The following is a 113,648-nucleotide window of genomic DNA, read 5'->3' as shown; positions in this document are numbered from 1 at the left end:
GGCGGACGGCGAAGACGGCGACCAGCGCGGCCAGGCCGACCAGGGCCAGGGCACTGGGCAGTCCGGTCACCTCGCCGCCCGTGACCCGGACCGGCAGCTCGCCCTGCGCCAGGACGGCGGTGCCCTCGCCCCAGACCCGCCCCGAGGCCACCAGGGCCGCGGCGGCGCCGATCGCGCCGCAGAGCGCCGCCGCGGCGAGCGTGCGTCGGGACGCGGCGGAGGTCGGCGAGGACGCGGCGGGAGTGGTGTCGGGGGTGGCGTCGGGGGGCGGGGAAGTCACCCTCCCACGCTACCGCCGAGCCGTCCGGCGATGTGCACCGCCCTGAGCACCGCCGCAGCCTTGTTGCGGCACTCGGCGTCCTCCGCCGCCGGGTCGGAGTCGGCGACGACGCCGGCGCCCGCCTGGACGTGGGCCGTCCCGTCGCGCAGCAGGGCGGTGCGGATGGCGATGGCGGTGTCGGCGTCGCCCGCGAAGTCGAGGTAGCCGACGCAGCCGCCGTACAGACCGCGACGCGTGGGTTCCAGCTCCTCGATGATCTGCATCGCGCGCGGTTTGGGGGCGCCCGAGAGCGTGCCGGCCGGGAAGCAGGCGGTGAGCGCGTCGAAGGCCGTCCGGCCCTCCGCCAGCCGCCCGGTCACCGTGGAGACGATGTGCATCACGTGGCTGTAGCGCTCGATCGACATGAAGTCGACGACCTCGACGCTGCCGGGCTCGCAGACCCTCCCCAGGTCGTTGCGGCCCAGGTCGACGAGCATCAGGTGCTCGGCGCGCTCCTTGGGGTCGGCCAGCAGTTCCTCGGCGAGCGCGGCGTCCTCCCGCGGGGTCGCGCCGCGCGGGCGCGTGCCGGCGATGGGGTGCATCATCGCGCGCCCGTCCTCGACCTTCACCAGCGCCTCGGGGCTGGAGCCGACGACGTCGAAGCCGTCGAAGCGCAGCAGGTACATGTACGGGCTGGGGTTGGTGGCGCGCAGCACGCGGTAGACGTCGAGCGCGCTCGCCGGGCAGGGCGCCTCGAACCGCTGCGAGGGAACCACCTGGAACGCCTCGCCGGCGCGGATGCGTTCCTTGATCTCCTCCACCGCCTCCCGGAACTCCCGTCCGCCCCAGCGCGCGGCGTGTTCGGGCGGTTCGGACGCGGGGAGGGGGGTGGCGCCGGCGGGCACGGGACGGTCGAGGTCGGCGGTCATGGCGTCCAGGCGCCGCACCGCGTCGGCGTACGCCTCGTCCACGCCGGTGTCCAGGTCGTTGTGGTTGATGGCGTTGGCGATCAGCAGCACCGTGCCGTCGCGGTGGTCGAGGACCGCGAGGTCGGAGGTGAGCATCATGGTCAGCTCGGGCAGCCCCAGGTCGTCCCGGGTGCTGTCGCCGATGCGCTCCAGACGGCGCACGATGTCGTAGCCGAGGTAGCCCACCATGCCTCCGGTGAAGGGCGGCAGGTCGGCGCTGTGGTGGAGGTCGCGGGGGGTGTGCAGGGCCTCGACCGTGGCGCGCAGCGCCTCCAGGGGGTCGCCGTCGGTGGGGACGCCGACCGGCGGGGCGCCCAGCCAGTGGGCCCGCCCGTCGCGGACGGTGAGCGTGGCGGAGGTGCGCACGCCCACGAAGGAGTAGCGCGACCAGGTGTGGCCTCCCCCACCGCCCACGGCGTGGGAGGTGCCCCCGGCCGCCGATTCCAGCAGGAAGGTGCCGGGGCGCTCGGCGGTGAGCTTGCGGTAGAGGGCGATGGGGGTGTCGCCGTCGGCCAGCAGGCGCCGGGTGACGGGGATGACCCGGCGGTCCTTGGCGAGCGTGCGGAAGGTCTCCGGATCGGGGACGGCGCCGGAGAAGGTGCCGGTCGTGGTCATGCCCGGTCGCCCTCCCCCCGGACCTCGGGTCCGCCCAGCGGCAGCTCGCCGGCGTCGAAGCAGGTCCGGTCGCCGGTGTGGCAGGCGGCGCCCACCTGGTCGACCTTGACCAGGATGGTGTCGCCGTCGCAGTCCAGGGCCACGGACTTCACGTGCTGGACGTGCCCGGAGGTGTCCCCCTTGGCCCAGTACTCGCGGCGGCTGCGGCTCCAGTAGGTGCAGCGGCCGGTGGTGAGGGTGCGGCGCAGTGCCTCGTCGTCCATCCACCCCATCATCAGCACTTCTCCGGTGTCGTACTGCTGGGCGATGGCGGGCACCAGACCGTCGGGGTTGCGCTTGAGGCGGGCGGCCACGGCTGGGTCGAGTGGGGATCGGGGCATGGGGTCATTGTGCCGCCGCGCGCCCACGCGCCGCGACGACCTTCCGATCCGCGGACGGAACCGGAGGGGTTCCGGGGCGCCCCGGAGGACGGGCCCGAGGAAAGCCGAGTGGGTCGAGGGGCGCGAGGGGCCGTGGCGCGTCCGCGGTTGCCCGGTTGTGTCAGTCTTGTGACGCCCCCGGAGCCTCGCATGTCAGTACGGTGCGGCATCCTTTCGCCATGAGTTATCCACCGCCGCCCAACAATGCGCACAACTCCGGCCCAGGTGGCGGTTTCGGTCCGCCGCAGGGCTTTGGTCCGCCCGAGCAGCCGGGGCCGCCCGCGGGTGGTTACGGCTATCCCGGGCCGTCCGCCGGCTACGGCTACCCCGGTCCGCCGGCCGGTCCCGGTCAGCCCGGCGGGTACGGCCCCGGAGGCCCCGGCGGCCCAGGAGGCCCCTTCCCGCCCCCACCGGGCGGCGGGGGCAACGGCGGGAAGGTCGCCGCCATCATCATCGCCGCCGTGCTCGTGGCCGGTCTGATCGTCGGTGTCGTGCTCTTCGCCGCCGCCGGCGACGACGACGCCAAGAAGGACAGGGCCAAGCCGGAGGGCACGCCGAGCGCGACGGCCGAGGTCGAGGACCCTTCGCCGGAGGCCGACGACACCCCGACGGACCTGCCGAGCTTCGACATACCCTCGCCGAGCGCGACGGCGCCCGGCGACCTCGTCCCGTACGTGGTGCTCGAGCCCGGCACCTGCTTCGACCACCCGTCGCTGAGCAGCGGCGTCACAAAGGTGGAGGAGCGGTCCTGCGACGAGCCGCACAACGGCGAGGTGATCGCCAACGAGACGCTCACCGGCGACTTCGCCACCGAGGTGGAGCTGCAGAAGAAGGTGCTGGAGCTGTGCAAGGCGGACGCCGAGAAGCGGCTGAAGCGGATGCCGGCCGACGGCAAGGTGTACTACTACTACGCGATCTACCCGGCGCTGACGACGTACGAGATCCGCGGTGAGGACCAGATCTCCTGCTCGCTGACGCTCAGCAACGAGCAGGACGGCCAGAAGCTCACCGCTCCGCTGCCGGGCTGACCGGTGCGGTGCGTGGCGTGGGCCGGCGGGCGGTCGTAGGCTGGCCGTATGTCGACCCACGCCAGGCGCGAACGCCTTCTGCTGGCCGATCTGTTGGAGAGCGCGGGACCCGAGGCACCCACCCTGTGCGACGGGTGGCGGACTCGGGATCTGGCCGCCCACGTCGTGGTGCGCGAGCGCCGCGCGGACGCGGTCGGGGGAATGCTGGTGAAGGCGCTCCAGCCCCGGCTGGAGCGTGTGCAGGGAGAGTTCGCGGCCAAGCCGTACGAGGAGCTGATCCAGCTCATCCGTACCGGGCCGCCGCGGATGTCGCCCTTCACTCTCAAGCAGGTCGACGAGGCGGCCAACACCGTCGAGTTCTTCCTGCACGGCGAGGACGTCCGGCGCGCGCAGCCGGACTGGACTCCGCGGGAGATCGACCCGGTCTTCGCCGACGCCCTGTGGAAGCGGTTGGAGACCACCGCCCGTCTCTACGGCCGCCGCTCCCCGGTCGGTCTGGTGCTGCGCCGCCCCGACGGCCAGGTCGCGGTGGCCCGCAAGGGCACTCCCGTCGTCACCGTCACGGGCGAGCCCTCCGAGCTGCTGGTCTTCGTCTCCGGCCGGCAGGACGCGGCGCGCGTGGAGGTGGAGGGCGACGAGAAGAACATCGAGCGCGTCCGCGGGGCGCGGCTCGGCATGGAGCTGTGACACCGCGCTGAAGTCCGGGGGCGGTGGGCGTTGCGGACGCCGCCGCCCCGCTCAGCCGCCCAGGCCCGCCTCACGGGCCCGGGCGGCTGCCGCCATCCGGTCGCTCACCTGGAGTTTGGCGAAGATGTGGGAGATGTGGTTCCGGACGGTCTTGTCCGACAGGACCAGCTCCCGGGCGATCCGCCGGTTCCCGTAGCCGCGGGCGAGCAGGTCGAGGATCTGCCGCTCGCGGTTGGTGAGCTGGGGAAAGGCCGCCCGTGAGGGTGTGTCGTGGACGGCGGAGAAGTAGTGGCCCAGCCGGTCCGCGACGAACGGGCTGAACACCGCCCCGCCGTCGGCGACCGTGCGCACGGCCCTCAGCAGTTCCTCGCGGGGGGCGCCCTTGGCCAGGTAGCCCCGTGCCCCGGCGCGCAGCGCCGATATCACCGCGTCGTCCTCCTCCAGCCCCGACAGCACCAGCACCCGTGGGCCGGCCTCCCGATTCGGCGGCGGGGCCGTGATCATCCGGGTGGCCTCGGTGCCCGGGCAGTCGGGCAGGCCCAGGTCCATCAGGACGACGTCGGCCGTCACCTCTCCCCCGCGCAGGGCCCGGACGGCCTCCCGCCCGGTGGCCGCCTCGCCCACGACGGTCATGTCGTCCACGCTCTCCACGGCGTGGCGGGCGCCCGACCGGAACATCGGGTGGTCGTCGACGAGGAAGACCCTGATCGTCATGGCCGTCCCCACGGCAGCACGGCCCTGACCAGGGTGCCCCGCACCCCGTCGGGGCGGGGGAGCACGGCACAGCCGCCGCCCAGCTCCTCGGCCCGTCGACTGATGGAGGCCAGCCCGGTGCCGCGGCGGCCGTGTCCGGTCGAGGCGGCGCCGACGCCGTCGTCGGTGATCTCCAGGATCAGGGCGCGCCCGCGGGGGTCGGTCCTCAGCCGTACGGCCACGGTGGACGCGGACGCGTGCCGCAGCGCGTTGGTGAGGCTCTCGGACGCGATCCGGTAGGCGGCCAGTTCCAGCGCGGGCGGCAGGTCCGGCAGGCCGTCCGGCACGTCCGCGGTGACGGTCGCGGACATGCCGTCCAGCCCTGCCGCGAGGCGCCGCAGTGCGCCGGGCAGCCCCGAGTCGGCGAGCTCCGGTGGTCGCAGATCGCCGACGACGCAGCGGATCTGTTCGATGAGGCGGCCCGTCTCGGCCGCCGCCTCGGTCACCAGACGGCGGGCCTCGGGTTCGTCGGTCAGGATCGCCCCGGCGGTCTCCAGTCGCAGCCGTATCCCGGCCAGGGTCGCGCCCAGGGTGTCGTGCAGATCGCGGCCCAGGCGGCGGCGCTCCTCTTCCCGCGCGGAAATCAGGCGTTCGCGCCACCGTCCGGGACCGTCGCGCATTCCGCGCCTTTCCGTCCGGGTGCCCGGTGCGGCATTGAAGGTCGGGGACGGCGCCGATGTTTTTGTTTTAAACGATTTCGGCCCCGCGCCCCGGGCCGGGGACTCGTTCCCCGGCTTCACTTCCCGGCGCGTGAGCCGCTCCGCCCCACGACTCCCCGGCGTCGCCATGAAAAGTTCCCCCAATTCATCTGAGTCTCGAACATTAATACAGTTGCGGCTCTTTCCGGAGGGGTGTATTCAGCCACCCGTCGATGCGGTTGATCAGGCATTTCCCCGGCTCGTCACAGCAGGCTTCCGTATGACAGCGGGCCGTGACGGCAGTGCGTCGACGTGCGACGGTTGGCGCAAAACGATTGGGTGGTCGTCGGGTACACGCCCGGCGCCGGGGCCGCTCGCGCCCCTCCCGGGACACCGCACGGCGCCCGTTTCCGGGACTCCATGGGACCGCGCTCCCACGAAACCGGGACGACCCACCTCCTACGTTGAGGGCGTCCGGCACTCCCGGAGAGCGACGGACCGACGGATTCCGGAAACCTCCGGGAAGCATCCCCTCCCGTCCCTCCCCGCCCCGAAGGGAAATTCCATGGTGTGCGACGCCATACGACGGAGAATTCCACGAACGCCCACGACATCCACAAGGTCACCGGCGGACACCGGCGCGGCCTCCACCGTCTCCCGCCCTCTCGCATTGCGTGCCGAACACGGCGGGATCGGGCACGGAAACACGTCCGTCAATCACCGTTCCCACCGAACGCCGTACGGACCGGCGGAGCGCCCCACCGCGATTCCCCGGTGCTTTTCCGAAGGCTTTGCCCTGCGTGGCAACCGCAACGCGGCCCGGTCCGGGGGCCGCCACGGGAAGGGGACCCGGTGACGGATGCGCGGGAGTACGGCGGACGCGGCGCCACCGGTGTCTGGCTGGTGAGCGCGCGCGGCTCGGTGGCCACCGCCACGATCGCGGGCGCCGCGGCGCTGCGCGCGGGGCTGGTGCGGCCCTCGGGATGCGTCACGGCACGGCGTGAACTCGCCTGCCTGGACCTCCCCCGCTTCGACGACCTGGTCTTCGGCGGGCACGACACCGCCCGGAGCAGCCTCCTGGAGCGTGCCGAGGAACTCGCCGAGCGGGGTGCCATGCCGCCGGGGCTCCCCCGCCTGGTGCGCGACGCGCTGCTCGCCGCCGAGGAGGAGATCCGGCCCGGAGCGACCCGCGGCGGCGGCCCGCGCGCGCAGCGGGAGACGATCCGGTCCCTCACCGACGACCTCGTCGCTTTCCGGCGGCGGTGGGGTCTGGAGCGCGTCGTCGTGGTCAACGTCGCCCCACCCGATCCGGCCGTGCCGCCCCACCCGGCCCACGCCTCGCTGCCCGCGCTGCGGAAGGCGCTCGCGGCCGGGGAGGACGTCCTGCCGGACAGCGCGCTGTACGCCTGCGCGGCGCTGTCGGCGGACTGCCCCTACGTCGACTTCGCCGCGTCGGCGGCTCTCCTGCTCCCGGCCGTGCGGGAGTTGGCCGCGGAGCGCGGCATGCCGTACGCGGGCCGCGCCGGACGGGCCGGCGAGGCCCTGCTGCGGTCGGTGTCGGCGCCGATGTTCGCGCGGCGGGCGGCGGAGCGGACCCGACTCGTCCCGGTCCCGGCCGGTGAGGGCGACGGCGGCCGGTGGGCCTCCCGCCCCGCCCACGAGGAGGTGTCCGTCGAGGGCTTCCTGGGCGTCAGGGTGACCCTGCGGCTCGACTGGCAGGGGTGCGAGCCCGCCCTGGCCGCTCCCCTGGTCCTCGATCTCGCCCGGCTGATGGCGTTGGCCGACCGGGCGGGCGCCGAGGGGCCGGTGTCGGAGCTGGCGTTCTTCTTCGACGATCCCGTCGCGGAGGGTCCCGCCGGGGCGGACCGGTCCCCGGCCGAGCGGTACGCGGCGCTGGTCGCCTGGGCCCACGGCCTCCACGTGCCCGTGTGACGTCCGCACGGGTTCACCGTCGCCGTGCGGTCGTCGCCGTGGGGTCGGCTCCTCCGGCCGCCTCCCGGTGGGGGGCGGCCGGAGCGCCGCGTCAGCGCACGGGGTGGCCCGCCTCGCGCAGGGTCTCCTTGACCTGGCCGATGCGCAGGTCGCCGAAGTGGAAGACGCTCGCGGCCAGCACCGCGTCGGCGCCCGCCTCCACCGCCGGGGGGAAGTCCGCGAGCCTGCCCGCGCCGCCGGAGGCGATCACGGGGATGGTGACGTGCTTGCGGACGGCCCGGATCATGGCGATGTCGTAGCCGTCCTTGGTGCCGTCGGCGTCCATGGAGTTGAGCAGGATCTCGCCGGCGCCCAGTTCGGCCGCCCGGTGCGCCCACTCCACCGCGTCGATGCCCGTGCCGCGCCGGCCGCCGTGCGTGGTGACCTCGAAGCCCGACGGCGTCACCGTGCCCTCCGGGCAGCGCCGGGCGTCCACCGACAGCACCAGCACCTGGCTGCCGAAGCGTTCGGCGATCTCCCGGATCAGCTCCGGGCGGGCGATGGCGGCGGTGTTGACGCCCACCTTGTCGGCGCCGGCGCGCAGCAGCCTGTCCACGTCCTCGGCGCTGCGCACGCCGCCGCCCACCGTCAGCGGGATGAAGACCTGCTCGGCGGTGCGCCGCACCACGTCGTAGGTGGTCTCGCGGTTGCCGGAGGAGGCGGTGATGTCGAGGAAGGTCAGCTCGTCGGCGCCCTCCGCGTCGTACACCTTGGCCATCTCGACCGGGTCGCCCGCGTCACGCAGGTTCTGGAAGTTGACCCCCTTGACGACCCGGCCGCCGTCCACGTCCAGGCAGGGGATGACTCGTACGGCCAGGGACACTCAGGAACTCTCCTCGGTGTTGCGGAAGGCCTCGACCTCGACCTCGACCAGCACGCGCGAGTCGACGAAGCCGGAGACGATCACGAGCGTCGCGGCGGGGCGGACGGAGCCGAAGACCTCCCGGTGGGCGCGGCCCACGTCCTCCACGTCGCGCGCGTGGGTCACGTACATGCGGGTGCGGACGACGGAGGAGGCGTCCAGCCCGAACCGCTCCAGCGCGGCCAGGGAGTTCTCGAACGCCGTCTTCGCCTGGACGTACGGGTCGCCCTCGCCCTGCACCGCCCCGTCGACCAGGGGCATGGTGCCCGAGACGAGGACCCGGTCGCCGACCGCGACGGCGCGCGCGAACCCGATCGTCTCCTCCCAGGGGCTGTCGGACTGGACTCGCTCCACCGACACCCGCTCCACCGCCACGGGCTCCGTCACCGGGACACCGCCTCCAGCGCCTCTTCCAGGGTGAACGCCTTGGCGTAGAGGGCCTTGCCCACGATGGCGCCCTCGACGCCCTCGGGCACCAGGGCGGCCAGCGCCCGCAGGTCGTCGAGGGAGGAGACGCCGCCGGAGGCGACGACCGGGCGGTCGGTGACGGCGCAGACGTTCCTCAGCAGCTCCAGGTTGGGGCCCTTCAGGGTGCCGTCCTTGGCGATGTCGGTGACGACGTAGCGGGCACAGCCCTCGGAGTCGAGCCGCGCCAGCGTCTCGTAGAGGTCGCCGCCGTCACGGGTCCAGCCGCGCCCGCGCAGGGTGGTGCCGCGGACGTCCAGGCCGACGGCGATCTTGTCGCCGTGCTCGGCGATCACCTTGGCGACCCACTCGGGGCTCTCCAGGGCGGCGGTGCCCAGGTTGACCCGCGTGCAGCCGGTGGCCAGGGCGGCGGCCAGCGTCTCGTCGTCGCGGATGCCGCCGGAGAGCTCCACCTTGATGTCCATCGCGCGGACGACCTCGGCGATCTGCTCGCGGTTGTCGCCGGTGCCGAACGCGGCGTCGAGGTCCACCAGGTGCAGCCACTCGGCGCCCGCCCGCTGCCAGGTCAGGGCGGCCTCCAACGGGTCGCCGTAGGAGGTCTCGGTGCCGGACTCGCCGTGGACGAGGCGGACCGCCTGTCCGTCACGGACGTCGACGGCGGGAAGGAGTTCGAGACGGTGGGTGCTCATCGGGTGGCGGTCCTCGTGTCCTAGAGGGTGTCGATCCAGTTGGTCAGCAGGTGCGCGCCGGCGTCGCCGGACTTCTCGGGGTGGAACTGGGTGGCCCACAGCGGGCCGTTCTCCACGGCGGCGACGAACGGCTCGCCGTGGGTGGCCCAGGTGACCTTGGGGGCGGGCATGGCGGCGTGGGTCGCCTTCAACTCCCACTCGTGCACGGCGTAGGAGTGCACGAAGTAGTAGCGGGCGTCGGCCGGGAGGCCCGCGAACAGCTTCGAGTCCTCGGGGGCCTCGACCGTGTTCCAGCCCATGTGCGGCACGACGTCCGCCCTGAGCGGGCCGACCGTGCCGGGCCACTCGCTCAGGCCCTCGGCCTCGGCCCCGTGCTCGATGCCCCGGGCGAAGAGGATCTGCATGCCCACGCAGATGCCCATCACCGGGCGTCCGCCGGCGAGGCGGCGTTCGACGACCCAGTCGCCGCGGGCCTGGCGCAGGCCCGCCATACAGGCGGCGAAGGCGCCGACGCCGGGCACGAGCAGCCCGTCGGCGTCCATCGCCGCACCGTAGTCGCGGGTGATCTCCACCTCGGCGCCGGCGCGGGCCAGGGCCCGCTCGGCCGAGCGCACGTTGCCGAAGCCGTAGTCGAAGACGACGACCTTCTTCTTCGTCACGCCCACACCTCCAGGCGCAGGATTCCGGCGAGCAGGGCCAGGGCGGCCCCGATGCCGAGCAGCGTGATGACGCCCTTGGGCATCTTCTGCTTCCAGAAGGAGATCGCGCCGCCGAGCAGGAAGAGCCCCACGAAGATCAGCAGCGTGGAGACTCCGTTCACAGGGCGCCCTTGGTGGAGGGGATCTCGCCCTGCCGCGGGTCGATCTCGCTCGCGTAGCGCAGGGCGCGGGCGAGCGCCTTGAACTGGCACTCCACGATGTGGTGCGCGTTGCGTCCGTAGGGGACGTGGACGTGCAGCGCGATCTGCGCCTGGGCGACGAACGACTCCAGGATGTGCCGGGTCATGGTGGTGTCGTAAGAGCCGATCATCGGCGCCATGTTCTCCGGCTCGGTGTGCACCAGGTAGGGGCGTCCCGACAGGTCCACGGTCACCTGGGCGAGGGACTCGTCCAGCGGCACCGAGACGTTGGCGAAGCGGACGATGCCGCGCTTGTCGCCGAGGGCCTGCCGGAAGGCGGCGCCCAGGGCCAGCGCGCTGTCCTCGATGGTGTGGTGGCTGTCGATGTGCAGGTCGCCCTCGGTCTTGACCGTGAGGTCGAACAGGCCGTGGCGGCCGAGCTGGTCGAGCATGTGGTCGTAGAAGCCGACCCCGGTCGACACGTCGACCTTTCCGGTGCCGTCGAGGTCGATCTCGACGAGGACGGACGTCTCCTTGGTGGTGCGCTCCACGCGACCCACACGGCTCATCGGTTGTTCTCCTTCAGTACTGCGCGCATCGCGTCGAGGAACGCGTCGTTCTCCGCCGGGGTGCCCGCGGTGACCCGCAGCCTGCCCGGCACTCCGTTGTCCCGGACCAGGACGCCTCTCTCCAGTAGAGCCTGCCACACGGCGTGGGCCCCGCCGGGGCCGTCGAAGCGTCCGAACTGCACGAAGTTGGCGTCGGACTCGGTGACCTCGCAGCCCATGGCGCGCAACTCGGCGACCAGGCGGTCCCGTTCGGTCTTGAGCTGCTCGACGTAGCCGAGCAGGGTGTCGGTGTGTTCCAGCGCGGCGAGCGCGGTGGCCTGGGTGACGGCGGACAGGTGGTACGGCAGGCGGACCAGTTGGACGGCGTCGACGACGGCCGGGTGGGCGGCGAGGTAGCCCAGCCGCAGTCCGGCGGCGCCGAACGCCTTGGACATGGTCCGCGAGACCACCAGGTTCGGGCGGCCGTCGATCAGCGGCAGCAGCGAGGGCCGGTGGCTGAACTCGCCGTACGCCTCGTCGACGATCACCAGCGAGGGCCGGGCCTCCTGCGCCGCCTCGTACAGGGCCAGCACGGTGTCGGCGTCGACGGCCGTGCCGGTGGGGTTGTTGGGCGAGCAGACGAAGACCACGTGCGGCCTGCGCTCGGCGATGACCGCCTTCGCCGCCGCCACGTCGATGCGGAAGTCCTCGTGGCGTGGTCCGGGGATCCAGCCGGTGCCGGTGCCGCGGGCGATCAGGGCGTGCATCGAGTACGAGGGCTCGAAGCCGATCGCGGTGCGGCCCGGGCCGCCGAACGCCTGGAGGAGCTGCTGGAGCACCTCGTTGGAGCCGTTGGCGGCCCATACGTTCGCGGTGCCGACCTCGTGCCCGGTGGTGCGGGTCAGGTAGCGGGCCAGCTCGGTGCGGAGCTCGACGGCGTCGCGGTCGGGGTAGCGGTTGAGTTCGCGGGCGGCCTCGGCGACGCGCTCGGCGATGCGGGCCACCAGCGGCTCGGGCAGCGGGTAGGGGTTCTCGTTGGTGTTCAGCCGGACGGGGACGTCGAGCTGCGGCGCCCCGTACGGGGACTGGCCGCGCAGCTCGTCCCGGATGGGCAGATCGTCGATGCCGGTCACGCTCGTGCTCACTTGGGCTGCGGCACCTTCCAGTCGAACCTCGCCTTGAGGGCCGCCCCGTGCGCGGGCAGGTCCTCGGCCTCCGCCAGGGTGACCACGTGGTGGGCCACGTCGGCCAGCGCGTCGCGGGTGTAGTCCACGACGTGGATGCCGCGCAGGAAGGACTGCACGGACAGGCCGGAGGAGTGGCAGGCGCAGCCGCCGGTGGGCAGCACGTGGTTGGAGCCGGCGCAGTAGTCGCCGAGGGAGACCGGGGCCCAGGGGCCGACGAAGACCGCGCCCGCGTTGCGGACCCGGGCGGCGACCTCGGCCGCGTTCTCGGTCTGGATCTCCAGGTGTTCGGCGGCGTAGGCGTCCACCACGGCCAGGCCCTGGTCCAGGTCGTCCACCAGGATGGTGCCGGACTGCCGTCCGGCCAGGGCCTCGGCGATGCGTTCGGCGTGCTTGGTGGCGGCCACCTGCGAGGTCAGCTCGGAGTCCACGGCGTCGGCCAGGGCCTCGGAGGGCGTGACGAGGACGGCCGCGGCCAGGGTGTCGTGCTCGGCCTGGCTGATCAGGTCGGCGGCGACGTGGCGGGCGTCGGCGGTGTCGTCGGCGAGGATGGCGATCTCGGTGGGGCCGGCCTCGGAGTCGATGCCGATGCGGCCCTTGAGCAGGCGCTTGGCGGCGGCGACCCAGATGTTGCCCGGGCCGGTGACCAGGTGGACGGGCGGGCACTCCTCGGTGCCGTAGGCGAACATCGCGATGGCCTGGGCGCCGCCGGCGGCGTACACCTCGTCGACGCCCAGCAGGGCGCAGGCGGCCAGGATCGTGGGGTGCGGCAGCCCGTCGAACTCCTTCTGCGGGGGCGAGGCGACGGCCAGCGAGCCGACCTCGGCCTCCTGCGCGGGCACCACGTTCATCACGACCGACGAGGGGTAGACGGCCCGCCCGCCGGGCACGTACAGGCCCACGCGCTCGACCGGCACCCACCGCTCGGTGACGGTGCCGCCGGGGACGACGCGGACGGTGGAGTCGGTGCGCCGCTGGTCGCGGTGGACGATCCGGGCGCGGCGGATGGACTCCTCCAGCGCCTCGCGCACCGCCGGGTCGAGCTCCTTCAGGGCCTTCTCCAGGGCCTCGGCCGGAACCCGGACGCGCTCCAGCCGCACCCCGTCGAAGCGCTCGTTGTACTCGATCACCGCCGCCGTGCCGCGATGGTGCACGGCGTCGCAGATCGGCCGCACCTTCTCCAGGGCGGCCTCGACGTCGAGTTCGGCTCGGGGCAGCAGGTCCCGGTCGACCCCGTCCGCGGCGAGGTCGCGGCCGCGCAGGTCGAGTCGGGTCATGGATACGGATCGAAGCACGTGTACCAGTGTCTCAGACGTGATCCGGTGCCCGTCCCGTCGTATCAGTGCGTGATACGCGAGCGACCGGAAGGGGCATCCTGATGTCAGTGGCGACCGATAGCGTTCGTACCGTTACCCAGTGCCACCTGTGACTTGGGGGAAAGTTGTCGTGAGCGAGTCTCTCACCACCGGGGAACCGCCGCCCGGACTGCGGCTGACCACCGCGGAATGGGGCCTGTGGCAGGCCTTCCGCAACGGAAGCGAGCACGACCTGCGCTCGGGCGAGGCCGAGCTGGACGACCCGAACGGCGACCACGAGTGGGGGCCGCGGCGGACGGTGCGGGCCCGGGTCGTCGCCCTGTTGCTGCTCCACGGACCACCCCCGCTGCTCGGGCGTGTCGCCTCCCTCCAGTTGACCGGCGCGTACGTCACCGGGCGGCTGGACCTGTCCGGCGGGACGGTCGAGCCGTACGTCGAGTTCAAGCAGTGCCGCTTCGAGCAGGAGGTGCTGCTGCACGAGTGCCGGCTGATCACGGCCCGGATGGTCGACTGCCGCATACCCCGGCTGGAGGCCTCCCGGATGAGCACCGAGGGCGACCTCCACCTGCCGCGCTGCACCATCCCCGGCGGTGTCCGGCTCACCGACGCCTCCATCGGCACGGATCTACTGATGAACGAGCTCACGGTCGGCAGCGGCGGTCGGGCGCGGTCGTTCTCCGCCGACGGGCTCCAGGTCGCCCAGGATCTCCAGGCCAGTCTGGTGCTGGCGTCCGGGGAGGTGAGCCTGCGCGGCGCGGAGATAGGCGGCTCGCTGTTCATGTACGGCAGCGTCCTGCGCAACCACGGCGGGCAGTACGCGCTGTACGCCCCGCAGATGACCGTGGAGCACTTCGCGCACTTCGCCACCTCCGGCCCGCACCATCTGCCGGTGGTCCACGGCGCCACCCCGCCCAACGGCATCCCCTGGCCCCCGAGGGGGAGCGACAGCCACCTGACGCGGCGCGTCAAGCGCTTCGAGTGCACGGGCGGGATGAAGCTGGACGACGGGAAGTTCGGGGACTCCCTGGTGCTGGACGACGCCCGCTTCCACCTGGAGCGCGACCAGGAGCTGTCGCTGCGCCGCATCCAGACGCCGGAGCTGTGCTTCACGCCCGAGCGGCCCGGGAACGGTCGGGTGGTGCTCGCGGGGGCGACGGTGGACAACCTGGTGGACAGGGTGGAGAGCTGGCCGGTGGGCGAGGGCCTGTGGATGGCCGGGTTCACCTACCAGAACCTGATACCCCGCGGGCCGTTCACCCTCGCCCAGCGGCTGGAGTGGCTGGCGACGGCGACGCCGGAGTACGCGCCCGAGCCGTACGAGCAGTTGGCGGCCGTGATGCGCAACAGCGGGGAGGACGCGGACGCGCGCGCCGTCCTGCTGGCCAAGCAGCGCCGTCGCCGCGAGACGCTGCCGCCGGCCGCGAAGCTCTGGGGATACCTGCAGGACTGGACGGTCGCCTACGGCTACCGGCCGGGGCAGGCCGCGCTGTGGATGGCGCTCCTGTGGGCCTCGGGGACGCTGTACTTCGCCCAGGACCCGCCGGAGCCCCTCAAGCCCGGGGAGTCGCCGCAGTGGAACGCTCCGCTGTACGTCCTGGACTTGCTGCTGCCGGTGATGGATCTCGGCCAGGACTCCCACTGGAGGCCCGAGGGGGCCTACCAGTGGGCTGCCGCGGCGATGATCCTCCTCGGGTGGGTGCTGGCCACCACGGTCGCCGCCGGGGCCACCCGGCTGCTGCGGCGGCAGTGACGGCGGCGGTGACGGCGGTGAGGCGCGGGAGAGTGACGGACGGCGGCGCCGTGCGCGCGGCGGCGAGGGCTTAGGCTGCCGATTGTGACCACCACCCGTCTGCCGCTCTTCCCCCTCAACACCGTGCTGTTCCCGGGACTGGTGCTGCCGCTGAACGTCTTCGAACAGCGCTACCGCGCGCTGGTGCGCGATCTGCTGGCGATTCCGGAGGACGCGCCGCGCCGCTTCGGGGTGGTCGCCATCCGGGACGGTCGTGAGGTGGCGCCCACCGCCGTGGGGATGCCCGATCCCACGGCGCCGTCCCTGACCGGTCCGGCCGCGGGCTTCGGCCCCGATCCGATACGGGCCTTTCACACGGTGGGCTGCGCCGCCGACGTCGCGACCATCCGCGAGCGTCCCGAGGAGGGCGGTGAGGACGGCTACGAGGTGCTCGCCACCGGGACCATCCGCTTCCGGCTGCTGTCGGTCGACGCCTCGGGCCCGTACCTGGTCGGCGAGGTCGAGGAGATGCCCGAGGAGGACGGTGAGGGGGCCGGCGCGCTCGCCTCCGGAGTGCTGCGGGCGTTCCGCGCCTACCAGAAGCAGCTCGCCGGCGCGCGGGAGCGGACGCTGGCCGGCGGGCAGGAGTTGCCGGACGACCCCTCGGTGGTGTCGTACCTGGTCGCCGCCGCCACCGTCCTGGACACCCCGACCAAGCAGCGGCTCCTCCAGGCGCCGGACACCGCCACCCGGCTGGCGGACGAGCTGAGGATCCTGCGGCGCGAGACGGCGCTGATCGGTAGGCTCCCGTCGGTTCCGGCGGCGGAGCTGACCCGCCTGCCGACCAGTCCCAACTGAACACCGCTCCCGGCCCGGCGCGGGCCGGTCGACGCGGTTCCACGGTGATCGGCGATGCGAGGCGTGCAAGGCGTGGCGAGGAAGAAACCGAAGTCCGGTTCCGGCGGCACTCCGGCGACGGTGGCCGCCACGAAGGCGGGCGTGGCCTTCACGCTCCGCTCCTACGAGCACGATCCCGCCGCGCCCTCCTACGGCCAGGAGGCGGCGGAGGCGCTCGGCGTGGCTCCGGAGCGGGTGTTCAAGACGCTCGTCGCGGACGTCGACGGCGCGCTGACCGTCGCGGTCGTCCCCGTCTGCGGTTCGCTGGACCTCAAGGCGCTGGCGGCGGCGGTCGGCGGCAAGCGGGCGGCGATGGCGGACCCGGCCCTGGCCGAACGCGTCACGGGCTACGTGCGCGGCGGGATCTCGCCGTTGGGCTCGCGCAAGGCGCTGCCGACGGTGGTGGACGCCTCCGCCGAGCGGCACGGGACGATCTGCGTCTCGGCCGGGCGCCGAGGGCTGGAGATCGAACTGGCCCCCGCGGACCTGGTGCGGCTCACCGGCGCCGTCACGGCGCCGATCGCCCGCTGCTGAGCCCCATCCGGCGGCGCGCACCGCGCGCCGCCTCACGCGTCCGTCCCGCGTCCGTCACACGCCCCCGGGCGCGTTCCCATCCCTCGGCGGCCCCCACATGGGGTGGAGGACGGGGTCGGGTTCGGGGTCGCGGGGGCCGAACAGCGCCGTGAGGCCCAGGTGCGCCAGCAGCGCGGCGAACGGCCACACCAGCAGGGTGCCCTTGGCCCTCAGCTCCAGCGGGGCGTCGAAGACCTTCCCCTCGCCCACCGCCTTGGCGTGGGCGACCACGTCCTGCTCCGGGCCGAGCCAGACGCCCAGCCGCCAGGCCAGCACCGAGCCCAGCAGCGCGCCGACCGCCAGCCCCACCGGCACGCCGATCCCGCCCCGGCGCCGCATGAGGAAGACGACGGCGCCGGTCAGCACGCCGATGCCCAGGGCCGACAGGGCGAACATGCCGTCGACGCCGACCGACTCCTCGCCCTCGGCGTCCTTGAGGTAGACGGCCGTGCCGTCGGAGATCAGCGGGACCCGCGGGGCCAGCCACAGCCACAGCAGCCCGAGCACCACCCCGACGGCCGCCACGGCGACCGCCACCAGCGCGGCGTCGCGCGCCTCCCGGCGGGGCGAGATCCCGTCCGCCTCCTCCCCTCCGGTGCCCGGACCGGCCACCGCGCCGTCGGGCGGGGGCCCCCACGGGTCGTGGGAGTGGGCCGACCGGGAGGGTTCGTTGCTCGGAGAGGGCGGTGTCGGTGCGGTCACCCTGCCATCGTGCCAGGTTCGGCCGTCGGAGTGCCGGGCAGGCCCCGACTCGGCGTCACGGGGTGTCAGCGGACGGCGGCACGCCGGTACGCCCAGGTGGCGACGGCCAGCGAGACGGCCCCGACCGCCGCGCACACCCCCAGGTCGCCGGCGACCCGGGCCCAGTGCGGGCTGGGTTCGAAGGCCGCCGCCAGCGCCTCCACGCCGTACGTGGAGGGCAGCAGGTCCCTCACCCAGCGCACCGCCTCCGGCAGCCCGCCGGCCGGGAGCACGCCCAGCAGCAGCGCGGCCGACATGCCCAATTGTCCGCAGAGCGTGGCGAGTTCCTGACGCGGCGCGAGCAGGCCGAGGGCGGCTCCGAGCCCGGCGAGGGCCGCGCCGGACAGCGGCACCACCGCCGCCAGCACCCACAGTCCGCTCAGCGGGAGCTGGTAGAGCAGGGCGCCGACCACGGCGGTGACCACCACGCCGGGCACCGTGAAGGAGGCGTAGGCGCCCGCCGCCCCCAGCACCACGGCCGTGGGGGGCACCGGCAGGGTGGCGTAGTGGTCGAGTCCGCCCGAGGCCCTCAGATGCCCGAAGTACTGGGCGAGGAGGTTCAGGGCGACGAAGGCGACGACCAGCACGCTCGATCCGGCCACCACGGCCCGTGCCTCGTCGCCGGGGCCGCCGTCCACGACCCCGCGCATCAGGATCATGATGCCCAGGGACTGGAAGGTGGCCACGAAGAGCAGGGGGATGCGCGCCACCCGCGCGCGGGAGAGCTGCGCCCGGTAGACGGCCGCCAGGGCGGGCCACAGGCCCGCGCCGGGCGCGAGCGGGGCGACCTCGGGACGGTTCGCCGGCCGGTCGGAGCGCGGGACGGGGCGGGGGTCGGACGCCTGTGCGTCCTGCTCCCTCGCCGTGTCCTCCGGAGTCGCCGACGCCGCGGTGCTCACGTCCTCACCAGACCTTCCGTGTGTCCGCCCAGGGCCAGGTACACGTCCTCCAGGCTCGGCGTGGCCAGCGTGAAGTCGTCCAGCGCGGCGAACGCCGGGCCGCCGGTGACGGCGGCGACCGCCGCGCGCGCCTCCGCCGGCGGCAACCGCAGCGTCCAGCGGCGGCCGGTGGCCGTGGCGGCCCCCTGCAGAGCGGCCACCTCGGGCACCTCCAGCGGCGGCCGGTCGCGCCACACCAGGTCCAGCCGCACCTCCTCGCCGACCCTGGCCTTCAGCCCGGCGGGGGTGTCGCAGGCGATCGCCCGGCCGCGGTCCATGACGGCCACCCGGTCCAGGACCAGTTCGGCCTCGATGACGTTGTGGGTCACCAGGATCACCGTGGCGCCGTGCTCGGCCCGCCGGCGGTCGATCGCGGCCCACACCGCGCGCCGCGCCACGGGGTCCATGCCGGTCGTCGGCTCGTCCAGCACCAGCAGGGGCCGCTCCCCCACCAGGGTCGCCGCCACGCAGGCCAGCCGGCGCTGACCGCCGGAGAGCCTCTTCAGCGGGCGGTCGGCCAGGGGGCCCAGTCCCAGCTCCTCCAGGACGGCGTCGCGCTCGCGGCGCGCGGTGACGGCGTCCAGGCCGCGCAGCCGTCCGGTGGTCTCGGCGGCCAGCGACACGGTCAGCTCGTCCAGCGCGGTGGACTCCTGTCCGAGGTAGGCCAGCAGCCGGGCCGCCCGCCGCGGGTGGCGGACCAGGTCGTGGCCGAGGACGTCGACGCGCCCGGAGTCCGGTCGCAGCAGCCCGGTGAGCTGCCGCACCAGGGTGGACTTCCCGGCGCCGTTCGGGCCGAGGAGGCCGAAGACCTCGCCGTGCCGGACGGTCAGGCTGACGCCGTCGCTGGCTCGTACGGCCGGGGTGTCGGGGGCGCCGCGCCGCCCGCGCCGGGCCGGATAGGTCTTGACCAGGTCGTGAACGCTCACGGCGGTCCCCGCCGGTGCCTCCGCGTCCACCACCCGTGCTGCGCCCGTCGCTGTGCCCGTCCTCACGAGCTACGAGGGTACGCGCTCGCGTCCGCCTCACTCGCCGGCGGGTGCGCGTTCACCCGACGTGCGGGCGTCCACCTCGCGCCAGAAGCCGGCGCGGATCGCGTAGCGGTCGCGCTCGTCGATCTGGTCGTCCTTGTGCGCCAGCAGGCCGAAGCGCGCCGCGTAGCGGAGCAGTTCCCCGTCGATGCGGTGCGGGATGCGGGGGTACTCCGCGGAGAGGGTCCTCAGGTGCACGGGGGTGGTGAGCCGGTCGATCCAGCGGCGGGCGAAGACCTGGCCGACCTCGTAGGGGTCGCCGCTGACGGTGGTGATGTCCTCCTCCCGGTCGGCCCAGCGCTGCTCGGCGGTGGTGAGCTGGGCGAGCGTCGGCAGGGCGGCGGCCTCCGGGGACTCGCCGGGGGCGCCGCGGTCCACCCAGCCCCGGTCGGAGGACCAGCGCAGGGTGGCGCTCGCGGGGGCGGTGGGGGTGTGCGGGGCGTGGGCGGCGGGACGGCCGAGTCCGGCCAGGTCCTTGGGGGTGGGCACGCCCTTGGCCGGTGCGCTGTCGCCGGGGCGTTCGTCGGCGGCGGGCCGGGTGCCGTTCCCGGCGGAGGCGGGCGCGGCGGCGGGGGCGGCGGCGCTCGGTTCCGTGCGCTCCGTGTCCGGGCCGGCGCCGGCCGTCACGGGCGTCCCGCCGTCGGAGGCGGGGGGAGGCTCGGGCAGGGGGGCGGAGAGGATGGCGGCGATCTCGGGCCGGGTGTCGGGGCGCGGCGGGCAGACCCCGGTGACGTCCCTGGCCCGGACGGCCCGGGTGATCCAGACCCGGTCCAGAACGCGCCGCTCGTCGGCCTCGGCGACCAGGTCCTCGGACTGGTTGTAGTCGCCGTCGGCGGCCTGGACGGCCCACAGGTGGACGGCGACGCCGTGTTCCTTGGCGGACATCAGGCCGGGCAGCAGATCGCCGTCGCCGGTGACCAGCACGATGTCGGAGCAGGCGCGGTTGCGCGCCAGTTCGGTGAGCTCGGCGTGCATGGCGGCGTCCACGCCCTTCTGCGCCCACCGTCCCTCGCTGCGCGTGAGCGCGCCGAGCCGCACGGTGACGCGCGGCATCACCCGCAGGCGCCGGTGTTCGGGCTGGGGGACCCGGTCGGGGGCTCCGTCGAACCAGTAGATGCGCAGCAGTCGGCAGCCGGTGTCCTCCTCGGCGCGTTCGCGCAGTCCCTGGATGAGGACGGAGTGGTCCACGGTGATCCGGGAGCGCGCGGGTTCTCCCGCCAGGAGGCTCGCGGCGGCGCCCAGGAGGTACCCGGCGTCCACCAGGACGACGCAGCGATCCACGCTCCACCCACTCTCGGTACGACCGGCACGCCCGGCTCAACCACCGTGACCGAAGGTGCCCGTTCGGTCGCGGTGCGTCTGTCTCGGGTCCGTTTCGAGTCTGCCCGACCGTGCTGGGCTTGTCGGCTCGGACTCGATCTTCGGCGTGGCGGGGGGCCTGTGTCCACGGTACGGGACGGACCGCCCGTCCCAGAAGGCCGATTACTCAGGGCAATTGTCCGACATGCGCGTTGTGCGGATGCGTGCGAGGCTCTGAGCACGGCCCATCGTTCCGAGATCCGCCACAGGAGGAGATCATGGGCAAGCGCAAGAAGGGCGACCGCGAACAGCGGCGTGGACGCGGCGCCGTCGACCGGTCGCAGGAGCAGTCGAACACCCCCGCCGAGCAGATGGCACGGACGCAGTCGGCGTCGCAGGCGGACTCCGGGGACGTCGGACGCAAGCACCGCAGGCGCTTCGGCCACAACTGAGGCACGACCGCGACCCGACGGGACGCGTCCTTCCCCGGGCGTCCCGTGGAGCGGAACGCGCGCCGCACCCGCCCGGCACGGTCCGGGCGGGTGCGGCGCGTCGGGTCCGCGAGCGGGTCAACCCGCCAGACAGGAGGGGCCGAGCAGGGCCTTGAGGTCGCCGAAGAGCGCCGGATCGGCGGTGACGCGGTGCCGGTCGAGCCGGAGCACGGTCGTCTTGCGGGAGCCCTGGAGCTTGACCCGCACCTCGGTCGAACCGCGGTGCTGGGTGAGCACCTCGCCCAACTTCTCCACCAGCGGCGGCGTGACCTTGACCGTGGGGATGGTGATGGTGACGGGCGCGTCGGAGGCGGCGTCCGACAGGTCGGGGACCATCAGCTCCATCGCGACCAGCCGGGGGACGTCCTCGCGCTTGTCCAGCCGGCCCTTGACGAAGACCACCGCGTCCTCCACCAGTTGGGTGGAGACGAGTTGGTAGGTGGCGGGGAAGAACATGCAGTCGATCGAGCCCGCCAGGTCCTCCACGGTGGCGATGGCCCAGGCGTTGCCCTGCTTGGTCATCTTCCGCTGGAGGCCGGAGATGATGCCGCCGATGGTGACGATCGCCCCGTCGGTGAAGTCGCCCGCGTTGAGCTGGGAGATCGCCGCGTCGGTCTTGTCGGCCAGCACGTGCTCCAGGCCGAACAGGGGGTGGTCGGAGACGTAGAGGCCGAGCATCTCCCGCTCCTGGGCGAGCAGGTAGCTCTTGTCCCACTCGTCGGTGGGGAACTGCACGTCCATGCCGAAGCCGGGGCCGCTGTCGGCGTCGCCCTCGCCCAGGCCGCCGAAGAGGTCGAACTGGCCCTCGGCCTCCTTCCGCTTGACCTGCACCACGTTGTCGATCATCGACTCGAAGTGCGCCGTCAGGCCCTTGCGGGTGTGGCCCAGGTTGTCGAAGGCACCGGCCTTGATCAGCGACTCGACCGTGCGCTTGTTGCACACCACCGCGTCGACCTTGTCGAGGAAGTCGGGGAAGGAGGTGTACTTCCCCTTGGCCTTGCGGCAGGCGACGATCGAGTCGACCACGTTCTGGCCGACGTTGCGCACGGCCGTCAGGCCGAAGACGATCGTGTCGTCACCGCGCGGGGTGAAGTTCGCGTCGGACTCGTTGACGTCCGGCGGCAGCACCTTGATGCCCATGCGGCGGCACTCGTTGAGGTAGACCGCCGACTTGTCCTTGTCGTCGCGGACGGAGGTCAGCAGGGCCGCCATGTACTCGGCCGGGTAGTTGGCCTTGAGGTAGGCGGTCCAGTACGAGACCAGTCCGTACGCGGCGGAGTGGGCCTTGTTGAAGGCGTAGCCGGCGAAGGGGACCAGCACGTCCCAGAGCGCCTGGATGGCCTCGTCGCTGTAGCCGTTCTTGCGGGCGCCCGCCTGGAAGATGGTGAAGTTCTTCTCCAGTTCCTCGGGCTTCTTCTTGCCCATGACGCGGCGGAGGATGTCGGCTTCGCCGAGCGAGTAGCCCGCGATGATCTGGGCCGCCTTCTGCACCTGCTCCTGGTAGACGATCAGGCCGTAGGTGACGTCGAGGACTTCCTTGAGGGGCTCGTCCAACTCCGGGTGGATGGGGGTGATCTCCTGCTGCCCGTTCTTGCGCAGCGCGTAGTTGATGTGGGAGTTCATGCCCATCGGGCCGGGCCGGTACAGGGCCGAGACCGCGGAGATGTCCTCGAAGTTGTCGGGCTTCATCATCCGCAGCAGGGAGCGCATGGGCCCGCCGTCGAACTGGAAGACGCCCAGGGTGTCGCCGCGCTGGAGCAGCTCGAAGGTCTTGGGGTCGTCCAGCGTCAGGTCGAGCAGGGTGATGTCGACGCCCTTGTTGGCCTTCACCAGCTTGACGGCGTCGTCCATGATCGTGAGGTTGCGCAGGCCCAGGAAGTCCATCTTCAGCAGGCCGAGCGACTCACAGGTGGGGTAGTCCCACTGGGTGACCACCGCGCCGTCGTTCTTGGGGCTGAAGACGGGCACGTGGTCCACCAGCGGCTCGCTGGACATGATCACGCCCGCCGCGTGCACGCCCATCTGCCGCACCAGGCCCTCGATGCCGCGGGCGGTGTCGATCACCTTCTTCACGTCCGGCTCGTTCTCGTACATCGACCTCACCTCGGCCGCCTCGCTGTAGCGCGGGTGGTTCGGGTCGGTGATGCCGGAGAGCGGGATGCCCTTGCCCAGGACGTCGGCGGGCATGGCCTTGGTGATGCGGTCGCCCATGGCGTACGGGTAGCCCAGCACACGGGCGGAGTCCTTGATCGCCGCCTTGGCCTTGATGGTGCCGTAGGTGCCGATCTGGGCGACCTTGTCGGCGCCGTACTTCTCGGTCACGTAGCGGATGACCTCGCCGCGCCTGCGCTCGTCGAAGTCGATGTCGACGTCGGGCATGGAGACGCGCTCGGGGTTGAGGAACCGCTCGAAGATCAGGCCGTGGTCGATGGGGTCGAGGTCGGTGATGCCCATCGCGTACGCCACGATCGAGCCCGCCGCGGAACCTCGGCCCGGACCGACGGCGATGCCGTTGTTCTTGGCCCACATGATGAAGTCGGCGACGACGAGGAAGTAGCCGGGGAACCCCATCTGGACGATGACGTCCATCTCGTAGTCGGCCTGCCGCTGCCGGTCCTCGGGGATGCCGTTCGGGTACCGGCGCCGCATGCCGCGCCGGACCTCCTCGCGGAACCAGGACTCCTCGGTGTGCCCCTCGGGGACGGGGAAGCGGGGCATCAGGTCCTGCTTCTCGAACCAGCCGGTGGTGTCGATCTGCTCGGCGACCAGGAGGGTGTTGCGGCAGCCCTCCTGCCAGGCGTCGGAGGAGTCGATGGCGTACATCTCCTCCGTGGACTTCAGGAAGTAGCCCGCGCCGTCGAACCGGAAGCGGTCGGGGTCGGAGAGGTTCTTGCCGGTCTGGACGCACAGCAGCGCGTCGTGGGCCTCGGCCTCGCTCTCGTAGGTGTAGTGGCTGTCGTTGGTGACCAGCGGCGGGATGCCCAGCTTCTTCCCGATGTCCAGCAGCCCCTGGCGGACCCGGCGCTCGATGTCGATGCCGTGGTCCATCAGCTCCAGGAAGTACCGGTCCTTGCCGAAGATGTCCTGGTACTCGGCGGCGGCCTTGAGCGCCTCGTCGAACTGGCCGAGCCGCAGCCTGGTCTGCACCTCGCCCGAGGGGCAGCCGGTGGAGGCGATCAGTCCCTCGGAGAACTCGGCGATCATCTCCCTGTCGGTGCGCGGCCACTTGACGAAGAAGCCCTCCATGTACGCGTCGGAGGAGAGCCGGAAGAGGTTGTGCAGACCGGTCTTGTTCGCCGCCCAGATGGTCTTGTGGGTGTAACCGCCGGAGCCGGAGACGTCGTCGCGCTTCTGGTGCGGCTGGCCCCACTGGACGCGGCGCTTGTACCGGCGCGACTGCGGGGCGACGTACGCCTCGATGCCGATGATCGGCGTGATGCCCGCCTTGGTGGCGTGCTGGAAGAAGTCGTACGCCCCGTGGAGGTTGCCGTGGTCGGTCATGGCGATGTGCGTCATGCCCATCTTCTGGCAGGCCTCGAACATGTCGCCGAGCCGCGCCGCACCGTCCAGCAGCGAGTACTGGGTGTGTACGTGCAGGTGTGTGAACGGCGGCTTGGCCACGGCGGGGGACCTCCAACGAACGGTCTTGCTGCGGTTCTGGAACGGCTCCGAAGTCTACGTCCCGGGCCGCCGGGACTCGCCGCCCGCCACGGACGGACACCGGCCGGCCCGCGCGTCCCGCGGATCACTCCCGTCACGGGCGCGTTCGGGCCTCGTTCGTGTTGCGATCGCCACCCTCTTCCGGCCTTCCGGGTCCTTCTCGGCGGAGCCCGTGGCACACTCGATCGCGATGGGCACGAGGGACGTCCCGGTCACGGGGACGAACACAGGAGTACGGACGGTGCGCGCCGCGGTCTTCACCGCGCTGTGCGTCACCCTGTCCGCGGGTGCCCATGTCCTGCTCACCGGAAACCCCCTGCCGTACCCGCCGCTGGTCGCGGTCACCGCGGTGGTGTTCGCGGTCGCCTTCGCCCTGGCCGGTCGGGAGCGGGGGTACTGGTCGGTCGCCGGCGCGCTGGTGCCGCTGGAGTTGGCCGCGGACACCGTCTTCACCACCGGGCAGGACGCCTGTTACGGGCAGGCGGGCGGGCCCGTGGCCGGCCCGCTGCGCTCCCTGGGCCTGGACCTGCTGTGCGCGGGCGGCGACTTCGGGACGCCCCTGGCGCGGGTGGCCGCCTCCGGCACGCCCACGCTCGCCCACGGCGCCCACCCCGCCACGCCCTGGCTCCTGCTCGCCGCGCACGTGGCGGTGGGGCTGACCGCCGCCGCCTGGCTACGCCGGGGCGACGCGGCGCTCACCCGGCTGCTGCGCGCCGCCGCCGCGTCCCTCTTCCGGCCGCTGTCGCTGGTCGCGACCGTCCTGTGCCCGGCCCCCGCGCCGTCCGGCCCCGGCGCCCGCGCGGCCTCGGGGCCCGCGGTGCCGTCCGCGCTCCCGCTGCTGGTCCACTCCGTCGTGCGGCGGGGACCGCCGTGCCCGCCGGCTCTCGCCGCCTGAGCACAACCCGAGCACCACGGGTCCCCCACACACGCACACGACACGGAGAACACACCCCCATGAGCAAGCGCAACAGCCAGGAAGCCAAGCGTGCCGCCCGCGAGCGGCTGCGGATCGAGCGCGAGAAGCAGGCCAAGAAGGAGAAGATGCGCCGCCGGCTGATCGTCGGCACCTCGGTGGTCGGCGTCCTCGCCATCGCGGGCGGCGTCGGCTTCGCCGTCGCCAACATGGAGAGCGACGGCGGCGGCAGCGGGAAGTCCTGGTCCGCGGCGGCGGACAAGAAGCTGGTGAAGCCGGCCAACGCCACCGGCGAGAACGGCACCGCCGTCGTCATCGGCGGCAAGGACGCCAAGACGACCATCGACGTCTACGAGGACATGCGCTGCCCGGCCTGCGCCAACTTCGAGCAGCAGCTCGGCGAGCCCCTCAAGCAGGGCGCCAAGGACGGCAAGTACAAGCTCCAGATCCACCTCGGCAGCATCATCGACGGCAACATGGGCGGGAGCGGCTCCAAGAACGCCATCAGCGCGCTGGGCGCCGCGCTGAACGTGAGCACCGAGGCGTTCACCGAGTACCACTCCCTGCTGTACTCCGCCGAGCACCACCCGGCCGAGCCCCAGGACAAGTTCGCCGACAACGACTACCTGCTGGACGTCGCGGAGAACGTCGACGCGCTGAAGGGCAACAAGGAGTTCGAGCAGGCCGTCGAGAAGGGCACCTACGACAAGTGGGCCCTGGAGATGGTCGACAGCTTCAACGACTCCGGGATCCAGGGCACGCCGACCGTCCGCATCAACGGCAAGGACGTGGAGATCGCCACGCTCCCCGCCGAGCTGGACAAGCTCGGCGTCAAGATCCAGTAATCGGGGAACCGGGCCCCGACGGCCCGGAACACCCCGCTTCCGGCCCGGTGGGCCGCGTCGCCCGAGGCGGCGCGGCCGACCGGGCCGGAGCCGCTTTCGGACCGTGGCCGAAACACCACTCGACGGTTCGACGAACTCTTGTCAGCCCGCTACCCGCCGTTCCTACCGGCGCGTAGCATCCGTGGCCGTGACCGACACCAACACCACTCCCCGTATCGCCGCGCCCACGCGCCGTACGGTCGTCGCGGCCACGGCGGCGACCGCGGCGCTGCTTCCGCTGGCCGGAGCCCGGCACGCCCGGGCGGACGGCGTCGACGCCTTTGACGGCTCGCTCGTCTTCGCGCACGGCGTCGCCTCCGGCGATCCGCTCCCCGACGGCGTCCTGCTGTGGACCCGCGTCACCCCCACCCCCGAGGCGACGCCCGGCTCCGGTCTGGGCGCCCCCGTGGAGGTCTCCTGGGAGGTCGCCGAGGACCGCGGCTTCGCCTCCGTCGTCGCCTCCGGTCGCACCACCGCCACGGCCGCGGCCGACCACACCGTCAAGGCCGACGTCCGCGGGCTGCGTCCGGCCACCGAGTACTTCTACCGCTTCGCCGTCGGCGGCGCCCACTCCCCCACCGGCCGCACCCGCACCGCGCCCGCCGACGGCACCGCGGCGGACCGCGTCCGCTTCGGGGTGGTGTCCTGCGCCCACTACGAGAGCGGCTACTTCACGGCCTACCGCCACCTGGCCGCCCGGAGGGACCTCGACGCCGTCCTCCACCTCGGCGACTACATCTACGAGTACGGCAAGGGCGAGTTCCCGCTGAAGGACGGGATCGTCCGGGAGATGCGGCCGGTCCACGAGACGATCACCCTGTCCGACTACCGGCAGCGCCACGCCCACTACAAGACCGACCCGGACCTGCGGGCCCTCCACGCCGCGCACCCGGTGATCGCGATATGGGACGACCACGAGACGGCCAACGACGCCTGGTCCGGCGGGGCCGAGAACCACACGCCGGAGACGGAGGGCGACTGGACGGACCGCGCGAGAGCCGCCCGGCAGGCGTACTTCGAGTGGATGCCGGTCCGCCCGTCCACCGAGGGCACCGTCCACCGGCGGCTGCGCTTCGGCTCCCTGGCCGACCTCCACCTCCTCGACCTGCGCTCCTTCCGCGACCGGCAGGCCCGCTTCGGCAGCGGCGACGTGGACGACCCCGACCGCACCATCACCGGCCGGGCGCAGTTGGACTGGTTGAAGTCCTCGCTGGCGGCCTCCGACGCGCGGTGGCACCTGGTCGGCACCTCGGTGATGATCTCGCCGATGGCCTTCGGCTCCGTTCCCGCCCACCTGCTCGGGCCGCTGGCCGAGCTGCTGGGCCTCCCCCGCGAGGGGCTGGCCGTCAACGTCGACCAGTGGGACGGCTACACCGACGACCGCCGCGAACTGCTGACCCACCTGCGCGACCGGGGCATCGACAACACCGTCTTCCTCACCGGCGACATCCACATGGCCTTCGCCAACGACGTGCCCGTCCGGGCGGCCGCGTACCCGCTGCAGCGGCCGGTCGCCACGGAGTTCGTGGTCACCTCCGTCACCTCGGACAACCTGGACGACGTCCTGAGAGTCCCGCCGCACACCGTCTCCTCGGTGGCCGAGGCCGCCGTCCGGGCCGCCAACCGCCACACCAAGTGGGTCGACATGGACTCGCACGGCTACGGCGTCCTGGACGTGACCGGCGAGCGGGCGCAGATGGACTACTACGCGCTGTCGGACAAGACGGACCCGCGAGCGACCGCCCACCACGTCCGCTCCTACCGCACACGTTCGGGTGCCCAGCGTGTGGAGCGCGCGGAGGACCCCGTACGCTGACCCCATGTCAGGGGGACGGCACGAGGATCACACCCGGCCCGGACGGGTCGTCGACGGACGGTTCGAGCTGCTGGAACGGCTCGGCAGCGGGGGCATGGGCACGGTGTGGCGGGCCCGCGACACCGTGCTGGACCGCGAGGTGGCCCTGAAGGAGGTCAGGCCGCCCGATCCGGCCTCGGCCCCCGGCCCCGCCTCCGACCCGGCCGACGAGGACACCGCCTCGCGCAGGGCGCGCGAACGCGTCCTGCGCGAGGCACGGGCCCTGGCCCGGATCAACCACCCGCACGTGGTGACGGTCCACCACATCGTGGACTCGCGGCCGTATCCGTGGATCGTGATGGAGCTGCTGCCCGGCCCCTCCCTCCAGGACCGGATCGCCGACGGTCCGCTTCGGCCGCGCGAGGCGGCCCGGCTGGGACGGCAGATCCTCTCCGCGCTGCGCGCCGCGCACGCCGCCGGCATCCATCACCGCGACGTGAAGCCCGCCAACGTGCTGCTGCGCGGCAACGTTCCCGCCGGGCCCGGCGGCCCGGACGGGGGCGGGGGCCTTGACGCGGTGCTGACCGACTTCGGCATAGCCGCGGTCCAGGGCTCCACGTCGCTGACCGCCACCGGCGAGATCGTCGGCTCCCCCGAGTACATCGCCCCCGAACGCATCCGGGGCGGGGACGACGACCCGGCCTCCGACCTGTGGTCGCTGGCCATGACGCTGTACGTCTGTGTGGAGGGCGCGAGCCCGCTGCGCCGCCCGACGGCCCTGGCCACGCTGGCCGCCGTCCTCGACGAACCGATCCCGCCGCCCGTGCGGTCCGGGCCGCTCGCCCCGGCGCTGACCGCGATGTTGGTCCGCGACCCGGCGGCGCGGCCCGACGCCGAGCGGTTCGACGCGCTGCTCGCCGAGGCGGAGGCGGGCCGGTCCGCCCCGCACCTGATGGAGACCCACACGGCCCCACGCCCCGCGGTGCCGCCTCCCCCGCCGGGCGCGCCGTTCCACCCGCCGACCCTGGCCACCGCCCCGCGCCCGGACGTCCCGGGCACGGGCGCCACCGTCCCCACCGCCTCGCCCGGGCGTCGCGGGTGGGTCGCGCCGGCCGTGGGGGCGGCGGTCTGCGCGGCGCTGATCGCGGCCTCCGCGTACGCCTTCACGGCGTTCACCGGGGACGGCGAGGAGGGCCGGGGCGCGGGAGCGGCCTCCTCCCCCGCCGCCTCGCCGCCCGACGCGCCGTCCGCCTCGCCGTCCGACGCACCGTCCTCGGAGGGGAACGCCAAGGGCCCGTCGGAGCCGTCCTCCGACTCCCCCGCCGGCTCGTCGGCCCCCGCCACACCCGAACCGTCGGCCACGCCGACCCCGTCCGCCGACAGGACCCCACCGGACGACGGGGCCCCGATCGCCGGCGAGGAGAGCGTCGACACCTGGGTGGCGCAGTTGTTCTCCGAGCCGGTCTCCTCCGGCACCGCCGTCCGCGACAAGCGGCTGGCCGCCGTCCGCGCCAAGGCGCCCGGGGCGCGGGTGCTGCTCAGCGACGACTTCGCCTCGCTCCGCCCGGGCTACTGGATGATCTACGCGCCGGGCCCGTTCCCCGACGGGCACGCCGCGGCGCGGTGGTGCCGGGAGCACGGCATGACCAAGCAGAACGAGTGCCAGGGCCGCTACCTCAGCCGGGACGCGGACGACCGGGTGTACCAGTGCGTCCCGACCACGAGCGGTCCGGGTGGCTCGGGCCGCTGCACGCGCCCCTGACCGGCCCGCCGCGTCCGAACCGCCTCAGCCCTCCCGGAGCTCCGCCAGGAAGTCCAGCGCGATCCGCCAGGTCCGCTCGGCCGCCTCCCGGTCGTAGTCGGGCAGGTCGGGGTCGGTGTAGAGGTGACCGGCCCCGGCGTGGCGGTGGACCTCCACCTCCGCGCCCGCCCTGCGCATCCGCAGGTACCAGGCGTTCAGCCAGTCGTGCGGCTCGAAGGGGTCGGGGTCGGCGACGTGGAGCTGGACGGGCAGTTCGTCGACGGCGGCGTCCTCCGCGATGTCCGAGGTGCCGTGGAGGAGGAGCAGTCCGCGCGCGCGGACGTCGGCGAGCGCGAGGTTCTGGGCGATCGCCCCGCCCAGCGAGAACCCGGCGTACACCAGCCCCCGCTCGGACAGCGGCGCCGTGGCGGCGACGGCCCGTTTGAGCAGCTCGTCACGGCCGATCTCGTCCTTGATGACCATGCCGTCCTCGACGGTCTCGGCGGTCCGTCCGTCGTACAGGTCGGGGGTGTGGACCTCGTGCCCGGCCTCCCGGAGCCGGTCGGCCGCGGCGTGGACGGCGGGACGCAGCCCGTAGGCGGAGTGGAACATCACAACGGTGGGCACGGTGTCACTTCCTTCGCAGGTCAGGCTCATGATCCGCGTTCGGGCGCCTCACCCGGAGCGGAATTCCCCCCATCGTGCCAGGTACGGTCGGTGGAGCCCTTTTCGTCTCCAGGAGCCTCCGAGGAGTTCACACGACCATGGAGAACGTGCTGCGGCCACTGATCGTCTTCGGTGGCGCGATCGCACTGGCCCTCGTCGTCGGCTGGGTCATGGACCGCACCCTGCGGCGCCTGGACGCCCGGCACCCGGAGACCCCGATGTGGGAGCTGCTGCGCAGCGGACGGTGGCCGCTGCAGGCGGTCGTCTTCGTCGCCCTGCTCAACGCCTTCTCCGGCGAGACGCACCTGGCCCGGGACCACCAACAGACCGTGGACCTGTGGCTCGGCCTGATCCTGATCGGGGCCACCGCGTGGCTGGCCCTGCGGATCGTCACCGCCATCGTGGAGACCGCCTACTCCCGCTACGCGGGGACGGCCCACGACGCGGCCCGGGTGCGCCGCGTCCGCACCCAGTTGACCCTGGTGCGGCGGCTGGCCACGGCGGTGGTCACGGTGATCGCCGCCGCCGCGATGCTGTTGCAGTTCCCCGCGATGGAGAAGCTCGGCGCCTCCATGCTGGCCTCGGCCGGTGTGCTCGGCATCGTCGCCGGTATCGCCGCGCAGTCCACCCTGGGCAACCTCTTCGCCGGTCTGCAGATCGCCTTCGGCGACATGGTGCGCATCGGCGACACGGTGGTGGTGGAGGGCGAGCTGGGGACGGTCGAGGAGATCACCGTCTCGTACATCGTCATCCGCACCTGGGACGAGCGGCGGATCACCATGCCGGTGTCGTACTTCGCCGGCAAGCCCTTCGAGAACTGGTCCCGCAACAACGCGCAGATGACCGGCACGGTCTACCTCCACCTCGACCACTCGGCCCCGATAGCCGAGATCCGGGCGAAGACCGAGGAGATCGTGCGCGCCAGCGACGCGTGGGACGGCCGCGCCTGGAGCCTGTTGGTGACCGACACCACGCCCTCCACGATCGAGGTCCGCGCGATGGTGACGGCCCGCACGTCCGACGACATCTGGACGCTGCGCTGCGAGGTCCGCGAGCAGTTGATCACCTGGCTCCACCGGGAGCACCCCTACGCGCTGCCCCGCGTCACCACGGCGCAGGCCGCGCCGGAGCCCACCCGGGAGCCGGCGCCGGAGCCCACCCGGGAGACGCGCCGGGCGGACGACAGGTCGAACGGTTCGGGGAAGCCGGGCCGGGCGGGCATACCGGACGCCCGGAAGGCGCCCTGACCGAACCCGGCCCCCGGCCCCTCCCGGGTGTCCCCTTCGTCTCCTCGCTCGCTCTTCCCGGCTCGCTCTCCCCGCCGGCCGCCCCCGCTACGCGCTCTCGGCGCGGACCCGGTCCAGGGCCGTGCGGAGGTCGTCGGGGTAGTCGCTGGAGAACTCCGCCCAGCGGCCGTCCGCCGGGTGCTCGAAGCCCAGCCGGACCGCGTGCAGCCACTGCCGGGCCAGTCCCAGCCTCTTCGCCATCGTCGGGTCCGCGCCGTAGGTCGTGTCCCCGACACAGGGGTGCCGGTGGGCGGCCATGTGGACGCGGATCTGGTGGGTGCGGCCGGTCTCCAGCTTGATGTCGAGCAGGCTGGCGGCCCGGAACGCCTCGATCAGGTCGTAGTGGGTGATCGACGGCTTGCCGTCGGCGGTGACGGCCCACTTGTAGTCGTGGACGGGGTGCCGCCCGATGGGGGCGTCGATCGTGCCGCTCAGCGGATCCGGGTGGCCCTGGACGAGCGCGTGGTAGCCCTTGTCGACGGTGCGCTCGCGGAACTGCTGCTTGAGCAGGGTGTAGGCGCGCTCGGACTTGGCGACCACCATCAGCCCGGAGGTCCCCACGTCCAGTCGGTGCACGATGCCCTGGCGTTCCGCGGCGCCCGAGGTGGAGACGCGGAAGCCCGCGGCGGCGAGCCCACCGATCACGGTGGGCCCGTTCCAGCCGGGGCTGGGGTGGGCCGCCACGCCGATCGGCTTGTCGACCACCACGAGGTCGGCGTCGTCGTGCACGATCCGCATGCCCTCCACGGGCTCGGCGACGACTCTCACCGGCGCGGGCGGCGCGGGCATCTCGACTTCGATCCAGGCCCCGCCGCGCACCCGCTCGGACTTCCCGACCTCGCCTCCGTCGAGGCGGACCTTCCCCGTCGCGGCCAGCTCGGCCGCCTTGGTGCGGGAGAAGCCGAACATCCTGGCCAGGGCCGCGTCGACGCGCTCGCCCTCCAGGCCGTCGGGTACGGGCAGGGTGCGGATCTCGGGAAGCTGACTCACCCGATCGAGTATGCCGGAAGCGCACCGTGCCCCCGCCCGGTGGGCGGGGGCACGCACACGTTCCGGTCACGTTCCGGTCAGTCGCGGTGGACCGTTCCGTCGGGATCCAGGCCGCGGAAGGACAGGATCACGATGAGCACGCCGCCGCAGACGATCGCCGTGTCGGCGAGGTTGAAGACGGCGAAGTGCGCGGGCGCGATGAAGTCCACGACATGGCCCTGGAACACCCCCGGCGAGCGGAAGACCCGGTCGGTGAGGTTGCCCAGCGCCCCGCCCAGGAGCAGCCCGAGCGCCACGGCCCACGGCGTGCTGTAGAGCTTGCGGGCGATCCGCACGATCACCACGATCACGATCGCCGCGATGATCGTGAAGACGATGGTGAGGGCCTCCCCGATGCCGAAGGCGGCGCCCGGGTTGCGCACCGCCTGGAAGCGCAGCCAGGTCCCGATCACCTCGATCGGGTCGTGGCCCTCCAGCTTCTCGACCACGAGGATCTTGGTGATCAGGTCCAAGGCGTACGCCAGAGCCGCCACGATGGCGAGCTCCGCGACCCGCCGGCGACCTCCGGTCGTCGGTCGTTCGCCCTTCCCGGAACCGGTCCCCGTCGCGGTCGTCGCCTCGCTCTCGGCCGCGTCCGCCGTCTCCGCCTCGGCCTTCTCGGGCTTGCCGTCGGCCCTCTCCACCTCTGTCACGTGATGCAGGGTACGTCACACCCGCGCGGGGCCGTCAGCGGCGTTCCTGCCGCTGCTTGCACTCGACGCACAGCGTGGCCCGGGGGAAGGCCTGCATCCGCGCCTTGCCGATCGGTCGTCCGCAGTGCTCGCAGGCCCCGTACGTTCCGGACTCCAGACGTTCCAGGGCCCGCTCGGTCTGGTAGAGCATCTCGCGGGCGTTCTCCGCGAGGGCCATCTCGTGCTCGCGGGTCATGTTCTTGGTGCCCGTGTCGGCCTGGTCGTCCCCGGCGGCGTCGGCCGAGTCGCGCATCAGGCCGTTGAGGGCCTCCTCGGCGGCGAGGATCTCGGTGCGCAGCCGTGCGGCGTCCTGGGCCAGTTCGGCGCGCGCCTCCTCCACCTCCCCGGGACTCCACGGGCTCTCGCCGGGGCGTACGAGCAACTCCTCCGGGGCGGCGGGTGTCGTGGTCACGCGCGCCGTGGGTGCCGCGGCGGCCTTGTCGGCGGCCGGCGCTCCCGTCGTGGTCTTCTTGGCAACCACCGTCTTGGCTCCTGTCTTCTTCCCGGCCGCCTCCTCGGCGACCGTCTCCGTGGCGACGTCCCGGTCGGCCGCCTCGGGGGCGGCCCTCCTCTCCGTCACCCCCGTGGTGGAGGGCTGCCCGCCCGCCGTGTTCGCCGCCTTCGCCGCGGCTCTCGCCTTGGCGGAGGTCTTCCGCGTGGAGGTCTCCTCCCCCGTCCTCGTCCGCTCGCCGTCGCCGGCCCCGGTGACGGGCTCTCGCACGGATTCCGCTCCCTTCCCCGCGGTCCGCCTCACCACCATGGCCACGATCCCTTCACATAGTGTGATCTTGCTCGCGAATCGTGACGGGAACGATAAGTCGGCCCCCATCGCGCGGCAACGGGGCACGCCGGTCCGCCCGTGCTTCCTCCCGAGCGGGACGCGTGCCCCCGCGAAGCGTTGTGCCCCGCCGCGCGGCCCGAAAACCGGGTCCACCACCATCGGTGGACACCCGTACACTGGGCAGAGCGAAAGGCGTGGATGGGGACGAGTAGCGTCCGTAGGCGGCCGAGAGCGACCCGGGGACGGTGTGAGCCCGGGGGCGAGCGCGGCGTGAAGATCACCCCGGAGCCGCCGGAGGAAAGCCCGTGCGCGCGAGTCGAGCACGCGGTGAGTAGAACCGGCATCGCAGCACCAATGAGTGGGCGGTGGGACGCGTACCCGGTGCGCTCCCGTCGTCAAGGAGGGTGGTACCGCGGGAACCGGCGCCGAGGCGCGGCGGTCTCGTCCCTCCGGCGGAAGTCACGACGTCCGTTGGAGGAAGCTCGCAGTGAGTCCACAGCCCCCGCCCCAGTACCGTCCGGTGCCCGCCCAGGTGGACCTTCCCGCGCTGGAACGCGCCGTGCTGGACTTCTGGAGCGAGAACAAGATCTTCGCCCGCAGCCTGGAGCAGTCCGAGGGCCGCCCCGAATGGGTGTTCTACGAGGGTCCCCCGACGGCGAACGGCATGCCCGGCGCCCACCACATCGAGGCCCGCGTCTTCAAGGACGTCTTCCCCCGCTTCCGCACCATGCGCGGCTACCACGTCACGCGCAAGGCCGGCTGGGACTGCCACGGCCTGCCGGTGGAGCTGGCGGTGGAGAAGGAGCTGGGCTTCTCCGGCAAGCAGGACATCGAGGCCTACGGCATCGCGGAGTTCAACGCCAAGTGCCGCGAGTCGGTGACCCGGCACACCGACGCCTTCGCCGAGCTGACGACCCGGATGGGCTACTGGGTCGACATGGACGACGCGTACTGGACGATGAGCCCCCAGTACATCGAGTCCGTCTGGTGGTCCCTGAAGCAGATCTTCGACAAGGGGCTGCTCGTCCAGGACCACCGGGTGGCGCCCTGGTGTCCCCGCTGCGGCACCGGCCTGTCCGACCACGAGCTGGCGCAGGGCTACGAGACCGTGGTCGACCCCTCGGTCTACGTCCGCTTCCCGCTGACCTCCGGCCCGCTGGCCGGCGAGGCCGCGCTGCTGGTGTGGACGACCACCCCCTGGACGCTGGTGTCCAACACCGCGGTCGCCGCGCACCCCGACGTCACCTACGTGGTCGCCACGGACGGCGCCGAGAAGCTGGTCGTCGCCGAGCCGCTGCTGGCCAAGGCCCTGGGCGAGGGGTGGGAGGTCACCGGGCAGAGCTTCACCGGCCGCGAGATGGAGCGCTGGACGTACCGCCGCCCGTTCGACCTGGTGGAGATCGAGGGCGCCCACTACGTCGTCAACGCCGAGTACGTCACCACCGACGACGGCACCGGGCTGGTCCACCAGTCCCCCGCGTTCGGCGAGGACGACCTGCGGACCTGCCGCGCCTACGGGCTGCCGGTGGTCAACCCCGTCCGGCCCGACGGCACCTTCGAGGAGGACCTGGGGCTGGTCGGCGGGCAGTTCTTCAAGAAGGCCGACGAGGCGCTGGTCGCGGACCTCGACGCGCGCGGTCTGCTCTTCCGCCACCTGCCGTACGAGCACAGCTACCCGCACTGCTGGCGCTGCCACACCGCGCTGCTCTACTACGCGCAGCCGTCCTGGTACATCCGCACCACCGCCGTCAAGGACGCCCTGCTGCGGGAGAACGAGCGGACGAACTGGTTCCCGGACTCCGTCAAGCACGGCCGCTACGGGGACTGGCTGCACAACAACATCGACTGGGCCCTGTCCCGGAACCGCTACTGGGGCACCCCGCTGCCCATCTGGCGGTGCGAGGACGGCCACCTCACCTGCGTCGGATCGCTGGCCGAGCTGACCGAGCTGACCGGCGCCGACCAGTCCGGCCTGGACCCGCACCGGCCCTACATCGACGAGGTCGTCTTCGACTGCCCCGCCGAGGGCTGCTCCCACCGGGCCGTCCGCGTCCCGGAGGTCATCGACGCCTGGTACGACTCGGGGTCGATGCCCTTCGCGCAGTGGGGCTACCCGTACCGGAACAAGGAGCTGTTCGAGAAGCGGTACCCGGCGCAGTTCATCTGCGAGGCCATCGACCAGACCCGCGGCTGGTTCTACACGCTGATGGCGGTCGGCACGCTGGTCTTCGACCGTTCCTCCTACGAGAACGTGGTCTGCCTGGGCCACATCCTCGCCGAGGACGGCCGGAAGATGTCCAAGCACCTGGGCAACATCCTGGAGCCGATCCCGCTCATGGAGCGGCACGGCGCGGACGCGGTGCGCTGGTTCATGGCGGCGGGCGGCTCCCCGTGGAGCGCGCGGCGCGTCGGCCACGGCACGATCCAGGAAGTCGTCCGGAAGGTCCTGCTGACCTACTGGAACACGGTCGCCTTCCAGGCCCTGTACGCCCGCACCTCCGGCTGGGCGCCCTCCGAGGCCGACCCGGCCCCGGCGGACCGCCCGCTGCTGGACCGCTGGCTGCTCAGCGAGCTCCACGCCCTGGTGGACCAGTGCACCCAGGCCATGGAGACGTTCGACACCCAGCGCACCGGCAAGCTGCTGTCGACCTTCGTGGACGACCTGTCCAACTGGTACGTGCGCCGGTCGCGGCGCCGCTTCTGGCAGGGCGACGCGGCGGCGCTGCGCACCCTCCACGACGTGCTGGAGACGGTCACCCGCCTGATGGCCCCGATGACGCCGTTCATCACCGAGCGGGTCTGGCAGGACCTGGTCGTCCCCGTCACCCCGGACGCGCCGCCCTCGGTGCACATGGCCTCCTGGCCGACCGTCGACCCGGACGCCATCGACCCGGACCTCTCCCGCGACATGCTGCTGGTGCGGCGCCTGGTGGAGCTGGGTCGGGCCACGCGCGCCGAGTCGGGCGTCAAGACCCGGCAGCCGCTGTCGCGGGCGCTGCTCGCCGCGCAGGGCTTCGAGCTGCTCGGGGACGAGTTGCGGGAGCAGATCGCCGAGGAGTTGAACGTCACCTCGCTCGCCTCCCTGTCGGAGGTCGGCGGCTCCCTGGTGGACACCACGGCCAAGGCGAACTTCCGCGCGTTGGGCCGCCGCTTCGGCAAGCGCACCCAGCCGGTCGCCAAGGCCATCGCCGAGGCGGACGCCGCGGAGCTCTCGGCCGCGCTGCGCGCCGGCACGGCGTCGGTGGAGGTGGACGGCGAGACGATCGCGCTGTCGCCGGAGGAGGTCATCATCACCGAGACCCCGCGCGAGGGGTGGTCGGTGGCCTCCGACGCCGGTGCCACGGTCGCCCTGGATCTGGAGATCACCCCGGAGCTGCGGCGGGCCGGGCTGGCCCGTGACGCGATCCGGCTGGTCCAGGAGGCTCGCAAGAAGAGCGGCCTGGACGTCGCCGACCGGATCGCCCTGCGGTGGCGGTCGGACGACGAGGAGGTCGTCCGGGCCCTCACCGAGCACCAGGCCCTGATCGCGGACGAGGTGCTGGCCACCGACTACGTGCGGGGCGAGGGCGACGACTCCTTCGGCGAGACGTTCTCCGACGAGGGGCTCTCCCTGACCTTCCGGCTCCGCCGCGCCTGAGCGATCGGCGACCGCCGGCCGGTGTCCCCGTGGCGCCGGCCGGCGGCCGCGTCCCGCGGCCGGGAGTCGAAAGTCGCGACCGGGAGTGACGACCGGGAGTGAAGAGGGCACGCCAACGGGCCGGGCCCGGGTCCAAGACCCGGGCCCGGCCCGTATTCGATATGCCGATCTGCCGCTCTGGGACGGTCCGTCAGCCGCCCGTCAGTTGTCGTCCTCGTCGATGAGGAAGCCGCGCATCGGCGACGGCGCCTGCTGCATCGGCTGCGGCCCCTGCGGTCGCACGGGAGCCATCGGCTGGGTCATGGCCGGGGACATCTGCTGCTGCTGTCCGCCGTAGGTCTGGCCACCGCCCTGGGTGTGACCGCCGGGACCGCCGGGACCGCCCATCGACTGGCCGCCGCCCATGGACTGGTTGCCGCCCATCGTCTGGTGACCGCCGGGGGCGCCGGCCGAGGCCATCGACGGGGACGGCGGCAGCGAGGCCGCCGCCGGGGTGCGCGGCGGCGCCAGCGAGTCGTCGGCCTGGCTCTCCAACTGGCGGAGCTGGCTCTCCAGGTACGACTTCAGGCGGGTGCGGTACTCGCGCTCGAAGCCGCGCAGGTCCTCGACCTTGCGCTCCAGCGTGGCGCGGGCGGACTCCAGCGAGCCCATCGCGACACGGTGCTTCTCCTGCGCGTCCCGCTCCAGGGCGTCGGCCTTGGCGCGGGCGTCCCGCTCCAGGCCCTCGGCGCGGCTGCGCGCCTCACCGACGATCTTGTTGGCCTCGGAACGGGCCTCGGCGATCGCCTGGTCGGCGGTCTGCTGCGCCAGCGACAGCACGCGGGCCGCGCTGTCGCCACCCGGGCCCTGGCCGCCCATCGGGCCGGGACCCATCGGTCCGGGGCCCATCGGCCCGGGACCGTGCGGGCCGCCCTGCGGCCCGTGCGGACCGCCCTGCGGTCCGTGCCCGCCGGGACCTGCCGGCAGCTGCGGCGCACCACCGGGAAGCTGGGGCGGGCCGCCCATCTGCCCCGGTGGGACCGGCTGCGGTCCTGATATGGCGGCGGGTACGGGGGCTCCGGGCCTCTCCTGGGGCTCCGGTTTGCGCATGCCCTGCTGCTGTTGCTGCTGGTTCTGCGCGGCCGCTCGCGTCGCCGCGGCCAGCTTGGCGCGCAGGTCCTCGTTCTCACGGAGCAGCCGGGTCAGCTCGGCCTCGACCTCGTCGAGGAAGGCATCGACCTCGTCCTCGTCGTAGCCCTCTCGCAGGCGGACGGTCGTGAACTGCTTGTTCCGCACGTCCTCGGGGGTCAGCGGCATCTCTTCACCTCAACGTAAGTCATCGGCATATCGGCAAGACCGTATCGCTCACAGCCTGGCCACGACACTGATCAGGATGTAGACGATGATCATCAGTACGAAGAAGGACAGGTCGAGCGCCACGCCCCCGAAGCGCAGCGGCGGTATGAATCGCCGCAGTAGCTTGAGTGGCGGATCAGTGACAGTGTAGGTGGCCTCCAGGACGACCACCATCGCCTTGCCGGGCTGCCATGAGCGGGCGAACATGAAGACGTAGTCCATCACCAGGCGGAAGATCAGCACGACCAAGAAGCATTGCAGCGCAATGAGGACCACCTGCTGTGCGACGCCCATCGTGCGCTTCCCTCTCCCCTTCGGTCGTGTCCGGCCGCCTGCCGACCGGGCTGTCCGTTCGTACTGACTCTCAGCTCTGGTTGAAGAACCCGCCCTCTGCGATGCGGGCCTTGTCCTCCGCCGTGACATCGACGTTAGCAGGAGACAGCAGGAAGACCTTCTGCGTCACCCGCTCGATGCTCCCATGGAGACCGAACACCAGACCGGCCGCGAAGTCGACGAGCCGCTTCGCGTCCGTGTCGTCCATCTCGGTCAGATTCATGATCACCGGGGTGCCCTCGCGGAAGTGTTCCCCGATGGTACGGGCTTCGTTGTACGTCCGGGGATGGAGTGTGGTGATCCGGTAGGGCTCCCGCTCGGACACGACCTTGGGCATGATCACCGGCGCGTTCTTCTCCAGGTTCTGGCGTTCGGATGTGATGGATGCCACGGGGGCGATTCTCCCGTGTCGGCCGCTTTCGGCGACGATCGCGGGGGTCTGTTCCCTCTCCCGGCGAGCCGGAGGATGGACGACTCGCACCGGCTCCTCGGGCTCCTGTTCCGCGCCGGTCTTCGCCGTGGAGACTCCCAGGGGCTGGTGTGCCTGATGACGCCGGTCCCTCTCGGGCTCCGGCTCGGGCTCGAACTCGTCATCGGGGTCGAACCCCGGGCCGTCGTACCCATCGTCCTCCACGAGGCCGAGGTAGACCGCCATCTTGCGCATCGCGCCGGCCATTCTCTGCGTCCTCCGCTCTGTGGTGGTTCCCTTGCCTTCGGCGGGGAGGCCCCATACCTGCCTCCGGTGCCTCCGGCGGGGGAGGCCCCAAGGCTCCGTCACCGGTGGCCTTGGATCCACGCGGCCATCCGCTCGGTGCGGAAATGACCATATTTTCTTTTGTGGTCCGACTTGTTTGGCGACGTTACCGGAGCCCGGGGCGCTCTCCGAGTACCGCACTGCCGATGCGCACATGTGTCGCACCGGCCGCCACCGCCTCTTCGAGGTCCGCGCTCATGCCCGCTGACATCATGTTCGCAGCAGGATGGTCCGCCCGCAGGCGGGTTGAGATTTCCCTCAGTCTGTCGAACGCGGCCCTCGGCCTCCCGGCGTACGGACCGGACAGAGGTGCGACCGTCATCACACCCGCCGCCCACAACCCCACAGCGGCGTCCAACTCGGCGGCCAACTCCCCCACCCCGTCGGGCGCGACGCCGCCGCGCTGCCCGGCGGCGCCCGACTCCCGGTCGAGCGCGACCTGGAGCAGACAGCCGATCCGCCGCCCCTCGCGCTCGGCCGCCGAGGAGAGCGCGGTGACCAGGCGGGGCCGGTCCACCGAGTGCACGAAGTCGGCGTAACGGGCCACGGAGCGGGCCTTGTTCGTCTGTAGCTGTCCCACGAAGTGCCAGGTGAGCGGCAGGTCCGCGCAGGCGGCGGCCTTGGGCGCCGCCTCCTGGTCGCGGTTCTCCGCCACGTGCCGCACTCCGAGTTCGGCCAGCAGGCGCACGTCGTCGGCGGGGTGGGTCTTGGTGACGACGACCAGGGTCACGTCCTCACGTGCGCGCCCCGCGGCGACACAAGCGCGGGTGATGCGCTCCTCCACTCGGGCGAGGTTGGCGGCCAGTTCGGCCTTGCGGTCAGTCACTCCCACTCTTCCCGTCCGCCGCTCCGGCACCGTCCACGGGCGCCGTCCGGTCTTCCGTGCGGCCCGACTCACCCGATCCGTCTCTCTCGTCCGGGTTCGTCGAACCGTCTGCCCCGTCCAGCCAGACGTAACTCGCCAGCCGCCCGGTGATCTTCTCCCGTCGGTACGAATAGTGGTCGTCCGACTCCAGCGTGCACACGGTGGGGCGCGGCGGCTCCGGAACGCCGAGCCGGGCGAGTTGGGCCAGGACCCCGGCCGCGACGTCGACCGCCGGAGTGCCCCGGCGCGTGGTGGCGTACGCCTCCGGCACCACGGCCGCGACCTCCTCGCGCATCCGCTCCGGCACCTCGTAGCAGCCGCCGCACACCGAGGGGCCGACGCGCGCGACGACCCGGGTCGGGTCGGCTCCCAGGGACGCCATCTCCTCGACCACCGCCGGCACCACCCCGGCGACCAGCCCGGGCCGCCCGGCGTGCGCGGCCCCCGCGACCCCGGCGACGGGGTCGGCGAGGAGGACCGGGACGCAGTCGGCGGTGAGGACGGCGAGCGCCAGGCCGGGGCGGTCGGTGACGATCGCGTCCACGCACGACGCGCCGTCGTCCTCCCACGGCCCCCGGACGACGGCCACGTCACGGCCGTGCACCTGGTTCATCCAGACCACGGCGGCCGGCTCCAGACCGAGCGCCTTCGCCGCCAGTTCCCGGTTGGCGCGTACGGCGCCGGGGTCGTCGCCGACCGCGCCGCCGAGATTGAGTTCGTCATACGGAGCGGCGCTCACCCCGCCCCACCGGTCGGTGAAGGCGAAGTGCGCGCCGCTCACGAGGTCGTGCTGCCCTATCACGTCACGTGGTGCTTACTTGAGGAAGTCCGGCACGTCGAGTTCCTCCGCCTGACCCTCCGTCGGGTACGGGCGGGCCGGGGGCACCTGCGGGCCCGTCTCGCCGCTCCCCGGGACGCTCGTGCCGAAGACGGGCGAGGGGTCGGTCAGCGGGGACACGGGGGACGGCTCGTCCTCGCGCGGGGTGACGGAGCCGAGCCCGCCGAAGGACGGGCGGTCGATGTCGGAGGGCGCCGGGCGCGTGCCCGTGGCGCTCTCCTCCTTGCTCCCGTAGGAACCGAGCACCTTGTCGCGGTTCTTCGCCGGGGGCTGCCCGCCGTCGAAGCCCGCCGCGATGACGGTGACCCGGACCTCGTCGCCGAGGGCGTCGTCGATGACCGCGCCGAAGATGATGTTCGCCTCGGGGTGCGCCGCCTCGCTGACCAACTGGGCGGCCTCGTTGATCTCGAACAGGCCCAGGTCCGAGCCGCCGGAGATGGAGAGCAGGACGCCGCGGGCGCCGTCGATGGACGCCTCCAGCAGCGGCGAGGAGATCGCCATCTCGGCGGCGGCCACCGCGCGGTCGTCGCCGCGCGCCGAGCCGATGCCCATGAGCGCCGATCCGGCCTCGGACATCACGGACTTGACGTCCGCGAAGTCGAGGTTGATCAGACCGGGGGTGGTGATGAGGTCGGTGATGCCCTGCACACCGGACAGCAGCACCTGGTCCGCGGACTTGAACGCGTCGAGCACGCTCACCTGACGGTCCGAGATGGACAGCAGCCGGTCGTTGGGGATGACGATGAGGGTGTCCACCTCGTCGCGCAGGGCCGCGATGCCGTCCTCGGCCTGGTTGGCGCGGCGACGGCCCTCGAAGGTGAAGGGGCGGGTGACGACGCCGATGGTGAGGGCGCCGAGGGAGCGTGCGATGTTCGCGACGACGGGCGCGCCGCCGGTGCCGGTGCCGCCGCCCTCGCCCGCGGTGACGAAGACCATGTCGGCCCCCTTGAGGACCTCCTCGATCTCCTCGCGGTGATCCTCCGCGGCCTTCCGGCCCACGTCGGGGTTGGCGCCGGCGCCGAGGCCGCGGGTGAGCTCGCGACCGACGTCGAGCTTGACGTCGGCGTCGCTCATCAGCAGGGCCTGTGCGTCGGTGTTGATCGCGATGAACTCGACGCCCTTGAGACCGACCTCGATCATCCGGTTGATGGCATTGACGCCACCGCCGCCGATACCGACGACCTTGATGACTGCGAGGTAGTTCTGCGGTGCTGCCACGTCGAAGGCCTCTCGCCTCGAGTTACGTGTCGCCGCTCCACGATGGTTGCGGTGCGTCGACCTATGCCGAGTGGGACGGTCCGGACGCCGACCCGAACCCTAAGGGTGAAGTTTAGGGTTACCAATGTCTGTCGTTCCTCGGGTTCTTTGGAACGGACACTAGGTCGACATGCGGTGCGCGTTCAACGAACACGCCGAACCTCCCGTTTTTCTTCTCACCCTATGTGATCAGGCGATGCGGTAGCCAACCAGGGTGCTGGCCGTGTGTGAGCACGTCAACTCCCCGACGCCGCCGGAGCGCTGGGAACACTCACGTCGAACCTCTTCGCCCCGTCCGCCGCCTTCGTCAGCAGGGTGAGCGATTCGGCCTTCGCGGTACTCCTCTCGCTGCTCCCCCACACCACCGTGCGTCCGCCGGACAGCTCCAGGGTGATGGAGTCGTAGGAGCGGACCCGCACGGTCCGGGTGTCCCGGCGCACCCCGTCGGGGAGCGCCGAGGCGACCTTCACGGCCTCCCGGCGCATCCGCTCCTCACCGAAGCGGTGGCGGCTGGGCGAGTCGGAGAGGTCCACCACGAGCAGGGGGACGCCGCGGGGCCGTTCGGCGACCGTGCCAAACCGCACCCCGTCGTCGTCCACCTCGACGTACCCGCGACCTTCGCGGTCATGCGTGTCCTTCTCCATGACGACCACGGGACGGCGCTCGACGACCCGCACCTCGATGCCGTGCGGCCAGTCCCGCGCGACCTCCACCGTGTCGATCCGGGGCAGCGCCGCCAGCAGGCGCCGCTCCACCGCCTCGGGGTCGACCGAGACGAGCGGGTCGCCCACCGGGACGGCGGCGACCCGCAGGACCTGCCGCTCCGTCAGGACCCGCTCGCCGACGACCGTGACGCTCTCCACCCTCAGCCACGAGGAGCCGTAGAGCACCCACAGGGCGAAGCCGCCGAGCACCAGCGCGGGACCGAGGGCGAGCGCCAGCACCAGACGGCGGCGCCGGCGGTCGTCCGGCCGCCCGGGCCGGGGCCGCCGGGCGGCCGGGGGCGGACCGGCGTCCCTCCCCGGTCGCCTCGGGCCGCCGGCTCCGCGCTCGGCGGTCGTCGTCCGTCCGGCCACGCTCCCTTCCCTCCCGCGCCCGGGCCGTCAGCCCTGGCCGCGTGCCGCGATCGCTTCGTACACCATGCCGACCAGCAGTTCGTCGGCGTCACGACGGCCGAACTCGGCGGCCGCGCGGGACATGTCGTACAGCCGGTGCGGGTCGGTGAGCACCGGCAGGACGTTGCCCTGGATCCACTCCGGCGACAGTTCGGCGTCGTCGACCAGCAGCCCGCCGCCCGCCTTGACCACCGGCTGGGCGTTCAGCCGCTGCTCGCCGTTGCCGATCGGCAGCGGGACGTAGGCGGCCGGAAGCCCGACGGCGGACAGTTCGGCGACCGTCATCGCGCCCGCGCGGCAGAGCATCATGTCGGCCGCGGCGTACGCGAGGTCCATCCGGTCCAGGTACGGCACCGGGATGTACGGCGGCATTCCCGGCATGTTGTCCACCTGCGGCAGCTCGTTCTTGGGGCCGACCGCGTGGAGGATCTGGATGCCGGACCGCTGGAGGGTCGGGGCGATGGCCTGGACGACCTCGTTCAGCCGCCGCGCTCCCTGGGACCCGCCGGTGACCAGCAGGGTGGGCAGGTTCTGGTCGAGCCCGAACGCCGCCCGGGCCTCGGCGCGCGTCGCCGCCCGGTCCAGGGTGGCGATGGAGCGGCGCAGCGGGATGCCGACGTAGCGGGCGTGCCGCAGCTTGCTGTCCGGCGTGGAAACGGCGACGAAGCGGGTGTAGCGGGAGCCGATCTTGTTGGCCAGGCCCGGCCGGGCATTGGCCTCGTGGACGACGATCGGCACCCCGAGCCGCTTGGCCGCCAGGTAGCCGGGCAGCGCCACATAGCCGCCGAACCCGACCACGCAGTCGGCCTTGGTCCGCTCCAGGACCTGCTCGGCGGCCTTGATGGTGCCGCGCAGCCGCCCCGGCACGGTGATCAGCTCAGGGGTGGGTTTGCGCGGCAGCGGCACGGCCGGGATCAGCTCCAGGTCGTAGCCGCGCTCCGGGACGAGCCGGGTCTCAAGTCCGCGTTCCGTGCCGAGTGCCGTGATCCCCACGGTCGGGTCCTGCTTGCGCAGGGCGTCCGCGAGGGCGAGCGCGGGCTCGATGTGGCCGGCGGTCCCCCCACCGGCGAGTACGACATGCACCGAATTTCACCGCTCTCCGGACGGGCGCCGTGTGGCGCTCCGTCGCATCGTCTTCCGTCTCACCCCAGCCGGCTTCTTTCTCACAGCAGGCTGCCGCATGGCCAGTGCCGCCTTCGCGGCGGGCTCCGTTCTCGCGCACGAGATCAGCAGCCCGACGGCGAACATCGTCGGCAGCAGGGCGGACCCTCCGTAGGAGAACAGCGGGAGCGGAACACCGGCGATCGGCAGCAGTCCGAGCACCGCGCCGATGTTGACCACGGCCTGCGCCATGATCCAGGTGGTCACGCCTCCCGCCGCGTACCTCACGAAGGGGTCCTCCGTGCGTCCGGCCACGCGGATACCCGCATAGCCTAGAGCCGCGAAAAGAGCGAGCACCGACAGCGTCCCCGTCAAGCCGAGTTCCTCCCCGGTCACGGCGAAGATGAAGTCGGTGTGCGGTTCGGGCAGTTGTCCCCATTTCTCCATGCTGTCGCCCAGCCCCGAACCGAACCAGCCGCCGGAGGCCAGGGCGTAGATGCCGTGCACGGCCTGCCAGCACGCGTCGTTCGGGCCGGGGTCGGTGGCGCCGAGGCAGTCGAGGCGGGACATCCGGTTGGGGTTGGTCCCGATGAGGACGGCCCCGATGACGGCGACGAGGGCCAGCACCCCCGCGAACAGTCTCAGGGGCGCCCCGGCCAGCCAGAGCAGCCCGATCAGGATCGCCGCCAGGATGATCGCGGTGCCCATGTCCCGGCCCAGCATGATCAGGCCGAGCAGCAGGAAGGTCACCGGAACGAGCGGCACCAGCATGTGCTTCCACTGGACGAGCAGCCGTTTGTCGCCCTTGCGGGCCAGCAGGTCGGCGCCCCACAGCACCAGGGCGAGCTTGGCGAACTCACTGGGCTGGAGTTGGAACGGGCCGCCCAGGTGGAGCCAGTTCTGGTTGCCCTTCACCTCCTGCCCGATGCCGGGGACCTGGACCAGGCAGAGCAGGAAGACCGAGCCTGCCAGCACCGGATACGCCAGTCCGCGCAGGAGGGCGAGGGGCATGCGGGCGGCGGCCAGCATCAGCAGGGCGCCCAGGGCGGCGGCCAGGAGCTGCTTGCGGAAGAAGTACGTGGAGGGCAGGCCGGACCCCAGCGCCTTGATCTGCGAGGCCGAGAAGACCATCACCAGGCCGAGGGCGGTGATCAGCAGGCTGCCGCCGAGGATCACGTAGTAGGCGGTCAGCGGCCGGTCCCAGGCCCGTTTCGCCCGCAGGTACAGGCGGCGCACGCCCTCCACCGCCCGACGCGGACCGCGCGGGGCGGGACGCGGCGCGCGGGGGGCGGGCCGGGCGGGGGACGTGCGGGCGGCCGAGGGGGCGGCGGGACGTCGGGGGCGGGCCGCCGCCGGACGAGCCGGACGGGTCCCGGGCCGTGGAGAGCGCTGCGCCTCGCGCAGCGCCCGTCCCGGTACGGGCGGACCGCCCGCCGGCGCCGGGACGGGTCCCGCGGGCACGAGGACGGCGGCCGAGGCGCGGACGCGGTCCGCGAAGGGCGCGAGGGAGCGGGCGGCGAGGGCCACCGACCGGGCCCACGCCCCCGCGCGGCGCGGGGCGGGGCCCGGAGCCGTCCCTCCGGTCCGGGACGCCCCGGCCGCCTGGTGCGGATCGGGTGCGCCGCGCGCCCGCGTGCGCGCGGTCGGCACGGGTCGCTCGGCCGTCATCGTCCGTCCCCTCCTGATCTCCCCACGCCGGCCGGCCCGGCACGGGGGCCGGCGGGTTATCGCTCCTGCGCCGCGGACCGGCCCGGGGCCAGATCGCGGACGGCGGCGGCGAAGGCCTCGCCGCGCGCGTGGTAGTTCGTGAACATGTCCATCGAGGCGCAGGCCGGTGCCATGAGGACGGTGTCCCCGGGGCGGGCCAGCCGCGCGGCCTCGTGGACCGCCGCCGCCATGGCCCCAGTGTCGGTCCGGTCGAGGTCGACGACCGGAACATCCGGGGCGTGTCGCGCCAGCGCTTCGCGGATCAGGGCGCGGTCGGCGCCGATCAGCACGGCTGCGCGCAGCCGCTTCGCCGCCTTGGCCACCAACTCGTCGAAGCTCGCGCCCTTGGCGAGACCCCCGGCGATCCACACCACCGGGTCGTAGGCGCCCAGGGACGCCTCGGCGGCATGGGTGTTGGTCGCCTTCGAGTCGTCAACGTAGCGCACCCCGTCCACGTCGGCGACGTGTTCGATGCGGTGGGGGTCGGGCCGGAAGGCGCGCAGCCCGTCCCGCACCGCCCTCGGCTCCACGCCGAAGGCGCGGGCGAGGGCGGCGGCGGCCAGGGCGTTGGCGATGTTGTGCGGGACGGGCGGGTCGACGTCGCGGACCTCGGCCAGCTCCTGGGCGTGGCTGTGCCGGTTGTCGACGAAGGCACGGTCCACCAGGAGCCCTTCCACCACGCCGAGTTGGGAGGGAGCGGGGGCGCCCGGGGTGAAGCCGATCGCCCGGCAGCCCTCCACCACGTCGGCCCGGCGCACCAGTTCCTCGGTGACGGGGTCGGCGACGTTGTACACGCACGCGACCTCGTTGCCCTCGTAGACGCGGCCCTTGTCGGCGATGTACGCCTCCATCGAGCCGTGCCAGTCCAGGTGGTCGGGGGCCACGTTGAGCACCACGGCCGAGTGGGGGCGCACCGACGGGGCCCAGTGGAGCTGGTAGCTGGACAGTTCCACGGCGAGCACGTCGTACGGCTCGTCCGCCAGGACCGCGTCCAGCAGCGAGACGCCGATGTTGCCGACGGCGGCGGTGCGCAGCCCGGCGGCCTCCAGGATGGAGGCGAGCATGCGCACGGTGGTGGTCTTGCCGTTGGTGCCGGTGACCGCCAGCCAGGGCGCGGCACCGGGGCCGCGCAGCCGCCAGGCCAGCTCCACGTCGCCCCAGACCGGCACGCCGGCCTCAGCGGCCGCCGTGAACAGCGGCTTGTCCGGCCGCCAGCCGGGGGCGGTGACGATCAGTGAGGTGCCCTCGGGCAGGGTGTCGCCGTCGCCCAGCCGGACCGTGACGCCCGGTCCCTCCAGTTCGGCCGCCTGCCGCCGGGAGCGCTCGTCGTCGCCGTCGTTGACGACCGTCACCTCGGCGCCCAGTTCCCGCAGTACGCGTGCCGCGGGGATCCCGGAGACGCCCAGACCGGCGACGGTGACGTGCCGTCCGGCGAGCTCGCCGGTGGGGTCCTGGATCATTTCCCGGCCGCCCAGCCGGCGTAGAACAGGCCGATGCCGACGATCACGCACATGCCCTGGATGATCCAGAAGCGGACCACCACGAGCACCTCGCTCCAGCCCTTGAGCTCGAAGTGGTGCTGGAGCGGCGCCATGCGGAAGACCCGCTTGCCCGTCAGTCGGAAGGAACCGACCTGGATCACCACGGACATGGTGATGATGACGAACAGTCCGCCGAGCAGGGCCAGCAGCAGCTCGGTGCGGGAGACGATGGCCAGACCGGCCAGCGCGCCGCCCAGGGCGAGCGACCCGGTGTCGCCCATGAAGATCTTGGCGGGCGAGGTGTTCCACCACAGGAAGCCGAAGCAGGCGCCCATCAGCGCGGAGGCGACGACCGCGAGGTCGAGCGGGTCGCGCACCTCGAAGCAGCTCGGGCTGCCGGTGAGGGCACAGGAGTCCTGGTGCTGCCACACCCCGATGAAGGTGTAGGCGCCGAAGACCATCACCGAGGCGCCGGTGGCCAGACCGTCGAGACCGTCGGTGAGGTTCACGCCGTTGGACATCGCCAGGATCATGAACAGCGCCCAGATCACGAAGAGCACCGGACCGATCGACCAGCCGAAGTCCTGGATGAAGGAGAGCTTGGTGGACGCCGGGGTCTGGCCGCGGGCGTCGGCGAAGTTGAGCGAGAGGATCGCGAAGGCAACGCCGACGATGAGCTGGCCGAGCATCTTGGCCTTGGCGCGCAGGCCCAGGCTCCGCTGCTTGACGATCTTGATGTAGTCGTCGAGGAAGCCGACCAGGCCCATGCCCGCCATCAGGAACAGCACCAGCACGCCGGAGAACGACGGTTGACTGCCGGTGATGATCTTGGTGAGCGCGTAGGCGATCAGCGTCGCCAGGATGAAGGCGATGCCACCCATGGTGGGGGTGCCGCGCTTGCTGTGGTGGTCCCGCGGGCCGTCGTCGCGGATGTACTGCCCATAGCCCTTGCGGGCCAGCAACTTGATGAGCAGCGGGGTGCCGATCAGGGTCAGGAAGAGCCCGATGGCACCGGAGAAGAGGATCTGCCTCATCATCGGCCGGCGACCTCTCCCCTACCCTCGACCAGCGCGAGCGCCACCTTCTCCAGGCCCGCCGCCCGGGAAGCCTTCACCAGTACGACATCCCCCGGTCGCAGCTCATCGCGCAACAGGTCGATTGCCGCCTGAGCGTCGGACACGTGCACCGACTCCTCACCCCACGAACCCTCGTTCTTGGCGCCCATGTCGAGCCAGCGGGCCTCCCGGCCGCCGACCGCCACGAGCTTGCTGACGTTGAGCCGGACGGCCATCCGTCCGACCGCGTCGTGCTCGGCGAGCGATTCCTCGCCGAGCTCGGCCATCTCGCCGAGCACCGCCCACGTGCGACGTCCCTCGCCCATGGCGGCGAGCGCGCGGAGCGCGGCCCGCATGGACTCGGGGTTCGCGTTGTAGGCGTCGTTGACGACGGTCACGCCGTCCGAGCGCTCGGTGACCTCCATCCGCCAGCGGGAGAGCGTGCCGGCCTCGGAGAGCGCCGAGGCGATCCCGTCGACAGGCATGCCCAACTCGTGGGCCACGGCGGCCGCGGCGAGCGCGTTCGACACGTGGTGCTCACCGTACAGGCGCATGGTCACATCACTGCACCCGGTGGGGGTGTGGAGGGTGAAGGCGGGCTGCCCCTTCGGGGTGAGTCGGACATTCTCGGCGCGGATGTCAGCGTCGGCCGCTTCGCCGAAGAAGAGGATGCGGGCGTCGGTGCGCGCCCGCATGGCACGCACCAGCGGGTCGTCGGCGTTGAGGACGGCGACGCCGCCCTTCTCGGCCGGGGGAAGGGCCTCCACCAGCTCGCCCTTGGCCCGGGCGATCTGCTCCCGGCCGCCGAACTCGCCGATGTGCGCGGACCCGACGTTGAGGACCACGCCGATGCGCGGCGGGGTCAGCTCGGTGAGGTAACGGATGTGGCCGATGCCCCGGGCGCCCATCTCCAGCACGAGGTGGCGGGTGCCCTCCTCCGCGCTCAGCGCGGTGAGCGGCAGGCCGATCTCGTTGTTGAGCGAGCCGGGCGTCCACACGGTGGGGCCCAGGCGCCGCAGGAGCTGGGCGATGAGGTCCTTGGTGCTGGTCTTGCCGGCGGAGCCGGTGAGGGCGACGACGGTGGCGCCCAGCCGCGCCACGACGTGGCGTGCCAGGGCGCCCAGGGCCGCCTCCACGTCGTCCACGACGATCGCGGGGGCCTCGACGGGGCGGGAGGCCAGTACGGCCACCGCTCCGTCGGCCACGGCCCGTTCGGCGAAGTCGTGGCCGTCCGCCCGTGCGCCGGCGAACGCCACGAACAGCGCGCCGGGGCGCACCTCTCGGGAGTCCTTGACCACGGGGCCGGTGACGGTCGCCGTCGGGTCCGGTATGTCGTGGGCGCGGCCGGAGACGACGTCCGCGATCTCTGCGAGGGTCAGCGGGATCATGCCGTGTTCTCCCCGGTGTCCCGGCGCTCGCCGGCCAAGCGGCGCTCGATGGCCTCGCGGAGCACCCGACGGTCGTCGAAGGGGCGTACCACGCCGGCGATGTCCTGGCCCTGCTCGTGGCCCTTGCCGGCCACCAGGACGGTGTCCCCGGGCTCGGCGCGGGCGACGGCGGCGGCGATGGCGGCGGCCCGGTCCTCCTCCACCAGCACGGTGCCGCGCTCGTGGATCGGGACCTCGGCGGCGCCCGCGAGCATCGCGGCGAGGATGGCCAGGGGGTCCTCCGAACGGGGGTTGTCGGAGGTCAGGACGGCGGTGTCGGCCAGCCTGGCCAGCGCCGCGCCCATGGCGGCCCGTTTGTGCGGGTCGCGGTCGCCTCCGCAGCCGAGCACCGCGTGCACCCGGCCCTCGGTGACCTTGCGCAGGGCGCGCAGCACGGAGTCCACGGCGTCGGGCTTGTGGGCGTAGTCCACGACGGCCAGGTACGGCTGGCCGGCCTCCACGCGCTCCAGACGGCCGGGCACGCCGGGCACCGCGGCGACGCCCTCGACCGCGGTCCGCAGGTCGATTCCGGCGGTCACCAGGGTGGCGACGGCCGCGAGCGCGTTGGCGACGTTGAACGGGCCGGGCAGCGGCGCGACGGCCCGTGCCGTCTCGCCGTCCGGTCCGACCACGGTGAAGGTGGAGCCCAGCGGGCCGAGTTCCACGTCCCGCGCGCGCCAGTCGGCGTCGGGGTGGCCCTCGGCGGAGAAGGTGACGACCGGGACCTCGCAGACACCGCCGGCCAGCCGCTGTCCGTGCTCGTCGTCGATGTTGATCACGCCGACGCGGGAGCGGGCCTTGGTGAACAATTGCGCCTTCGCCCGGAAGTAGTCCTCCATGTCCGGGTGGAAGTCGAGGTGCTCGGGGCTGAGGTTGTTGAAGACGGCGACGTCGAAGACGCAGCCGTCGACGCGGCCGAGCACCAGCGCGTGGCTGGAGACCTCCATGACCGTCGAGCGGACCCCGCGTTCGCGCATCACCGCGAACAGCGCCTGGAGCTCGGTGGCCTCGGGGGTGGTGCGCTCGGACTTGATCCGCTCGTCGCCGATGCGGGTCTCGACCGTGCCGATCAGTCCGGTCGGCTCCCCCTCCTTCGCCGCCGCGCGCAGTCCGCCCTCGACGAGGTAGGAGGTGGTGGTCTTGCCGGAGGTGCCGGTGATGCCGATCTGCAGCAGGTCCCGGCCGGGGTCGCCGTAGATGACGGCGGCCAGCTCGCCCATCCGCTCGCGCGGGTCCGGGACGGTCAGCACGGGCAGGCCGGTGGCGGCTGCCCGCTCGGTGCCCGTCGGGTCGGTGAGCACGGCGACGGCGCCCAGCCGGGCCGCCTGGACGGCGAAGTCGGCGCCGTGGAAGCGGGCGCCGGGGCGCGCGATGTAGACGTCGCCGGGACGCACGGCCCGGGAGTCGTGGGTGATGCCGGTGGCGGCCGCGTCGCCTTCGGGGGCCGCGACACCCAGCCGCCGGGCCAGCTCCGCCAGCGGCACGGGACGGACCCGCTCCGGGCGGGGTGGAGCCGGGGGGAGGGATGGGGTCTGATCAGCTTCTGGCACGGCGGTGAGCGTACCCGGCGCTCCGGGCCCGTCGCGAAGCGAGGGGCCCGGGGCTCCGGGCTGGCCGTCGGCGGTGTCGAAGCGGTTCCACGGGGGATCGGTGTTGGTTCTCACGGGTCGCTTTCCGGTCGTTCTCCGGTCAGTCTCCGGGCTCGAAGGTGACGGGCAGGCGGGGTGGCTCGGTTCCGGTGGGGGGGATTCGGAGGGCCTTGAGCGTGTACTTCATGACCTCCTGGTACACCGGCCCGCACACCTGGCTGCCGAAGTAACTGCCCTGTCTGGGGTTCTGTACGGCGCAGTAGACGGTGACGCGGGGGGTGTCGGCGGGGGCGAACCCCGCGAAGGAGGAGGTGTAGCCGTTGTAGCGGCCGGTGTCGGGGTCCACCCGGTTGGCCGTGCCGGTCTTGCCCGCCACCCGGTAGCCGGGAATCCGCGCGGTGGTGCCGGTGCCCTCCCAGTCGTCCACCACGGACTCCAGCATCGTCGCCAGCGTCCTGGCGGTCTTCTCGCTGACGACGCGGTTCCGCTTCGGCTTCGGCGCGGGGGTCCAGGCCCCGTCGGGGCCGGTGGTGCCGCGCACCAGGCTCGGTTCGACGCGCACGCCGCCGTTGGCGATGGTGGAGTAGACCGAGGCCGCCTGGACGGCGTTGATGGACAGGCCCTGCCCGAAGGGGATGGTGTACTGCTGCGAGGCGTTCCACTCCTCGGGCTCGGCGAGGATGCCGGGGGTCTCGCCGGGGAAGTCGAGCCCGGTCTTCCGCCCTATGCCGAACTTCCGCAGGTAGGAGTGGAGCACCCGGTTGACCTCCTTCTGGGTGTCTCCCAACTGTTCGACGGCCAGGATCGTGCCGATGTTGCTGGACTTGGCGAGCACCCCGTTGAGGGTGAGGTACCAGGTGGGGTGGTCCACGTCGTCCGCGAAGCTGCGGTCGGCACGCGGCAGCCTGTTGGGCACCACCACATGGGTGTCGGGATCGGCCGCGCCCTCCTCCAGGACCGCGGCCATGGACATCACCTTGCTGGTGGAGCCCGGCTCGTAGGCGTCCTGGACCGCGGGGTTGCCCAGGGCGGAGGCGTCGGCCTTCGACAGGTCGCCCGGGTCGTAGCCGGGGGCGTTGGCCATGGCGAGGATCTCGCCGGTGCGGACGTCCTGGACGATCACGTAGCCGCGGTCGGCCCGGGACTTCTCGACCTGTTCCTCGATGGCCCGCTGCGCGGCCCACTGGATGTCGCGGTCGAGGGTCAGCTCCACGTCGGAGCCGGGCTGCGCGGGCCGCTCCCGCTCCCCCGCGGTGGGCACCTGCCGGCCGCCGGACTGGGCGTAGGTGATCGTGCCGTCCCGTCCGGCCAGGACCTTCTCGTACTTCGCCTCCAGACCGCCGCGGCCCTCGCCCTCGGAGTTGACGAAGCCGAGGACGCCGGCCGCGAGCCGCCGGTTGGGGTACACCCGCTTGGCGTGCTCCTCGGAGTACACCCCGGCCAGCACGTTGCGGCCGCTCCCGGCCAGCGTCCGCTTGAGGTCCGTGATCTGCCGCCAGACCTGTGGGGACTGCTGCCGGGCCAGGACGACGTAGCGCCTCTCCGCGTGGGACAGGCGCTCGGTGAGCGTCTCCTCGTCCACGCCGAGGATGGGCGCGAGGAGCTCCGCCGCCTGGGCGGGCGCGTCGGGGACCTTCGCCTGTTCGGGGGTGAACAGGTACGGGTCGGCGGTGATGTCGTAGGCGTCGACCGTGGTGGCCAGGGCGACGCCGTCGCGGTCGGTGACCGTGCCGCGCTCGGCGGCGAGCGGGACGGTGATGTAGCGGTTGACGTCGGCCTTGCTCGCGTAGGTGCTCGCGTCCACGGCCTGCACCTGGAGCAGCCGCACGGTGAAGGCCAGCATCACCAGGGTGAGCACGATGCCGAACAGCCTCAGCCGGGGGCGGGGGTTGCCCAGTCGGAGCGTCCCCTGCCGCCCCGGTCGGGGCGGGCGGGCGGCGCCGGAGGCGCGGGCGGGGCGGGACGCGGGGCGCGGGCCGGGGGCGCGGCGCGGTCGTCCGCTCACGGCTCCACCCCCTCTCCCGTTCCGCTCTCCCCGCCGGGGGCCGGGGAGGGAACGCCGCGGACGGTGCCGTCCGGAAGGATGAAGACGGGGTTCCCGCCGGGCACCAGGCCCAGTTCGCGGGCCCGCTCGGCCAGGGACCCGGGGGCGGAGTAGGAGTCCAGCTCCTGTTCGAGGGCCTGCTCCTCGTCGGTCAGCTCCTTGGTGCGCTTCTCCAGTTCACTGAGCTCGAAGGAGCCCTGGTTGACGGAGGAGTTGAGCAGCAGCAGGGTCAGCAGTCCGGAGCCGAGCAGCAGCACGACCAGCACCACGAAGGGGGTGCGGGCGGGCGTGCGGGCGTCACCGGCGGGCACCAGCCGCGCCAGTCGCGCCAGCCGCTGCTGGGGGGTCGGCGTCGCGCCCGCCCCGTTCTTCGGCGCGCTCCTCGGTGCGTTCCTCGGGGTGGCCTTCGGGGCGGCCTTGGGTGTGTCCTTCAGGGCTCCTCCCGGATGCGCTCGGCGCCGCGCAGCCGGGCGGGGGCGGCGCGGCGGTTCTCGGCGATCTCCTCCTCGGTCGGGAGTTCGGCGCCTCGGGTGAGCAACCTCAGCCGAGGCTGGTAGCGCTCGGGGACCACCGGCAGGCCGGGCGGCGCGGTGCTCGTCGCCCCCGCGGTCAGGACCTGTTTGACCAGGCGGTCCTCCAGCGAGTGGTACGACAGGACGGCGATCCGGCCGCCCACGGCCAGCGCGGCGACGGCCGCCGGCACCGCCCGCTCCAGGACGGCGAGCTCCCCGTTGACCTCGATGCGCAGCGCCTGGAAGGTTCGCTTGGCGGGGTTCCCCCCGGTGCGCTTGGCGGCCTGGGGCAGCGCCTCGCGGATCAGGTCCACCAGTCGGGCGCTGGTGGTGAAGGGTTCCTTCTCGCGCTCCCGCACGATCGCCGCGACGATGCGCTTGGCCTGCTTCTCCTCGCCGTAGGCGCGCAGGATGCGCACCAGTTCCCCGGGCGGGTAGGTGTTGAGCACCTCGGCGGCGCCGATGCCCCTCGTCTGGTCCATCCGCATGTCCAGCGGGGCGTCCCTGGCGTACGAGAAGCCTCGTTCGGCCTCGTCCAACTGCATGGAGGAGACGCCGAGGTCGAACAGGACGCCCTGGACGCGCGGTGTGCCCAGTCGGGCGAGCACCTCGGGAAGCTCGTCGTAGACGGCGTGCACCAGCGTGGCCCGCTCCCCGTGGGGGGCCAGCCGCTCGCGGGCCAGTTCCAGCGCGGCCGGGTCGCGGTCCAGGCCGATCAGACGGACGCCGGGGAAGGAGGTCAGCAGGGCCTCGCTGTGGCCGCCGAGCCCGACGGTGCAGTCCACGACCGTCGATCCGGGCTTCTCCAGGGCGGGGGCGAGCAGGTCCAGGCAGCGTCGGAGCATGACCGGGACGTGCCGCTCGTTGGTGCTCACTGGACTCTCCTTGAGCGGGTCCGTACGGCCTGGTCCCCGCCCGCTCGAAGGGGAAGGCGGCGGCCGGCGCCGGGGAAGGGGCACCGGTCGGCCGGAGAGCGGGAGGAGGCCGGACCGTACGCGGCCGTACGCGCGCCGCGAGTGTCGGTTCCGAGGGAGCTCGGCGGTGTGTCCCGACTCCCACTGCGCGTCACTTTAGTCCACGCCTCCCCCCGGTCAATCAACCGGTCGGGCGCGTCACGGCCGCTCCCGGGCGGTGTGCCGCCCCTCCGAATCCCCACCGGCTCCCTCCGGACGGAGCAGCCCGCACCGAGCGTGTGGGTTACCTCACACCGGAGTGTGTTGACCGACTTTGCCCGCCCTGATGACGGGACGGGCGGGCACGGGACGGTTACGGTCGTACCCATGTCACCGCCTCACCGTGACGACTCGGTCATCGACCGTCTCGTCGATGCCAACAAGCGCTACGCCTCCGAGTTCATCGACCCGGGGATGGACGCCCGGCCGGTGCTGAAGGTCGCCGTGGTCGCCTGCATGGACGCCCGTCTCGACCTGCACGCCGCCCTCGGACTCGACCTCGGCGACTGCCACACGATCCGCAACGCCGGCGGCGTGGTCACCGACGACGTCATCCGCTCCCTGACCATCAGCCAGCGGGCGCTGGGCACCCGTTCCGTCGTCCTCATCCACCACACCGGCTGCGGTCTGCTGAACCTGACCGAGGACTTCCGCTACGAGCTGGAGGACGAGGTCGGCCAGCGGCCCTCGTGGGCGGTCGAGGCGTTCAAGGACGCCGAGCAGGACGTGCGGCAGTCGATGGAACGGGTACGTACTTCTCCGTTCCTGTTGCACACCGACGATGTGCGGGGATTCGTCTTCGACGTCACCACGGGACTGCTGCGGGAGATCGACCCCACGATCGACCCGGAACCGTGACGCGAGAACGGATGTCCGTGAAGAATGCGTGAGTGACGGCTCCCTGTCCACGGACTGTCCACGGGTCTCCTCCGTGGGATTCCGTGGAGGGGAACCGGTTGTTCGGGGTGGGCCGGTCGCCCACGAAAGGGGCCGGTCCGTGAAACGGGCCGAGGAGGGCCGGGTGACGACCTATGACGAACGAGCGAACCTCAGCGATCTGACCGCCACGGCGGACCGGGTGCGCCGGTCGGTGGAGACCGTGATCGAGGGCAAGCCGGAGGTCGTACGGCTCTCGCTGACCGTCCTGCTCGCCGAGGGGCACCTGCTGATCGAGGACGTGCCGGGGGTGGGCAAGACCATGCTCGCCAAGGCGCTGGCGAAGTCCGTCGACTGCTCGGTGCGCAGGATCCAGTTCACGCCCGACCTGCTGCCCTCCGACATCACCGGGGTGAGCGTCTACGACCAGCAGCGGCAGGAGTTCGAGTTCAAGCCGGGCGCCATCTTCGCCCAGATCGTGATCGGCGACGAGATCAACCGCGCCTCCCCCAAGACCCAGTCGGCGCTGCTGGAGTCGATGGAGGAGCGGCAGGTCACCATCGACGGGCACAGCTACGAGCTGCCCGACCCGTTCATGGTGGTGGCCACCCAGAACCCGGTCGAGATGGAGGGCACCTACCCGCTGCCCGAGGCACAGCGCGACCGCTTCATGGCCCGGGTGTCGATCGGCTACCCGAACCCCGAGGCCGAGCTGCAGATGCTCGACGTGCACGGCGGGGTCTCCCCGCTGGACGACCTGCGGCCGGTCGCGCACGCGCACGAGATCTCCAAGCTGGTGGAGGCGGTGCGCGGCGTCCACGTCTCCGAGCCGGTCCGCCGCTACGTGGTGGACCTGGTGGCGGGCACCCGCAACCACCCCGAGCTGCGGCTGGGCGCCTCCCCCCGGGCCACCCTGCACCTGCTGCGGGCGGCGAAGGCGGCGGCGGCGCTGGGCGGCCGGGACTTCGTCCTCCCCGACGACGTGCGGGAGCTGGCCGTCCCCGTCCTGGCGCACCGGCTGCTGCCCGTCGCGCAGGTCCAACTGAACGGGCGCACCGCCGAGCAGATCGTGGCCGACCTCCTGCGGCACGTCCCGGTGCCCGCCACGAACCACCGGGAGGCGACCTCACGGCCTCCGCTGTACGGTCGGCCGCCCCAGCGGGGGTACTGATGGACGGCGGCCCCGGCGCCGCGGGCCGGGACACGGGACGGGAGGCCGGTCGGCCGCCCGGAGAGCGGCAGGGTTCGCTGCGGGCCGCGCTCGGTGGGCTCACCACCCGTGGGCGCTCGTTCCTGGCGGCGGGCGTGGCCGCGACGGCCTGCGCCTACCTCCTGGGCCAGGGGGACCTGCTGCGGGTGGGGATCCTGCTGACCGTGCTGCCCCTGGTGTGCGTGGTCGTGCTGCACCGCACCCGCCACCGGGTGGCGGCCTCGCGGCGGCTGTCCCCCACGCGGTTGCCCGTCCGCGACGAGGCCCGGGTGCATCTGCGGCTGGACAACGTCTCGCGGCTGCCCACCGGTCTGCTGATGCTCCAGGACCGGGTCCCCTACCTGTTGGGGCCCCGCCCGCGCTTCGTGCTGGACCGGGTGGAGCCGGGCGGGCGCCGTGAGGTCTCCTACCGGGTCCGCTCCGACCTGCGCGGACGCTATCCGCTGGGGCCGCTCCAGCTACGTCTGACGGACCCCTTCGGCATGGTGGAGTTGACCCGTTCCTTCAGCGCGTACGACACCCTCACCGTCGTGCCCCGGATCGAGCCCCTGCCGCCGGTACGTCTGCCCGGCGAGGTCGGCGGCTGGGGCGAGGGGCGGCGGCGTTCCCTGGCGACGGCGGGCGAGGACGACGTGATCCCGCGCGGTTACCGCCACGGCGACGACCTGCGCCGGGTGCACTGGCGCTCCACCGCCCGCCACGGGGAGCTGATGGTGCGCCGCGAGGAGCAGGCGCGCAAGCCCCACTGCACGGTGCTGCTGGACACCCGCCGGGCGGCCTGGGCCGGCTCCGGACCGGACTCGGCGTTCGAGTGGGCGGTCTCGGGGGCCGCCTCGGTGGCCGCGCACCTGCTGGAGCGCGGTTCCGCGGTACGGCTGCTGACCGACGCCGGCACCCCGGTGCCCGGCCCGAACGGCGACGCCCCGGGCATGGGGGTCTCGGACACCGTCGGGCTGATCCTGGACACCCTCGCGACGGTGCATCCCTCGGGGGAGCCGGGGCTGTCCCGGGCCCACGAGGCGCTGGGCGGCGGCGCCGGAGCCGGGCGGGAGGGGCTGCTGGTGGCCTTCCTCGGCGCCCTGGACGAGGAACAGACGGCGCTGGCCGGCCGGATGCGGCGGCGCGCCCGCGGGGCGTTGGCCTTCGTCCCGCGCGGGCTCCGGGCGGCGGACGTCGAGGAGGCGCGGCGGCGGGCGCTGCGCGAGGCGGGGTGGACGGTGCTGCCGTACACGCCGGGGGACGCGCTGCCCGACCTGTGGCGCCGGGCGGATCGGGCCGGCAGCGGCACACCGGGGAGGGTGTGATGGCGGTGGAGCGGCGATCGAGGGGCGGACGGTGATGGACGGACGGGTCCGGCTGGCGTTCGGTGCCTGGTTGGCCACCCTGGCGGCGGCGTGCTCGCTGCTGCCCCTGGTGACCCCCGGGGGCTGGATCGTGCAGGCCGCCCTCCTCTTGGGGGTCCAGACGGCGGTGGGCGTGGCGGTCCGCCGGGCGACCTCGGCCCGATCGGTGCCGGCGGCGGCGCAGACGCTGGTGTCGCTGCTGCTGCTCACCTTCGTCTTCGTCCGGGACGACGCCCTGTTCTGGTTCCTCCCGGGCCCGTCGGCCGTCGACGCCTTCGGCGCGCTGCTGGCGCAGGGGACCGCCGACGTCGGACGGTTCGCGATCCCGGCCCCGGTCACCGAGGGCATCCGGCTGCTGCTGGTGGGCGGCGTGGTCGTCATCGGCCTGCTGGTGGACGTGCTGGCGGTGACGTGCCGCAGCGCGGCCCCGGCCGGGCTGCCGCTGCTGGCGCTGTACTCGGTGGCGGCCGGGCTGTCCCAGGGCGAGACGCGCTGGCTGTGGTTCCTGTGCGCGGCGGGGGGCTACCTGCTGCTGCTCCTGGCGGAGGGCCGGGACCGGCTGGCCCGGTGGGGCCAGGTGTTCGCCGGCACCGATCCTCGCGGCCGGCCCGTATCCACCGGGACGGCCGGCCCGATCTCGGCTCCGGGGCGCACCGGGCGGCGGATCGGCGCGCTGGCGCTGGGCATCGCCCTGGTGGCGCCCGCCGCGCTCCCCTCCCTGAGCGGCGGGCTGCTGGACCCCGCCCGCGGCGGACGGGGGCCCGGAGGGGGCGGCGGCACGGTCTCGGCGGTCAATCCGCTGGTCGCGCTGCAGGACAGCCTGAACCAGCCAAACAACCGCACGGTCCTGACGTACCGGACCGACGCCGAGGACGTCTCGGAGCTGTACCTGCGGATCGTGGCGCTGGACCAGTTCGACGGCACCGCCTGGAAGCCCTCGGAGCGACGGATCACCAACCTGCCGACGCCGCTGCCGTCCCCGCCCGGACTCTCCCCGGCCGTCCGCACCGAGCGGGTCGCCACCTCGTTCCGGGCCGCCGGCTGGTACGCCCAGAACTGGCTCCCCATGCCGTACCCGGCCGACGAGGTGCGCATCGACGGCCGGTGGCGCTTCGAGCCGGAGGGCCGCACGATCGTCGGCGACCGCGGGCAGACCACCCGGGGCGCGCGGTACCGGGTGGACAGCCTGGTGGTGCGGCCGACCGCGCGGCAACTGGCCGCCGCGCCCGAGCCTCCCCGGGACCTGTTGGAGGAGTACACCAGGGTGCCGGACTCGCTGCCGGACGTCGTGGCCGAGAGGGCCTGGGAGGTCACCAAGGGCGCCGACAACCACTACGAGCGCGCGGTCCGGCTCCAGGACTGGTTCTCGACCGACGGGGGCTTCCGCTACGACACCCGGGTGAAGGCCGGCAGCGGCAGCGCGGCCATCGCCCGCTTCCTGGAGGAGCGGGAGGGCTTCTGCGTCCACTTCTCCTTCTCCATGGCCGCGATGGCCCGCACCCTGGGCATTCCGGCGCGGGTCGCGGTGGGCTTCACACCGGGCGTCTCGGACGGCGACGGCGGGATGACGGTGGGCCTGCAGGACGCGCACGCCTGGCCGGAGCTGTACTTCGAGGGCGTGGGCTGGACCCGCTTCGAGCCCACGCCCAGCCGTGGGAACGCCCCGGACTACACCCGGCCCGACCTGCCCTCCCCCGACCGGTCGGACGCCCCGGCCCCGCCGCCGAGCGACTTCATCGAGCCGACCCCCGGGCCGTCGCGGACCGACGAGTGCGCCGTGGCCGGGAACGACCCGGAGGGCTGTGGGGCGGTCCTCCCCGAGGAGGGCGAGCCCACCGACGACTCCTTCGCGGACGCGCTGTGGGCGGTGGTGAGGACGGTCCTGCCGGTGGTGGCGACGGCCGTGCCGGTGCTGGGTCTCCTGGCGCTGCCCCTGCTGTGGCGGAACACGGTCAGGGCCCGACGTCTGGGCGGTGCGGACGGGGCGGACGACGCTCGGGCGCCCGGCGAGGAGGGCGGCGGCGCCGTCCCCGTCGCCCCGGCCGCGCCGGCCGGCCGACGGGGGGCCGGGGAGCGCGGCCGGGGCGCCCGTGTGCTCGCCGCCTGGCAGGAGACGATCGACTCCGCCTGGGACTACGGCGTCCTCCCGGAGGAGTCCGCCACTCCCCGGATGGCCGCGGAGCGCATGGTGCGGCTCGGGAGGCTGGAGGGGGAGGCGGCCGAGGCGGCGCACCGGCTGGCCACGAGGGTCGAGCAGGCCCTGTACGCCCCCGAGCCCCGGCCGGTTCCGGGAGCGGCCGAGGACGTCCGCCGTGTGCGGGCGGGACTCCACGCGGCGGCCGGACGTGGGGAGCGGCTGCGGGCCCTGCTGCTGCCGCGGTCGTCCGTGCGCCTGCTGTGGGCGGTGTCACAGCGCTGGTCGGCGATGGACGAGCGGTGGAGCGGGGCGGTGCGACGGGTGACCTCGCGGCTCCGCCCGCCACGGCAGCGGGCGTGAGCGACGGGGCGGGTGAGCGGGGCGCCCCTGCCGGGGACGGCACGGACGACACGGGTGAGGGGCCACCGGTGGATCGGTGGCCCCTCACCCGTCACGTTCTCTTCCTCCGTCGCCGAGAGCCCGGCCGTGACCTCCGAGTCGCGAGCCGCGCGCCACCTCGGTGGCACCCTCGGCACGGAGAGTTACTGCTGTTCGTCCCGGCGGCGCTGCCAGCGCTCCTCGATGCGGTTCATCATCGAACGGCGCGGACGTGCCTGCCTGCGGAGATGTGGTCGTCCACCGTGGTGGCCCCGATCCTCGGGGACGGGGTGTTCACCGGGCTTGGGCGCCTTGCGCCAACCGGTCACCGCGAGCACCGCGCAGCCGAGCATGACGAGGAAGCCCAGCACGCTGACGACGACCTGTTGCGCGACCATACCGGCCATGAGGAGCGCGACGCCCACCAGAAAGCCCGCGACCGCCTGGTACACCCGTCGCCGGGTGTACGTACGCAGCTCGCCTCCCTCGAGCGCTGTCGCGAACTTGGGGTCTTCGGCGTACAGCGCTCGCTCCATTTGCTCGAGCATGCGCTGCTCGTGCTCAGAGAGCGGCACGGAGTCCTCCTACTCGTCGGTCGCGGGGGCGACCGGATGCGACCCTTCAAGGATAGGCAGGGATTCGCCCCCGTGAAACCCGCCCCTCAACGCCAGTTCGTGCCACCGGGACCGGGATGCCGGAGGCGGTCGTTGGGCTTCTCATTCCCCTGCCGCCGCGCCGTCATGCCGGACGGTGTGCTTCGATCATACGGCGGGTAGCGGCCTTTCGGGTCGCCTGTGCCCTACCCCACCTTTGCCGAAGCGTCCTGTGCGCACGTTCCGTCACGCCTCCGTCTCCGCGACCGGGTCGGTCTCGGAACGTGTGCGCGCCAACACGTGGAGTTGGGCCGCGACGGACCGGAAGGCGGGCAGCTCGGCCACGGCCTCCTCCAGGCGGGCCAGGGCCTGGGTGGCCTCCGGCTCGGCGTCCACCAGGGCGCCGGGCACCAGATCGGCGAAGACCCGCACGCCGTGGACCGCCCCGACCTCCAGGCCGTTGGCGGCGACCAGCTCCGTGAGCCGCTCGGGCGTGAAGCGCCGGGGCATCGGGTCCCCACCGCCCCAGCGCCCGTCGGGGTCGGCGAGAGCCCGACGGGCCTCGGTGAAGCGCCCCGCCAGGGCACGGGCGAGCACCGCGCCGCCCAGACCGGCGGCGAGCACGCTCAGGGTGCCGCCGGGGCGCAGCGCGGCCGCGATGTTGCGCAGCCCCTCGACCGGGTCGTCGACGTACTCCAGCACTCCGTGGCAGAGCACCACGTCGTAGCCTCCGCGCTCGGCCACCTCGAACAGCCCGTGCACATCGCCCTGCACACCCCGCACCCGATCGACCACGCCTTCCTCGGCCGCGCGCCGCTCCAGCGCGAACAGGGCGTCGGGACTCGGGTCCACCACGGTGACGCGGTGGCCGAGCCGGGCGACGGGCACGGCGAAGTTGCCGGTGCCGCCACCGGTGTCGAGGACGTCGAGCGTCTCCCGGCCCACGGCCTTGACCCGATCGACGAGTGCTTCCCTGAGGACCTCCCAGACCACGGCGGTGCGGAGGGATGCGCGGGGGCGGGACATGGCGGATGCTCCTCGGCGACTCGAGACGCTGGCTGGCCCCAGCCTATTGCGTCCGCGCGGCCGCTTCCGTCCGGCCCGTGCGCGTGCTCAGCCCGCGCGCAGCCGTGGGCTCCCCCCTCCTTCCTCCTCGGGCTCCTCCCGCGTCCTGGGAAGGGGCAGCGCGGGCTGCCGCACGAGCATCTGCTCGACGATGCGCAGGAACATCCCGGCGTCGCGTATCAGGTCGTCGGCGTCGCGCCGGCCGGCCGCGCCCGCTATCCCCGCCTCGGCGCGGGCCCGGCGGGGCGCGCCGGCCGCGAACAGCCGGCTCCACTCCTCCAGCTCGGGCGCCACCTCGGGGAGGACCTCCCAGGCGCTGCGTATCCGCCTTCTGGCGCGGGCGGTGGACTCGGGGCGGCCTCGCACCGCGAGCACCGCGGCGGCGGTGCGGAGGGCCGCGAGGTGCGCGGTGGCGTAACGGTCGTTCGGGTCCTCCAGCTCCGCCGCCTCGTCCAGGCCGCGTTGTGCCTGGGCGAGCAGGTCGAGCGCGGCCCGCGGGGCCGCGGCACGGCGCAGCACGGGGTGGACATCCTTCGGGGGCCCGTTCACGGCGAACCTCCTGTCGTCGTCGTGGCTGTGCAGGTCACATGTGCCATCGCGATGCGAACATCGTTGCGCATGCCACTGACAATCGGCTCTGACCTGGGCAAACGCCTCCTGTCGGGGTGCGTCGGACGTGCCGGGCGGCACAATCCCGCGCCGGGCCCCTCCACGGCCTCCCACGCCCTCCCCACGGCCGTCACCACCGCGCGCCTCGTCCCGCCGCGACCGGCCCCCGCGGCACGGCCCCGGGGCCGGGGCGAGTCCGTGAAACCCGTTCACCTCTGTGAAAATCGGCACATGAACAGCGGCACCCGCCGGTACACGACCCGGCAGAGGCTCTATGACGCGGCCGTGACGCTCATCGCCGAGCAGGGCTTCTCCGCCACCACGGTGGAGGAGATCGCCGAGCGCGCCGGCGTCGCCAAGGGCACGGTCTACTACAACTTCGAGAGCAAGACCGGGTTGTTCGAGGCGTTGCTGCGGCACGGCGTCGAGCAGTTGACCGCCTCGCTGGAACAGGCCGCCGACGAAGCGGCCCGGCGCGGCGCGGGCCGCGGGGAGACGCTGGACGCGATGGTCCGGGCCGGGCTGGTCTTCATCGACCGCTGTCCGGCCTTCGCGCAGCTCTACCTCGCCGAGCTGTGGCGGACCAACCGGACCTGGCAGCCCACCCTGGCGGCGGTGCGGCGACGTGTCACGGCCGTGGTGGAGAGGGCGTTGCGCGGCGACGGGAACGGCGGTGGGCCGGACAAGGAGCCCGACGCGGGGATCGACGCGGGGCCCGACGCGGGGATCGACGTCTCGCTGACGGCGTCGGCCCTGGTGGGGATGGTGCTGGTGGCGGCGCTGGACTGGAAGGTGTTCCAGCCGGAGCGGTCGTTGGACGAGGTGCACGGCGCCCTGTCCCTGGTGCTGCGCGGCCGGATCGGCGGGCGTGGGGGGCCCGGCTGATCCGCCGTGCCTCCCACGCCCGTCCCCCGTGATTCCCCGAGCGTTCCCCCACGGACGGCCCTCGCGCCGCTCCGCCGCCCCGTGTCGGCGGTGCGGCGCTGTGGTGTCCGTCGTTTCCGACTCTGCCGTCCACGCTGGTCGAAGCCCATCCGCACGGCTACTCAAAACCCTACTCAGGTACTCCTACTCACTTCTGCGTACAGCCCGGCAAAGCTGTTACGGCCACCCGACTAGAGTCCCTGCACATGGCAGGGACTGTGGTGATCGGCGCCGGTATGGGCGCGATGGCGGCCGCCGCCCGGTTGGCCGTGGCGGGCCGGCGGGTGACGGTGTACGAGCGGACGAAGACCCACGGCGGCGCGGTGCGGCGCCACGAGCGGGACGGGTTCGGGTTCGACACCGGTCCGGGGCTGCTCCATCTGCCGGCCGTCTGGCGCGACCTGTTCGTCAAGACCGGCCGTGAGCCGCTGGAGAAGCGCGTCGAGACGGTCCAGGTGGAGCCCGCGGTGCGGCACGTCCTCGTCGACGGCACCTCCGTCGCCCTGCCGGGCGGCTCCCGCGCCGGAGCGGTCGAGGCCCTCGACGCCGCGCTCGGCGCCGGCGCGGGCGAGCGGTGGAGCGATCTGCTGGTCCGCGCCCGCGAGGTGTGGGACGCCACACGCCGCCCGCTGCTGGAGGAGCCGCTGACCGAGGCCGTGGACCGCGCCCGACTGGTCCGTGATCCGTACCCGGCGCGGCGGCACGGCCTGCTGCGCCGCCGCCCCGACACGCTCGCCAAGGTCGCCCGGGCCGAGCTGCGCGATCCGCGTCTGGTGGCCCTGTTGGAGACCCACGTCCTCGCCCACGGCCTGGACCCGCGCCGGGCGCCCGCGAGCGCCGTCGCCCTGCCCTACCTGGAGCACACCTTCGGCACCTGGTACGTCCGCGGGGGCCTGCGGGCACTGGCGGACGCGGTGTACGAGCGGTGTCTGGAGCGCGGGGTGGAGTTCCGCTTCGGCACGGCGGTCTCCCGGATCACCGTGGTCGACGGCCGGGCCGTCGGGGTCGAGCTGGCGGACGGGACGCGGGTGGCGGCCGACGCCGTGGTCTGTGGGACCGGCGCCCCGGAGCTGCGCGGCGACGGAAACGGCGGCGAGGACGGCGCGGGCGGCGCGGGCACGGACGGCGGTCCCGGCTGCGCGACGGGACGGCTGACCGTGCTGCTGGCGCTGCGCGGGCGGCGTCCCGAGGGCACCGCCCACCGCACGGTGGTGCACACCCCGGGCCCGGGGGGCACGACGCGCGCCGTCACCGTGCTGCGGCCCGACGACCCGACGCTGGTCCCCGACGGGGACCACGAGGCGGTGGTGCTCTCGGTGGTCGTGCCGCCGCACCGCGCGGGAGCGCGGCGGCCCGCCGACCGCGCGGAGGCCATGGACTGGACGGTCGCCGAGTGGGCCGCGGTGGACTGGACGGCGCCGGGCGCGGCCGAGCGGTGCGCCGACGCGGCGCTGGCGGCCGTGGACGCCGCCGGTCTGGGGCTGGGCGAACGGCTGCTGTGGCGCGAGGTGCGCACCCCGGCCGACACCGAGCGGGAGACCGGGGCGCCGGGCGGCGCCGTGCCCGCTCCCGTGCTGGCGGGGGCGGGCGGCGCGTTCCTGCGGGCGGCCAACCTGTCACGGCCTGCCGGGCTGTACCGGGTGGGCGGCTGGGCCCATCCCGGCGGCGGGCCGGCGCACGCCGGGATGTCGGGCGCGCTGGCCGCCGGGCTGATCGTCGAGGGGGACGACTGGCGCGGCTCGCGGTGACCGCGGCGACGGTCGGAGCGGGGTCCGGGCCCCGCCGCCGATCCGCGGTGGGCCCCGCGGGTCAGTGGCGGGGCCGCTGCTCGTCCTGGTGGTGGCCGGTGCCGAAGGAGGCGCCGTACCCGCCGTCGTCAAAGCCCTCTCGGGGCAGGTCGTGGCCACCGTACTGCCCGGCCGTGGGTTCGTCGGCGCGCTGCTGCGGCACCCACACCCCGTCGTACGAGGTCTGTCCGGCGTACGGATCGGCGGTGTGGCCGGCGCCGTACCCGTCGCCGTACCCCTCTCCGTAGCCGTAACCGCCGCCGTGTTCGTCGGAGGAGTACCCGCCGGGACCGTACCCGCCGGCGGAGTGGGAGGGGTCGGGAGCGTACCCCTGGGCGCCCTGGGCGCCGTCCGCGGCGGTCGTCGCGTACCCCCCGTCGTACGACCCGCCGTGGCCCCCGCCGTACGCCCCGTCGTATGTGCCGCCGTGGCCCCCGTCGTAACCTCCGTCGTAACCCCCACCGTGGGAGGGCCCGGAGGCGACGCCCGCGTACGGATCGGCGTAGGGATCGGGGTGGGCGTACCGCTCCGCCCCGCCGTACCCGTATCCGTCGTCCTGCCCTCCGTGGGGCGCCTGCCCGTCCCGGCCGGCTCCGTCCGCGTGGTCCGCGCCGGCGTACTGGTCCAAGGGGTCGTGCGGCGGGTCCGCGGGGTGGGAGTCCCGTTCGTAGACGCCGTACTGAACGGTGTCGTCGGGCAGCGGCTCGGGCCGGTAGGACGGCGGCTCCCGGGGCGGTTCGGGCCGCAGGTCGGAGACCTCCAGGTGCGGTTCGGCGTCCTTGGGCGGCAGGGGCCGCACCTCGCGACGGCGCCCGCTCGTGCCGGGCGGACCGCCGAGCGCCCAGCCCGCGGTGAAACCGCGTCGGTAGGAGAGCGTGACGAAGGTCTGGCCGACGGCGAAGGCCGCCGCGCCGAGCGCGATCACCACCACCGAGGACAGCAGCACCACACCGACGACCACCGTGGCGAAACCGCCGAAGGCCAGCAGGCGCCACCGCAGTCGCGCCTTGTACTGGAGCAGCACCTCGGCCAGCAGCCACACCGCGACAGCGCCGAACGCGATGTAGAGGAGCGTCCACCTCATGTGCGTCCTCCCCACCCCGTCTTCTAGCCCCGCCGGTGCAGGCCCAGATTCTCGTAGATTTCCAGCGTCGCCGTGGAGTGATTGAGGGTGATGAAGTGGAGTCCGGGGACGCCTTCCGACATCAGCCTCGCACACAGTTCCGTGGCGTACTCGATTCCCAACGAGCGTACAGCGGCCGGATCGTGCTCGACCGCCAGGATGCGTTCGGCCAGTTCCGGGGGGAAGGTCGCGTTGCTGAGCTTCGCGAACCGCTCGATCTGCCGCACGTTGGTGACCGGCATGATCTCCGGGATGATCGGGGTGTCGCAACCCGCGGCCGCCACCCTGTCCCGCAGGCGCAGATAGTCCTCCGGATAGAAGAACATCTGGGTGATGGCGTAGTCGGCGCCGGCGCGGCACTTGGCCACGAAGTGCCGGATGTCGCTCTCCCAGTCCGTGGAGCGCGGGTGCATCTCCGGGAAGGCCGCCACCCCGACGCAGAAGTCCCCCGACTCCTTGATGAGCCGGACCAGCTCGGCGGCGTAGGTGACGCCCTGCGGGTGCGGTATCCACTCGCCCGTCGGGTCGCCGGGCGGGTCGCCGCGGACCGCGAACATGTTGCGCACCCCGGCGTCGGCGTACTGACCGATGACGTTGCGCAGTTCGGCCACCGAGTGGTCCACCGCGGTGAGGTGGGCGACCGGGGTGAGGGTGGTCTCGGTGGCGATCCGCTCGATGGCGCGGACGGTGCCCTCGCGGGAGGAACCGCCGGCGCCGTAGGTCACCGACACGAAGGTCGGGCCGACGGCCTCCACCCGACGGATGGCGTTCCAGAGGGTGCGCTCGCCCTTGTCGCTCTTGGGCGCGTAGAACTCGAAGGAGTACGAACGCTCGCCGGACGCCAGCAGCTCGCGGACGGTGGGAGCGTGATCCGTCCTGGTGGAAGGGGTACCGAGAGCCATACGGGCAGGCTAACCGGCCGTGCGGGAACCCACCCCATCCTCGGGAGATTTTGTCCGGTAAGCCCGTTTGCCGTCCACCAAGTGGACAATCTCCCCCGCGCGGACGCCCCGGACGCCCGGACGCCGGGGACGGTCTCGGGCGTTGTCGGACTCAGGCGTCCCTCAGCCGCTCGGCGAGTTCCGCGGCGGCGGCTCCCGGATCGTCCGCCTCGGTGATCGCGCGGACCACCACCACGCGCCGCGCCCCCGCCGCGAGGACCTCGTCCAGGTTGGACGCGTCGATCCCGCCGATGGCGAACCAGGGGCGTCGGGGCTCGCGCGCGGCGGCGTGGCGGACCAGGGACAGACCGGGGGCGGGCCGCCCCGGCTTGGTGGGGGTGGGCCAGCAGGGGCCGGTGCAGAAGTAGTCCACGCCCGGATCGGTCAGCGCCGCGTCCACCTCGGTCTCGGTGTGGGTGGAGCGGCCGATCAGGATGTCGTCGCCCAGGATCGCGCGGGCGGCCCGCACCGGCAGGTCGCCCTGGCCCAGGTGGAGGACGTCGGGGCCGGCGGCGTGGGCGACGTCCGCCCGGTCGTTGACGGCCAGCAGCCTGCCGTGGCGACGGCAGGCGTCGGCGAAGACGGCCAGGTGCTCCAGTTCCTCGGCCGCCTCCAGGGTCTTGTCGCGCAGTTGCACGATGTCGACGCCCGAGGAGAGCACCGCGTCCAGGAACTCCGGCAGGTCGCCGCGCTCCTTGCGCGCGTCCGTGCACAGGTACAGGCGTGCGTCGCCGAGTCGCTCGCGTGCGGTCGTCGCCGTGTGGGCCATGTGGGCCATCCCCCCGGGTGGGGCGTACGGGCCGCGGCACGCGTCGGTGCCGCGGCCCGTACGCCGGTGGATCGGTCGTGCGGTCCTCGGTGTCCGTCCTCTCCGCGCGGGGCGCGGATCAGACGGCGAGCGCCTGGGCCCGGCGCTTCACCTCTGTCCCGCGATTCTCGCGCAGTGCCTGCGCCGGGGTGCCGGGCAGGGTGTCGTCAGGGGTGAACAGCCACTCCAGCATCTCCTCGTCACTGAAGCCGTCGTCCTTGAGGAGGGTGATCGTCCCGGGCAGGCCCTTCACGATCCGGCCCTCGCCGATGAAGTCGGCCGGTACCTGGAGCACCTTGTTCTCGCCGCGGCGCACCGCGATGAGCTGGCCCTCCCTGATGAGCTGACGTACGCGCGTCACCTCGACGCCGAGCTTCTCGGCGACATCGGGGACGGTGAGCCAGGCCGGAACGAGAGCATCGGTCTTCGCGTCAATCTCGGTCACGGCACAAGCCTGCCACCTCTCACCGACAGTCACGAGCGCACGGCGCTCTTCAGGGGGACGGACGGGTCGGCGGCCCGCACCGGGTCCAGGGTCGCCGCGCGCTCGATCAGCTTGCGTCCCTGGGCGATGTCGCGCGGTCGCCCCACCGCCAGCACCGCGTTCAGCACACCGTCGCGCAGCCAGCACACCGACCAGGAGGGGGCCTCCGGGTCGCCGCGCCACAGCATCTCGTCACGGTCGTCGTGGTGGCCCGCGTACTGGACGAAACGGCCGAACTGCTCGGACCAGAAGTACGGCACCGGGTCGTACGCCGGCGTCTCGGCCTCGCCCCCCACCAGCAGCGAGGCGACCGTGCGCGGCGCCTGGAGCGCGTTGTCCCAGTGGTGGACCAGCAGTCGGCGGCCGTACCGGGCGGAGGGGAAGGAGGCGCAGTCCCCCACGGCGTACACGTCGGGGAGGGAGGTGCGCAGCCGGTCGTCGACCAGCACCGAGCCGTCCTCGCCCAGGGCCGGCCCCGACCCCGCCAGCCAGCCGGTGGCCGGACGCGCGCCGATCCCGACCACCACGGCCCAGGCGGGCAGCGACGAGCCGTCGGCCAACTCCACCACGCACGGGTGCGCGTCGCCGACCCGCACGCCGGTGACGGCGCGTCCGGTGACCAGTTCGACGCCCGCCTCCGCGTACCAGCGGCGCATGTGATCGGCGACCTCGGGCGGCAGCACCCCGGCCAGCGGCCGGTCCGCGGCCTCGACCACCGTCACCCGGCAGCCCGCCTCGCGGGCGGCGGTGGCGAACTCGGCGCCGATCCAGCCCGCCCCGACGGCCACCACGTGCCGGCGGGCGGCGAGCACCGGCCGCAGCCGCTCGGCGTCGTCGAGGGTGCGCAGCAGGTGCACCCCGGGGGTGCCCTCGGTGCCGGGCAGGGGGATCGGTTCGGCGCCGGTGGCGAGGACCAGGTGGTCGTACGGCAGCGGTCCGGCGTCGGTGTCCACCTCCCGGTCGTCGGCGCGCAGCCCGGTGGCGCTCCGTCCCAGCAGCAGTTCGACGTCGAGCGCGTCGAAGTCGACCTCGAAGGCGGTCTCCGAGACGGCGTCGGCCTTGCCGGTCAGCACCGCCTTGGACAGCGGCGGCCGGTCGTACGGCCGGTGCGGTTCGGCGCCGACCAGGGTGATCGCCCCGGACCATCCCCGCTCGCGCAGTCGCACGGCGGTCTGCACTCCGGCCATCCCGGCCCCGACGACGAGGACCCGCCGCCCGCTCTGCTCGGTTCGCACACTCACGCGATCACTGTAGGAGGTCGACGCGGCCTTCGGGATCCGCGCCCCGAACTCCCCGCCGCCCGTCCGGGACCGCTCCGTCCCCGGGCTCCCTTCTGCCGCGCCGAGGCCCCTGGATAGGGTGGGCGAAACCTCGAGGGGACGCTCGAGAGGACGAACGTCGCGGGAGCCCGGCGCACCGGGCTGAGAGGGAGGCTTGCGCGGCCTCCGACCGTACGAACCTGATCCGGGTCATACCGGCGAAGGGAGGGACACGGCGCCCATGCGCGTGGTGATCATCGGCGGTGGCGTCATCGGGCTGGTCACGGCCTGGCGGACGGCGCAGCGGGGGGCGGAGGTCACGGTCGTCGACCCGGAGCCGGGCGGCGGCGCGGCCCGGGTGGCGGCCGGGATGCTGGCGGCCGTCACCGAACTGCACTACGGCGAGGAGTCCCTGCTCGCCCTCAATCTCGCCTCCGCGCGCCGCTATCCGGCCTTCGCAGCCGAGCTGGAGGAGGCGTCCGGCCACGGGATCGGCTACCGCGCCTGCGGCACCCTCGCGGTCGCCCTGGACGCCGACGACCGCGCCCACCTGCGGGAGCTGCACGCCCTGCACAGGCGCTGCGGACTGGACTCGACGTGGCTGACCGGCCGGGAGTGCCGCCGTCTGGAGCCGATGCTCGCCCCGGGGGTCCGCGGCGGGCTGCGCGTGGACGGCGACCACCAGACCGACCCCAGACGTCTGACGGCCGCGCTGCTGACCGCCTGCGAACGCACCGAAGTGGCCTTCGTCCGGCGGCGGGCCGAGCGGCTGGCGGTCGCCGGCGGCCGGGCGGCGGGAGTGGTCCTGGCGGACGGCACCACGGTGGAGGCCGACCGGGTGGTGCTGGCGGCGGGCAGCGAGAGCGGGCGGCTGGCGGGGGTGCCCGAGGAGGCGCTGCCGCCGGTGCGCCCGGTCAAGGGCCAGATCCTGCGGCTGCGCGTCCCGTCCGCGTACGCCCCCTTCCTCTCCCGCACCGTGCGGGCGCTGGTCCGCGGCGGCCACGTCTATCTGGTGCCGCGGGCGGACGGCGAGCTGGTGCTCGGCGCCACCAGCGAGGAGCTGGGCTGGGACACCACGGTGACGGCGGGCGGCGTCTACGAGCTGCTGCGCGACGCGCACGAGCTGGTGCCCGGCATCACCGAGCTGCCGCTGGTGGAGACGCGGGCGGGGCTGCGCCCCGGTTCCCCCGACAACGCGCCGCTGCTCGGCCCGACCGTCCTGCCCGACCTCCACCTGGCCACCGGCCACCACCGCAACGGGGTGCTGCTCGCGCCGATCACCGGCGACGCCCTGGCCGAGACCCTGACCACCGGCGAGCCCCCCGAGGAGATCCGTCCGTTCACCCCCCGACGCTTCGACCGCACGCTCCAGGAGAGCCACACATGAGCACTCACCTCACCGCCCGTGTCACCGTCCACGTCAACGGAGAGCCCCGCGAGGTCGCGGACGACCTCACCCTCGACCGGCTCGTGGCGACCCTCACCACCGCGTCCACGGGGGTCGCGGTGGCCGTCAACGAGACCGTCGTGCCGCGCGGGCAGTGGCCGCGGACCCTCCTTGGCTCCGGCGACCGCGTCGAGGTCCTGACCGCGGTCCAGGGGGGCTGAGCGACCATGGCCGACGATCCGCTCACCATCGGCGACACCACCTTCGCCTCCCGGCTCATCATGGGCACGGGCGGCGCGCCCAGCCTGGACGTCCTGGAGAGGGCGCTCCTCGCCTCGGGCACCGAACTGACCACCGTCGCGATGCGGCGCGTGGACCCCACCGTCTCCGGCTCGGTGCTGTCGGTGCTGAAGCGGCACGGCATCCGCGTGCTGCCCAACACCGCCGGCTGCTTCACCGCCGGCGAGGCCGTCCTCACCGCCCGGCTGGCCCGTGAGGCGCTGGGCACCGACTGGGTGAAGCTGGAGGTCGTCGCCGACGAGCGCACCCTGCTGCCCGACCCGGTGGAGCTGCTGGAGGCCGCCGAGACGCTGGTGGACGACGGCTTCACCGTCCTGCCGTACACCAACGACGACCCCGTCCTGGCCCGGAAGCTGGAGGACGTGGGCTGCGCGGCGATCATGCCGCTGGGCTCGCCCATCGGCTCCGGCCTGGGCATCCGCAACCCGCACAACTTCGAGCTGATCGTCGAGCGGGCGTCCGTCCCGGTCGTCCTCGACGCGGGCGCGGGCACCGCCTCGGACGTCTCGCTCGCCATGGAGCTGGGCTGCGCCGCGGTGATGCTGGCCTCCGCGGTCACCCGCGCCCAGGAGCCGGTGCTGATGGCCGAGGCGATGCGCCACGCCGTGGCGGCGGGGCGGCTGGCGTACCGGGCGGGTCGCATCCCGCGCCGGCACTTCGCGCTGGCGTCCTCGCCGACGGAGGGGACGGCGGACCTCGACCCGGAGCGGCCGGCGTTCCGGTGACGGGCCGAGACACGCGGACGGACGGCCGGGCCGCCCGTCCGCGTGTCGCGCCGGTGCGGCGGTTTCGTCACCGTTCGGCACCGTTCCGGCGTGCCTGCGGCCGGCGCGGGCGGGGGCCGGCACGGCGGCTCGTAGACTCTGCGCCGTGGACACGACCCTCCAGGACCCCTTGATCGGGCACGTGCTCGACGGCCGGTACCGCGTGGAAGCGCGCGTCGCCGTCGGCGGCATGGCCACGGTCTACCGGGCCCTGGACACCCGGCTCGACCGGGTGCTCGCCCTGAAGGTGATGCACCCCTCCCTCGCGACCGACGCCTCGTTCGTCGAGCGGTTCATCCGGGAGGCCAAGTCCGCCGCGCGCCTGGCGCACCCCAACGTGGTGGGGGTCTTCGACCAGGGATCGGACGGCGGCTACGTCTACCTCGCGATGGAGTACGTCCAGGGCTGCACCCTGCGCGACGTCCTGCGCGAGCGCGGGGCCCTCCGGCCGCGCGCCGCCCTGGAGATCCTGGAGGCGGTGCTCGCCGCGCTGGGCGCCGCCCACCTGGCGCACCTGGTGCACCGCGACGTGAAGCCGGAGAACGTCCTGATAGGGGACGACGGGCGGGTGAAGGTCGCCGACTTCGGCCTGGTGCGGGCCGTGGACCAGCAGACCTCCGCCTCCACCGGCTCGGTGATGGGCACCGTCTCCTACCTCGCGCCCGAGCAGATCGAGCACGGCACCGCCGACGCGCGGGCCGACGTCTACGCCTGCGGCGTGGTGCTGTACGAGATGCTGACCGGGAGCAAGCCGCACCCCGGCGGCACCCCGGCCCAGGTGCTCTACCAGCACCTGAACGAGGACGTGCCGCCCCCGTCCGCCGCCGTCCCCGGCCTGGCCGGCGCGCTCGACGACCTGGTGGCCCGTACCGCCGCCCGCGATCCCGAGTCGCGCCCGGCCGACGCCGTCGAGCTGCTCGCCGAGGTGCGCGCCGTCCGACAGTCGCTGACCGACGAGCAGCTCGACGCCGTGCCGCCGCCCGTCGCCGGATCCGGCGACCAAGCCGGCGCGACCGACGGTTTCCCCGACGGTCCTCCCGTCGGTTCCGAGGACCGCACCACCGTCCTTCCGCGCCGCGCCCCCGCGGCCCCGCCGGACGCGGGCGCCCCGGAGCACACCAGTGTGCTGCCCGCGCCGGCCGGTCCGCCGGCCGGCCGTCGTCCGCGGCCAGGATCGCGACCGCGCCGCTCGGTGGCGGTGGTGGCGGCCGTTTTGCTGCTCCTCGGCGTGGGGCTGGGCGTGTGGTACGTCACCTCCGGTCAGTTCGTCCGGACGCCCGGGGTGCTCTCCCTGACCGAGACCGAGGCCAAGAAGGCCATCGAGGACGCCGGGCTGGACTGGGAGGTCGTCCACGACCACAGCGAGACCGTGGAGAAGGGGCGGGTCATCGCCACCGACCCCGGTCGCGGTGAGCGCATCCGCGGCAACGGCACGGTGACCATCACCGTCTCCCGCGGCCCCGAGCGGGTGGAGGTCCCCGACGTGGCGGGCGTCCCCCTGGCCGAGGCCCGCGAGCGGCTGGAGGACGCCGGCCTGGCGCCGGGCATGGTGACCAGGGAGTTCGACGCGGACGTCGAGCGGGGCTCGGTGGTCCGCACGGAGCCCGGGGCGGGCGCCGAGCGGCGGCCCGGCGCGGCCGTGGCGCTCGTGGTCTCCAAGGGGGAGCGCGTCGAGATCCCCGACGTCGTCGGGGAGAGCGAGGGCACCGCGCGGCAGCGGCTGACCGAGGCCGGGCTGAAGGTCGAGGTGGCCCCGGATCGGGTGTTCTCCGAGGAGAGGGCGGGCACCGTCGCCCGGCAGTCCCCCGGTGAGGGGGCGGTCGCGGCCGAGGGCGACACCGTCCGGCTCACCGTCTCCAAGGGGCCGGAGACGGTGGAGGTCCCCGACGTGACGGGGATGGGCGCGGGCGAGGCCCGGCAGGCCCTCGAGGACGCGGGCTTCGAGGTGAGGGTCAGGAGGGTCTTCATCACCGGCACGGTCTTCGACCAGTCCGTGGACGGCGGGGACCGGGCTCCGCGCGGCTCGACGATTACGATCTGGGTGCGTTGAGCCGGTGACGGAACGTCACGCCAGGGGGCGACGGCTGTGAGTCGCCCCATAGGGCGTGCGTCACGTACGAAGTTCCCTAGTGGACGTTCCACCCGTTTCGACCAGGAAAAACGCCTTTCTCGGGACCCGACGGCCCGGGGAGTCCACGAGGCCGGGTAGTACTTCCGCCCTTTGTCCCGATAAGTTCCGGGCGCTAACAATGCAACGGTCGCACGGCGCCGAGGAGCAGAACCCGGCGCACCCTCTCCGGCCCCACGGCCGGTCCGGATGATCCGGCTCCGCGACGCAAGCGATCGGAAGAGGTTCTCCTCCCCCATGACCGTTGCCACCTTTCTCGACCAGTTCCGCACGGCCGGTACCCGCAGGCTCTCGGCCATCGGCATAGCCGCGGTCACCGGCACCGCCACCCTGGCCCTCGGGTTCGCGCCGAGCGAGGAGATCACCCCCACGGCCTCGGCCCAGGCCGCTCCCGCCCCGGTGAAGCTGTCCGCCCAGACCCCCCAGGACGACGACGCCGCCCTGCGGGCGGGCAACCTCCTCGAGCAGTCGGCCGTCTCCTTCCAGAAGGCCCGGACCGACGCCGCCGAGGAGGAGCGGAAGGCCGCGGCCGACGAGATGGCCGCGGAGAAGAACGAGGCCCACCGGCAGGCCGAGGCCGAGCGGCAGGCCGCGGAGAAGCAGGCCGCGGAGAAGCAGGCCGCCGCGGAGCGGACCGCCGAGCAGCAGGCCGCCGACCGCTCGCACGAGCGCGAGCAGCGGCAGGCCGCCCCCTCCTACCCGAACAACCTGGACGGCTGGATCCGCGAGGCCCTGGCCATCATGGAGCGCGAGGGCATCCCGGGCTCCTACGAGGGCATCCACCGCAACATCATCCGCGAGTCCAGCGGGGACCCCCGGGCCATCAACACCTGGGACATCAACGCCCGCAACGGGATCCCCTCCAAGGGCCTGCTCCAGGTGATCCCGCCCACCTTCGAGGCGTACCACGTCGAGGGCACCTCCTGGGACATCTACGACCCGGTGGCCAACATCGTCGCGGCCTGCAACTACGCGGCCGACCGGTACGGCTCGATGGACAACGTCTACTCGGCCTACTGATCGCCCCCGGCGGGCGGACGCGCCCCACGGAACGGCCCGGCGGCCCGCTCGCGAGCGGGCCGCCGGGCCGTTCGCCGTTCGGACCTGGCACCCTGCACTGTGTGAGCACCGCGCCTTCGTCGTCCTCCTCGTCCTCGCCGTCGTCCTCGCCGGCCCGCACCCCGCGTCCCGCCCCACACGGCGCCGACCGTTTCCCCGCCCCGCGCGCCCGCAACCCCGTCGGCAGCCATGTCGCCGTGGCCGGCGGGCTCGCGGCCAAGGGACTGGCCTACGCCCGCGAGATCGGCGCGGAGGCCGTCCAGGTGTTCGTCGCCAACCCGCGCGGCTGGGCCACACCGGCCGGCGACCCCCGGCAGGACGAGGCGTTCCGCACGGCCTGCGCGGACGAGGGCCTCCCGGCCTACGTCCACGCCCCGTACCTGATCAACTTCGGCTCCCACACCGAGGCCACGGTGGACCTCTCCGTGACCTCGCTGCGGCACTCGCTGCGCCGCGCCCGGCACATCGGCGCCCTGGGCGTGGTGGTCCACACCGGGTCGGCCACCGGCGGACGCGACCGCGCCACGGCCCTGGCCCAGGTGCGGGAGCGGATGCTGCCGCTGCTGGAGGAGCTGGATCCGGGCGAGGACTCGGAGGACCCCTGGCTGCTGCTGGAGCCGACCGCGGGCCAGGGCGCCTCCCTGTGCTCCCGCGTGGCGGACCTGGGCCCGTACCTGGACGCCCTGGAGCGGCACCCCCGGCTCGGCGTCTGCCTGGACACCTGCCACGCCTTCGCCGCCGGGCACGACATGGCCGCCGAGGGCGGGATGAAGGCGCTGCTGGACGAGGTGACGGCGGTGGCGGGCGAGGGACGGCTGCGCCTGATCCACGCCAACGACTCCAAGGACGTCGTGGGCGCCCACCGGGACCGTCACGCGAACATCGGGGCGGGACACATCGGGGCGGAGCCGTTCCGCGAACTGTTCCGCCATCCGGCGACCGCGGGCGTGCCGCTGGTCATCGAGACGCCGGGCGGCCGGGAGGGGCACGCGGGCGACGTGGCGCTGCTGAAGGAGTTGCGGAACTGAGCGGAACCGAGGCGCCGGCCTACAACTCGGGCCCGTCGCCCGGCTCCTCCTGGTAGGAGTAGCGCTGCTCGCGCCAGGGGTCGCCGATGTTGTGGTACCCCCGCTCCTCCCAGAAGCCCCGGCGGTCGGCGGTCATGTACTCCACGCCCCGCACCCACTTGGGGCCCTTCCAGGCGTACAGGTGCGGCACGATCAGCCGTACCGGGAAACCGTGTTCGGCGGTGAGGGGCTCGCCGGCCCGGTGGGTGGCGAAGATCGCGTCCTCGGCCGTGAAGTCCGAGAGCCGCAGGTTCGCGCTGTACCCGTACTCGGCCCAGACCATCACATGGGTGACCTCGGGCGCGGGCGGCGCCAGTTCGAGGACGGTGCGGGCCGTCACCCCGCCCCACTCGACGTCCACCATGCTGAACCGGGTGACGCAGTGGAAGTCGCCGACCACGGTCTCGTAGGGCAGCGCGGAGAACTCCTCGTGGTTCCAGCGGTGCGTGCCGCCGTCGGCGGTGGCCCCGAAGACGCGGAACTCCCAGCGTTCGGGCCGGAACCTGGGGACCGGGCCATAGTGCGTCACCGGCCAGCCGCGCTGGAGCCGTTGCCCCGGCGGAAGCTGCGGTCGCTCCCCTTCGCGGCTTTCCGGCTGAACCATGCCTCCATGGTGACAGACCGCGGAGGGGGCCGATGACCACACCCTCCCACCATCTCCACGATTCATCAGAAAAAGTGCCTTACGGGCCATATACCGTTCACAGCACCACGGCGCGGTGCCGGTGCCGGTGCCGTGCCGGTGCCGTGTCGGCGCGGTGCCGGTGTGAGGACGCGCGTCCGACCACGGTCCCCACGCGCGGGGATCAGGTCGCGCCGGCCCGTGACAGGCCCGTGGGGCGCGGATCGCTGTGATCCGCGCCCCACGGGCGCGCCGTTCGGCGGGTCACCGGCGGCTCACTGGTCGCGGTACATCTCCGCGACGAGGAACGCCAGATCCAGCGACTGGCTGCGGTTCAGCCGGGGGTCGCAGGCGGTCTCGTAGCGCTGGTGCAGGTCATCGACGAAGATCTCGTCGCCGCCGCCCACGCACTCGGTGACGTCGTCGCCGGTCAGCTCCACGTGGATGCCGCCCGGGTGGGTGCCCAGCTCCTTGTGGACCTCGAAGAAGCCCTTGACCTCGTCCAGCACGTCGTCGAAGCGCCGCGTCTTGTGTCCGCTGGCCGCCTCGAAGGTGTTGCCGTGCATCGGGTCGCACACCCAGGCGACCTGGGCGCCGGAGGCCGTGACCTTCTCCACCAGAGTGGGGAGCCGGTCGCGGATCTTGTCGGCCCCCATCCGGGTGATGAAGGTCAGCCGGCCCGGCTCGCGGTCCGGGTCCAGCCGGTCGATCAGCGCCAGGGCGTCCTCGGGCGTGGTCGTCGGACCCAGCTTGACCCCGATCGGGTTGCGGATGCGGGAGGCGAACTCGATGTGCGCCCCGTCCAACTGCCTGGTCCGCTCGCCGATCCACACCATGTGGCCGGAGACGTCGTACAGGTTCCCCGTGCGGGAGTCCACCCGGGTCAGCGCCGACTCGTAGTCGAGGATCAGCGCCTCGTGGGAGGCGTAGAACTCCACCGTCTTGAACTCCTCCGGGTCCACCCCGCAGGCGTTCATGAAGTTCAGCGCCCGGTCGATCTCCCGGGCCAGGGCCTCGTAGCGCTGGCCGGAGGGGGAGTTCCGCACGAAGTCCTGGTTCCAGGCGTGCACCTGACGCAGGTCGGCGTAGCCGCCGGTGGTGAAGGCGCGCACCAGGTTCAGCGTCGCCGAGGAGGCGTGGTACATGCGCTTGAGCCGCTGCGGGTCCGGGGTGCGGGCCTCGGCGGTGAACTCGAAACCGTTGACGGAGTCGCCCCGGTAGGAGGGCAGGGTCACCCCGTCGCGGGTCTCGGTCGGCTTCGAGCGCGGCTTGCTGTACTGCCCGGCGATCCGGCCCACCTTCACCACCGGGACGGAACCGGCGTAGGTGAGCACCGCGCCCATCTGGAGCAGCGTCTTGAGCTTGTTCCTGATCTGCTCGGCGGAGACGGCGTCGAAGGCCTCGGCGCAGTCACCGCCCTGGAGCAGGAAGGCCTCGCCTCTGGCGACGGACGCCATCCGCTCCCGCAGCTGGTCGCACTCACCTGCGAAGACGAGCGGCGGATAGGACTCGAGCTCGGCGATCACGTCGCGCAGAGCCTTGGAGTCCGGCCAGTCGGGCTGCTGCGCCGCGGGTAGGTCTCGCCAGGTGTTGACACCGGCGTCGGGATTGGCGTTCACGGTCACACCCCCAGATTACGGGCCGCTCCCCCGGGTTCATCCCATCTGCCCGAAGAGTGAGACGGAGGACTCCGGAGGTCGGGCGGGTCGGGTAGGGTGCGGGACATGTTCGCGCAGACGACGTCGGTGGCCGTCACGGCCGCCGCCTGGTGGTGGCCCGCCTCTCCGGCGGCCCACTGACGCGCGCACCCACGAACCAACGCGAAGGCCGCCCGAGGGGCGGCCTTCGTCGTGTCCGCACGGGCACCCGGAGCGCGGGCCGTCCCCTCCCCCACGGAAGACGGACGGAAGGACCCGCCATGGCACACCCCGAGCACCCCCAAAGCGTCCCGGGCGCCCGTGACACCCGGGACGCCCGAACCCCGCAGGACGCCGCGAGCGCCCTGGTCGCACGGTTGCTGGAGGACGACTGCCCGCCCTTCGCGCTGTTGCGGCGGCGCACTCCGGGCCGGGACGAGCACACCGTGGAAGCGCTGATCGGACCGGTCACCGAGGTGGAACGCCTGGCCGACCTCCCCGTCGGGGAGGTCCCCGCCCTCGCCCTGGTGCCGTTCCGGCAGATCCGCGAACGCGGCTTCGACGTCACCGACGACGGCACCCCGCTGTCCGTCCTGGTCCCCACCGTCACCCGTGAACTCCCCCTGGACGCGGTGATGGCCGCGCTGCCCCGGCACGCGGTCCGGGTCGACGAGGGCGGCTTCGACGTGACCGACGAGGAGTACGAGGAAATCGTGCGCCGGGTCGTGGAGGACGAGATCGGCGCCGGCGAGGGCGCCAACTTCGTCGTCCGCCGCACCTACCGGGGAGTGATCGAGGGCTACGGCCGGGCCGACGCGCTGGCCCTGTTCCGACGGCTGCTGGCCGGGGAGCGCGGGGCGTACTGGACGTACGTGGTGCACACCGGGGAGCGGACGCTGGTGGGGGCCAGCCCGGAGGTCCACGTCCGGATGAGCGGCGGCACCGTGGTGATGAACCCGATCAGCGGCACCTACCGTCACCCCGCGGGCGGGCCGACGGTGGAGGACCTGCTGGCGTTCCTCGGCGACCGCAAGGAGACCGAGGAGCTGTCGATGGTCGTCGACGAGGAGCTGAAGATGATGTGCACCGTCGGCGACATGGGCGGGGTGGTGGTCGGGCCCCGGCTGCGGGAGATGGCGCACCTGGCGCACACCGAGTACGAACTGCGCGGGCGCAGCACGCTGGACGTCCGCGACGTGCTGCGCGAGACGATGTTCGCCGCGACCGTCACCGGCAGCCCGGTGGAGAACGCCTGTCGGGTGATCGAGCGGCACGAGACGGGCGGACGCGGCTACTACGCGGGCGCGCTGGCGCTGCTCGGCCGGGACGACGGCGGCGCCCAGACCCTGGACTCCCCCATCCTCATCCGCACCGCCGACATCGACGCGGCCACCGGACGGCTGGGAGTGTCGGTGGGCGCCACGCTGGTGCGCGCCTCCGATCCGGCGAGCGAGGTCGCCGAGACCCACGCCAAGGCCGCCGGGGTGCTGACCGCGCTGGGGGTGCGCCCCGGCCCGAAGCGTCCCGAGGAGGTCCCGGCGCGGCCGAGGTTGGCGGACGACCCCCGGGTCCGGGCCGCCCTGGACGCGCGGCGCGCCGACCTCGCCCCCTTCTGGCTGCGGATGCGGACCACCGCCGACCGCGGCACGCTCCGCGGCGAGGTGCTGGTCGTCGACGGCGAGGACACCTTCACCTCGATGCTGGCCCACCTGCTGCGCTCCGCCGGCCCGGAGGTGACGGTGCGGCGGTACGACGAGCCGGGGCTGCGCGAGGCGGCGCTCGGCCACACCGGTCCGGTCGTGCTCGGTCCCGGCCCCGGCGATCCCCGGGACACGACCGATCCCAGGGTGCGTCTGCTGCGCTCGCTCGCCGCCGACCTGCTGCGCGAGCACCGGCACGGGCTGCTGGGGATCTGTCTGGGGCACGAGCTGCTCGCCGCCGAGCTGGGGCTGGAGCTGGTCCGCAAGGACGAGCCGTACCAAGGCGCCCAGGAGCGGATCGACCTGTTCGGCACGGAGCGGACCGTCGGCTTCTACAACTCCTTCACCGCGCGCTGCGACGAGGCGACGGCACGGGAGTTGGCCGCGCGTCGGGTGGAGCTGAGCCGCGACCCGATCAGCGGGGACGTCCACGCGCTGCGCGGTCCCCACTTCGCCGGTGTGCAGTTCCACCCGGAGTCGGTGCTGACGCTGGAGGGCTCGACGATCGTCGCCGAGCTGCTGGCCGCGGTGCCGGTCTGATCCGGTCGGGGCGGCCCCGGCGAGGTGTCGGGGCCGCCTGTGGGGGTGTGCCGTCGGGCACGCCCCTCGGCGGCCGGCAGGGGTCGGCCGAAGCCGGTGGGGGTCAGCCGAAGAAGACGCTCGCCTCCCGGTACAGCTCCGGGTCGACCGTCTTCAGCGAGGCGGTCGCGTCGACCAGCCGCACACGGGTGATCCGGGTGTTCTGCAGGGCCACCATCGCACCCCAGTCGGCCTCGTGCACCGCGTCGATCGCGTGCAGGCCGAACCGGGTGGCCAGCCAGCGGTCGAACGGGCTGGGGGAGCCGCCGCGCTGGATGTAGCCGAGCACGGTGGTGCGGGACTCCTTGCCGGTGCGCCGCTCGATCTCCTTCCCCAGCCACTCGCCCACGCCCGAGAGCCGGACGCGGGAGTCGCTCCCCGGCAGGGGCGTGGCGCCGGGCAGGGCGATCTCGGCCGGGTCCGGCAGGGCGCTGTCGGCGATGACGACGATCGGGGCGTAGGTGGCGCGGAACCGGGACTCGACCCACTCGCACACCCGCTGGACGCTGAAGGGCTGCTCGGGGACGAGGATGCAGTTGGCCCCGCCCGCCAGGCCCGCGTGGAGGGCGATCCATCCGGCGCTGCGCCCCATCACCTCCACCACCAGCACCCGCTTGTGGGACTCGGCGGTGGTGTGCAGTCGGTCGATGGTCTCGGTGACGATGCCGACGGCGGTGTCGAAGCCGACGGTGTAGTCGGTCAGGGAGATGTCGTTGTCGATGGTCTTGGGGACGCCGACGAGGGGGACTCCGTGCTCCTCGGCGAACCGGGCCGCGATGCCGAGCGTCGCGGTGCCGCCGACCACGATCAGCCCCTCCACCTCGTGGCGGGCGAGCGTGCCCAGCACCCGTTCGACCCCCTCGTCCTCCTGGAAGGGGTTGGTGCGCGAGGAGCCCAGGATGGTGCCGCCGCGAGGCAGGGTGCCGCGCACCGCGGGGATGTCGAGCGTCACGGTCTCGTCCCGCATGACGCCGCGCCAGCCGTCGCGGAATCCGACGAACTCGTCGCCGTACTCCTGGACGCCCTTGCGGACGACCGCGCGCAGCGCCGCGTTGAGTCCGGGGCAGTCACTGCCACCGGTCAGCACTCCGACCCGCATGAGATTCCCTTCTCCGCCTGGATTCCCGGATTCCGGCACCCTCCGGCTTCCCCCGTGCGGGTCCCCCCGAACCCGGCGGGTCACCGGCCGTCCCGCCCGGTCACGCTAGTGGCCGCCCGCCCGTCAGGGGCGACGGAACGCCGGAAAGCCGCCGGGAAGGAACCCGGAGAGGGACGTCCGGGAGGCGGGAAGGGGGCTCAGTCGTCGTCCAGACCGCGCTCGATCGCGTAGCGCACCAGTTCCACGCGGTTGTGGAGCTGGAGTTTGCCGAGGGTGTTCTGCACGTGGTTCTGCACGGTGCGGTGCGAGATCACCAGCCGCTCGGCGATCTGCTTGTACGACAGGCCCTTGGCGACCAGCCGCAGCACCTCGGTCTCCCGTTCGGTCAACCGCGGCGCGGCCGGCTCGTCGGGCTTCCTCGGCTCGGCCCGGCCGGCCAACCGCCGGTACTCGCCGAGCACCAGACCGGCCAGGCCCGGGGTGAACACCGGGTCGCCGGCGGCCGTGCGGCGCACGGCCTCCAGCAGTTCCTCGGTGCTCGCCGACTTCACCAGGTAGCCGGTCGCCCCGGACTTCACCGCCTCCAGCACGTCCGCGTGCTCGCCGCTCGCGGAGAGCACCAGCACCCGCGGCGCGGAGGCCGTGCCGGAGCCCGAGCCCGACCCGACGAGCCGTCGGCAGACCTCGACGCCCGGCAGGCCGGGCAGGTTGAGGTCGAGGATCAACACGTCCGGCTCGGTGGCCTGGGCCCGCCGCACGGCCTGCGGGCCGTCCCCGGCCGTGGCCACCACCTCGAAGCCGGCCTCGGACAGGTCGCGGGCGACCGCGTCCCGCCACATCGGGTGGTCGTCGACGACCATCACCCGCACGGGCCGCAGCCCGTCCCGCTCACCGGTCTCGCCGGTCGTCCCGCTGCTCATCCTTGGGCACCCTCAACTCGACTTCCGTTCCCTGACCCGGCACCGACACCAGCTCCGCGGTGCCGCCCAGGTCCCGCAGCCGGCCGCGGATGGACAGCGCCACGCCCATCCGTCCCTCGGCCTCGGCGTCCTCCAGCCGGCCGGGCGGGATGCCGGGTCCGTCGTCCCGGACGGTCACCACCACGGCGTCCGGCTCGTCCTCCAACAGGATCCACGCCTGTGCCTCCTCCCCCGCCGGGCCCCGCGCGTGCTTGCGCACATTGTCCAGGGCGGCGCCGACCGCCGCCGCCAGTTCCCCGGCCGCCGTGGCGGGCAACGGAACCGGGGCTCCCGGCTCCGCGAAGGAGACCTGGGGACCGGCGTACGCGGACAGCAGCGCGCGCACGTCGCACGTCGCGCCGTTCTCCGGCCCGTCGAACGCGCCCGGCCCGTCCCCCGGCCCGTCGAGCGCGGCAAAGGCCCCGTGCCCGACGGCCGCGGCTCCGGCGCGGGGCGCGGGGACCTCGGGCACCACGCCGCTGGAGACCAGCGTGCGCAGCGCCGCCTCCTGCTCCCCCGCCATCCGCCCCAGTTCGGCCGCCTCGCCGCCGATGGCCGCGCCCCGGCGCTGCACCATGGCCAGCACCTGGAGGACGCTGTCGTGGATGTCCCGGGCGAGGCGCTCCCGCTCGCGGGTGGCGGCCTCGATCCGCAGTGCGCGGGCGAGGGTGCGCTCGCTGGCGCGGGCCACCTCGACGACGTAGCCGATGGCGATGCTGGCGATGCACACCAGCAGCACGTTGTGGACGGTGTCCTGTGCGAAGCCGCCCGCCGCGACCACATTGGCCGCGCCGACCAGCGCCGAGGCTCCGGCGGCCCACCGCCAGCCCTTCTTGATGGCGAAGCCGAGCACCGCGCCCGCCGTCCATATGGTCGGCAGAGTGGGGCCGCCCGCCTCGATGCGCTCGGCGGTGTCCACCAGGGGCGTCACCAGGATGCCGGTGACGGCGATGGTCAGGTCGACGGTCAGGAAGGGCAGGGTGCAGCGCTCGGCGGAGGACACCCGCCGGACGGTCGCGAGCGTCCACACGGCGAGGACGGCCAGGTAGGCGCCCGCGCCGAGGGGGTGGGCGTACTCGTCGTAGGCGTGGGCGTACAGCGCCAGGGCGTACCCCATGGTGAGCACGCGGTACGCGGTCAGAGCGCTCCACAGCGGCTGCTCGACCGACATCCTCGCGGCCATTGGTCCCCCCCCCCGTTCCCCCCGGCGGCTCTCAGGCCGCCTGTCCCGGCCCGTCCGGGACCCCGGTCCCCTCGGCCTCCGCCTCCTCGACGGCCTCCGCCCCCTTGACGGCCTTGACGGCCTTCGTCCCCTTGACGGCCTTCCCTGCCTTCTCGGCCTTCTCCCGTTCGGCGATCTGCCGCTTGGCCGCCGTGGCGTACATGTCCACGTACTCCTGGCCGGAGAGCTTCATGATCTCGTACATGACCTCGTCGGTGAGCGACCGCAGGACGAAGCGGTCGCCCTCCATGCCCTGGTAGCGGTTGAAGTCCAGCGGCCTGCCGATCCGGATGCCGGGCCGCATCAGCTTCGGGACGACCTTGCCCGGCGGCTGGATCTTCTCGGTGTCGATCATCGCCACCGGGATGACCGGCGCCCCGGTGGCCAGCGCCACCCGGGCCAGACCGCCCGGCTTGCCGCGGTAGAGGCGGCCGTCCGGGGAGCGGGTGCCCTCGGGGTAGATGCCGAACAGCTCACCGCGTTCCAGCACCTGGATGCCGCTCCTGATCGCGGCCTCGCCGGCGCCGCGCGCACCCGAACGGTCCACCGGGAGTTGGCCGACGCCCTTGAAGAACGCGGCCGTCAGCCTGCCCTTGATCCCCGGTGTGGTGAAGTACTCGGCCTTGGCGATGAAGGTGACCTTGCGGTCGAGGACGGCGGGCAGGAAGAAGGAGTCGGAGAACGACAGGTGGTTGCTCGCCAGGATGGCCGGCCCCTCGGCGGGAATGTTCTCCAGACCCTCCACCCAGGGGCGGAAGGCGAGTTTGAGCCCGTTCCCGACGGAGAGCTTCATGACGCCGTACAACAACCGAGGAACCTCCTGTGTCTCGGGGAGACCTTATCTCGCCCCGTGCCCGCCACCCCGGCCGTCCGGCCCCCACACGGTCGTCCGGCCTACCCGGTCACCCCCCGCGCGCGTAGGGTGGCAGCACTCCCGCCCACCGCCTCGCCCGCTCCCGGCAAGGGTGCCGGTGAGGTCCGCCCACCGAACCGCCCGCCGAAACCTCCACCGAAACCTCCACCGAACCGTCCACCGAAACGGAGTCCCAGGTGCCCCTGCTCCCCGGTGCCGAACCGCTGCGCCACGACGGCGGCGAGGTCGGCGTCCTGCTGTGTCACGGTTTCACCGGCTGCCCGCAGTCGATGCGTCCCTGGGCCGAGTACCTGGCCGAGAAGGGCCTGACCGTCTCCCTGCCGCTGCTGCCCGGCCACGGAACCCGCTGGGAGGACCTGGCCGTCACCGGCTGGCAGGACTGGTACGCCGCGGTGGACCTGGAACTGCGCGCGCTGCGCGACCGCTGCGAGCAGGTCTTCGTCTGCGGCCTGTCGATGGGCGGGGCGCTGGCGCTGCGGCTGGCCGCCCGGCACCGCGACGCGGTCGACGGTGTCGTGGCGGTCAATCCGGCGATGACCCTCCCCCGCCTCCAGGGCATGGTCCTGCCGGTCCTGCGCCACCTGGTGCCCACCGCCCCGGGCGTCGCCGGCGACATCGCCAAGGAGGGCGTGCCGGAGGTCGGCTACGACCGGGTGCCGCTGCACGCCGCCCACTCCCTGTGGCGCCTCCTGCGGGTGGTGCGCGGGGAACTGCCCCGTGTGACCCAGCCGTTGCTGCTGTTGCACAGCAGGGTGGACAACGTCGTGTCGCCCTCGGACTCGGCCCTGGTGCTGAGCCGGGTCTCCTCGCGCGACGTGACGGAGACGGTATTGGAGCGGAGCCTGCACGTGGCCACCCTGGACCACGACGCGGAGCGGATCTTCGCGGACTCGTACGGATTCATCACCCGCCTCACAGCGAGGAAGACGGCACGTGACGGAGCGTGAGCACAACCGCGGCGAGGGTCCCGAGCCCCTGGACGAGGAGGCCGCCTGGGCCCAGATCGTGGCGGCCTACGGAGAGGAACCCGCCGATCCGCCGGACGTCCGGCCCCTGAACGGCCACGGGAGCCGCGGGGATCACGGGGACGGAAACAGGGACGGAGACGGGGACGGCGGCGAGGACGGAGACGGGGCCGGGGCCGGGGCCGGGAATGACGAGACCGGGGCCGGGAACGGTCGCGGGGGCGGCACGGGTTCCGCCGAACCGCCGACGACGCGCACCCTCACCGTCTACGCGGCGGGTTCCGGGCCACGCGACTGGCGTCCCGCCGAGCCGTCCGACGACGAGGACGACGAGGGCCACTTCGTCCCGCCGGAGCCCCCGCCGCTCCCCAAGGGCGACACCGTCTCCAGGGCCGCCTGGATCGCCGTCCTGGGCGGTCCGCTGCTGCTGGTGCTCACCGTCCTGTTCCAGCAGGACGTGACGTGGTGGATCACCACCCTGGGCATCGGCGGCTTCCTGGGCGGTTTCGCCACCCTGGTGACGCGGCTGCGCGACGACGATGACGACGGGTTCGACGATCCGGGGCGCGGCGCCGTGGTCTGACCCTCCGGTTCCTCCGCCTCCCTCCCGGTTCCGGTTCCCGGCCCGTGTCCGCACGGGCCGGGAACCGGATCGGCGCGAGCGGCGAAGTGTCCGTGAGAGCCCACGTCCTCGGGCTGTCTTCACGGACGAAAGGAGCCCCGTTGACCGCCGAATCGGGCGTGGTGACGTGGCAGGGCGGCGACGCCCGGGTGATCGAGCGGTCCCGGGACGACCCCGAGGCCTTCGCCGAGCTGTTCGAACGACATGCCGACGCGGTGCACCGCTACGTGGCGCGTCGGCTCGGCACGGAGGTCGCGGACGACCTGACGGCCGACACCTTCACCACCGCCTTCCAGCAACGCCACCGCTATGACCTCCGGCGAACCGACGCCCGGCCGTGGCTGTTCGGCATCGCGACCAACCTCGTCGCCCGCCGACGACGGGCCGAGGCGCGCCGTTTCAAGGCACTGTCCCGGCTTCCCGCCCCGGCCGACCACGAGGAGGGGGTCGCCGAACGGGCCACGGCACGGGCGGGTGCCCAGCGGGTCGGCCGAGAACTGGCCACCGCGCTGGCCGCGCTCCCGGCCCGCCACCGGGACGTCCTGCTCCTGGTGGCCTGGGCCGGCCTCGGCTACGAGGAGACGGCACGGGCCTTGGACATCCCCGTCGGCACGGTCAGATCACGGCTGAGCCGGGCTCGCCGCACCCTGCGCGAAGCGCTGGGCGGATCCGACCCGACCGCTCTTCGAGAGGCATCCGACCATGCATGAGATCGACCTGCTCAGGGAGTGGGACCCGGACGGGGCCCCACTCACCGACGAGGCCCGCGCCCGGGCCCGGAACCGGCTCCTCGCCGTGGCGCGCGACGCGCGGCGCGCGGACGGGCCGTCCCTCCCGCCACGTCGCCGCTCCGTACCGCGCGCCGCCCTGGTCGGCGTGCTGACCGCCGCCGTCGCCGCGACCGTCCTGGTCGCGGCGGACCTCGGTCGCGCCCCGCACGGCCCGCTCACCTCCCCGCCGCTCTCCCCCTCCTCGGCTCTGCCTTTCCCGGACGGGTCCGGTCCGGACGGGTTCGACCCGAACGAGTCCGGCCCGGCCGAGATCCTCCGGGGCGCCGCCTCCCACGAGCGCGAGCACGCCGAGACGATCGCCCCTCGCGACGACCAGTTCGTCTACGTCAGGCAGACCGTGGAGGAGCGGGACCGGGAGACCGGCGAGGTCAGGGTCCACACCGACGAGTCCTGGATGTCGGTGGACGGCTCCCGGCCCTCCCGGACGGAGGACCCCGAAGGGGACTCGTGGTCCCGGGCGCCGGAGGGGGACGACCCGGTGTGGCCGCCGCGGACCTGGCGGGAGCTGGAGGAGCTGCCGACCGACCCGGCCGGACTCCTGCGTCTCCTCGGCGACGAGGTCCTCGTGCGGCCGGACACCGGCCGCCTCGCCCCGGCCGACGGCGCGCCGGACGTGGGGGACCGCCTGGTGGAACTGCTGCGCGGCGTGCCGGTGATGCCCGAGGGGCTGCGGGCGGCGGCCTACGAGGCCCTCGCCAGGGTCCCGGGGATCACGGCGCGCACGAGCCAGGAGCACGTCGGGGGCGTCGCGGTCTCCTACGAGAACCCGTGGGCCCGGGGTGCCGGAGCCCGCACCGTGTTCGTCTTCGACGCCGAGACCCACGCCCTCGTCGAGGTGCGCGACGAGCGCACCGAGGACGGCCGGAGCACCTGGATCCACTCCCGCCTGGAGGAGTACGCGGTGGTCGACCGGGTCAGGCAGCGTCCCTGACAGGGGGTCCGGCGAGAGCGGGGTCGGCGGGGACGCGCAGGGCGGCCAGGACCGGAAGGTGGTCGGTGGCCGTCCGCAGGTCCTCCTCGGTGACGCCCGGCAGTCCGACGGGCACCCCGCAGCCCAGCACCTCCACCGCCTCGGTGGCGAGGACGGCGTCGATGCGCTTGCGGGGCCCGTCGGCGGGCGAGGTGTTCTCGCCGCCCCACGGGCGGGTGGCCCAGCCGTCCCGGAGCGTTCCGGCCAGGCGGCGGAAGGCCCGGCCGTCGGGCTCGTCGTTGAGGTCGCCGGCCACGACGCCCGCCGCCACGCCCATGTCCGCCAGCCGGTCCAGCACCAGTCCGGCCTGGGCGTGGCGCTCCTGCTCCGCCAGGCTGAGGTGACAACTGATCACCGCCAGCCGGGCGGAGCGCCCGAAGCGCAGCACCGCCGTGGCCAGTCCGCGACGGTGCAGGCCGGGGGTGTGCGGCAGCAGGACGTCCTCGGCGCGCTCCACGTGGACGCGGAGCGAGGAGAGGATCATCGGCCCGGTGGCGGTTGCCCCGCCCGTGACGTACACCAGGCCCGCGGCCCGGGCGAGTCGGGCCGCGTGCTTGCGCCAACGGAAGAAGCGGGGGGCCTCCTGGACGCAGACGACGTCGGGGGCGCAGGCCCGGATGACCCGGACCAGCGCCTCCGTGTCGTCGCGCAGGGAGCGGACGTTGTAGCCGAGCAGCCGGACCACGGCCGAGCCGTCGGGCTCGGTGCGGGACGCGGGCAGGTCCTCCACCGTCACGGGCCGGTCCCTTCCGGCGTCTTCGGTCTCCCGGCCCACCCGCGCCTCCGTGCCGTCAGCCCTGGCGCGCCAGGTCGGCCGCGCCGACCAGACCGGCCTTGCCGCCGAGCTGGGCGGCCAGGACCTGGGCCTGCGGACGCCACCGGCTCCCCACCAGCCAGCGGCGGTAGGACTTGCGGATCGGTTCGAGGACGAGGTCGCCCTCGTCCGAGACGCCGCCGCCGACGATGAACGCGGACGGGTCGAACAGGGAGGCCAGGTCGGCCAGGCCCGCGCCGGCCCAACGGGCCAGTTCCCGGAAGGAGTCGACGGCCACCGGGCAGCCCCGGCGGGCGGCCTGGCTGACGTGCCGGCCCTCGATGCCCTCGGGGGTGCCGTCGCCCAGGGAGAGGAGGATCGTGGCGTTCTCGGGGGTGGCGACGGCACGCTGCTTGGCGTACCGGACCAGGGCGCGGCCCGAGGCGTACTGCTCCCAGCAGCCCTGGTTGCCGCAGCCGCACAGCAGACCGTCGGGGACGACCCGGATGTGGCCGAACTCGGCCGCGACGCCGAAGCGTCCGCGGTACAGCCGGCCGCCGATGATGATGCCGCCGCCCAGGCCGGTGCCCAGGGTGATGCACACGACGTCGTCGTGGCCCTGGCCCGCGCCGAAGCGGTACTCGCCCCAGGCCGCGGCGTTGGCGTCGTTCTCGACGACGACGGGGAGGTCGACGCGCTGCTCGACCTTGTCCTTGAGCGCCTCGTTCCGCCAGTCGATGTTGGGCGCGAAGATGATGGTGGCCCGCTTGTCGTCGACGTAGCCGGCGGCGCCGATGCCGACCGCCTCGATCTCGTGCCCGGTGCTGACCGTGCGGACCGCTTCCGCTATCGCGTCGATGACGCCGTCGGCGGTGTGCGGGGTGGGCACCGTGCTGGTCTCGAGGATCGCGCCCTCTTCATCGACCACGCCGGCCGCGATCTTCGTACCGCCGATGTCGACGCCGATGGTGAGTCCCATGTGTCCCTCAGTTACTCGGTCGATCCCCGCTGCGCACAACCGTACCGGAGGGCGGGGGTCGAAACGGACTCGGATCGGGGCCTGTTCGGGCCCCGGGCAGGTGGGATCTCAGTCGAGATCGATCTTCTGGGAGCCCGTGGGACCGTCTTCCGCGTCGCCTTCGTCCTGGTTCGCCCGGTTCTTGCCCGTCCGGTCCGCCCGGCCCGGCTCGTTCGGTCCCGTGCTTCCCGACGTGCTCCCCGGCGTGTTCTCCGCAGCGCTCCCCGGGGCGTCCTCCGGGGCGGCGCCGCCGCGCTCCGCGGCCTGCCGGGTCCAGCGCGCCTCCTGGTCCTCCACGGCGGCGCGGTAGGCCGCCAGCAGTTCGCCGCCCGCCGCGGCGAGGTGCTCGAAGACCTTCGGGTTGCGCTCGACCACGGGTTCCACCACCGCCTTCGCCTGCGCGACGACCTGCTGGACCTGTCGGCCCACGCCGCGAGCCGCCGGGCCGGCCAGTGGGCCGCCGAGTTCGGCGAGTTTCCCGGCGACCGCCTCGGCCAGCCGGCGCAGCTCCTCCGCGGCGCTGCCGGGCGGGGTTCCGTGCCGCTCGCGACGGCGCTCCCGCTCGGCGGCGAGGTCCTCCTCGCAGGCCGTGGCCCAGGCGTCGGGGTCGGCGTCGGCGGGGCGCTCGGTGGCTTCGCTCATGGCGGGCTCCTGGGACGGTGACTGCGGCGGGGCCACGGCGGGGGCCGCGGCGCCGGGGGTCGGAGCCCCGGCGGGTCGCGGGGACCGCGGCCGTCCGTGTCGGACGGGCTCTTTCCCTCGACGTTACCCGAACGCCCCCTCCGCGTTGAGTGCGTCGAGCGATACCGGGCACCGGGGGCGGGCGGTCAGTCCCGCTCGGGCCACAGCCCCGGCTCGGGCTCGAAGCGCACCGACAGCTCGCCGTCCGCCAGCCGGGCCCCGACCACCGCGCAGCGGCGCAGCGCGGGGGGCAGCGGCAGCACCCGCCGGAACGGTCCGGTGGTGACCACCACCTCGTCGCCGCGCCGCACCAGCGTCAGGGCCTCCTTGACGGCCCCGGGCAGCGGCAGCCGCCACAGGAGCACGCCGTCGGCGGCGAGCCGGTCCTCCACCGTCCACGCCGTCCCGTTCCGGGCGGGGGCGGACGGGCCGGCCGGTTCGGCGATCCGGTCCGCCAGTTCGCCGAGGTCGTCCGGACCGTGCGGGTGCCGGCCCAGGTGGGGCAGCTCGCACCGGGGCACCGCGCCGGCCGGGCCGTCCGCCTCCAGGTCGCCGAGCGCCTTCCGCTGGGCGGCGGCCAGGTCCGCCAGCCAGGGGTCGGGCGAGGTGTCGGGCAGCAGCCGGTTGGCGACCACGGCGTCCACGGCCAGGCCGTGGAGCGCGAGACCGGCGCGGGCGGCGCGCAGCGCGCGGACGGCCGCCGGTCCGGGGGCGAGGACCAGACGTACGGTCGTCTCCGGCGCCTCGATCACCGCCTGCACGGCGGCGAGGTCGCGGTCCAGGCGCCCGGCCGCCTCGTACAGCGACCGCGCGGGCATCGGCACCCCGGCGAGCTGGGCCAGGACCGGTCGCAGCGCGCGGGCGGCCTGTCGTTCGGGGGGCAGCAGCCGCCGCAGCCAGCGCCGCGTCCGCTCGGGCAGGGCCAGGGTCCGCACGGCCTGTTCGGCGGGCGGCATGTCCACCACGAGCAGGTCGTGCCCGTCCCCGCGGGTGTGGGCCGCGCGCAGCGCGCGCAGCAGGGCGAGGGCGTCGACGCCGGGCGGTTCGGCGAGTTCGTCGTCGTCCAGCGGTTCGGCGCCCAGCAGGTCCAGGGCGGAGCGGGCGCGCTCCTGGAGGGCCACGGCCCGGGCCCGGAAGTCGGCCGCGGGGTCGATCCGGGCCAGGTGGAGGCCCGGCGCCGCCTCGCGCGGCCCGTCGTCGTCCGCGCAACCGCCCGGCTCCGCGTCGAACAGCGCCCGGAGCAGGTCGGGGTCCTCGGCGCTGAGCAGCAGCGTCCGGTGTCCGCGCCGGGCGGCGGCCAGTGCGGTGGCGGCGGCGACGGTGGTGCGTCCGGCGCCGCCGCCACCGGTGACCAGGACCGTGCGCATGCGAGGAGTGCTCAGGACCGGCCGCCGCTCTCGACGCGCTTCTTCAGCCCGTCCAGGGCCCGGTCGATGATGACCTTCTCGGCCTTGCGCTTGATCATGCCGAGCATGGGGATCTTCACGTCCACGGTGAGCTGGTAGGTCACCTCGGTGCGACCGCCGTCGAGGTCCTTGAGGCTGTACACGCCGTCCAGGGTGCGCAGCATCTGGGACTTCACCAGGGACCAGCGGACCTCGTGGGGGCCGACCCAGTCGTAGGCGAGGGTGTGCTCGTCCCGGATGGCGCCCGCGTCCAGCAGCAGCCGGACCTGTTCGGCACGGCCCCGGTCGTCGGTGGAGAGCACCTCGGCCTCCTTCACCTCTCCCGTCCACTCCGGGTAGCGGGCGAAGTCGGCGATCACCTCCATCACCTCGGCGGGTGCCGCCTCGACGACGATGCTCGACCTGGTGTGTTCGGCCATCCCTGTGGCTCCTCCGCTTGCTGCGCTCGGCCGGTGGTCCGCTGCCTGCGGTGGAAGGCTACCGCGCGGCGCGCGCCGATCCGTCGCCGTCCCTCGTCACCACTCCATCACCCAGGGCCTGCCGCGGGCGGCGAAGTGGCCGACGTTGACGCACTCGGTGGGGCCGATCCGCGTCCGCCGCACCAGCGGCTGGTGCACGTGCCCGAAGAGGGCGTACCGCGGGCGTGTCCGGTGGATCGCCTCCAGCAGCGCCTCGCTGCCGCGCTCGAAGCGGCGGGCGACGGTGTCGTAGCACAGCTCGGGCACCAGGGGCGGGATGTGCGAGCACAGCACGTCGACCTCGCCGAGCGCGGCGACCTTCGCGGCGTAGGTCTCCTCGTCGACCTCGTAGGGCGTGCGCATCGGCGAGGGAAGTCCGCCGCCGACGAACCCGAAGCGCAGGCCGCCGATCTCCACCGTCCGCCCGTCCAGCACGGTGGTGCCCTCCCCGGCGTACTCCGGCCACAGGTCGGGCACGTCGACGTTGCCGTAGGTGGCGTAGGTGGGGGTGGGGAAGGCGGCGAACAGTTCGGCGTACTGGCGGCGCACGGCCTTCTCCAGGGCGACCCGGCGGTCGACGCCGTCCCACAGCCGGGCGGACAGCGCGCGGGCCTCGTCGAAGCGACGGGCGGTGCGCAGCTCGACGTACCGGCTCGTGTTCTCGGCGCCGAACAGGTCGGGGAAGATGCCGCGGGTGTGGTCGGCGTAGTCGATGAACAGCACCAGGTCGCCCAGGCAGACCAGGGCGTCCGCCCCCTCGCCGGCGCGGGCCAGGTCCCGACTGTTGCCGTGTACGTCGCTCACCACGTGGACTCGCATGGCGTCACCCTAGGCGCCCGCGCCCGGCGCGCGGCAGGGTCGCGCGCCCCCGTCCGCTTCCCTGCTCGCATTCCTGCCCGCATCCGGTGCCACCTGCGGTTATGCCGGGGCCGTCCGACGGGTGGACTACGCTGCTCTCAGACAGTCCGTGGCGTGTGACGCACCGAACATATCGACGCCACCCCTACCCCGAGTCCCATACCGGTGGGTAACGTCCTGGATCGTCCCCCTCAAGACCCCCTGTCTTGGGCCAGAGCCGACGGAGGCCGTACCCCAGCGGTGTCCGTGGCGGCGCCGACGAGGAGCAACAGTTTTGCGCGAGTTCAGCCTTCCGGCCCTGTACGAGGTGCCCGCGGACGGAAATCTGACCGATCTCATCCGCCGAAACGCCGTTCAGCACCCGGACGTTCCCGTCATCGCCCGCAAGGACCCGGCCGACCCCGGCCGCTGGCTGGACCTGACCGCCGAGGAGTTCCTGGCCGAGATGCGGTCCACGGCCAAGGGGCTGATCGCCGCGGGCGTCCGCCCCGGCGACCGGATCGGCCTGATGTCGCGCACCCGCTACGAGTGGACGCTGCTGGACTTCGCGATCTGGAGCGCGGGCGGGGTGACCGTGCCGATCTACGAGACCAGCTCGCCCGAGCAGATCCAGTGGATCCTGGAGGACTCCGGGGCCGTCGGCTGCCTCGTGGAGACCGGCGCCCACGCCGCCGCGGTGGAGTCCGTCCACGACCGGCTGCCGAACCTGGCGCACCTGTGGACCATCGACGACGGCGCGGTGCGGAAGCTGGTCGACTCCGGCACGCACATCGCCGACGAGGTCCTGGACGAGTACGGTTCCGCCGCCGACGCCGACTCCCCGGCCACCATCGTCTACACCTCCGGCACCACCGGCCGTCCCAAGGGCTGCGTCCTCTCCCACCGCGCGTTCTTCGCGGAGTGCGGCAATGTGGTCGAGCGCCTCAAACCGCTGTTCGTCACCGGCCAGGGGTCGGTGCTGCTCTTCCTCCCGGTCGCCCACGTCTTCGGCCGCATGGTGCAGTTGGCGAGCGTCATGGCGCCGATCCGGCTCGGTCTGAGCCCCGACGTCAAGCACCTCACCGACGATCTGGCCGGCTTCCGTCCGACGCTGATCCTGGGCGTGCCGAGGGTCTTCGAGAAGGTCTACAACTCGGCGCGGGCCAAGGCGCGGGCCGAGGGCAAGGGGAAGATCTTCGACCGGGCCGCGGAGACCGCGATCGCCTACAGCCGCGCGCTGGACGCCCCGTCGGGCCCCTCGCTGGGCCTGCGGCTGAAGCACCGGCTGTTCGACAAGCTGGTCTACGGCAAGCTGCGCGCGGTGCTGGGCGGCCGGGCCACCCACGCCATCTCCGGCGGCGCCCCGCTCGGGGAGCGGCTGGGGCACTTCTACCGCGGCATCGGCTTCACGGTGCTGGAGGGCTACGGCCTCACCGAGTCCTGCGCGGCGACCGCGTTCAACCCCTACGACCGGCCGAAGATCGGCACGGTCGGGCAGCCGCTGCCGGGGTCGGCCATCCGCATCGCGGAGGACGGCGAGGTGCTGCTGCGCGGCGAGCACCTGTTCAGCGGCTACTGGAACAACGAGGCGGCCACCGCCGAGGCGATGGAGGGCGGCTGGTTCCACACCGGTGACGTCGGCACCCTCGACGAGGACGGCTATCTGGCCATCACCGGCCGCAAGAAGGAGATCCTGGTGACGGCGGGCGGCAAGAACGTCGCCCCGGCCGTCATCGAGGACCGCATCCGGGCCCACGCCCTGGTCGCCGAGTGCATGGTGGTGGGCGACGGCCGGCCGTTCGTCGCGGCGCTGATCACCCTGGACGAGGAGTTCCTGCCCCGGTGGGCCGAGGAGCACGGCAAGTCGGGCCTGTCGCGGGAGGAGTTGCTCGCCGATCCCGAGTTGCTGGCCGCCGTCCAGCAGGCGGTGGACGACGGCAACTCCGCCGTCTCCCGGGCCGAGTCGGTCCGCAAGTTCCGCATCCTGCCGACTCAGTTCACCGAGGAGTCCGGCCATCTGACGCCCTCTTTGAAGCTCAAGCGCAACGTGGTCGCCCGGGACTTCGCGCGGGAGATCGAGGCGCTGTACGGGTAGTCCGGCCTCCGGGGCGGCGGCCGGACGCTCGCCGGCCCCTCCGTCCCGGACGTCACCTCCGTCCGGGACGGGGTCGCGTCCGAGCGCCCGGGCGCCTCACGGACCGTTCCGCGCGCCGATACGCCGGACGGTCACAGCAGCGCCTGGAGACGCTCCGCCAGCAGGTCCCGGCGCCAGCGTTCCTCGATCCACTCCCGACCGCGCTCGCCCATCCCGCGGCGGAGTTCGGGGTCCTTCAACAGGGTGACGATCCGCTCGGCCGTCTCCCGGGCCGCCTCCTCGGCGGGGGCTCCGCCGCGCACCACCCAGCCGGTCTCCCCGTCCAGCACCGCGTCGGGCGCGCCGCCGGAGTCGCCCGCGACGACCGGCAGTCCGGTGGCCGACGCCTCCAGGTAGACGATGCCGAGCCCCTCGACGTCCAGCCCGCCCCGGCGGGTGCGGCAGGGCATGGCGAAGACGTCGCCCGCGCCGTAGTGGGCGGGCAGTTCCTCCCACGGCACCGATCCGGTGAAGCGCACCGCGTCGGCCACGCCCGTCCGCGCCGCCAGGTCCCGCAGCGTCTTCCCGTACGGGCCGCCGCCGACGATCAGCAGCACCGCGTCGGGCACCTCGGCCAGGACGCGCGGCATGGCCCGGATGAGGGTGTCCTGTCCCTTGCGCGGCACCAGCCGTGAGACGCACACCACGACCGGCCGGTCGGCGAGTCCGAGCCGGGCCCGTACGGCGTCGCCGCCGGAGCCGGGGTGGAAGGTCTTCTCGTCGACGCCGGGCGGCAGGTGGACCATCCGGGCCGCCGCCTCGTCGGTGAGCGCGCCGGCTATCCGGGAGCGGGTGTACTCGCCGAGGTAGGTGAGGGTGTCGGTGTCCTCGCCGATCCGGCGCAGCAGCCGCCGGGCGACGGGCAGTTGGGCCCAGCCCGCCTCGTGGCCGTGGGTGGTCGCCACCAGGCGCTTCGCGCCCGCCCGGCGCAGCGCGGGCGCCATCAGACCGAGCGGCGCCGCCGCCCCGAACCACACCGAGGAGCAGCCGTGTTCGCGCAGCAGCTCCACGGCCCGGCGCGTCACGCGCGGGGTGGGCAGCAGCATGGTGGTGCGGTCGCGCACCACCGTGAAGGGCTGTTCGGCGTCGAAGCGGGCGGTCGCCTCGACGCCCTCCCGACTCCTCTTCCAGGTCGAGGCGTAGACGACGACCCGCTCGGGGTCCAGCCGCAGCGCCATGCTGTGCAGGAACGCCTGGATGCCCCCGGGGCGGGGCGGGAAGTCGTTGGTGACGATCAGGGTCTTGTCCATCGCCGCCGACAGTACAACGGCGCCGGTCCGGGCTCGCGGGCCGCACCCGGTACGGTCGGTCCATGCGCCTTCCCGTCGCGGCCTGGGCCGCCACCCGGACCGTGCTGCTCCTGTGCGTGTTCAAGGTGATCACGGTGCCGGGGCCGGACGTCACCAGCGACGTCTCGGTGATCTACCGCGGCTGGTACGAGGTGCTGCGGACGGGGGTCTTCCCGCCGGACGACGTCACCTGGCAGTATCCGCCCGCCGCCGCGCTCGCGATCCTCTCCCCCGCCCTGCTGCCGTTCCTGGAGTATCCGGCGGCCTTCTATGTGTTGGCCTGCGCGGTGGACGCGGTCGCCTTCGGGCTGCTGCTGTACGCCGGCCGACGGACGCCCAGGGGCGTGCGACGGACCCGGTGCGCGGGGGCGTGGGTGTGGGTGGCCGGGGTGCCGCTGCTGGGCCCGACCGCGTACGCGCGCTACGACCTGATGGTCACCGCCGTCGCCGTGGCCGCGCTGTTGGCCCTGGCCCGTCGGCCGAGGGCGGCGGGGGCGCTGGCCGCCTTCGGGGCGCTGTTGAAGGTGTGGCCCGCGCTGCTGCTCGTCGGCACTCCCCGCGGGCGGGTCACCCGGATCGTGTGGGGCACCGCCGTGGCGGTGGCGCTGCTGCTGACCGCCGCGTTCGCCGTCGCCATGCCGGGCGCGCTGGACTTCCTCACCCACCAGCGGGACCGCGGCACCGAGGTGGAGTCGGTGGGCGCCCTGGTCTTCCACGTGGCGCGGCACTTCGGCTGGGATGGGCAGGTGCTGCTGAACTACGGCTCGGTGGAGTTCCTCGGCCCGTACGTGGACGTGGTGAGCACCGCGGCCATGGCGTGCACCGTCGCGGCGTTCGGCTGGCTGCTGTGGTGGCGGACGCGGGCGGTGGAGTGGACGGCGAGCACGGCGGCGGACGCCGCGTTCGCCGCCGTGCTGCTGTTCACCGTCACCAGCCGGGTGATCAGCCCGCAGTACATGGTCTGGCTCGTGGGGTTGGCGGCGGTGTGCGTGACGCTGCGCACCGGACGCCAGGGCCTGCCCGCCCTGCTGGTCGTCGTGGCGACGGGGGTGACGCTGCTGGAGTTCCCCCTCAACTTCGGGAGCGTGGTGGCGAGCGACGCGCTGGGCATCACCCTGCTGGTGGTGCGCAACGGGCTGCTGGTGGCCGCCGCCGTCCTGGCCTGCGCCCGGCTGTGGCGCACGACGGTGACCGAGCCCCGTCGCCGCGCGGCCGGTCCCGCCGTCGGAGACGCCGGGGACGGTGGCGGTGGGATCGACCGCACGGCGTCCCGCGACCGGAAGGACGGGCTCCTCGCCCGGTGAGTCGGGTCAGGGGCGGACGACGGCGGCGATCGGCATCATCCCGATCGGGTCGTGGCGCACCCTCGCCCCGGGGTGCGGGGCGTGGACGACCTGGCCGCCGCCGACGTACATCCCCACGTGGCCTGCGTCCGACCGGTAGACGACCAGGTCGCCGGGGAGGGCCTGGTCCGGCGGTACGTGCCGCCCGGCGTGGAGCTGTCCCTGTGAGGTGCGCGGCAGGGCGACGCCGGCCCGGCCGTACGCCCAGTGGGTCAGGCCCGAGCAGTCGAAGGCGTGCGGGCCGGCCTGCCCCCACGCGTACGGCGAACCGACCGCGCTCCGCACGGCGGCCACCGCAGCGGCGGCCCGCGGCGAGGGGAACGCCGTCCCGACCGGGACGGAGCGGTCGGCGCCGCGCGAGGCGCGGTCACGGGCCGCGCGCTCCTCGGGCGAGAGTCGGTTGAGCAGCCGTTGGGCGGCACCGAGCTTGCGCTGGACGGTCGCCCGGTGCCTGCGCAGGAGTTCGCGTTGGCGCCTCAGTTCGGCGAGCTTCCCGCGGGCCTCGGTGCGCCGCTGCTCCAGGGTCCGCGTGGCGCGCTGGAAGACCTTGAGCCGGGCGGCCTGACGGCTGTTGATCCGGTCCAGGGTGGCGGCCTTGGCGAGGTACTCCTCGGGGTCCTCGGAGAGGAGCAGCCGCAGGGACGGCTCCACGCCCCCGGAGCGGTACTGGGCGCTCGCCAGGACTCCCAGGGCGCCGCGCATCCGGTTGACCTTCTCCTGGTCGCGCGCCGCGTCGTCCTGGGCCCGTTCCACCTCCTCGCGGAGGTCGTCCACGCGCTCGGCGACGGCGTTGTACTCCTCGGTGGCCCGTTCCGCCTCCGTGTAGAGGTGGTCCACCCGTGCGCTCGTCACGGCCGGTTCGCCCGTCCCTCCCGGGTCGGCGCCCGCCGGTGCGGCCGTCAGGGCCGCCGCCGCGCCCGCCGCGGCGGAGAGCGCGGTGACCCTGCCGCCCAGGCCGAAGACGCCGGGGTGTGGGGGGCGTCGCCGGTCGGTGCGTCGTCCGGAGCCGTCTCGGGTGGACCGGTGCGAGACCACGGTGAGGCCGCTCTCCCTTCGTGAGGAGTTCTCCACGACAGCTCCCGCGGCCCGGGTGGGGCCGGGCGACACGCGGGAACACGGAGAGCCGAGAGTAGCCGCGCGGACACCGTCGGTTCGCGAACCGTTTCCTCCGGCGGAACCCGTCACCCCGCCCGTGACCTGCGCACGGACGGGGCGGCGGAAAGATCCTCCCCCGCCCGGGTTCACCCGGACGGGGGAGGGAGGAAGGCGGTGGAGCGGCCGGAGCGACCGCGGGGGGCTCCGGTCAGACGCGCACGCCGAACATGAACGGCATGTTGTTGATCGACTCGTAGCGCACGTTGGCACCCGGCTTGGGGGCGTGGAGGATCTGCCCGTTGCCGGCGTAGAGGCCGACGTGGTGCAGGTCGCCGTAGAAGAAGACCAGGTCGCCCGGGGCGAGTTGGCTCATGCCGATCCGGGTGCCGGCGTTGGCCTGGGCCTGCGAGGTGCGCGGCAGGGAGACGCCGGCCTGGCTGTACGCCCAGGAGGTCAGCCCGGAGCAGTCGAAGGAGTTGGGGCCGGTGGCGCCCCAGACGTAGGGCGAGCCGAGCTTGGTCTTGGCGGCGTTGAGCGCGGCGGAGGCCCGCTGGGTGGCGGAGGCCGAGCTGCCGAGGTCCACCCGGTCCGTGGAGGCGCGGTTGGCGCGGGCCTCCTCGGCGGCCAGCTCCTGACGCTCCTTCGCGGTGAGGGTGTTCAGGAGTTGCCGGGCCTCGGCGAGCTTGCCCTGGATGTCCTTCTTCTTGTCCTCGAGTTCCTTGCGGGTGTCCTCCAGGTCCTTCAGCTTCTCGGACGCCTGTCCATGCCCCCGGAGCGGTACTGGGCGGTGGCCATGGTGCCCAGCCCGTCGCGCAGCTTGTTCAGCTCGTCCTGGCCGCGCGCGACGCTGTCCTGGAGGTTGCTGACCTGCTTCTCCAGCTTGTCCTGCTTCTCCTTGGCGCCGTTGTACTTCTCGGTGGCGGCCTCGGCCTCCTCGTAGAGGTTGTCGACCTTGGCCTTGACTTCGTCCTTGGAGGGCTTCGGATCAGCCTGCGCCGCCTGAGAGGAGAGCGCGACCGCCGCCGCTGCGGTCGCGGTCAGTACGGTCACCCGGGTGCGGTTCGGCTGCTTGGGTCGACGGTGGGACGCCACTGGGGCGAGCTCCTTCTTCCTCAGCCGCCTGCCGGGAGTGGTTGGGGGCCACCCGGCTCCGCGATGAGCGCAGCGGATTCGGCGGTACCTCCGCTGCCACCCCGGTTGGGTGATCAACCGCGCGGAGGTTCGGGCCAGACACTAGCCATGCGCTGTGATCGCTTCAAATCCTCATAGGAAAAATCTCGCTCAACGACCACATCCTTTACCATTGCCCAACGCGCAGCGACCGCGAGCTGACGCTGAGTGCCCTCCCCGACGGACATTCCGGACCCCCGCCGCCTCCGTGACGAGGCGTCAGGTGCGGCCGAGACGGCGCAGCAGCAGCACCGACGCCACCGGTCGGGCCCCGGCCGCGGCCACTCCGTCCGCCACCTCGCGGTCCGCGGAGACCACCACCACCGGACGTCCCGGCGGCTCGGCGCGCACCAGACGCCGGATCAGCTCGTCGGCGGTCTGCCCGGGTTTGCTGAACAGCACCCGGACCCCCCGGGGCGGCGCCAGCAGCACCGGGGCCACCAGGTCCGCCCCGTCGAAGACGCAGGTCACCTCGGCGCCCGTCTGGGCCGCCAGGCCCGCCAGTCCGCCCAGCAGCCGCAGCCGCTGCTTCTCCAGGGGCAGCGACGGGTAGCCGGTCTTGGTGACGTTGTACCCGTCCACCACCAGGTGCGCCTGGGGCAGCGCCAGCAACTGGTCGAGCAGCGCGGGGTCCTCCTCGGACAGGGCGCGCCGCGCGATGTCCCTGGGGGTCATCCGGCCGGGCTCCACCGCGTCCACCGTCTCCGCCGGACGCATCGTGACGGGGGGCAGCGCGAGTTCGCGCCGCAGCCCCTGGGCCGCGTCCAGCACCGTGTCGAGCAGCAGCCGCAGCCGCATGTCCTCCGCGCTGCGCCCTTCCCGCACCGCCCGGCGGTTCGCCTCCAGGGCCGACTCGACCTCCGCCAGACGCGTCCGCAGCCGGCGCGCCTCGTTCTCCGCGTTCGCCTTCTCCACCGCGGCCTCGGCCCGCACCGCCTCCAGTTCGGCCCGTACCTTGCGCACCGCCGCCTCGCCCCGCTTGACGTCGCTCTGCGCGCTGCGCAGCTTGCGGTGGAGGACGTCGACCTCTTTGCGGGCCGCGTCCAACTCCGCGCGGAGCCGCTCGGTGTCGGCGCGCGTCGCCGCTTTGGCCCGGGCCAGCTCCTCCCGGAGCCGGGCCACCTCCCGCTCGGCCTCCTCGCCCGCCCGCTCGGCCTGGACCCGTTGGGCCTCCTCGCCCGCCGCGGCGACGAGCTTGACCCACCCCTGGGGGCGCAGCACGTACGCGACCGCGGCCACGTCCACCGGGTCCGCGGCGGCCGGCAGCGTACCGCCCTCCACCGCCTCGGCCAGCTCCGGCAGCCCTTTGCGCAACCGCTCGGCGACACGCTGCCGGAAGACGGTGTCGCTCTCCAGCGAGGCGGCCATGGCGTTGCCCGCGAACCTGACCCGCCGCTGGGGGGTGAAACGGGCGTACTGCCGCAGGGGGACGGGCAGTTCGGCGACGGTCAGCCCGCCGAGCGCGTCCCCCGTCAGCGCCACCACCCGGCGGCGCACCTTCTCCGGCAGTGGGTGGTCGAGCGTCTCCTCTTCCGGTTCGCGCTCACCACCCGTCCGTTCCGCCACGTCCGCATCCCGTCCGTCGTCACACCTGCGCGCCGGGACGGTCGACCAGTTCGACCTGGTCCACCGCGTTGCACCAGCGGCAGCGCACCGATTCGATCTCCTCGCTGAGGACCTCGCGCTCCTCCACCCTCGGCTCTCCCGCCAGGTCCAGGTGCACGTACTCCACCACCCTGCTGGAGCGCGTCACGTCGAAGCGGGTGAGGTTGCCGCACATGGTGCAGCGCCACCGCGTTCCTTCGTTCGGTCGGGGAACCGGCATCGTTCCGTCCTTTCCTTCGGTGCTCCCTGCGCCGCCGGCACCCCCGGCGTCACCGGCGCTCCTGCTCGTCCTCGCGTCGTCTCTTCCGCTGTCCCGTCTTCTCCGCCTCGCCGCCTTCGGCGCGGCGGATGCCCCGGGTGCCCCGATTGCCCCGGTTTTCCCACGTCACACGTGCCGTCGGACACTCGACCGCGGTATCCCCGCAACCCTACGACCTGACGACCGCCGGGTGCGCCCTGGCGTGCTGCCCGTATCCGAGCCGTCATCATCCCCGCGCGGGCCGCCGGCCGCCGGGCGCGGCGGGGCCTCGGACGCGGACCCCGCCGCGCACGGGGGACCCGGACGCGGCGGGCTACAGTGGGCGGGCCGACCCCGGCGGCCAAGGGAAACGCAGTCTCCCGGGGGAATCCGCCGGCGGCCACCGCGCCTCGGAGCCTCCCCCGAAGAAGGGAAAACCGTGATCACCTCGATCGTGCTCATCAAGACCAGCACCGACCGCATCCCGGAGATCGCCGAGGAGATCGCCGCGCTGGAAGGGGTCAGCGAGGTCTACTCGGTGACCGGTGCCCACGACCTGATCGCCATCGTCCGCGTCGCGCGGCACGAGGAGCTCGCCGAGGTCATCCCGGGCCGGATCAGCAAGGTCCCCGGCGTGGAGTCCACCGAGACCCACATCGCCTTCCGGACCTACTCCCGGCACGACCTGGAGGCCGCCTTCGCCATCGGGCTCGACTCCTGACGGCGGCCGGGCGGACCGCCCGCCGGGGAAGCCGCCGCGCACGCCTCGCCCGGCGCGGACGGGGCCGCCCGGGACGTGCCCGAGCGGCCCCGCCTCCGATGCCCGTCAGGCGTTGCTGACCGCCACCCAGCGCTCCAGCGCCGCCTTGGCCGCGCCGGAGTCGATGGACTCCGCGGCCCGCTCCATGCCGGCCGCGATCCGCTCGGTCAGCGGCGCGTCGCCCGGCTCCAGGGCGACCAGCGCGGCGGCGGAGTTCAGCAGCACCGCGTCCCGCACGGGACCGTTCTCGCCGTCCAGCAGCCGCCGCACCACGTCCGCGTTGTGGGCGGGGTCCCCGCCGCGCAGCGCCTCCAGCGGCACCAGTTCGATGCCGACGTCCCGCGGGTCGAAGACCTCGCTGCGGACCTCGCCGTTCCCGACCGTCCACACCGTCGAGGTGCTCGTGGTGGTCAGCTCGTCCAACCCGTCGTCGCCCCGGAAGACCAGCGCGGAGACCCCGCGCTCGGCGAGCACGCCCGCAACGATCGGCGCCATCCGGGCATCGGCGACCCCGGTGGCCTGGGCCCCCACCCGGGCGGGGTTGGTCAGCGGGCCGAGGAAGTTGAAGACGGTCGCGACGCCCAGTTCCTTCCGGGCGGCCCCCACGTGGCGCAGCGAGGGGTGGAACTTCACCGCGAAGCAGAAGCTGATCCCGGCCTCGGCGGCGACCTCGGCGACCCGCTCCGGCGCCAGGTCCAGGTTGACCCCCAGCTTCTCCAGCACGTCCGCCGTCCCGCACGCGCTGGAGGCCGCGCGGTTGCCGTGCTTGACGACCTTGGCGCCGGTGCCAGCCACCACGATCGAGGACATCGTCGAGATGTTCACCGTTCTGGCCCGGTCGCCGCCGGTGCCGACGATGTCGACCGACGGGCCCGGCACCTCGATCACCTTGGCGTGCCCGTACATCGCGCGGACCATCCCGACGACCTCGTCGACCGTCTCGCCCTTGGCCCGCAGCGCCACCGCGAAACCGGCGATCTGGGCGTCGGTCGCCTCGCCCCTCATGATGCGGTCCATCGCCCAGGCGGTGCTGTCGGCGGACAGATCCTCACCGGCCAGCAGCGCACTCAGCACGTCCGGCCAGGTGTGGGCCGCCGCGGTGTCGCCTCCGGTAGGGGTAACAGCGCTCATGGGATCACTCCTGGCATCTTCGATTCACGAGGGGCCCGGCCGTCCCGGCGGCCCCACGCCAGCCTACGGCGTGCGCGCCGCTTCCCACGGTCGATGACCGCACTCCGGACACGCCGGGGCCCCGCCCCCTCCGACCGGAGGGAGCGGGGCCCACATGTGGCGACTTTCGCTTGGAGCCTCAGTGACCGTGGCCGCTGGTGAGCTCCTTGTACTCCTCCACCGTCGGCTTCGGGATCTGGTTGCCCTCTCCGTAGTAACCACGGCTGAGCCTGGCACGGAGCTTCTGCACCCGGCCGACCTTGCGGGCCACGCCGTTCTCGTCCACCTCCGGGCCGATCTCCAGCGGCTTGTACTGCTCGTGCGCGGTGAGGGTGTGGAGCTGCTCCTGCGAGAGCGGCTCGTGCACCTCGACGAACTCACCGTGCGGCAGCCGCTTGATGATGCCGCTCTCCCGGCCGTGGAGCACCTTCTCGCGGTCACGCCGCTGCAGACCCAGGCAGATCCGCTTGGTGACGATGAAGGTGATCACCGGCACCGCGAAGAACCCGATGCGGACGAACCAGGTGATGGCGTTGATCGACAGGTGGAAGTGGGTGGCCCACAGGTCGTTGCCACCACCGATCAGGCACACGAAGTACAGGCTGAGCCAGGCCATGCCGAAGGCGGTGCGCGTCGGGGCGTTGCGCGGGCGGTCCAGGATGTGGTGCTCCCGCTTGTCCCCGGTGACCCAGGACTCGATGAACGGGTACACGGCGATCGCCGCCAGGATCAGCGGGAAGATCATCAGCGGGATGAACACGCCCAGGGCGAGCGTGTAGCCGCCCGGCAACACGATCTCCCAGCCCGGCATCGCGCGGATCAGGCCCTCGGAGAAGCCCATGTACCAGTCGGGCTGCGCGTTGGTGGACACCTGGTCCGGACGGTACGGGCCCAGCACCCAGACCGGGTTGATGGTGAACGTCGCGGAGATGATCGCGATGATGCCGAAGACCAGGAAGAAGAAGCCTCCCGCCTTGGCCATGTAGACCGGCAGCAGCGGCATGCCGACGACGTTCTTCTCCGTCCGGCCGGGACCGGCGAACTGGGTGTGCTTGTGGTAGAAGACCAGGATCAGGTGCGCCACCACGAGCCCCAGCATGATGCCGGGCAGCAGCAGGACGTGCGCCACGAAGAACCGCGGAATGATCTCCGTGCCCGGGAACTCGCCACCGAAGATGAAGAAGGCGAGGTAGGTGCCGACCACCGGGACGGAGAGGACGGCGCCCTCCATGAACCGGATGCCGGTGCCCGAGAGCAGGTCGTCCGGCAGCGAGTAGCCGGTGAAGCCGGTGAACATGCCCAGCACCAGCAGCAGGAAGCCGAACAGCCAGTTGATCTCGCGCGGCTTGCGGAACGCGCCGGTGAAGAAGACGCGCATCATGTGCACGAACATGCCGACCAGGAACACCAGCGCGGCCCAGTGGTGGATCTGCCGCATGAGCAGACCGCCGCGGACGTCGAAGCTGATGTCCAGCGTCGAGGCGTACGCCTCCGACATGTGCACACCCTGCATCGGCACGTAGGCGCCGTGGTAGGTCACCTCGGCCATGCTCGGGTGGAAGAACAGCGTCAGGTAGACGCCGGTCAGGATGATGATGATGAAGCTGTAGAGGCAGACCTCTCCGAGCATGAAGGACCAGTGGTCCGGAAAGATCTTCCGCATGTTGGCCTTGGCCAGGCCGTAGATGCCCAGCCGGCCGTCGGCCCAGTCGGCGACCCGCTCGCCGGCGGGCGCCTTGCCCCGGCGCTTCGGGGCCTCGCTTGTGGTACTCATCCGCGCTCCCAGAAGGTCGGGCCGACGGGCTCCGCGAAGTCGTCCTCCGCCACGAGATAGCCCTCGTCGTTGACACTGATCCGCAACTGCGGCAGAGGGTGACCGGCAGGCCCGAAGATCACGCGCGCCCCGTCGGCCAGGTCGAAGGTCGACTGGTGGCACGGGCACAGCACATGGTGCGTCTGCTGCTCGTACAGGGTAACCGGGCAGCCGACGTGGGTGCAGATCCTGGAGAAGGCCACGATGCCCTCGTGGGACCAGTCCAGTTCCCGCTTGTCCTTGATGTCGTTCGGCTCCAGCCGGACGAGCATCACGGCGGCCTTGGCGATCTCCTTCTGGAAATCGTGGCTGCCCTCCTCCAGCCCCTCGGGCTGGGCGAAGGCCAGCGTGCCGACCGTGATGTCCTCCGGGCGCAGGGGCTCGCCGGTGTTCTGGTTCACCAGCATCTTGCCCTTGGCCCAGGCGGTGTGCCGGAGCTTGTCCTCAGGCAGGGGGCCGAGGTCGCGCAGCAGCACCACACCGGAGAGCGGCACCAGGGCCAGCGCGCCGAACATGGTGTTGCGGACCAGCTTGCGACGGCCGATCTGCGACTCCTTGGCGCCCTGGTGGAAGTCGGCGAGGACCTTCTGCTTGGTCTCCTCGTCCGCCTCGATCGGGTGACGCTCACCGATCAGCTCGTGGTCCGACATCAGCGTGCGGCCCCAGTGGACCGCGCCGGCGCCGATGCAGAACAGGGCGATGCCCAGCGTCATGCCGAGCGAGAAGTTCAGTGCGCTGATCTTGCCCAGCGGCCAGATGGTCACCATCTGGTCGATCGGGAAGATCACGTACGAGGCGATGAAGCCGATGGTGGCCAGCATCGACACCGTGAACAGCAGGGCAACGGTGCGCTCGGACCGCTTGGCGGCCCGCTCGTCGATGTCCTGCTTGCGCGGCTCGTGGGGCGGCAGCCCGGGGTCGGCGAAGGGGTTCTCCCTGTTCGCCACCTCGCCGTGAGCGGTCTCGCGCTCGCCGGGGAGGTTCTCGTCTTCGTGGGTTCCGGTGTGGCTACTCATGACTTCCTGGCCTTGGCGGTGCGTGCCGCGACCCACACGGCGGTGCAGATCAGAAGGGCGAGGACGATGGTCCAGGCGAACATGCCCTCGGCCACCGGGCCGAAGCCGCCCAGGCCGAAGCCGCCGGGGCTCGCCGTCTCCTTGCCGTTGACGTCCTGGAGGTACGCGATGATCTCCCGCTTCTCCTCCGGAGGCATGACGCTGTCGGGGAAGGCGGGCATGTTCTGCGGACCGTGGAGCATCGCCTCGTAGACGTACTTGGGATCGACGTCGTTCAGCGGCGGTGCGTACTTGCCGTGCGTCAGAGCGCCGCCCTTGCCGGTGAAGTTGTGGCACTGCGCGCAGTTGGTGCGGAACAGCTCACCACCCGCGGCGCTGTCGGCACCCGAGGGGTTGTAGTCCTCCTCGGTCGGGATGCTCGGGCCGGGGCCCAGCGAGGCGATGTAGGCCGCGAGCTGATCGATTTCCTTCTGGTCGTAGACCCGCGGCTTGTCGGGCGCCTGGGCGCCCGGGGACTGGGCCGGCATGCGGCCGGTGCCCACCTGGAAGTCCACGGCAGCGGCACCGACGCCCACCAGGCTGGGGCCGTCGGAGGTGCCCTGGCCACCGGTTCCGTGGCAGCTGGAGCAGCCGGTGGCGTATAGCTTCTTGCCCTCCTCGATGGCGAGGGACTGGGCCGAGGTGTCGGCCTTCGCCTCGTCCGCCGGAGCGAACGCGGCGTACAGCCCCCCGGTGGCCGCCAGCGCGAAGAGTAGGACGACGAGCGCCGCCAGCGGATGGCGCCGTCGTGCGGAGAGCTTTTTCACGGATTACCCCGGTGTCAGGATCTTCTGCGTCGTTGCTTCTGTCTGTGTCTGTCAGTCCGCCGCGGTCCCCGTCGCGCGAATCGACGGCGGACCCGGATCACCGGATCACTTGATCAGGTAGATCGTGGCGAAGAGACCGATCCAGACCACATCGACGAAGTGCCAGTAATAGGACACCACGATGGCCGCGGTGGCCTGGTGGTGGGTGAACCTCCTGGCCGCGTACGTCCGGCCCAGGACGAACAGGAAGGCGATCAGGCCGCCGATCACGTGGATGCCGTGGAAGCCCGTGGTCAGGTAGAACGCCGACCCGTAGGGCCCCGAGGAGATACTCACCCCCTGGTGGACCAGCTCCGTGTACTCGAAGATCTGGCCGCCGATGAAGATGGCACCCATGACGAAGGTGACCACGAACCACATCCGGAGCCTCTTCACGTCACCGCGCTCGGCGGCGAAGACGCCGAGCTGGCAGGTGAGGGAGGAGAGCACCAGGATCGTGGTGTTGGTCGATGCGAACGGAAGGTTCAGGATGTCCGTCTGCTCCGACCAGTACTCGGGACCGGTCACCGATCGCAGGGTGAAGTACATCGCGAAAAGGGCCGCGAAGAACATCAGCTCGGAACTCAGCCAGACGATGGTTCCGACGCTGGTGAGGTTCGGTCGATTGACCGACGGGTGCGCGTGCCCGGTATCTACTGCAGTTGCTGTCGCCACGCCGACATTATGTCGGTCGCTTATCCCGCCCTCACTCCGGGGGGTGCTGTTCGGTGTGTCAAGGGCTTGCGACCGGCTCCGTCGGACCCTCCCGGCACGTCGCCGGAACCCTGCCGGGCCGCCTCCGACAGGAGTAGCATCCGGCCACGAGACGGCTTGTCGATCCCCCGGCCCCCGGCCCCTGGACCTTCGGGGCCGAGGATCCGGGGGCCCGCGGCCCCGAGGACCCCGAGGACACGGAGGAACCATGCAGCCGACCGCCACGGTGCTGGTCTACAGCGACGACGCCAACACCCGCGAGCAGGTGCGGCTGGCCGCCGGGCGTCGGCCGGCCGCCGACGTGCCGCCGGTCGAGTACATCGAGTGCGCCACGCTCCCCGCGGTGCTCGGCCTCCTGGAGGAGGGCGGCGTCGACGTCTGTGTCCTGGACGGCGAGGCGGTGCCGGCCGGGGGGATGGGCGTGTGCCGCCAGATCAAGGACGAGATCTTCGACTGCCCGCCCGTCCTGCTGCTGATCGGTCGCCCGCAGGACGCCTGGCTGGCCACCTGGAGCCGTGCCGAGGCGGCCGTCCCCCAGCCGGTGGACCCGGCGACCCTCGCCGACTCCCTGGCCGGGCTGCTGCGCCACAGGCTGCAGCGCACGGCCGCCTGAACCGCCGACGACGAACGGCGACAGACGACGACAGACGACGACAGGCGACAACGAACGACGACGGGCCGCCGCGGGTCTCACCACCCGCGGCGGCCCGTCCGCCGTGAAGAGGCTCAGGTCCGGTCGGCCCGCAGGGCACTGCCCTTCCTCCACTCCTCCCAGGACAGGTTCCAGTCGCCGAAGCCGTTGCCGAAGGGCGGCATCCTCGGGGAGTCCTCCTCTCCGTCGACATACCGGACGATGTCGCCCTGCCGGACGGTGGTGAAGAACCAGTGGGCGTTCTCCACGCTCATCCCCGTACAGCCGTGGCTGACGTTGTCCCGGCCGTGGAACTCGGCCGACCAGGGCGCGGCGTGGGCGTACTCGCCGCTCTCGGTGAGCTGCGTGGCCCACTGCACGGGCAGGTCGTAGGACTCGGGGCTGCCCTCGGGGATGCCGATGCTGGTTCCGGTCATCCGTACGTTGGCCTGCCGCCCGAGGACCACCTTGACGCCCTCCCGGGTGCGGAATCCGGGCTTGCCGGTGGTGACCGGGACGGTCTTGAGGGTCTTGCCGTTCTTCCTGACCGTCATCCGGGTGTCGTCGATGTCCACGACGGCCTCGACGCGGTCACCCGTCCGGATGCTCAGGGGCTTCGTCTCCCCGCCGCGCAGCCCGTCCCGGATCCACACGCCCTCCAGGGCGCTGCGGACCACGACGGTGGCGTGCGCGGGCCAGTAGGTGCGCGGACGGTAGTGCAGCGTCCTGCCGTCCACCCAGTACCAGGAGCCCTCGGCGATCGCGGGCGTGGACTCGACCTTCAGCGCGCGCTCCACGATCGCGCGCTCCTCGCCGCTTCCCACCGTCCGGTCGAGTTCGGCGGTGAGGGGCTGGCCCACGCCGTAGGTGCCGCGGGCCGGGCCGAAGACGATGCCGAGTTCCTTGCCTCCCTCGGCCGGACGGGTGGCGAGGTCGACGGTGCGACGGCCGGGAGCGCCGTCCTTCTCGGTGCTGACCACGACCGTGTAACGCGTCGCGGCGGCCGGCGGAGTGGAACTGCGCCAGCGGGCGCCGTCGGCGGAGAGCGCGCCGTCCAGCGGGCGCCCCGCCGTGTCGATCGCGCGGACGGCCGTGATCCGGCTGCCGTCGCGCGCGGTGATCTCCAGTGGTTTGTCCGGGTCCACCGCGCGGCCGTTCTCCCCGACGTTCAGCGCCACGTGGGCGGTCGCGTCGTAGGGGGCCGCGTCCGAAGGCTGGTCGTTGCCGCTGCAGGCGGCGGGCCCCACCGCCAGCGGCGCGAGTATCAGGAAGCAGATCAGTGCTGTCCCGCGTGATCCTCGGCTCATGCTGCCACGGTAGGAACGCCGCACGGAACGGACGAGCCGGATACGTGCGAACGGGTCATCTCCGGAGCGTGTCCGGAGATGACCCGTTCGTGATGGGGAAGGGTTACTGGTTCTGGTTCTCCCCGTGGTAGTACTCGAACACCCAGCCGAACAGGCCGACGAGCAGCAGCGGCAGGGAGATCAGCAGGAACCACCAGCCGATGGCGATGCCCAGGAAGGCGAACGCGCACCCGCCGCCCAGAGCCAGCGGCTGCCAGCTGTGCGGGCTGAAGAAGCCCAGTTCACCGGCGTCGTCGGCGACGTCCGCGTCCTTGTTGTCCTGCGCTCCGGTGTCCACTCGGCGGGCCGTGAAGGCCAGGTAGTAGCCGACCATGATGCACAGGCCGAAGGCCATGAACAGGGCCGTGGTGCCGACCGGCTCCTTCGACCACAGGCCGTAGACGAGGGCCACGGCCAGGATGAAGGCCGACAGCCAGATGAACATGCGTCCCTGGATCTTCACTTACCGGCCTCCTTGCCACCGGCGAGCACCTTGTCCCCGGAGCCCTTGGTGTTCTCGAGCTGGTCGAGGGCCGCGACCTCCGGGTGGTGCAGGTCGAACGCCGGGGATTCGGAACGGATCCGCGGCAGGGAGAGGAAGTTGTGCCGGGGCGGCGGGCAGGAGGTCGCCCACTCCAGGGAGCGGCCGTAGCCCCAGGGGTCGTCCACCTCGATCTTCGGCGCGTACCGGGCCGT

The 113,648-nt window shown here is 73.1% G+C and carries 102 protein-coding genes, 3 pseudogenes and 1 riboswitch (1 of these 106 running past the window's edge); of the genes and pseudogenes, 34 read left to right on the top strand and 71 right to left on the bottom strand.

Going from position 1 to position 113,648, the window contains the following annotated elements; translation table 11 throughout:
- The 3 genes in view from IF47_RS0104060 to hisI are tightly spaced (each overlapping or abutting the next) and all read right to left on the bottom strand, a layout consistent with a single transcriptional unit that may run on beyond the window.
- Window positions 1-280: the start of a TIGR02234 family membrane protein gene (locus IF47_RS0104060; RefSeq protein ID WP_031506674.1), read on the bottom strand. 401 nt of this gene lie to the left of the window's left edge; 280 of the gene's 681 nt are visible here — the first part of the coding sequence; the start codon lies at window positions 278-280; its stop codon lies beyond the left edge, outside the window.
- Entirely contained in the window at window positions 277-1,842 is a 1,566-nt protein-coding gene (locus IF47_RS0104055; protein ID WP_031506673.1) for an anthranilate synthase component I, read from the bottom strand. The genes IF47_RS0104060 and IF47_RS0104055 overlap by 4 nt, the downstream gene beginning before the upstream one ends.
- The gene (gene hisI / locus IF47_RS0104050) at window positions 1,839-2,222 is read right to left on the bottom strand and encodes a phosphoribosyl-AMP cyclohydrolase (protein ID WP_031506671.1); all 384 of its coding nucleotides are present in this window, start codon (window positions 2,220-2,222) and stop codon (window positions 1,839-1,841) included. The genes IF47_RS0104055 and hisI overlap by 4 nt, the downstream gene beginning before the upstream one ends.
- Before the next feature lie 218 nt (window positions 2,223-2,440).
- On the opposite strand from hisI, the gene IF47_RS31175 reads away from it, so the two are divergent.
- Together IF47_RS31175 and IF47_RS0104040 are read left to right on the top strand one after the other, a co-directional pair.
- On the top strand, window positions 2,441-3,289 hold the full coding sequence (locus IF47_RS31175) for a hypothetical protein (RefSeq protein WP_211257159.1): 849 nt from the start codon (window positions 2,441-2,443) through the stop codon (window positions 3,287-3,289).
- Window positions 3,290-3,337: 48 nt separating this feature from the next.
- Window positions 3,338-3,976: a TIGR03085 family metal-binding protein gene (locus tag IF47_RS0104040; RefSeq protein WP_031506668.1), complete on the top strand. Its 639-nt coding sequence runs from the start codon at window positions 3,338-3,340 to the stop codon at window positions 3,974-3,976.
- A gap of 51 nt (window positions 3,977-4,027) precedes the next feature.
- Here the strand turns inward: IF47_RS0104040 and IF47_RS0104035 are convergent, their stop codons facing one another.
- The gene (locus IF47_RS0104035; protein WP_031506667.1) at window positions 4,028-4,690 is read right to left on the bottom strand and encodes a response regulator; all 663 of its coding nucleotides are present in this window, start codon (window positions 4,688-4,690) and stop codon (window positions 4,028-4,030) included.
- Window positions 4,687-5,349: a sensor histidine kinase gene (locus tag IF47_RS0104030; protein ID WP_051716957.1), complete on the bottom strand. Its 663-nt coding sequence runs from the start codon at window positions 5,347-5,349 to the stop codon at window positions 4,687-4,689. Before IF47_RS0104030 ends, IF47_RS0104035 begins: the two co-directional genes overlap by 4 nt.
- Before the next feature lie 870 nt (window positions 5,350-6,219).
- On the opposite strand from IF47_RS0104030, the gene IF47_RS0104025 reads away from it, so the two are divergent.
- Entirely contained in the window at window positions 6,220-7,299 is a 1,080-nt protein-coding gene (locus IF47_RS0104025) for an inositol-3-phosphate synthase (RefSeq protein ID WP_031506663.1), read from the top strand.
- A gap of 91 nt (window positions 7,300-7,390) precedes the next feature.
- On the opposite strand, the gene hisF is transcribed toward IF47_RS0104025, so the two are convergent.
- The 8 genes from hisF to hisD are packed head-to-tail and all read right to left on the bottom strand — an operon-like array spanning window position 7,391 to window position 13,162.
- Window positions 7,391-8,161 carry an imidazole glycerol phosphate synthase subunit HisF gene (hisF, locus tag IF47_RS0104020; RefSeq protein WP_031506661.1) on the bottom strand — a complete coding sequence of 257 codons (771 nt, stop codon included), beginning with the start codon at window positions 8,159-8,161 and terminating at the stop codon, window positions 7,391-7,393.
- A complete protein-coding gene (locus tag IF47_RS0104015; RefSeq protein WP_031506660.1) occupies window positions 8,162-8,560 on the bottom strand; it encodes a RidA family protein in 399 nt (132 codons plus the stop codon).
- A gap of 23 nt (window positions 8,561-8,583) precedes the next feature.
- Entirely contained in the window at window positions 8,584-9,315 is a 732-nt protein-coding gene (gene priA / locus IF47_RS0104010; protein ID WP_031506658.1) for a bifunctional 1-(5-phosphoribosyl)-5-((5-phosphoribosylamino)methylideneamino)imidazole-4-carboxamide isomerase/phosphoribosylanthranilate isomerase PriA, read from the bottom strand.
- Between the two features lie 20 nt (window positions 9,316-9,335).
- Window positions 9,336-9,980 (bottom strand): imidazole glycerol phosphate synthase subunit HisH, encoded by a 645-nt coding sequence (gene hisH / locus IF47_RS0104005; protein ID WP_031506657.1) that lies wholly within the window; start codon window positions 9,978-9,980, stop codon window positions 9,336-9,338.
- Window positions 9,971-10,135: a hypothetical protein gene (locus IF47_RS31010; protein WP_031506655.1), complete on the bottom strand. Its 165-nt coding sequence runs from the start codon at window positions 10,133-10,135 to the stop codon at window positions 9,971-9,973. The genes hisH and IF47_RS31010 overlap by 10 nt, the downstream gene beginning before the upstream one ends.
- Window positions 10,132-10,722 carry an imidazoleglycerol-phosphate dehydratase HisB gene (hisB, locus tag IF47_RS0103995; RefSeq protein WP_031506653.1) on the bottom strand — a complete coding sequence of 197 codons (591 nt, stop codon included), beginning with the start codon at window positions 10,720-10,722 and terminating at the stop codon, window positions 10,132-10,134. The genes IF47_RS31010 and hisB overlap by 4 nt, the downstream gene beginning before the upstream one ends.
- Window positions 10,719-11,834 (bottom strand): histidinol-phosphate transaminase, encoded by a 1,116-nt coding sequence (locus tag IF47_RS0103990; protein ID WP_031506652.1) that lies wholly within the window; start codon window positions 11,832-11,834, stop codon window positions 10,719-10,721. Before IF47_RS0103990 ends, hisB begins: the two co-directional genes overlap by 4 nt.
- Before the next feature lie 8 nt (window positions 11,835-11,842).
- The gene (hisD, locus tag IF47_RS0103985) at window positions 11,843-13,162 is read right to left on the bottom strand and encodes a histidinol dehydrogenase (protein ID WP_031506650.1); all 1,320 of its coding nucleotides are present in this window, start codon (window positions 13,160-13,162) and stop codon (window positions 11,843-11,845) included.
- A 169-nt stretch (window positions 13,163-13,331) separates the two neighbouring features.
- Between hisD and IF47_RS0103980 the strand changes: the two genes are divergently transcribed.
- From IF47_RS0103980 to ybaK, 3 genes are all read left to right on the top strand, one after another.
- A complete protein-coding gene (locus tag IF47_RS0103980; protein WP_031506649.1) occupies window positions 13,332-14,951 on the top strand; it encodes a hypothetical protein in 1,620 nt (539 codons plus the stop codon).
- An 84-nt stretch (window positions 14,952-15,035) separates the two neighbouring features.
- Window positions 15,036-15,788 (top strand): LON peptidase substrate-binding domain-containing protein, encoded by a 753-nt coding sequence (locus tag IF47_RS0103975; protein WP_031506647.1) that lies wholly within the window; start codon window positions 15,036-15,038, stop codon window positions 15,786-15,788.
- A gap of 72 nt (window positions 15,789-15,860) precedes the next feature.
- Window positions 15,861-16,361 (top strand): Cys-tRNA(Pro) deacylase, encoded by a 501-nt coding sequence (ybaK, locus tag IF47_RS0103970; RefSeq protein ID WP_031506646.1) that lies wholly within the window; start codon window positions 15,861-15,863, stop codon window positions 16,359-16,361.
- 54 nt (window positions 16,362-16,415) lie between these two features.
- Here the strand turns inward: ybaK and IF47_RS27440 are convergent, their stop codons facing one another.
- From IF47_RS27440 to IF47_RS0103950, 4 genes are all read right to left on the bottom strand, one after another.
- A complete protein-coding gene (locus IF47_RS27440) occupies window positions 16,416-17,102 on the bottom strand; it encodes a hypothetical protein (protein WP_051716956.1) in 687 nt (228 codons plus the stop codon).
- Window positions 17,103-17,167: 65 nt separating this feature from the next.
- On the bottom strand, window positions 17,168-18,040 hold the full coding sequence (locus IF47_RS0103960) for an ABC transporter permease (protein ID WP_051716955.1): 873 nt from the start codon (window positions 18,038-18,040) through the stop codon (window positions 17,168-17,170).
- Window positions 18,037-19,005, bottom strand: coding sequence for an ABC transporter ATP-binding protein (locus tag IF47_RS0103955; protein ID WP_037731940.1), 969 nt, complete (start codon window positions 19,003-19,005; stop codon window positions 18,037-18,039). The genes IF47_RS0103960 and IF47_RS0103955 overlap by 4 nt, the downstream gene beginning before the upstream one ends.
- A gap of 96 nt (window positions 19,006-19,101) precedes the next feature.
- Complete coding sequence (locus tag IF47_RS0103950) at window positions 19,102-20,388, bottom strand: NYN domain-containing protein (RefSeq protein ID WP_031506639.1); 1,287 nt, start codon at window positions 20,386-20,388, stop codon at window positions 19,102-19,104.
- Between the two features lie 296 nt (window positions 20,389-20,684).
- On the opposite strand from IF47_RS0103950, the gene IF47_RS31005 reads away from it, so the two are divergent.
- Window positions 20,685-20,858 (top strand): hypothetical protein, encoded by a 174-nt coding sequence (locus IF47_RS31005; protein ID WP_169745194.1) that lies wholly within the window; start codon window positions 20,685-20,687, stop codon window positions 20,856-20,858.
- Window positions 20,859-20,975: 117 nt separating this feature from the next.
- Here IF47_RS31005 and dnaE read toward each other — a convergent pair whose 3' ends face one another.
- Window positions 20,976-24,518 carry a DNA polymerase III subunit alpha gene (gene dnaE / locus IF47_RS0103940; protein ID WP_031506638.1) on the bottom strand — a complete coding sequence of 1,181 codons (3,543 nt, stop codon included), beginning with the start codon at window positions 24,516-24,518 and terminating at the stop codon, window positions 20,976-20,978.
- 229 nt (window positions 24,519-24,747) lie between these two features.
- On the opposite strand from dnaE, the gene IF47_RS0103935 reads away from it, so the two are divergent.
- From IF47_RS0103935 to IF47_RS0103920, 4 genes are all read left to right on the top strand, one after another.
- The gene (locus IF47_RS0103935) at window positions 24,748-25,452 is read left to right on the top strand and encodes a hypothetical protein (RefSeq protein WP_245640987.1); all 705 of its coding nucleotides are present in this window, start codon (window positions 24,748-24,750) and stop codon (window positions 25,450-25,452) included.
- A gap of 59 nt (window positions 25,453-25,511) precedes the next feature.
- Window positions 25,512-26,315: a thioredoxin domain-containing protein gene (locus tag IF47_RS0103930; protein WP_031506636.1), complete on the top strand. Its 804-nt coding sequence runs from the start codon at window positions 25,512-25,514 to the stop codon at window positions 26,313-26,315.
- 187 nt (window positions 26,316-26,502) lie between these two features.
- Window positions 26,503-28,170, top strand: coding sequence for an alkaline phosphatase D family protein (locus IF47_RS0103925; RefSeq protein WP_051716985.1), 1,668 nt, complete (start codon window positions 26,503-26,505; stop codon window positions 28,168-28,170).
- A gap of 4 nt (window positions 28,171-28,174) precedes the next feature.
- Window positions 28,175-29,911, top strand: a complete 1,737-nt coding sequence (locus tag IF47_RS0103920; RefSeq protein WP_031506633.1) for a serine/threonine-protein kinase — start codon at window positions 28,175-28,177, stop codon at window positions 29,909-29,911.
- Between the two features lie 24 nt (window positions 29,912-29,935).
- Here the strand turns inward: IF47_RS0103920 and IF47_RS0103915 are convergent, their stop codons facing one another.
- Window positions 29,936-30,517: a dienelactone hydrolase family protein gene (locus tag IF47_RS0103915; protein ID WP_425423548.1), complete on the bottom strand. Its 582-nt coding sequence runs from the start codon at window positions 30,515-30,517 to the stop codon at window positions 29,936-29,938.
- A 137-nt stretch (window positions 30,518-30,654) separates the two neighbouring features.
- Here IF47_RS0103915 and IF47_RS0103910 point away from each other — a divergent pair, with 137 nt between their 5' ends.
- Window positions 30,655-31,803, top strand: a complete 1,149-nt coding sequence (locus tag IF47_RS0103910) for a mechanosensitive ion channel family protein (RefSeq protein ID WP_078591552.1) — start codon at window positions 30,655-30,657, stop codon at window positions 31,801-31,803.
- An 87-nt stretch (window positions 31,804-31,890) separates the two neighbouring features.
- On the opposite strand, the gene IF47_RS0103905 is transcribed toward IF47_RS0103910, so the two are convergent.
- The 3 genes from IF47_RS0103905 to IF47_RS0103895 all read right to left on the bottom strand — a co-directional run bounded on the left by IF47_RS0103905 (window position 31,891) and on the right by IF47_RS0103895 (window position 34,284).
- Entirely contained in the window at window positions 31,891-32,832 is a 942-nt protein-coding gene (locus IF47_RS0103905) for an RluA family pseudouridine synthase (RefSeq protein WP_031506628.1), read from the bottom strand.
- A gap of 77 nt (window positions 32,833-32,909) precedes the next feature.
- Entirely contained in the window at window positions 32,910-33,524 is a 615-nt protein-coding gene (gene lspA, locus IF47_RS0103900; RefSeq protein ID WP_031506627.1) for a signal peptidase II, read from the bottom strand.
- A 34-nt stretch (window positions 33,525-33,558) separates the two neighbouring features.
- Complete coding sequence (locus IF47_RS0103895) at window positions 33,559-34,284, bottom strand: TraR/DksA family transcriptional regulator (protein WP_245640986.1); 726 nt, start codon at window positions 34,282-34,284, stop codon at window positions 33,559-33,561.
- A 547-nt stretch (window positions 34,285-34,831) separates the two neighbouring features.
- Here IF47_RS0103895 and ileS point away from each other — a divergent pair.
- Window positions 34,832-37,981: an isoleucine--tRNA ligase gene (ileS, locus tag IF47_RS0103890; protein WP_031506624.1), complete on the top strand. Its 3,150-nt coding sequence runs from the start codon at window positions 34,832-34,834 to the stop codon at window positions 37,979-37,981.
- 201 nt (window positions 37,982-38,182) lie between these two features.
- On the opposite strand, the gene IF47_RS0103885 is transcribed toward ileS, so the two are convergent.
- The 16 genes and pseudogenes from IF47_RS0103885 to rsmH form a co-directional block, all read right to left on the bottom strand.
- On the bottom strand, window positions 38,183-39,277 hold the full coding sequence (locus IF47_RS0103885) for a DivIVA domain-containing protein (RefSeq protein ID WP_031506622.1): 1,095 nt from the start codon (window positions 39,275-39,277) through the stop codon (window positions 38,183-38,185).
- A 48-nt stretch (window positions 39,278-39,325) separates the two neighbouring features.
- Complete coding sequence (locus IF47_RS0103880) at window positions 39,326-39,610, bottom strand: YggT family protein (protein WP_031506621.1); 285 nt, start codon at window positions 39,608-39,610, stop codon at window positions 39,326-39,328.
- A gap of 70 nt (window positions 39,611-39,680) precedes the next feature.
- Window positions 39,681-40,325, bottom strand: coding sequence for a cell division protein SepF (locus tag IF47_RS0103875; RefSeq protein ID WP_031506619.1), 645 nt, complete (start codon window positions 40,323-40,325; stop codon window positions 39,681-39,683).
- A gap of 184 nt (window positions 40,326-40,509) precedes the next feature.
- A complete protein-coding gene (locus IF47_RS0103870; RefSeq protein ID WP_031506618.1) occupies window positions 40,510-41,229 on the bottom strand; it encodes a YggS family pyridoxal phosphate-dependent enzyme in 720 nt (239 codons plus the stop codon).
- 115 nt (window positions 41,230-41,344) lie between these two features.
- Window positions 41,345-42,070: pseudogene (gene pgeF / locus IF47_RS0103865) on the bottom strand (peptidoglycan editing factor PgeF); the annotation flags it as partial.
- 12 nt (window positions 42,071-42,082) lie between these two features.
- Window positions 42,083-43,324 (bottom strand): cell division protein FtsZ, encoded by a 1,242-nt coding sequence (gene ftsZ, locus IF47_RS0103860; protein WP_031506616.1) that lies wholly within the window; start codon window positions 43,322-43,324, stop codon window positions 42,083-42,085.
- A 275-nt stretch (window positions 43,325-43,599) separates the two neighbouring features.
- Complete coding sequence (locus IF47_RS0103855) at window positions 43,600-44,439, bottom strand: cell division protein FtsQ/DivIB (RefSeq protein ID WP_031506614.1); 840 nt, start codon at window positions 44,437-44,439, stop codon at window positions 43,600-43,602.
- A gap of 27 nt (window positions 44,440-44,466) precedes the next feature.
- The gene (gene murG / locus IF47_RS0103850) at window positions 44,467-45,561 is read right to left on the bottom strand and encodes an undecaprenyldiphospho-muramoylpentapeptide beta-N-acetylglucosaminyltransferase (protein WP_031506612.1); all 1,095 of its coding nucleotides are present in this window, start codon (window positions 45,559-45,561) and stop codon (window positions 44,467-44,469) included.
- A 6-nt stretch (window positions 45,562-45,567) separates the two neighbouring features.
- Window positions 45,568-47,040 carry a putative lipid II flippase FtsW gene (gene ftsW, locus IF47_RS0103845; RefSeq protein ID WP_425423549.1) on the bottom strand — a complete coding sequence of 491 codons (1,473 nt, stop codon included), beginning with the start codon at window positions 47,038-47,040 and terminating at the stop codon, window positions 45,568-45,570.
- A 263-nt stretch (window positions 47,041-47,303) separates the two neighbouring features.
- Window positions 47,304-48,746 carry a UDP-N-acetylmuramoyl-L-alanine--D-glutamate ligase gene (murD, locus tag IF47_RS0103840; RefSeq protein ID WP_031506609.1) on the bottom strand — a complete coding sequence of 481 codons (1,443 nt, stop codon included), beginning with the start codon at window positions 48,744-48,746 and terminating at the stop codon, window positions 47,304-47,306.
- Window positions 48,743-49,801 (bottom strand): phospho-N-acetylmuramoyl-pentapeptide-transferase, encoded by a 1,059-nt coding sequence (mraY, locus tag IF47_RS0103835; protein WP_031506608.1) that lies wholly within the window; start codon window positions 49,799-49,801, stop codon window positions 48,743-48,745. Before mraY ends, murD begins: the two co-directional genes overlap by 4 nt.
- Window positions 49,801-51,210, bottom strand: coding sequence for a UDP-N-acetylmuramoyl-tripeptide--D-alanyl-D-alanine ligase (locus IF47_RS0103830; RefSeq protein WP_031506606.1), 1,410 nt, complete (start codon window positions 51,208-51,210; stop codon window positions 49,801-49,803). Before IF47_RS0103830 ends, mraY begins: the two co-directional genes overlap by 1 nt.
- Window positions 51,207-52,913 (bottom strand): UDP-N-acetylmuramoyl-L-alanyl-D-glutamate--2,6-diaminopimelate ligase, encoded by a 1,707-nt coding sequence (locus IF47_RS0103825; protein ID WP_051716953.1) that lies wholly within the window; start codon window positions 52,911-52,913, stop codon window positions 51,207-51,209. The genes IF47_RS0103830 and IF47_RS0103825 overlap by 4 nt, the downstream gene beginning before the upstream one ends.
- 25 nt (window positions 52,914-52,938) lie before the next feature.
- Complete coding sequence (locus IF47_RS0103820) at window positions 52,939-54,843, bottom strand: peptidoglycan D,D-transpeptidase FtsI family protein (RefSeq protein ID WP_051716951.1); 1,905 nt, start codon at window positions 54,841-54,843, stop codon at window positions 52,939-52,941.
- Entirely contained in the window at window positions 54,840-55,193 is a 354-nt protein-coding gene (gene ftsL, locus IF47_RS0103815) for a cell division protein FtsL (protein ID WP_245640984.1), read from the bottom strand. Before ftsL ends, IF47_RS0103820 begins: the two co-directional genes overlap by 4 nt.
- A 119-nt stretch (window positions 55,194-55,312) precedes the next feature.
- Window positions 55,313-56,269, bottom strand: a complete 957-nt coding sequence (gene rsmH, locus IF47_RS0103810; RefSeq protein ID WP_031506602.1) for a 16S rRNA (cytosine(1402)-N(4))-methyltransferase RsmH — start codon at window positions 56,267-56,269, stop codon at window positions 55,313-55,315.
- A 405-nt stretch (window positions 56,270-56,674) separates the two neighbouring features.
- On the opposite strand from rsmH, the gene IF47_RS0103805 reads away from it, so the two are divergent.
- The 4 genes from IF47_RS0103805 (at window position 56,675) to IF47_RS0103790 (ending at window position 62,273) form a co-directional block, all read left to right on the top strand.
- On the top strand, window positions 56,675-57,205 hold the full coding sequence (locus tag IF47_RS0103805) for a beta-class carbonic anhydrase (RefSeq protein WP_031506601.1): 531 nt from the start codon (window positions 56,675-56,677) through the stop codon (window positions 57,203-57,205).
- A 163-nt stretch (window positions 57,206-57,368) separates the two neighbouring features.
- On the top strand, window positions 57,369-58,394 hold the full coding sequence (locus IF47_RS0103800; RefSeq protein ID WP_031506599.1) for an AAA family ATPase: 1,026 nt from the start codon (window positions 57,369-57,371) through the stop codon (window positions 58,392-58,394).
- Window positions 58,394-59,737: a DUF58 domain-containing protein gene (locus tag IF47_RS0103795; protein WP_031506597.1), complete on the top strand. Its 1,344-nt coding sequence runs from the start codon at window positions 58,394-58,396 to the stop codon at window positions 59,735-59,737. Before IF47_RS0103800 ends, IF47_RS0103795 begins: the two co-directional genes overlap by 1 nt.
- A 34-nt stretch (window positions 59,738-59,771) precedes the next feature.
- Window positions 59,772-62,273 carry a transglutaminase TgpA family protein gene (locus IF47_RS0103790; protein ID WP_031506596.1) on the top strand — a complete coding sequence of 834 codons (2,502 nt, stop codon included), beginning with the start codon at window positions 59,772-59,774 and terminating at the stop codon, window positions 62,271-62,273.
- Window positions 62,274-62,455: 182 nt separating this feature from the next.
- Here the strand turns inward: IF47_RS0103790 and IF47_RS0103785 are convergent, their stop codons facing one another.
- From IF47_RS0103785 to IF47_RS0103775, 3 genes are all read right to left on the bottom strand, one after another.
- Complete coding sequence (locus IF47_RS0103785; protein ID WP_031506594.1) at window positions 62,456-62,866, bottom strand: DUF3040 domain-containing protein; 411 nt, start codon at window positions 62,864-62,866, stop codon at window positions 62,456-62,458.
- Between the two features lie 264 nt (window positions 62,867-63,130).
- Window positions 63,131-63,910: a methyltransferase gene (locus IF47_RS0103780; protein ID WP_037731904.1), complete on the bottom strand. Its 780-nt coding sequence runs from the start codon at window positions 63,908-63,910 to the stop codon at window positions 63,131-63,133.
- 87 nt (window positions 63,911-63,997) lie between these two features.
- On the bottom strand, window positions 63,998-64,498 hold the full coding sequence (locus IF47_RS0103775) for an SAV_6107 family HEPN domain-containing protein (RefSeq protein ID WP_245640983.1): 501 nt from the start codon (window positions 64,496-64,498) through the stop codon (window positions 63,998-64,000).
- A gap of 291 nt (window positions 64,499-64,789) precedes the next feature.
- On the opposite strand from IF47_RS0103775, the gene IF47_RS0103770 reads away from it, so the two are divergent.
- Together IF47_RS0103770 and IF47_RS0103765 are read left to right on the top strand one after the other, a co-directional pair.
- Window positions 64,790-65,443: a TetR/AcrR family transcriptional regulator gene (locus tag IF47_RS0103770; RefSeq protein WP_031506588.1), complete on the top strand. Its 654-nt coding sequence runs from the start codon at window positions 64,790-64,792 to the stop codon at window positions 65,441-65,443.
- A 245-nt stretch (window positions 65,444-65,688) separates the two neighbouring features.
- Window positions 65,689-67,230 (top strand): phytoene desaturase family protein, encoded by a 1,542-nt coding sequence (locus tag IF47_RS0103765; protein ID WP_031506587.1) that lies wholly within the window; start codon window positions 65,689-65,691, stop codon window positions 67,228-67,230.
- A 61-nt stretch (window positions 67,231-67,291) separates the two neighbouring features.
- Here the strand turns inward: IF47_RS0103765 and IF47_RS30065 are convergent, their stop codons facing one another.
- The 5 genes from IF47_RS30065 to IF47_RS0103740 all read right to left on the bottom strand — a co-directional run bounded on the left by IF47_RS30065 (window position 67,292) and on the right by IF47_RS0103740 (window position 71,812).
- Complete coding sequence (locus IF47_RS30065; protein WP_051716949.1) at window positions 67,292-68,353, bottom strand: hypothetical protein; 1,062 nt, start codon at window positions 68,351-68,353, stop codon at window positions 67,292-67,294.
- Window positions 68,354-68,376: 23 nt separating this feature from the next.
- Complete coding sequence (gene metF, locus IF47_RS0103755) at window positions 68,377-69,294, bottom strand: methylenetetrahydrofolate reductase [NAD(P)H] (RefSeq protein WP_031506583.1); 918 nt, start codon at window positions 69,292-69,294, stop codon at window positions 68,377-68,379.
- A gap of 151 nt (window positions 69,295-69,445) precedes the next feature.
- Window positions 69,446-70,102: a thiamine phosphate synthase gene (thiE, locus tag IF47_RS0103750; protein WP_031506581.1), complete on the bottom strand. Its 657-nt coding sequence runs from the start codon at window positions 70,100-70,102 to the stop codon at window positions 69,446-69,448.
- Between the two features lie 118 nt (window positions 70,103-70,220).
- Window positions 70,221-70,586 (bottom strand): Rv2175c family DNA-binding protein, encoded by a 366-nt coding sequence (locus IF47_RS0103745; protein WP_031506579.1) that lies wholly within the window; start codon window positions 70,584-70,586, stop codon window positions 70,221-70,223.
- A gap of 29 nt (window positions 70,587-70,615) precedes the next feature.
- Window positions 70,616-71,812: an NAD(P)/FAD-dependent oxidoreductase gene (locus IF47_RS0103740; protein WP_245640995.1), complete on the bottom strand. Its 1,197-nt coding sequence runs from the start codon at window positions 71,810-71,812 to the stop codon at window positions 70,616-70,618.
- A 211-nt stretch (window positions 71,813-72,023) separates the two neighbouring features.
- Window positions 72,024-72,113: riboswitch (TPP riboswitch) on the top strand.
- Between the two features lie 12 nt (window positions 72,114-72,125).
- Between IF47_RS0103740 and thiO the strand changes: the two genes are divergently transcribed.
- The 6 genes from thiO (at window position 72,126) to IF47_RS0103710 (ending at window position 78,550) form a co-directional block, all read left to right on the top strand.
- On the top strand, window positions 72,126-73,271 hold the full coding sequence (gene thiO / locus IF47_RS0103735; protein WP_031506575.1) for a glycine oxidase ThiO: 1,146 nt from the start codon (window positions 72,126-72,128) through the stop codon (window positions 73,269-73,271).
- Entirely contained in the window at window positions 73,268-73,492 is a 225-nt protein-coding gene (thiS, locus tag IF47_RS30060; protein WP_031506574.1) for a sulfur carrier protein ThiS, read from the top strand. The genes thiO and thiS overlap by 4 nt, the downstream gene beginning before the upstream one ends.
- Before the next feature lie 6 nt (window positions 73,493-73,498).
- Entirely contained in the window at window positions 73,499-74,296 is a 798-nt protein-coding gene (locus IF47_RS0103725; RefSeq protein ID WP_031506573.1) for a thiazole synthase, read from the top strand.
- A 145-nt stretch (window positions 74,297-74,441) separates the two neighbouring features.
- Complete coding sequence (gene pknB, locus IF47_RS0103720) at window positions 74,442-76,385, top strand: Stk1 family PASTA domain-containing Ser/Thr kinase (RefSeq protein WP_031506572.1); 1,944 nt, start codon at window positions 74,442-74,444, stop codon at window positions 76,383-76,385.
- A gap of 315 nt (window positions 76,386-76,700) precedes the next feature.
- Window positions 76,701-77,483 (top strand): transglycosylase SLT domain-containing protein, encoded by a 783-nt coding sequence (locus IF47_RS0103715; RefSeq protein ID WP_031506570.1) that lies wholly within the window; start codon window positions 76,701-76,703, stop codon window positions 77,481-77,483.
- Between the two features lie 101 nt (window positions 77,484-77,584).
- Window positions 77,585-78,550: a deoxyribonuclease IV gene (locus IF47_RS0103710; RefSeq protein ID WP_078591549.1), complete on the top strand. Its 966-nt coding sequence runs from the start codon at window positions 77,585-77,587 to the stop codon at window positions 78,548-78,550.
- A gap of 19 nt (window positions 78,551-78,569) precedes the next feature.
- On the opposite strand, the gene IF47_RS0103705 is transcribed toward IF47_RS0103710, so the two are convergent.
- A complete protein-coding gene (locus IF47_RS0103705; protein ID WP_031506567.1) occupies window positions 78,570-79,193 on the bottom strand; it encodes a sulfite oxidase-like oxidoreductase in 624 nt (207 codons plus the stop codon).
- A gap of 293 nt (window positions 79,194-79,486) precedes the next feature.
- Window positions 79,487-80,836, bottom strand: a complete 1,350-nt coding sequence (locus IF47_RS0103700; protein ID WP_031506566.1) for a class II 3-deoxy-7-phosphoheptulonate synthase — start codon at window positions 80,834-80,836, stop codon at window positions 79,487-79,489.
- A 293-nt stretch (window positions 80,837-81,129) separates the two neighbouring features.
- On the opposite strand from IF47_RS0103700, the gene IF47_RS0103690 reads away from it, so the two are divergent.
- On the top strand, window positions 81,130-83,088 hold the full coding sequence (locus IF47_RS0103690) for an anthranilate synthase family protein (RefSeq protein ID WP_078591548.1): 1,959 nt from the start codon (window positions 81,130-81,132) through the stop codon (window positions 83,086-83,088).
- 103 nt (window positions 83,089-83,191) lie between these two features.
- Here IF47_RS0103690 and IF47_RS0103685 read toward each other — a convergent pair whose 3' ends face one another.
- From IF47_RS0103685 to IF47_RS0103670, 4 genes are all read right to left on the bottom strand, one after another.
- On the bottom strand, window positions 83,192-84,226 hold the full coding sequence (locus IF47_RS0103685; RefSeq protein WP_031506563.1) for an ATP-dependent 6-phosphofructokinase: 1,035 nt from the start codon (window positions 84,224-84,226) through the stop codon (window positions 83,192-83,194).
- Window positions 84,227-84,423: 197 nt separating this feature from the next.
- Complete coding sequence (locus tag IF47_RS0103680) at window positions 84,424-85,146, bottom strand: response regulator (RefSeq protein ID WP_031506561.1); 723 nt, start codon at window positions 85,144-85,146, stop codon at window positions 84,424-84,426.
- Window positions 85,115-86,368: a MacS family sensor histidine kinase gene (gene macS, locus IF47_RS0103675; RefSeq protein WP_031506559.1), complete on the bottom strand. Its 1,254-nt coding sequence runs from the start codon at window positions 86,366-86,368 to the stop codon at window positions 85,115-85,117. The genes IF47_RS0103680 and macS overlap by 32 nt, the downstream gene beginning before the upstream one ends.
- Window positions 86,369-86,399: 31 nt before the next feature.
- A complete protein-coding gene (locus IF47_RS0103670) occupies window positions 86,400-87,215 on the bottom strand; it encodes a lysophospholipid acyltransferase family protein (RefSeq protein ID WP_106982479.1) in 816 nt (271 codons plus the stop codon).
- A gap of 242 nt (window positions 87,216-87,457) precedes the next feature.
- Here IF47_RS0103670 and IF47_RS0103665 point away from each other — a divergent pair, with 242 nt between their 5' ends.
- The 4 genes from IF47_RS0103665 to IF47_RS27435 all read left to right on the top strand — a co-directional run bounded on the left by IF47_RS0103665 (window position 87,458) and on the right by IF47_RS27435 (window position 90,590).
- Window positions 87,458-88,228, top strand: coding sequence for an alpha/beta hydrolase (locus IF47_RS0103665; RefSeq protein ID WP_031506557.1), 771 nt, complete (start codon window positions 87,458-87,460; stop codon window positions 88,226-88,228).
- A complete protein-coding gene (locus IF47_RS0103660) occupies window positions 88,215-88,829 on the top strand; it encodes a hypothetical protein (RefSeq protein WP_031506556.1) in 615 nt (204 codons plus the stop codon). The genes IF47_RS0103665 and IF47_RS0103660 overlap by 14 nt, the downstream gene beginning before the upstream one ends.
- A 140-nt stretch (window positions 88,830-88,969) precedes the next feature.
- Window positions 88,970-89,578 (top strand): RNA polymerase sigma factor, encoded by a 609-nt coding sequence (locus IF47_RS0103655; RefSeq protein WP_051716945.1) that lies wholly within the window; start codon window positions 88,970-88,972, stop codon window positions 89,576-89,578.
- Window positions 89,571-90,590: a CU044_5270 family protein gene (locus tag IF47_RS27435; protein ID WP_051716943.1), complete on the top strand. Its 1,020-nt coding sequence runs from the start codon at window positions 89,571-89,573 to the stop codon at window positions 90,588-90,590. The genes IF47_RS0103655 and IF47_RS27435 overlap by 8 nt, the downstream gene beginning before the upstream one ends.
- Here IF47_RS27435 and IF47_RS0103645 read toward each other — a convergent pair.
- The 6 genes from IF47_RS0103645 to IF47_RS0103620 all read right to left on the bottom strand — a co-directional run bounded on the left by IF47_RS0103645 (window position 90,574) and on the right by IF47_RS0103620 (window position 95,765).
- Window positions 90,574-91,365, bottom strand: coding sequence for an endonuclease/exonuclease/phosphatase family protein (locus tag IF47_RS0103645; RefSeq protein ID WP_031506551.1), 792 nt, complete (start codon window positions 91,363-91,365; stop codon window positions 90,574-90,576). The genes IF47_RS27435 and IF47_RS0103645 overlap by 17 nt on opposite strands.
- A gap of 55 nt (window positions 91,366-91,420) precedes the next feature.
- Window positions 91,421-92,362: an ROK family glucokinase gene (locus IF47_RS0103640; RefSeq protein WP_031506549.1), complete on the bottom strand. Its 942-nt coding sequence runs from the start codon at window positions 92,360-92,362 to the stop codon at window positions 91,421-91,423.
- A 108-nt stretch (window positions 92,363-92,470) separates the two neighbouring features.
- Complete coding sequence (locus IF47_RS0103635) at window positions 92,471-93,043, bottom strand: DUF5304 family protein (RefSeq protein WP_031506548.1); 573 nt, start codon at window positions 93,041-93,043, stop codon at window positions 92,471-92,473.
- A gap of 185 nt (window positions 93,044-93,228) precedes the next feature.
- Window positions 93,229-94,449, bottom strand: a complete 1,221-nt coding sequence (locus IF47_RS0103630) for an ArsA family ATPase (protein WP_031506547.1) — start codon at window positions 94,447-94,449, stop codon at window positions 93,229-93,231.
- Window positions 94,450-94,460: 11 nt separating this feature from the next.
- Entirely contained in the window at window positions 94,461-94,907 is a 447-nt protein-coding gene (locus IF47_RS0103625) for an SRPBCC family protein (RefSeq protein WP_031506545.1), read from the bottom strand.
- A gap of 96 nt (window positions 94,908-95,003) precedes the next feature.
- Window positions 95,004-95,765 (bottom strand): metallophosphoesterase family protein, encoded by a 762-nt coding sequence (locus IF47_RS0103620; RefSeq protein ID WP_031506543.1) that lies wholly within the window; start codon window positions 95,763-95,765, stop codon window positions 95,004-95,006.
- Window positions 95,766-96,078: 313 nt separating this feature from the next.
- Between IF47_RS0103620 and IF47_RS0103615 the strand changes: the two genes are divergently transcribed.
- Window positions 96,079-97,878 (top strand): AMP-dependent synthetase/ligase, encoded by a 1,800-nt coding sequence (locus IF47_RS0103615; RefSeq protein WP_031506542.1) that lies wholly within the window; start codon window positions 96,079-96,081, stop codon window positions 97,876-97,878.
- A gap of 131 nt (window positions 97,879-98,009) precedes the next feature.
- On the opposite strand, the gene IF47_RS0103610 is transcribed toward IF47_RS0103615, so the two are convergent.
- On the bottom strand, window positions 98,010-99,167 hold the full coding sequence (locus IF47_RS0103610) for a glycosyltransferase family 4 protein (RefSeq protein ID WP_031506541.1): 1,158 nt from the start codon (window positions 99,165-99,167) through the stop codon (window positions 98,010-98,012).
- Window positions 99,168-99,229: 62 nt separating this feature from the next.
- Here IF47_RS0103610 and IF47_RS0103605 point away from each other — a divergent pair, with 62 nt between their 5' ends.
- The gene (locus IF47_RS0103605; RefSeq protein WP_051716941.1) at window positions 99,230-100,510 is read left to right on the top strand and encodes a glycosyltransferase 87 family protein; all 1,281 of its coding nucleotides are present in this window, start codon (window positions 99,230-99,232) and stop codon (window positions 100,508-100,510) included.
- Window positions 100,511-100,516: 6 nt separating this feature from the next.
- On the opposite strand, the gene IF47_RS0103600 is transcribed toward IF47_RS0103605, so the two are convergent.
- The 4 genes and pseudogenes from IF47_RS0103600 to IF47_RS0103585 all read right to left on the bottom strand — a co-directional run bounded on the left by IF47_RS0103600 (window position 100,517) and on the right by IF47_RS0103585 (window position 104,639).
- Window positions 100,517-101,503, bottom strand: coding sequence for a C40 family peptidase (locus tag IF47_RS0103600; RefSeq protein ID WP_031506538.1), 987 nt, complete (start codon window positions 101,501-101,503; stop codon window positions 100,517-100,519).
- A gap of 349 nt (window positions 101,504-101,852) precedes the next feature.
- Window positions 101,853-102,736, bottom strand: a pseudogene (locus tag IF47_RS27430) (C40 family peptidase).
- A 297-nt stretch (window positions 102,737-103,033) separates the two neighbouring features.
- Window positions 103,034-104,380 carry an NYN domain-containing protein gene (locus IF47_RS0103590; protein WP_031506537.1) on the bottom strand — a complete coding sequence of 449 codons (1,347 nt, stop codon included), beginning with the start codon at window positions 104,378-104,380 and terminating at the stop codon, window positions 103,034-103,036.
- A 19-nt stretch (window positions 104,381-104,399) separates the two neighbouring features.
- Window positions 104,400-104,639 carry a hypothetical protein gene (locus IF47_RS0103585; RefSeq protein WP_031506535.1) on the bottom strand — a complete coding sequence of 80 codons (240 nt, stop codon included), beginning with the start codon at window positions 104,637-104,639 and terminating at the stop codon, window positions 104,400-104,402.
- A gap of 457 nt (window positions 104,640-105,096) precedes the next feature.
- On the opposite strand from IF47_RS0103585, the gene IF47_RS0103580 reads away from it, so the two are divergent.
- Window positions 105,097-105,378 (top strand): Lrp/AsnC ligand binding domain-containing protein, encoded by a 282-nt coding sequence (locus tag IF47_RS0103580; protein WP_031506533.1) that lies wholly within the window; start codon window positions 105,097-105,099, stop codon window positions 105,376-105,378.
- 105 nt (window positions 105,379-105,483) lie between these two features.
- On the opposite strand, the gene trpD is transcribed toward IF47_RS0103580, so the two are convergent.
- From trpD to ctaE, 5 genes are all read right to left on the bottom strand, one after another.
- Window positions 105,484-106,548 carry an anthranilate phosphoribosyltransferase gene (gene trpD, locus IF47_RS0103575; RefSeq protein ID WP_031506531.1) on the bottom strand — a complete coding sequence of 355 codons (1,065 nt, stop codon included), beginning with the start codon at window positions 106,546-106,548 and terminating at the stop codon, window positions 105,484-105,486.
- A 178-nt stretch (window positions 106,549-106,726) separates the two neighbouring features.
- Window positions 106,727-108,361 (bottom strand): cytochrome bc1 complex cytochrome b subunit, encoded by a 1,635-nt coding sequence (gene qcrB / locus IF47_RS0103570; protein WP_031506530.1) that lies wholly within the window; start codon window positions 108,359-108,361, stop codon window positions 106,727-106,729.
- Window positions 108,358-109,416: a cytochrome bc1 complex Rieske iron-sulfur subunit gene (gene qcrA, locus IF47_RS0103565; protein WP_031506529.1), complete on the bottom strand. Its 1,059-nt coding sequence runs from the start codon at window positions 109,414-109,416 to the stop codon at window positions 108,358-108,360. The genes qcrB and qcrA overlap by 4 nt, the downstream gene beginning before the upstream one ends.
- Window positions 109,413-110,222: a cytochrome bc1 complex diheme cytochrome c subunit gene (gene qcrC / locus IF47_RS0103560; protein WP_031506528.1), complete on the bottom strand. Its 810-nt coding sequence runs from the start codon at window positions 110,220-110,222 to the stop codon at window positions 109,413-109,415. The genes qcrA and qcrC overlap by 4 nt, the downstream gene beginning before the upstream one ends.
- A gap of 105 nt (window positions 110,223-110,327) precedes the next feature.
- Window positions 110,328-110,936: an aa3-type cytochrome oxidase subunit III gene (gene ctaE, locus IF47_RS0103555; RefSeq protein WP_031506526.1), complete on the bottom strand. Its 609-nt coding sequence runs from the start codon at window positions 110,934-110,936 to the stop codon at window positions 110,328-110,330.
- A 247-nt stretch (window positions 110,937-111,183) separates the two neighbouring features.
- On the opposite strand from ctaE, the gene IF47_RS0103550 reads away from it, so the two are divergent.
- The gene (locus IF47_RS0103550) at window positions 111,184-111,588 is read left to right on the top strand and encodes a DNA-binding transcriptional response regulator (RefSeq protein ID WP_031506524.1); all 405 of its coding nucleotides are present in this window, start codon (window positions 111,184-111,186) and stop codon (window positions 111,586-111,588) included.
- 113 nt (window positions 111,589-111,701) lie between these two features.
- Here IF47_RS0103550 and IF47_RS0103545 read toward each other — a convergent pair whose 3' ends face one another.
- The 3 genes and pseudogenes from IF47_RS0103545 to IF47_RS27425 form a co-directional block, all read right to left on the bottom strand.
- Window positions 111,702-112,913: a L,D-transpeptidase gene (locus IF47_RS0103545; protein ID WP_051716939.1), complete on the bottom strand. Its 1,212-nt coding sequence runs from the start codon at window positions 112,911-112,913 to the stop codon at window positions 111,702-111,704.
- Window positions 112,914-113,016: 103 nt separating this feature from the next.
- Window positions 113,017-113,415 carry a cytochrome c oxidase subunit 4 gene (locus IF47_RS0103540; protein WP_031506521.1) on the bottom strand — a complete coding sequence of 133 codons (399 nt, stop codon included), beginning with the start codon at window positions 113,413-113,415 and terminating at the stop codon, window positions 113,017-113,019.
- Window positions 113,412-113,648: pseudogene (locus tag IF47_RS27425) on the bottom strand (aa3-type cytochrome oxidase subunit I); the annotation flags it as partial. The gene IF47_RS0103540 and the pseudogene IF47_RS27425, both read right to left, overlap by 4 nt.

This window comes from Streptomyces megasporus, assembly GCF_000718985.1.
GTDB lineage: Bacteria > Actinomycetota > Actinomycetes > Streptomycetales > Streptomycetaceae > Streptomyces > Streptomyces megasporus.
This window is presented reverse-complemented; position numbering and strand designations above follow the sequence as displayed.

Bases quoted from the DNA above. Each gene is read 5' to 3' on its own strand.
- IF47_RS0104055 (WP_031506673.1), bottom strand. From the start codon at position 1,842: ATGACCACGACCGGCACCTTCTCCGGCGCCGTCCCCGATCCGGAGACC.
- hisI (WP_031506671.1), bottom strand. From the start codon at position 2,222: ATGCCCCGATCCCCACTCGACCCAGCCGTGGCCGCCCGCCTCAAGCGC.
- IF47_RS31175 (WP_211257159.1), top strand. From the start codon at position 2,441: ATGAGTTATCCACCGCCGCCCAACAATGCGCACAACTCCGGCCCAGGT.
- IF47_RS0104040 (WP_031506668.1), top strand. From the start codon at position 3,338: ATGTCGACCCACGCCAGGCGCGAACGCCTTCTGCTGGCCGATCTGTTG.
- IF47_RS0104035 (WP_031506667.1), bottom strand. From the start codon at position 4,690: ATGACGATCAGGGTCTTCCTCGTCGACGACCACCCGATGTTCCGGTCG.
- IF47_RS0104030 (WP_051716957.1), bottom strand. From the start codon at position 5,349: ATGCGCGACGGTCCCGGACGGTGGCGCGAACGCCTGATTTCCGCGCGG.
- priA (WP_031506658.1), bottom strand. From the start codon at position 9,315: ATGAGCACCCACCGTCTCGAACTCCTTCCCGCCGTCGACGTCCGTGAC.
- hisB (WP_031506653.1), bottom strand. From the start codon at position 10,722: ATGAGCCGTGTGGGTCGCGTGGAGCGCACCACCAAGGAGACGTCCGTC.
- hisD (WP_031506650.1), bottom strand. From the start codon at position 13,162: ATGACCCGACTCGACCTGCGCGGCCGCGACCTCGCCGCGGACGGGGTC.
- IF47_RS31005 (WP_169745194.1), top strand. From the start codon at position 20,685: ATGGGCAAGCGCAAGAAGGGCGACCGCGAACAGCGGCGTGGACGCGGC.
- IF47_RS0103935 (WP_245640987.1), top strand. From the start codon at position 24,748: ATGGGCACGAGGGACGTCCCGGTCACGGGGACGAACACAGGAGTACGG.
- IF47_RS0103930 (WP_031506636.1), top strand. From the start codon at position 25,512: ATGAGCAAGCGCAACAGCCAGGAAGCCAAGCGTGCCGCCCGCGAGCGG.
- IF47_RS0103920 (WP_031506633.1), top strand. From the start codon at position 28,175: ATGTCAGGGGGACGGCACGAGGATCACACCCGGCCCGGACGGGTCGTC.
- IF47_RS0103910 (WP_078591552.1), top strand. From the start codon at position 30,655: ATGGAGAACGTGCTGCGGCCACTGATCGTCTTCGGTGGCGCGATCGCA.
- IF47_RS0103885 (WP_031506622.1), bottom strand. From the start codon at position 39,277: ATGCCGCTGACCCCCGAGGACGTGCGGAACAAGCAGTTCACGACCGTC.
- IF47_RS0103880 (WP_031506621.1), bottom strand. From the start codon at position 39,610: ATGGGCGTCGCACAGCAGGTGGTCCTCATTGCGCTGCAATGCTTCTTG.
- IF47_RS0103875 (WP_031506619.1), bottom strand. From the start codon at position 40,325: ATGGCCGGCGCGATGCGCAAGATGGCGGTCTACCTCGGCCTCGTGGAG.
- murD (WP_031506609.1), bottom strand. From the start codon at position 48,746: ATGATCCAGGACCCCACCGGCGAGCTCGCCGGACGGCACGTCACCGTC.
- mraY (WP_031506608.1), bottom strand. From the start codon at position 49,801: ATGAGGCAGATCCTCTTCTCCGGTGCCATCGGGCTCTTCCTGACCCTG.
- IF47_RS0103830 (WP_031506606.1), bottom strand. From the start codon at position 51,210: ATGATCCCGCTGACCCTCGCAGAGATCGCGGACGTCGTCTCCGGCCGC.
- IF47_RS0103805 (WP_031506601.1), top strand. From the start codon at position 56,675: ATGTCACCGCCTCACCGTGACGACTCGGTCATCGACCGTCTCGTCGAT.
- IF47_RS0103795 (WP_031506597.1), top strand. From the start codon at position 58,394: ATGGACGGCGGCCCCGGCGCCGCGGGCCGGGACACGGGACGGGAGGCC.
- IF47_RS0103790 (WP_031506596.1), top strand. From the start codon at position 59,772: ATGGACGGACGGGTCCGGCTGGCGTTCGGTGCCTGGTTGGCCACCCTG.
- IF47_RS0103780 (WP_037731904.1), bottom strand. From the start codon at position 63,910: ATGTCCCGCCCCCGCGCATCCCTCCGCACCGCCGTGGTCTGGGAGGTC.
- IF47_RS0103770 (WP_031506588.1), top strand. From the start codon at position 64,790: ATGAACAGCGGCACCCGCCGGTACACGACCCGGCAGAGGCTCTATGAC.
- IF47_RS0103765 (WP_031506587.1), top strand. From the start codon at position 65,689: ATGGCAGGGACTGTGGTGATCGGCGCCGGTATGGGCGCGATGGCGGCC.
- IF47_RS30065 (WP_051716949.1), bottom strand. From the start codon at position 68,353: ATGAGGTGGACGCTCCTCTACATCGCGTTCGGCGCTGTCGCGGTGTGG.
- metF (WP_031506583.1), bottom strand. From the start codon at position 69,294: ATGGCTCTCGGTACCCCTTCCACCAGGACGGATCACGCTCCCACCGTC.
- thiE (WP_031506581.1), bottom strand. From the start codon at position 70,102: ATGGCCCACACGGCGACGACCGCACGCGAGCGACTCGGCGACGCACGC.
- IF47_RS0103740 (WP_245640995.1), bottom strand. From the start codon at position 71,812: ATGGCCGGAGTGCAGACCGCCGTGCGACTGCGCGAGCGGGGATGGTCC.
- thiO (WP_031506575.1), top strand. From the start codon at position 72,126: ATGCGCGTGGTGATCATCGGCGGTGGCGTCATCGGGCTGGTCACGGCC.
- thiS (WP_031506574.1), top strand. From the start codon at position 73,268: ATGAGCACTCACCTCACCGCCCGTGTCACCGTCCACGTCAACGGAGAG.
- IF47_RS0103725 (WP_031506573.1), top strand. From the start codon at position 73,499: ATGGCCGACGATCCGCTCACCATCGGCGACACCACCTTCGCCTCCCGG.
- IF47_RS0103715 (WP_031506570.1), top strand. From the start codon at position 76,701: ATGACCGTTGCCACCTTTCTCGACCAGTTCCGCACGGCCGGTACCCGC.
- IF47_RS0103705 (WP_031506567.1), bottom strand. From the start codon at position 79,193: ATGGTTCAGCCGGAAAGCCGCGAAGGGGAGCGACCGCAGCTTCCGCCG.
- IF47_RS0103690 (WP_078591548.1), top strand. From the start codon at position 81,130: ATGGCACACCCCGAGCACCCCCAAAGCGTCCCGGGCGCCCGTGACACC.
- IF47_RS0103685 (WP_031506563.1), bottom strand. From the start codon at position 84,226: ATGCGGGTCGGAGTGCTGACCGGTGGCAGTGACTGCCCCGGACTCAAC.
- IF47_RS0103680 (WP_031506561.1), bottom strand. From the start codon at position 85,146: ATGAGCAGCGGGACGACCGGCGAGACCGGTGAGCGGGACGGGCTGCGG.
- macS (WP_031506559.1), bottom strand. From the start codon at position 86,368: ATGGCCGCGAGGATGTCGGTCGAGCAGCCGCTGTGGAGCGCTCTGACC.
- IF47_RS27435 (WP_051716943.1), top strand. From the start codon at position 89,571: ATGCATGAGATCGACCTGCTCAGGGAGTGGGACCCGGACGGGGCCCCA.
- IF47_RS0103640 (WP_031506549.1), bottom strand. From the start codon at position 92,362: ATGGGACTCACCATCGGCGTCGACATCGGCGGTACGAAGATCGCGGCC.
- IF47_RS0103635 (WP_031506548.1), bottom strand. From the start codon at position 93,043: ATGAGCGAAGCCACCGAGCGCCCCGCCGACGCCGACCCCGACGCCTGG.
- IF47_RS0103630 (WP_031506547.1), bottom strand. From the start codon at position 94,449: ATGCGCACGGTCCTGGTCACCGGTGGCGGCGGCGCCGGACGCACCACC.
- IF47_RS0103625 (WP_031506545.1), bottom strand. From the start codon at position 94,907: ATGGCCGAACACACCAGGTCGAGCATCGTCGTCGAGGCGGCACCCGCC.
- IF47_RS0103620 (WP_031506543.1), bottom strand. From the start codon at position 95,765: ATGCGAGTCCACGTGGTGAGCGACGTACACGGCAACAGTCGGGACCTG.
- IF47_RS0103610 (WP_031506541.1), bottom strand. From the start codon at position 99,167: ATGGACAAGACCCTGATCGTCACCAACGACTTCCCGCCCCGCCCCGGG.
- IF47_RS0103605 (WP_051716941.1), top strand. From the start codon at position 99,230: ATGCGCCTTCCCGTCGCGGCCTGGGCCGCCACCCGGACCGTGCTGCTC.
- IF47_RS0103585 (WP_031506535.1), bottom strand. From the start codon at position 104,639: ATGCCGGTTCCCCGACCGAACGAAGGAACGCGGTGGCGCTGCACCATG.
- trpD (WP_031506531.1), bottom strand. From the start codon at position 106,548: ATGAGCGCTGTTACCCCTACCGGAGGCGACACCGCGGCGGCCCACACC.
- qcrB (WP_031506530.1), bottom strand. From the start codon at position 108,361: ATGAGTACCACAAGCGAGGCCCCGAAGCGCCGGGGCAAGGCGCCCGCC.
- qcrA (WP_031506529.1), bottom strand. From the start codon at position 109,416: ATGAGTAGCCACACCGGAACCCACGAAGACGAGAACCTCCCCGGCGAG.
- IF47_RS0103550 (WP_031506524.1), top strand. From the start codon at position 111,184: ATGCAGCCGACCGCCACGGTGCTGGTCTACAGCGACGACGCCAACACC.
- IF47_RS0103545 (WP_051716939.1), bottom strand. From the start codon at position 112,913: ATGAGCCGAGGATCACGCGGGACAGCACTGATCTGCTTCCTGATACTC.